General features: G+C 42.3%; 75 protein-coding genes and 1 pseudogene (2 of these 76 cut by a window edge). 50 read left to right on the top strand and 26 right to left on the bottom strand.

What is annotated here, in order from left to right; translation table 11 throughout:
* From fmt to BUC01_RS07905, 30 genes are all read left to right on the top strand, one after another.
* Positions 1 to 250 carry the 3' end of a methionyl-tRNA formyltransferase gene (gene fmt, locus BUC01_RS08065; RefSeq protein WP_073313280.1) on the top strand. Its footprint begins 722 nt before the window's first position, so 250 of the gene's 972 nt are visible here — the last part of the coding sequence; its start codon lies beyond the left edge, outside the window; it ends in the stop codon at positions 248 to 250.
* A gap of 226 nt (positions 251 to 476) precedes the next feature.
* The gene (locus tag BUC01_RS08060) at positions 477 to 1,070 is read left to right on the top strand and encodes an RNA polymerase sigma factor (protein ID WP_025834216.1); all 594 of its coding nucleotides are present in this window, start codon (positions 477 to 479) and stop codon (positions 1,068 to 1,070) included.
* Positions 1,071 to 1,209: 139 nt separating this feature from the next.
* The gene (locus BUC01_RS08055; RefSeq protein WP_025834214.1) at positions 1,210 to 1,845 is read left to right on the top strand and encodes a DUF4840 domain-containing protein; all 636 of its coding nucleotides are present in this window, start codon (positions 1,210 to 1,212) and stop codon (positions 1,843 to 1,845) included.
* Positions 1,846 to 2,047: 202 nt separating this feature from the next.
* Positions 2,048 to 2,233 (top strand): hypothetical protein, encoded by a 186-nt coding sequence (locus tag BUC01_RS08050; protein ID WP_025834212.1) that lies wholly within the window; start codon positions 2,048 to 2,050, stop codon positions 2,231 to 2,233.
* Between the two features lie 63 nt (positions 2,234 to 2,296).
* The gene (gene rpe, locus BUC01_RS08045) at positions 2,297 to 2,947 is read left to right on the top strand and encodes a ribulose-phosphate 3-epimerase (RefSeq protein ID WP_025834210.1); all 651 of its coding nucleotides are present in this window, start codon (positions 2,297 to 2,299) and stop codon (positions 2,945 to 2,947) included.
* A gap of 58 nt (positions 2,948 to 3,005) precedes the next feature.
* The gene (locus tag BUC01_RS08040) at positions 3,006 to 5,108 is read left to right on the top strand and encodes a ComEC/Rec2 family competence protein (protein ID WP_083595452.1); all 2,103 of its coding nucleotides are present in this window, start codon (positions 3,006 to 3,008) and stop codon (positions 5,106 to 5,108) included.
* A gap of 1,118 nt (positions 5,109 to 6,226) precedes the next feature.
* The gene (locus BUC01_RS08025) at positions 6,227 to 7,456 is read left to right on the top strand and encodes a DUF4934 domain-containing protein (RefSeq protein ID WP_025834205.1); all 1,230 of its coding nucleotides are present in this window, start codon (positions 6,227 to 6,229) and stop codon (positions 7,454 to 7,456) included.
* A 178-nt stretch (positions 7,457 to 7,634) separates the two neighbouring features.
* Entirely contained in the window at positions 7,635 to 8,708 is a 1,074-nt protein-coding gene (locus tag BUC01_RS08020; RefSeq protein ID WP_081795842.1) for an efflux RND transporter periplasmic adaptor subunit, read from the top strand.
* A gap of 7 nt (positions 8,709 to 8,715) precedes the next feature.
* Complete coding sequence (locus BUC01_RS08015; protein ID WP_073313277.1) at positions 8,716 to 11,784, top strand: efflux RND transporter permease subunit; 3,069 nt, start codon at positions 8,716 to 8,718, stop codon at positions 11,782 to 11,784.
* 4 nt (positions 11,785 to 11,788) lie between these two features.
* Complete coding sequence (locus BUC01_RS08010; protein ID WP_025834201.1) at positions 11,789 to 13,264, top strand: TolC family protein; 1,476 nt, start codon at positions 11,789 to 11,791, stop codon at positions 13,262 to 13,264.
* A 27-nt stretch (positions 13,265 to 13,291) separates the two neighbouring features.
* Entirely contained in the window at positions 13,292 to 16,450 is a 3,159-nt protein-coding gene (locus BUC01_RS08005) for an efflux RND transporter permease subunit (protein WP_073313275.1), read from the top strand.
* Positions 16,451 to 17,299: 849 nt separating this feature from the next.
* Positions 17,300 to 17,926 carry a hypothetical protein gene (locus BUC01_RS08000; protein WP_025834199.1) on the top strand — a complete coding sequence of 209 codons (627 nt, stop codon included), beginning with the start codon at positions 17,300 to 17,302 and terminating at the stop codon, positions 17,924 to 17,926.
* A 253-nt stretch (positions 17,927 to 18,179) separates the two neighbouring features.
* Positions 18,180 to 19,412: a site-specific integrase gene (locus BUC01_RS07995; RefSeq protein ID WP_025834198.1), complete on the top strand. Its 1,233-nt coding sequence runs from the start codon at positions 18,180 to 18,182 to the stop codon at positions 19,410 to 19,412.
* 20 nt (positions 19,413 to 19,432) lie between these two features.
* Positions 19,433 to 19,819 (top strand): hypothetical protein, encoded by a 387-nt coding sequence (locus BUC01_RS07990; RefSeq protein ID WP_025834197.1) that lies wholly within the window; start codon positions 19,433 to 19,435, stop codon positions 19,817 to 19,819.
* Positions 19,820 to 20,124: 305 nt separating this feature from the next.
* Positions 20,125 to 21,330, top strand: coding sequence for a primase-helicase family protein (locus tag BUC01_RS07985; RefSeq protein ID WP_025834195.1), 1,206 nt, complete (start codon positions 20,125 to 20,127; stop codon positions 21,328 to 21,330).
* A 253-nt stretch (positions 21,331 to 21,583) separates the two neighbouring features.
* Positions 21,584 to 22,549: a toprim domain-containing protein gene (locus BUC01_RS07975; RefSeq protein WP_073313273.1), complete on the top strand. Its 966-nt coding sequence runs from the start codon at positions 21,584 to 21,586 to the stop codon at positions 22,547 to 22,549.
* A 214-nt stretch (positions 22,550 to 22,763) separates the two neighbouring features.
* The gene (mobV, locus tag BUC01_RS07970) at positions 22,764 to 24,068 is read left to right on the top strand and encodes a MobV family relaxase (protein WP_073313271.1); all 1,305 of its coding nucleotides are present in this window, start codon (positions 22,764 to 22,766) and stop codon (positions 24,066 to 24,068) included.
* A 321-nt stretch (positions 24,069 to 24,389) separates the two neighbouring features.
* The gene (locus BUC01_RS07965; protein ID WP_025832266.1) at positions 24,390 to 24,968 is read left to right on the top strand and encodes a hypothetical protein; all 579 of its coding nucleotides are present in this window, start codon (positions 24,390 to 24,392) and stop codon (positions 24,966 to 24,968) included.
* Between the two features lie 25 nt (positions 24,969 to 24,993).
* Positions 24,994 to 25,653, top strand: a complete 660-nt coding sequence (locus tag BUC01_RS07960; protein WP_025832265.1) for a hypothetical protein — start codon at positions 24,994 to 24,996, stop codon at positions 25,651 to 25,653.
* Between the two features lie 14 nt (positions 25,654 to 25,667).
* A complete protein-coding gene (locus tag BUC01_RS07955) occupies positions 25,668 to 28,283 on the top strand; it encodes a UvrD-helicase domain-containing protein (RefSeq protein ID WP_025832264.1) in 2,616 nt (871 codons plus the stop codon).
* Between the two features lie 254 nt (positions 28,284 to 28,537).
* Positions 28,538 to 29,302 carry a hypothetical protein gene (locus tag BUC01_RS24905; protein ID WP_025832262.1) on the top strand — a complete coding sequence of 255 codons (765 nt, stop codon included), beginning with the start codon at positions 28,538 to 28,540 and terminating at the stop codon, positions 29,300 to 29,302.
* Positions 29,303 to 29,583: 281 nt separating this feature from the next.
* A complete protein-coding gene (locus BUC01_RS07945; RefSeq protein WP_025832261.1) occupies positions 29,584 to 29,811 on the top strand; it encodes a hypothetical protein in 228 nt (75 codons plus the stop codon).
* 78 nt (positions 29,812 to 29,889) lie between these two features.
* A complete protein-coding gene (locus BUC01_RS07940) occupies positions 29,890 to 30,984 on the top strand; it encodes a 6-bladed beta-propeller (RefSeq protein ID WP_025832258.1) in 1,095 nt (364 codons plus the stop codon).
* 56 nt (positions 30,985 to 31,040) lie between these two features.
* The gene (locus BUC01_RS07935) at positions 31,041 to 31,943 is read left to right on the top strand and encodes a 6-bladed beta-propeller (RefSeq protein WP_025832257.1); all 903 of its coding nucleotides are present in this window, start codon (positions 31,041 to 31,043) and stop codon (positions 31,941 to 31,943) included.
* A gap of 68 nt (positions 31,944 to 32,011) precedes the next feature.
* Positions 32,012 to 33,163, top strand: a complete 1,152-nt coding sequence (locus BUC01_RS07930; RefSeq protein ID WP_025832256.1) for a 6-bladed beta-propeller — start codon at positions 32,012 to 32,014, stop codon at positions 33,161 to 33,163.
* 23 nt (positions 33,164 to 33,186) lie between these two features.
* Positions 33,187 to 34,737, top strand: a complete 1,551-nt coding sequence (locus tag BUC01_RS07925; protein WP_025832254.1) for a vitamin K epoxide reductase family protein — start codon at positions 33,187 to 33,189, stop codon at positions 34,735 to 34,737.
* Between the two features lie 97 nt (positions 34,738 to 34,834).
* The gene (locus BUC01_RS07920; protein ID WP_139261829.1) at positions 34,835 to 35,056 is read left to right on the top strand and encodes a hypothetical protein; all 222 of its coding nucleotides are present in this window, start codon (positions 34,835 to 34,837) and stop codon (positions 35,054 to 35,056) included.
* Positions 35,057 to 35,118: 62 nt separating this feature from the next.
* The gene (locus BUC01_RS07915) at positions 35,119 to 36,561 is read left to right on the top strand and encodes a TlpA family protein disulfide reductase (protein ID WP_081795801.1); all 1,443 of its coding nucleotides are present in this window, start codon (positions 35,119 to 35,121) and stop codon (positions 36,559 to 36,561) included.
* The gene (locus BUC01_RS07910; protein WP_139261828.1) at positions 36,558 to 38,768 is read left to right on the top strand and encodes a peptidase domain-containing ABC transporter; all 2,211 of its coding nucleotides are present in this window, start codon (positions 36,558 to 36,560) and stop codon (positions 38,766 to 38,768) included. Before BUC01_RS07915 ends, BUC01_RS07910 begins: the two co-directional genes overlap by 4 nt.
* Before the next feature lie 19 nt (positions 38,769 to 38,787).
* Positions 38,788 to 40,098, top strand: coding sequence for an HlyD family secretion protein (locus BUC01_RS07905; protein ID WP_025832247.1), 1,311 nt, complete (start codon positions 38,788 to 38,790; stop codon positions 40,096 to 40,098).
* A gap of 74 nt (positions 40,099 to 40,172) precedes the next feature.
* Here BUC01_RS07905 and BUC01_RS07900 read toward each other — a convergent pair whose 3' ends face one another.
* From BUC01_RS07900 to BUC01_RS07840, 13 genes are all read right to left on the bottom strand, one after another.
* A complete protein-coding gene (locus BUC01_RS07900) occupies positions 40,173 to 41,576 on the bottom strand; it encodes a sulfatase family protein (protein WP_175560871.1) in 1,404 nt (467 codons plus the stop codon).
* 40 nt (positions 41,577 to 41,616) lie between these two features.
* The gene (locus tag BUC01_RS07895; protein ID WP_073313268.1) at positions 41,617 to 44,223 is read right to left on the bottom strand and encodes a DUF4962 domain-containing protein; all 2,607 of its coding nucleotides are present in this window, start codon (positions 44,221 to 44,223) and stop codon (positions 41,617 to 41,619) included.
* A 9-nt stretch (positions 44,224 to 44,232) separates the two neighbouring features.
* Positions 44,233 to 45,516, bottom strand: a complete 1,284-nt coding sequence (locus BUC01_RS07890) for a sugar MFS transporter (RefSeq protein WP_073313265.1) — start codon at positions 45,514 to 45,516, stop codon at positions 44,233 to 44,235.
* A 14-nt stretch (positions 45,517 to 45,530) separates the two neighbouring features.
* Complete coding sequence (locus BUC01_RS07885) at positions 45,531 to 46,460, bottom strand: ROK family protein (protein ID WP_025832244.1); 930 nt, start codon at positions 46,458 to 46,460, stop codon at positions 45,531 to 45,533.
* Between the two features lie 26 nt (positions 46,461 to 46,486).
* On the bottom strand, positions 46,487 to 48,115 hold the full coding sequence (locus tag BUC01_RS07880; RefSeq protein ID WP_073313262.1) for a Tat pathway signal sequence: 1,629 nt from the start codon (positions 48,113 to 48,115) through the stop codon (positions 46,487 to 46,489).
* Between the two features lie 14 nt (positions 48,116 to 48,129).
* Positions 48,130 to 49,734, bottom strand: coding sequence for a sulfatase family protein (locus BUC01_RS07875; protein WP_073313303.1), 1,605 nt, complete (start codon positions 49,732 to 49,734; stop codon positions 48,130 to 48,132).
* Between the two features lie 13 nt (positions 49,735 to 49,747).
* Positions 49,748 to 51,745, bottom strand: a complete 1,998-nt coding sequence (hepC, locus tag BUC01_RS07870; RefSeq protein ID WP_025832243.1) for a heparin-sulfate lyase HepC — start codon at positions 51,743 to 51,745, stop codon at positions 49,748 to 49,750.
* Positions 51,746 to 51,761: 16 nt separating this feature from the next.
* Complete coding sequence (locus BUC01_RS07865) at positions 51,762 to 53,051, bottom strand: DUF4995 domain-containing protein (RefSeq protein WP_025832241.1); 1,290 nt, start codon at positions 53,049 to 53,051, stop codon at positions 51,762 to 51,764.
* 124 nt (positions 53,052 to 53,175) lie between these two features.
* Entirely contained in the window at positions 53,176 to 54,942 is a 1,767-nt protein-coding gene (locus tag BUC01_RS07860) for a RagB/SusD family nutrient uptake outer membrane protein (RefSeq protein ID WP_025832239.1), read from the bottom strand.
* A gap of 26 nt (positions 54,943 to 54,968) precedes the next feature.
* Positions 54,969 to 58,175, bottom strand: coding sequence for a SusC/RagA family TonB-linked outer membrane protein (locus tag BUC01_RS07855; protein WP_025832237.1), 3,207 nt, complete (start codon positions 58,173 to 58,175; stop codon positions 54,969 to 54,971).
* A 215-nt stretch (positions 58,176 to 58,390) separates the two neighbouring features.
* The gene (locus BUC01_RS07850) at positions 58,391 to 59,512 is read right to left on the bottom strand and encodes an aldose epimerase family protein (protein ID WP_025832235.1); all 1,122 of its coding nucleotides are present in this window, start codon (positions 59,510 to 59,512) and stop codon (positions 58,391 to 58,393) included.
* A gap of 11 nt (positions 59,513 to 59,523) precedes the next feature.
* Positions 59,524 to 63,561: a two-component regulator propeller domain-containing protein gene (locus BUC01_RS07845; RefSeq protein ID WP_073313300.1), complete on the bottom strand. Its 4,038-nt coding sequence runs from the start codon at positions 63,559 to 63,561 to the stop codon at positions 59,524 to 59,526.
* A gap of 43 nt (positions 63,562 to 63,604) precedes the next feature.
* On the bottom strand, positions 63,605 to 65,503 hold the full coding sequence (locus BUC01_RS07840) for an ulvan lysase-like protein (RefSeq protein WP_025832233.1): 1,899 nt from the start codon (positions 65,501 to 65,503) through the stop codon (positions 63,605 to 63,607).
* Between the two features lie 248 nt (positions 65,504 to 65,751).
* Between BUC01_RS07840 and BUC01_RS07835 the strand changes: the two genes are divergently transcribed.
* The 5 genes from BUC01_RS07835 to glmM all read left to right on the top strand — a co-directional run bounded on the left by BUC01_RS07835 (position 65,752) and on the right by glmM (position 72,275).
* Positions 65,752 to 67,713, top strand: coding sequence for a sulfatase family protein (locus BUC01_RS07835; RefSeq protein WP_025832230.1), 1,962 nt, complete (start codon positions 65,752 to 65,754; stop codon positions 67,711 to 67,713).
* Between the two features lie 53 nt (positions 67,714 to 67,766).
* The gene (locus BUC01_RS07830; protein WP_025832229.1) at positions 67,767 to 68,936 is read left to right on the top strand and encodes a heparin lyase I family protein; all 1,170 of its coding nucleotides are present in this window, start codon (positions 67,767 to 67,769) and stop codon (positions 68,934 to 68,936) included.
* A gap of 170 nt (positions 68,937 to 69,106) precedes the next feature.
* The gene (locus BUC01_RS07825; protein WP_025832227.1) at positions 69,107 to 70,144 is read left to right on the top strand and encodes a DHH family phosphoesterase; all 1,038 of its coding nucleotides are present in this window, start codon (positions 69,107 to 69,109) and stop codon (positions 70,142 to 70,144) included.
* Between the two features lie 103 nt (positions 70,145 to 70,247).
* Positions 70,248 to 70,850: a BamK family beta-barrel-assembly machinery protein gene (locus BUC01_RS07820; protein WP_025832225.1), complete on the top strand. Its 603-nt coding sequence runs from the start codon at positions 70,248 to 70,250 to the stop codon at positions 70,848 to 70,850.
* Positions 70,851 to 70,886: 36 nt separating this feature from the next.
* Positions 70,887 to 72,275 (top strand): phosphoglucosamine mutase, encoded by a 1,389-nt coding sequence (glmM, locus tag BUC01_RS07815; RefSeq protein ID WP_073313259.1) that lies wholly within the window; start codon positions 70,887 to 70,889, stop codon positions 72,273 to 72,275.
* Positions 72,276 to 72,358: 83 nt separating this feature from the next.
* Here the strand turns inward: glmM and BUC01_RS07810 are convergent, their stop codons facing one another.
* Positions 72,359 to 72,868, bottom strand: coding sequence for an NUDIX hydrolase (locus BUC01_RS07810; protein WP_025832223.1), 510 nt, complete (start codon positions 72,866 to 72,868; stop codon positions 72,359 to 72,361).
* Positions 72,869 to 72,872: 4 nt separating this feature from the next.
* Positions 72,873 to 74,102 (bottom strand): S-adenosylmethionine:tRNA ribosyltransferase-isomerase, encoded by a 1,230-nt coding sequence (locus tag BUC01_RS07805; protein WP_025832221.1) that lies wholly within the window; start codon positions 74,100 to 74,102, stop codon positions 72,873 to 72,875.
* A 150-nt stretch (positions 74,103 to 74,252) separates the two neighbouring features.
* Between BUC01_RS07805 and BUC01_RS07800 the strand changes: the two genes are divergently transcribed.
* Positions 74,253 to 75,302, top strand: a complete 1,050-nt coding sequence (locus BUC01_RS07800) for a DUF2027 domain-containing protein (RefSeq protein WP_025832219.1) — start codon at positions 74,253 to 74,255, stop codon at positions 75,300 to 75,302.
* Between the two features lie 63 nt (positions 75,303 to 75,365).
* On the opposite strand, the gene BUC01_RS07795 is transcribed toward BUC01_RS07800, so the two are convergent.
* Positions 75,366 to 76,679, bottom strand: a complete 1,314-nt coding sequence (locus BUC01_RS07795; protein ID WP_025832217.1) for a DUF5723 family protein — start codon at positions 76,677 to 76,679, stop codon at positions 75,366 to 75,368.
* 222 nt (positions 76,680 to 76,901) lie between these two features.
* Between BUC01_RS07795 and BUC01_RS07790 the strand changes: the two genes are divergently transcribed.
* Together BUC01_RS07790 and BUC01_RS07785 are read left to right on the top strand one after the other, a co-directional pair.
* On the top strand, positions 76,902 to 78,932 hold the full coding sequence (locus BUC01_RS07790; RefSeq protein WP_081795800.1) for a tetratricopeptide repeat-containing sensor histidine kinase: 2,031 nt from the start codon (positions 76,902 to 76,904) through the stop codon (positions 78,930 to 78,932).
* A 122-nt stretch (positions 78,933 to 79,054) separates the two neighbouring features.
* On the top strand, positions 79,055 to 79,807 hold the full coding sequence (locus tag BUC01_RS07785; RefSeq protein ID WP_073313256.1) for a LytR/AlgR family response regulator transcription factor: 753 nt from the start codon (positions 79,055 to 79,057) through the stop codon (positions 79,805 to 79,807).
* A gap of 130 nt (positions 79,808 to 79,937) precedes the next feature.
* Here the strand turns inward: BUC01_RS07785 and BUC01_RS07780 are convergent, their stop codons facing one another.
* From BUC01_RS07780 to BUC01_RS07750, 7 genes and pseudogenes are all read right to left on the bottom strand, one after another.
* The gene (locus BUC01_RS07780) at positions 79,938 to 80,291 is read right to left on the bottom strand and encodes a hypothetical protein (protein WP_025832213.1); all 354 of its coding nucleotides are present in this window, start codon (positions 80,289 to 80,291) and stop codon (positions 79,938 to 79,940) included.
* A gap of 291 nt (positions 80,292 to 80,582) precedes the next feature.
* Positions 80,583 to 81,719 carry a DUF4249 domain-containing protein gene (locus BUC01_RS07775; protein WP_025832211.1) on the bottom strand — a complete coding sequence of 379 codons (1,137 nt, stop codon included), beginning with the start codon at positions 81,717 to 81,719 and terminating at the stop codon, positions 80,583 to 80,585.
* Positions 81,720 to 81,733: 14 nt separating this feature from the next.
* Positions 81,734 to 84,517, bottom strand: a complete 2,784-nt coding sequence (locus BUC01_RS07770; RefSeq protein ID WP_025832209.1) for a TonB-dependent receptor — start codon at positions 84,515 to 84,517, stop codon at positions 81,734 to 81,736.
* 1 nt (position 84,518) lies between these two features.
* Positions 84,519 to 85,400 carry a FecR family protein gene (locus BUC01_RS07765; protein ID WP_025832207.1) on the bottom strand — a complete coding sequence of 294 codons (882 nt, stop codon included), beginning with the start codon at positions 85,398 to 85,400 and terminating at the stop codon, positions 84,519 to 84,521.
* A gap of 282 nt (positions 85,401 to 85,682) precedes the next feature.
* On the bottom strand, positions 85,683 to 86,102 hold the full coding sequence (locus BUC01_RS07760) for a hypothetical protein (RefSeq protein ID WP_025832205.1): 420 nt from the start codon (positions 86,100 to 86,102) through the stop codon (positions 85,683 to 85,685).
* A gap of 118 nt (positions 86,103 to 86,220) precedes the next feature.
* Complete coding sequence (locus BUC01_RS07755; RefSeq protein ID WP_025832203.1) at positions 86,221 to 86,763, bottom strand: RNA polymerase sigma-70 factor; 543 nt, start codon at positions 86,761 to 86,763, stop codon at positions 86,221 to 86,223.
* 101 nt (positions 86,764 to 86,864) lie between these two features.
* Positions 86,865 to 87,080: pseudogene (locus tag BUC01_RS07750) on the bottom strand (carboxypeptidase-like regulatory domain-containing protein); the annotation flags it as partial.
* Positions 87,081 to 87,491: 411 nt separating this feature from the next.
* Between BUC01_RS07750 and BUC01_RS07745 the strand changes: the two are divergent.
* From BUC01_RS07745 to BUC01_RS07725, 5 genes are read left to right on the top strand one after another with little or no spacing between them, the layout of a single operon-like run.
* Complete coding sequence (locus tag BUC01_RS07745) at positions 87,492 to 90,632, top strand: SusC/RagA family TonB-linked outer membrane protein (RefSeq protein WP_073313252.1); 3,141 nt, start codon at positions 87,492 to 87,494, stop codon at positions 90,630 to 90,632.
* A gap of 12 nt (positions 90,633 to 90,644) precedes the next feature.
* Complete coding sequence (locus BUC01_RS07740) at positions 90,645 to 92,144, top strand: RagB/SusD family nutrient uptake outer membrane protein (protein WP_025831433.1); 1,500 nt, start codon at positions 90,645 to 90,647, stop codon at positions 92,142 to 92,144.
* A gap of 25 nt (positions 92,145 to 92,169) precedes the next feature.
* A complete protein-coding gene (locus tag BUC01_RS07735; protein ID WP_025831434.1) occupies positions 92,170 to 93,039 on the top strand; it encodes a zinc-binding metallopeptidase in 870 nt (289 codons plus the stop codon).
* A gap of 10 nt (positions 93,040 to 93,049) precedes the next feature.
* Positions 93,050 to 94,333, top strand: a complete 1,284-nt coding sequence (locus BUC01_RS07730; protein ID WP_025831435.1) for a DUF4302 domain-containing protein — start codon at positions 93,050 to 93,052, stop codon at positions 94,331 to 94,333.
* Positions 94,334 to 94,346: 13 nt separating this feature from the next.
* Positions 94,347 to 95,375, top strand: a complete 1,029-nt coding sequence (locus BUC01_RS07725; protein ID WP_025831436.1) for a BACON domain-containing protein — start codon at positions 94,347 to 94,349, stop codon at positions 95,373 to 95,375.
* A 78-nt stretch (positions 95,376 to 95,453) separates the two neighbouring features.
* Here BUC01_RS07725 and hemW read toward each other — a convergent pair whose 3' ends face one another.
* Together hemW and BUC01_RS07715 are read right to left on the bottom strand one after the other, a co-directional pair.
* On the bottom strand, positions 95,454 to 96,587 hold the full coding sequence (gene hemW, locus BUC01_RS07720) for a radical SAM family heme chaperone HemW (protein ID WP_025831437.1): 1,134 nt from the start codon (positions 96,585 to 96,587) through the stop codon (positions 95,454 to 95,456).
* A gap of 133 nt (positions 96,588 to 96,720) precedes the next feature.
* Complete coding sequence (locus tag BUC01_RS07715) at positions 96,721 to 98,739, bottom strand: DUF2264 domain-containing protein (protein ID WP_139261827.1); 2,019 nt, start codon at positions 98,737 to 98,739, stop codon at positions 96,721 to 96,723.
* A gap of 242 nt (positions 98,740 to 98,981) precedes the next feature.
* Here BUC01_RS07715 and BUC01_RS07710 point away from each other — a divergent pair, with 242 nt between their 5' ends.
* Complete coding sequence (locus tag BUC01_RS07710) at positions 98,982 to 103,193, top strand: hybrid sensor histidine kinase/response regulator transcription factor (RefSeq protein ID WP_073313250.1); 4,212 nt, start codon at positions 98,982 to 98,984, stop codon at positions 103,191 to 103,193.
* A 176-nt stretch (positions 103,194 to 103,369) separates the two neighbouring features.
* Here the strand turns inward: BUC01_RS07710 and BUC01_RS25435 are convergent, their stop codons facing one another.
* Positions 103,370 to 103,522 (bottom strand): hypothetical protein, encoded by a 153-nt coding sequence (locus BUC01_RS25435; RefSeq protein ID WP_175560870.1) that lies wholly within the window; start codon positions 103,520 to 103,522, stop codon positions 103,370 to 103,372.
* 407 nt (positions 103,523 to 103,929) lie between these two features.
* On the opposite strand from BUC01_RS25435, the gene BUC01_RS07705 reads away from it, so the two are divergent.
* The 6 genes in view from BUC01_RS07705 to BUC01_RS07680 are tightly spaced (at most 53 nt apart) and all read left to right on the top strand, a layout consistent with a single transcriptional unit that may run on beyond the window.
* Complete coding sequence (locus BUC01_RS07705) at positions 103,930 to 104,487, top strand: hypothetical protein (protein WP_081795780.1); 558 nt, start codon at positions 103,930 to 103,932, stop codon at positions 104,485 to 104,487.
* 53 nt (positions 104,488 to 104,540) lie between these two features.
* Complete coding sequence (locus BUC01_RS07700) at positions 104,541 to 107,678, top strand: SusC/RagA family TonB-linked outer membrane protein (RefSeq protein WP_025831440.1); 3,138 nt, start codon at positions 104,541 to 104,543, stop codon at positions 107,676 to 107,678.
* A 53-nt stretch (positions 107,679 to 107,731) separates the two neighbouring features.
* Positions 107,732 to 109,657 carry a RagB/SusD family nutrient uptake outer membrane protein gene (locus tag BUC01_RS07695; RefSeq protein ID WP_025831441.1) on the top strand — a complete coding sequence of 642 codons (1,926 nt, stop codon included), beginning with the start codon at positions 107,732 to 107,734 and terminating at the stop codon, positions 109,655 to 109,657.
* Positions 109,658 to 109,694: 37 nt separating this feature from the next.
* Positions 109,695 to 112,721, top strand: a complete 3,027-nt coding sequence (locus BUC01_RS07690; protein ID WP_073313248.1) for a SusC/RagA family TonB-linked outer membrane protein — start codon at positions 109,695 to 109,697, stop codon at positions 112,719 to 112,721.
* Between the two features lie 34 nt (positions 112,722 to 112,755).
* Complete coding sequence (locus BUC01_RS07685) at positions 112,756 to 114,423, top strand: RagB/SusD family nutrient uptake outer membrane protein (protein ID WP_073313245.1); 1,668 nt, start codon at positions 112,756 to 112,758, stop codon at positions 114,421 to 114,423.
* Between the two features lie 32 nt (positions 114,424 to 114,455).
* Positions 114,456 to 115,343 carry the 5' portion of a discoidin domain-containing protein gene (locus BUC01_RS07680; RefSeq protein WP_025831442.1) on the top strand. It continues 12 nt past the right edge of the window, so the window shows 888 of its 900 coding nt (coding positions 1-888); the start codon lies at positions 114,456 to 114,458; the stop codon falls past the right edge of the window.

Here is a 115,343-nt window from a genome sequence, read left to right as displayed (position 1 = left end):
TGCATGGTCGGAGTTGGTTCAGCCTGACGGCGAGGCGGTGGTTATGAAGATATTTGAGACGGAAAAGATAATCAAAGCTCACCAATTTACTCCCGGCACTTTGCTGACGGATGGTAAAAGTTATATCCACATAGCTGCAACAGACGGTTTTATTGGTATCCATGCTTTACAGCTGCCGGGTAAGAAACGGCTGAGAACAGATGAACTTTTGCGTGGTTTCCGATTGACGGAAGAGTTTCGGATGGCGTGAGATTGGCAGGTTGATAAGGGAATAAGGGGACGAGAAAACAAGGTCATGATGAATGATTACAGTGAATACAGCGCAGCCCTTTGCCAACTTCTTCCCTTGTCAACTAAATTATCCTTTATAGCTCTTGCTCTTTTCCCAAATATTTCTTTTCTTTGCATATTATTAACTCCTAAAACATCGAATGCCTATCGGAATACATTACGCTGAAAACTAAAAAACACACGTAATGAAAATACAAGCAAATGCTGCTGACGAAACGTTAGTAGTGCTTTATGCACAAGGCAACAACGAAGCATTCGATATCCTGTTGAACCGTTATAAAGACCGTCTTTATGCGTACATCTATTATACTGTACGCAATGAAGAACTGGCAGAGGACATCTTTCAGGAGACTTTCACGAAAGCTATCATCACTATTCAGCAGGGACGTTACAATGAAAACGGTAAATTCCCTGCCTGGCTGACACGCATTGCCCATAATCTCATTATTGACTGTTTCCGTCAGGAAAAACAGGAAAATCTGGTATCCTGTGATGAAGAAGAACGGAATTTACTGAATAATATCCGTCTTTCCGAAGGAACGGTCGAATCTGAAATTGTGAATCATCAGATTCTTGCAGATGTACGCCGCCTGATGAGACATCTGCCGGACGAGCAGCGCGAAGTGGTACATATGCGCTTTTATCAAGACCTCAGTTTCAAAGAGATAGCAGAGATGACGGGAGTCAGCATCAATACTTCTTTGGGGCGGATGCGCTATGCTATATTGAACCTGCGCCGGATGGCGGAGAAGCATGGAATAGCCCTGACCGTGGACTGAAAAATACATCCTTTAACAAGCTTTTTCCTTTTCGTGATGCAGTATTTATGCAATATACTGCATTTAACCTAATGTACGTACAACCTTAATTATGTGAATTATTAATTTATTTATCAAACTAGACTAAAATTTTTATGTCATGGAAAAAGTACACTATCTAAAGCGTTTCATGTTTCTTGTAATGGCCTTTGGCCTGGTAACCACATTTACTTCTTGTGATGACGATGACGAACCTAACCCAAACTCTCCCGCATTGACTGACGTAGTAGGTAAGTATACCGGAACAATGGAAACCATTGTTGTAGCTCCGGCAACGGAAGAAGGTGAAGAAACGCCCGGAGGTACGACTGTTACCGCAGAAGTAACAAAAGACGAAGTCGTATTTGAGAAGTTTCCGGTAGCGGAATTGATAACATCCATTGTGGGTGAGGAAGCAGCTTCCGGAATCATTGAAGCAGTAGGCGATGTTAGCTATAAAATGAAGTACACGCCGACCTTTAATGATGATAAAACTGCCATTAATATGGCGCTTACTACCGAACCTTTAGTTCTTGAAATCAACTTTCCGACGGAAGAAACCGCTGAAGGTGAAGGAGAGGAAGAAGCTCCTGATTTGAAAGTGGAAGTGACAGTTGCGGCTTCTGAGGCAGCTACTTTTGCTTATACCGGCGACAAATTGGCTTTCAAACTTCAGGTGACAGCGGTAAAAGTGAATGGTGAACCTTTTGAACTTCCCGTCACTACTTTCTCATTTGATTTAGCCAAAACGAAATAAATTATTTCATCTCGATCAGTAAAAGAACCCGGGTATGGTGTCACTACATCATCCTGGGTTGCTTTGTTTACATATCTCATGTTTTTTTATAATTTCCTGTATACTATTTCCCTTTCTCTCCCGTTCTTATTATATAAAGAGACTCCCATTTCATAACGGGCAGCCGGTGACCTCAACATTTAATTTTTAATTTGATAGGCCTATGAATAAAAAAACTACTCCTTCTTTTGCTTCTTCATCCGTCAAAGTACGCAGTTCTGCTGCTCCTGTGTCAGGAGAACGTCCGCAACCTTCTGAAAAGACCCTTGCCTTTCTCCGTAGCTTTGCCCGTAACTATCGGGTGGAACCTCAGCTTCCGCAGGGCTTACAGGGAATTATATTAGGATGAATGAAATCTTTTGTCTACATTTGTACGTTATAACTATGTATGACCTGTAAAATGTAGTGTATTATGAAACCAATCATAGCTCCTTCTATCTTGTCCGCAGATTTCGCTTATCTGGCAAAGGACTTGGAAATGGTGAACCGCAGTGAAGCCGACTGGTTCCACATTGATATTATGGACGGTGTGTTTGTTCCTAATATCTCTTTCGGTTTTCCTGTATTGAAATATGTGGCAAAGATGGCTACCAAACCTCTGGATGTGCATCTGATGATTGTACAGCCCGAAAAATTCATTAGTGAAGTGAAAGCGCTGGGGGCGCATACCATGAATGTGCATTATGAGGCTTGTCCGCATCTGCATCGGGTGGTGCAGCAGATACGCGAGGCAGGTATGCAGCCTGCCGTAACGCTTAATCCGGCTACGCCCGTGTCAATGTTGAAAGATATTATCCAGGACGTATATATGGTGCTGCTCATGAGTGTGAATCCCGGTTTCGGCGGTCAGAAGTTTATAGAACATACGGTTGGGAAAGTGCGTGAGTTGCGTGCTTTGATAGACAGTACCGGCTCGAAAGCTCTGATTGAAGTGGACGGTGGGGTTAATCTGGAGACAGGGGCACGTCTGATTGCTGCTGGTGCAGATGCCCTGGTTGCCGGAAGTGCCGTTTTCGCCGCTCCTGATCCTGAAAGGATGATACATTCATTGAAGGAACTCTAATTCTTCTATTCAGTTGATAATTAACAGCCTGCAACGACATCCTTTCTTACGACTTTTGATGCCGTTTGCAGGCGGTATTATATGCGGGGATGCGTACTTTTTTCATCATCGGACGGAATGTCTTTTGCACGCTTCGTCAGAACAGCTTGATTTACCCTTCACCCTTTTCCCTGTTTGGACTTGTCTGGCAGGTTTCTTGTTACTTTTTATTACGTACTTCTTTTCTAATAAATATCGTCTTCATTGGTTATACGGCATTTCTGTTTTTCTTTGTTGCTTAGGTTTAGGCGCAGGAATGGCGGAGGAACGGCTGCACCGTACGGATTTTCTTTTTTCTGATAAGGCGGAGGTTTATCAGGCAGTCATCCGGGAGAAGCCGGAGATGAAAGAACGGAGTGTCTTGTGTCGTGTTCATTTGGAGGGAAAGGTAGGAGATAATGCTACACGCACGAAAGAATATGCTCATACTGCTTTATTGTATTTTCCGAAAGATTCCGCTTCGGTACTGTTAAACCGGGGGGATAAACTTTGGGTGCATGCCCGGCTTATGCCTCCTGCTAATAATGGTAATCCTGATGAGTTTGACTATGTACGCTACTTTATCCGTAAAGGAGGCAGTGCTACTGCTTATGTACCTGGCGGGCATTGGCGGGTGGTGGAACATGAGACTTCCCGTACCCTCCGGCAGATGGCTTTGGATTATCGTGAGGAAGTGGTGGGGCTATATCGTCGTTTGGGTTTTCGGGGAGATAATCTTGCCGTACTTTCAGCTCTCACGGTGGGCGACAAGGAGAATTTGAGTGAGGACATTTTGGAAACATATTCTGTGACGGGAGCCAGCCATGTTCTGGCACTTTCGGGGCTTCATATCGGTTTTCTCTATGCCTTGCTGTTCATTTTTCTTTCTTTTATCTGGAAGAGGTGGGCTTTTTTCAAACCTTTCGGACTTTTGCTTATCATCCTGTTTTTGTGGGCGTTTGCTTTTCTTACAGGCTTGTCAGCTTCTGTGGTACGTTCTGTTATTATGTGTTCCTTATTAGCCATCTCCTGTTTACAACCGGAGAAGCCGTTAACTTTGAATACGCTTGCTGCTACAGCTTTTCTGATGTTACTTTATAATCCCCTTTGGCTGTTCGATGTTGGTTTCCAACTGTCCTTTGCCGCAGTGGCTGCTATCTTGCTGATACAACCCAAACTTTATAATTTACTTTCCGTACGGCATCGTATTCTCCGCTATATCTGGGGATTACTGACCGTTTCGGTTGCCGCGCAGATGGGTACAGCGCCTTTGGTGATTTTTTATTTCTCTCGTTTTTCCACTCATTTTCTGCTGACAAACCTATGGGTGATTCCTATGGTGAGTCTGATTTTGTATTCTGCCGTCTTTATGCTTATTCTTACTCCTTTTCCTTTCCTGCAACTTTGTTTAACTTCGGTAGTCAATACCTTATTGAAAACTCAGAATACAGTGCTTCGTTGGATAGAACAGTTACCCGCATCTTCTGTGGATGGTCTTTGGATTGATGTATGGGAAATCTTTCTTTCTTACCTTTTCCTTTTGTTGTTGTTCCGATATTTCGCGGTTCGTACTGTCCGTAGCATATACCTTGCACTATGTTCTCTGCTCCTTTTGGTTACCTACCATACAGTTTCAGCCAGTTTGTCCATTCCTCAGAGAAGCATTGTTTTCTATAATGTTCGTAATTGTCCTGCTGTCCATTGTCTTACGGATGAGGGGCATTCATGGTTGGCTTGTTCGGATAGTCTGCCGGATATAGCTCGTCTGCATCGCGCTCTTGCACCTCACTGGAACCATAAGCATCTGCCAGTTCCGCAAACACTGATTGCGGATTATTTCACTTCCGGTTTCACTTTCTGCAATCATATCATTTTTTATGCCGGAAAACGGATCTGCCTGCTTCATGATACCCGCTGGCGGAATAAGGTTTCCAATCACCCTCTGCCGATTGATTATTTATATATTTCTAAAGGTTATAACGGGCGCATAATGGATTTGATTCCTTTATTCAATATTTGTACCGTCATTTTGGACACTTCCCTTTCTGATTATCGTAGTAACATTCTCAAGGAAGACTGTTCCCGTCTGACCATTCCCTGTATTTCCTTGAAAGAGAGGGGAGCACTGTGTATTCATTTATAAAAAATACTTGTCCCCTCGTCAATTGACTCATATCCCTACAAAAAGAAACAAAAGTGATTAGTAATAAGTATGTCATTCAATCGAGTTTTTTCAATATTTGTCAGCACTTCAGCACTAATAGCCTTCAAACCCTTTGCCAGTCGGGGTTTTAAGGCAGTGACGACAATGTGCTTATCAGTGCTGACAAATGATTTGTTAGCACTGATTTTTAGGCCATTTTTGAATATACATTGCTGTAAATCAGAAAAATAATCCGTGTTTTGCAACTATGCGACAATCCCCCTGTATTGTGCATAAAAGGACTTTTCTAATGATATTTATCGCAGTGGGAACCCATATTACAATATATTTCAATTACCAAGATGAGTGTTGATAGTCAGCTATCGTCACTTCTGTCACTGCAAAGCCTATACAGTATCACTGCAAAGCCTATGCAGCGTCACTGCAAAGCATATGCAGTGTTACTGCAAAGCATATGCAGTATTGCTGCAAAGTATATGCAGCGTCACTGCAAGCTATATGCAACGTCACTGCAAACTATAAGCAGCAACGTTGTAACACAGCTGCAACACTATATTACTTATTATAAAGCATGCAAAGTAAAGAAGCAAGGTCTTCATAACTGATAAAAAAGGAATCAAATGATAATTTAGCGCAGCCTAAGCCTGAAAGGCTTTCATCTTACAGCCCGGGGCAACGCCCTGGGAATGAATCGTCCCCCACAATCTTACGCCCTGTAAGGGCAAAAGCTGGTGCGTGCCGTTATGCCCTTACAGGGCGCAGGGATAAACATTACTCAATTCCCAGAGCGTTGCCCTGGGCTGTAAGACGAAAGGCTTTCAGCCTTGAACTGCGTAATAATTACCTGCTCTATTCATAACCAACATCAGTTGAGTAAGTGACTCACCCGATCAACTGTTGAGCTAAATAAATTATCTCATTAGAAATAGGAGTAGAATGTTTCGAAGAATTGAATGGTGGATAGTTTTTCTATATCAAGTACGTCTTTAAATCCCCCTTTTTACTTCTTTAACGATGAAATATAGTTTGAAAACTAAAAATATTAGTTTATTTGTGGAGATGTTATGAATGTTAAATCTAAAAACACACAAGAAGTCATGAAAAAAGAATGGTTGTATGCCGTAGGTTTGGTTTGCCTGACGGCAGCTTGTACCGGTACTCCGCAATCGTCGACTACCGAATTATGTTCTATTGATGTGGCAGGAGCTATGGAAAAGCCTGCCGAATTGAAACTTTCGGAATTAGGAAGCGATGTACGCTATGTTTCATTGGAAACTACCGATTCGTGCCTGGTAGGTGGAAATCCGGATATATTGTTGCTGGATGAGGAGATTGTCGTCTTTTCACGTCAGACCTGTTTGGTCTTTGATAAAGAGAGCGGTAAATTTCTGAGTAAAGTGGGACATTTGGGTGATGATCCGGAAGCCTATTCAACTGCGGCGCCTACTTATAATGATGCGAATGGTTTGCTTTATTTTATGCGCAGACCCGGCAAATTGCAAAAATATGACCTGCAAGGTAATTATCGTGGCAGCGTTACAATACCTACTCCGCCCGATTCACCAAGTGATTTCTGCTTTACGGATTCCTCGATAATAGGTCATTACGCCAATATCGTGGGTGACAACGGGCGTGCTTTGTTATTATTCAACGAAGCGGGGGAACAGATCGATACGGTGCCCAGCCTGCTTCCGGTTCTGCCTGATAGGGGAATTGATGATATAAACAGCATCAATGTCAAAAGGCAGGGAAATGCGGGAATTATTCTGACTACATTTCAAAGCGGAGATGCCTCGGCAAGCATTGCAGGCATTCCCTTCTTATGGAAAAGTGACAATGAGATACGTTATAAAGAGAGTTTCAATGACACCATTTATACTGTGGAAGGGAATACTCTGACACCTTATATCGCCTTCTCCACCGGTAAATGGCATTGGGGAGCTGAAGCGCGTACAGAATCCAAAGATAATGAAAAACGCTTATTAGTGGGATGTGTTTTTGAGACGGATAATACTATTTTCTTCCAGTGCATCCGCGGATTGTATACCGATGAACCGGAAACGTTTAACGGAATTTATGACCGGAAAACAAATATCACCCGGATGTATGCTGAAAAGGAGGGCATCAAAGATGACCTGAACGGGTTCATGGCCTTCCGCCCCAAAGCATACAGCGCACAGGGAGAATATGGGATGATTGTGGATGCAGGAAAAGTGATGACCTGGATGGAGGAAAACCCTGAAGCGGCGGAAAACGAAAAACTTTCGGTACTGAAAGAACTAACGGATGATTCTAATCCGGTGGTGATTATTACGGTTCCGAAATAAAGAAGAAAGTATGTTCTTGTCCACCTGTTTCTAGACGGTCAAAAATATACTTGATTGATAATTAGAAAATTAATGGTCCGTAACCAGTCTTGTTTTGTCCATATATATATGGCGGCTTGTATGGGGAAAACGACTAATTTTGCATACACTAAGTGTAAAACAGAAAAACTGATATAGAATGATGAAGACACAGAACTACCGGCTTTTGCTCTGTCTGGCGCTATTTATGCTGACGGCTTGCTCCGGTGCGAAAAAAGAAGAGGCTGCCGATGAAGGAGTAACTACCGTATTACCGGACGAAAAGAATGAAGTGACAGTAGTGACTTTAAAACGGCAGACGTTTAACCACGAGCTGGTGAGCAATGGCAAGGTAGTGGCTGGAGGAATGGCTGACTTACGCTTTGAAAGTTCCGGCATCGTGGCACAGATTTATGTGAAGAACGGTGACCGGGTGCGCAAAGGGCAGAAGCTGGCGGAACTGGATAAATTCCGTCTAAAGAATAAGACTGCACAATCCAAGGATGCTTTGGAAAAATCCAAGTTGGAGTTACAGGATGTACTGATCGGGCAGGGGTACGTAGCGGATGATACCGCTAAAGTCCCTGATGACATTATGCAACTGGCGCGGGTGAAGAGCGGTTACGACCAAAGTCTTTCCCAGTATGAACTGGCTAAATACGAAGAAGAACACGCCACATTGGTTGCTCCTTTTGAAGGGGTGGTAGCCAACCTGTTTTCCAAACCTTATAATGCTGCCGGTACTTCCGATGCTTTCTGTACAATAATCGGAATACAAGGTATGGAGGCCGATTTTACCGTATTGGAGAGTGAACTTCCCCTGATAAAGAGTGGTGATAAAGTGGTGGTTACTCCTTATGCTGATCCTTCCGCCAAGTATGAAGGACGCATTTCTGAGATAAATCCTTTGGTAGACGATAAGGGCATGGTCAAGGTGAAAGCCGTTGTAAACGGGCAAGGCAAGCTTTTCAGCGGTATGAATATCCGTGTCAATGTGCATCGTTCGCTTGGAGAGCAGCTGGTTATTCCGAAAAGTTCCGTGGTGTTGCGCTCCGGCAAACAAGTGGTTTTCACTTTAGAGGACGGAAAGGCGAAATGGAATTATGTGCACACCGGACTGGAAAATGCCGAGAGCTATACAGTGGCGGATGATGGCGTGAAGGAAGGGGACATGGTTATTGTGACAGGGAATGTGAACTTGGCCCATGAAGCGCCGGTGATAATTAAAAATTAAAAGGGGGATGGTCAAGTTTCTGGTACAGCGGCCCATTGCCGTACTGATGGCGTTTACCGCATGTTTCATTGTTGGTCTGGTGACGTACTTCACGCTGCCCGTATCCTTGTTGCCGGACATTGCCATTCCGGAGATTACGGTGCAGATATCGGCTCAGAACACTTCCGCGCGTGAGTTGGAGAATACCGTGGTGAAGCCTTTGAGACAGCAGCTTATCCAAGTGGCACGCCTGAAAGATATGGATAGTGAAACGCGGGACGGGGCGGGGCTTATCCGCTTGAGTTTTGATTATGGCACTAACACGGACCTGGCCTTTATCGAGGTGAACGAAAAGATTGACGCCGCCATGAACTATCTGCCCAAGGATACGGAACGTCCTAAAGTGGTGAAGGCAAGTGCTACTGATATTCCGGTGTTTTACCTCAATTTGACTCTGAAAAATGACAGTGCCTACGGGCAGACTGATAAACGCGCCTTTCTTGACCTGTGTGAGTTTGCCGAAAGCGTTATCAAACGCCGTATCGAGCAACTGACGGAAGTGGCGATGGTGGATATCACCGGACTGGTAGAGCGCCAGTTGCAGATAGTGCCTGACGAAAACAAACTTGCCGTGCTTGGACTTTCCATACAAGACGTGGAGAATGCGCTTGCGCAAAACAATGTGGAACCGGGCAGTATGACTGTACGTGACGGTTATTACGAATATAACATCAAGTTTTCCACTTTGCTGCGTACGGAAGATGATGTGAAAAACATCCTTATAAACAAGGAGGGACGCATCATCCGCCTGGAAGAATTCTGCCGGATAGGAGTTGTTTCTGTCAAGGAGAAGGGAGTGTCCATAAGTAATGGCAAGCGGGCGGTGACATTAGCCGTCATCAAACAGGCGGATGAGAACATGGACGACATGAAGCAGGCGATTAGCGGCACCATGAGTTATTTTCAGAGCGTATATCCGGACATTGAGTTCAGCATCAGCCGCAACCAGACTGAATTATTGGACTATACCATCTCCAATCTGCAGCAGAACCTTTCATTGGGTTTCCTTTTTATCTGTATCGTAGCCGTGCTCTTCTTGGGAGATGTCAAATCTCCTTTCATTATCGGACTGAGTATGGTGGTTTCCATCGTTATCTGCTTCCTCTTTTTCTATCTGTTCAAGATGTCCCTGAATATCATATCTCTGTCCGGACTGATTCTGGCATTGGGTATGATGATTGACAGCTCCATCATTGTGACGGAGAATATCTCGCAATACCGTGAACAGGGGTATTCGTTGAGGCGTGCGTGTATTGCGGGTACCAGTGAGGTGATTACTCCGATGCTCAGTTCGTCCTTGACCACGATAGCGGTGTTCGTACCGCTGATTTTCATGAGTGGCATTGCCGGAGCCATCTTCTACGACCAGGCCTTTTCGGTAACGGTCGGGCTGCTTGTCTCTTACTTCACAGGCATCATGCTGCTTCCGGTACTGTATATGCTGGTTTACCGGACCGGGATGCGCAAGTCGTGGTTCTCACGCATACGCATCAATAATCCTATCAAGGAGCATACACTCGACCGTTTCTATGATGCCGGAGTCGATTTCATATTCGCCCACAAAACTGCGAGTGTGGTATTCTGCGTCATTTCCGTGCCGTTATGTGTGTTCATGTTCTACTTCATAGGTAAAGAGCGCATGCCTGAAATTGACCAGAACGAACTGATAGCCCGTGTGGAATGGAATGAGAATATCCATGTGGACGAGAATCATCGCAGAGTGGATGCCCTGTTCGAAAAATTCAGGGAAGAAACCGTAGAACAAACTGCCGCCGTCGGACAACAGGATTATCTTCTGAATCGTGAACAGGCCTTGTCTTCTTCAGAAGCCGAGCTTTATTTTAAGACCGGAGATCCTGCGGAAATATCGCCATTGCAGGATAAAGTGTATCGTTCTCTGAGAGCGGAATATCCTTTGGCGGTTGTTTCTTTCTCACCGCCTGAAACGGTGTTTGAGAAACTGTTTGTGACAGGGGAGGCAGATGTTGTAGCCGAACTTTACTCCCGTAGTAAGGAGAAAGTGCCGACGGCTGATGAATTGCGTAGCCTTGAAGAGAGTTTTAGCACCCGGACGGGATATGCTCCTACGGGTATTGCCTTTGAAAACCAGTTGAATATCCGTATCAATAAAGAGAAACTCTTACTCTACGATGTGTCGTATGACGAACTGTACCGTATCTTGAAAACCGCTTTCAAGGAAAACAGTGTAGCTACTCTTCACTCTTACCAGCAATATCTACCTATCAGCATTGTAGGAGAGGAGCAAACGGTGAATTACATTCTGCAGGAAACGTTGGTACCGACGCGGGCGGACAACAAAGGCATTGAATATTTGCCCTTGCGCGAACTGGTGTCGGTGATGCCGGCGGAAGATTTGAAGTCCATCACGGCCGGACGTAATGGAGAATATATACCTTTCCGCTTCTATGATGTGCAGAAGGCGGAACCGCTGATGCAGCAGGTGAAGGAACTTGCAGATGCTACCAATGATTGGGATACAGCCTTTTCCGGAAGTTTCTTTTCCAACCGGAAGATGTTGGACGAATTGGTGGTTATTTTGTTTATTTCCATTTTGTTGATGTATTTCATCCTGGCGGCACAGTTCGAGAGCTTTGTGCAGCCGCTCATCGTGTTGCTGGAAATACCGATAGATGTGGCGTTCGCACTGTTGTTGCTGTGGATATGCGGGCATACGCTTAACCTGATGTCCGCCATCGGACTGATAGTGACGTGTGGTATCATCATCAATGACTCCATTCTGAAACTCGATGCGATTAATGAATTGCGCAAGACAGGGATGCCGTTGCTGGAAGCTATTCATGAGGCGGGAAGACGCAGGCTGCGCCCCATCATCATGACTTCGCTGACCACCATCTTTGCGATGGTGCCGTTGCTGTTTTCGTTCGATATGGGTTCGGAGTTGCAGAAACCGCTTTCCATTGCCATGATTGGGGCGATGTTTATCGGTACGCTGGTCAGTTTGTTCATCATACCGTTGATATATTGGTTTATTTATAAGGGGACAACAAAAGCTTGAAATAATGAAGAAACTTGGTTTAATAATTCTTTTGGGACTTTCGCAAGCGCTTCCTTCCGTTGCGCAACAACAGATAACGTTGGATTTGAAACGGACTATTGCCATGGCAAACGATAGTTCGCTGGAAGCGTTCCGCACAAAAAACATGTATCTGGCCGGTTATTGGGAATATCGCACCTACAAGGCAAACCGCTTGCCGAGCCTGACGCTGAACATGACCCCTGCGCAATATAATCGCGACATCACCAAACGCTACGACTCCGAACAGGACTTGGATATCTATCGTAGCCAGCAATCTTTTTACGCCTACGGCAATCTCGCCATCAAGCAAAACTTCGACCTGACTGGCGGCACGTTCTATTTAGATACGGAGTTGGGCTATATGCGCAGTTTCGGTTCCAATTCTTATACCCAGTACACCAGTGTCCCCATACGTGTGGGGTACTCGCAAAGTCTGGTCGGCTATAATCCTTTCCGTTGGGAACGGAAAATAGAGCCGTTGAAATACGAGAAAGTGAAGAAAGAATATATCTACAATGCCGAACAGGTATCCGAACAAGCCACTACCTATTTCTTTACACTTGCAATGGCACAGGCTGAATATGATCTGGCAAAAGAGAATGTCGCCTCTTCCGATACTCTTTACCGCATCGGTATGCAACGCCTGAAAATAGCCTCTATCAGCCGTGCAGACCTTCTGACGCTGAAACTGGACGTCGTGAATGCCCGTAACACCCTGCAAAACGCCGAGAGTTCACTGAAGCGTGCCATGTTCTCGCTGGCTTCTTTCCTCAACCTTGAGAAGAATACGGAAATAAGACTTGACCTCCCCAGCCGTCCCGGTGAACTGGTTATTCCGGTGGATGCCGCTCTGGATGCCGCCCGTTCCAATAATCCGAACTTCCTGGAATTGCGTCAGGATGTGTTGGAAGCCGAAAGGAATGTGGACAAGACACGGAAAGAATCCCGCTTCAATGCCAGCATCAACGCCAGTATCGGTTTCAATCAAGTGGCGGAGAAGTTTGGTGAAGCTTATAATCATCCTATGCAACAGGAAATGGTGTCCGTCAGCATCTCTATTCCACTGGTGGATTGGGGAGTGCGTAAAGGAAAGTATAATATGGCCCGCAACAATCTGAATGTAGTGAGAACTTCTTCCCGCCAGAATGAAATCAGCATTGAAGAGGAAGTCATCATGACCGTGAGCGATTTCAACGTTCAGCAGGCTCTTGTGACGAGTGCCGAAGAGGCTCTCGACCTCTCCATTCTGGCATACAACGAAACCCGTCAACGCTTCATCATCGGCAAAGCGGACATCAGCAGCCTCACCCTGTCTCTGAACCGCCAGCAGGAAGCCCAGCGTAACTATATATCAGCCTTGAAAAACTATTGGCTGAACTATTACAAAATCCGCAAATTAACCTTGCACGATTTTGCCAGCGGCTTCTCCCTCTCCGATAAGTTCGACTATGCCCGATAATCAATTAATAATTGATAATTAATAATTATGAAGCGTCTCTCTCCTTTCACCCTCATCGTCACCTTTGTCTGCCTGGCACTGGTTGGTTTGGCTCTGGTACCGCTGCTTCCGGTCAAACTGAACCCGTCACGCACGTTGCCGGGTTTCACGGTGCGTTTCAATATGCCGGGTACCTCGTCGCGGGTAGTAGAGATGGAGGCGACGAGTAAGCTGGAGTCCATGCTGGCCCGCATCAAAGGGGTGAAAGGGATGTCTTCCACTTCCGGCAATGGTTACGGCAGCATTACGGTGGATTTGGATAAGCACGCGGATGTGGATGCGGTACGTTTTGAGGCTTCCACCATCATTCGCCAGACATGGGCAAAACTGCCTTCCGGAGTCAGTTATCCGTATATCGACATGAAAGTGCCCGATGCGAATACTTCCCGTCCGTTCCTCTCGTTTACACTGAATGCCCCTTCTACGCCTATACTGATACAGCAATATGCGGAAGAGCATATCAAACCGCGACTGGCCAAACTGCAAGGTATTTATAAGATAGATTTAAGCGGCGCTACCCCGATGGAATGGCGGCTGGAGTATGACAGTGAGCAATTGCGGACGTTGGGTATCAGCATTTCGGATATTCAACGGGCTATCCGGCTACACTATAATAAAGAATTTCTGGGCACGCATAATATGGACACGCCTGCCGGTAAACAGTGGATACGCCTGGTGCTGGTGCCGGATGGAGTCAGTGGAGAGTTCGATCCTTCGGATATTACGGTGACGGCTTCGGATGGCAGAATTATCCGTCTGAATGAATTGGTAACGGTGACCCATGTAGAAGAAGAACCGCAAAGCTATTATCGCATCAATGGGCTGAATTCTATTTATATGTCCGTCACGGCTGTAGAAACTGCCAATCAGCTGCAACTGAGCAATGAGGTGATGGAAGAAATGGAGGCGATACGCCTGACATTGCCACCCGGTTATGAAGTGCATACCAGCTATGACGCTACAGAGTATATCCGCGAAGAATTGGACAAAATTTATTTCCGTACAGGGCTGACGGTGCTTATTCTGTTGGTATTTGTCTGGATTATTACGCTGAACTTGAAATATCTGTTGCTGATAGTCACCAGTCTGGCTGTTAACATTGCTGTGGCAGTTATTTTCTACTATCTTTTCGGGCTGGAAATGCAATTGTATTCGTTGGCGGGGATAACAGTGTCTCTGAATCTTGTGATAGACAGCACTATTGTGATGACCGACCATATCCTGCACCGGCGTAATCTGAAAGCATTCATGTCCGTGCTGGCGGCTACTTTGACGACAATGGGCGCATTGGTCATCATCTTCTTCCTGGATGAGAAGATACGGTTGAACTTGCAGGATTTCGCTGCTGTGGTGATTATTAATCTGGCAGTCTCTCTCTTTGTCGCACTCTTCTTTGTTCCGGCAATGATTGATAAGATCAGGCTTGTAGGGACGAATAAACGGTGGGTACGTGCTCATATCCGTATCCGCCGGCTGACGGTGTATTTCACTCATTTTTACCAATTACTCATTCGCTTCCTGTTGCGTTGGCGGGTGGCGGTGTGCGTTGTGCTGATATTGGGCTTTGGCCTGCCCGTCTTCCTGCTTCCCGAAAAAATGGAAGGAGAAGGCAAGTGGACAGAACGGTATAACAAGACATTGGGATCTTCCACCTATAAGGAGAAAGTGAAACCCATAGTAGATAAAGCTTTGGGTGGCAGCCTTCGTTTGTTTGTGCAGAAAGTGTATGAGGGTAGTTATTTTAGTCGTAATGAAGAAGTGGTGCTTTCTGCCAATGCCAACCTGCCGAACGGGAGCACACTGGAACAGATGAATACCTTGGTGAAGCGGGTGGAGACTTATCTCAGCGGTTTTAAGGAAATCAAGCAGTTTCATGCTTCTGTCTACAATGCACGCCGGGCTAATATTCAAATCTATTTCAAGAAGGAGTATCAGCACAGCGGTTTCCCATATACGCTGAAAGCCAGTCTGATAGGTAAGGTTTCCGAGTTGGGCGGCGGTAGCTGGGATGTGTACGGTTTGCAGGACCAGGGTTTCAGTAATGACGTCCGTGAGAACGCGGGTTCCTATCGCATCAAAATGTATGGTTACAATTACGATGAACTCTATGCATGGGCTGAGAAGTTGAAGGAAGTATTGCTTTCGCACCGTCGCATAAAGGAGGTATTTATCAAGTCGGAGTTTTCCTGGTGGAAAGATGATTATCAGGAGTTCTATTTCAATCTGGACAAAGAGCGTATGGCACAGGAGGGGATTAATGCCCAACGCCTGTTTTCAACCATTCAGCCTATATTTGGCAAGAATATGCAAGTAGGCTCAGTGGTTACGGAAAGGGGAGCGGAAAGTATCCGGCTTTCTTCCCGCCAGTCTCACGAGTATGATGTATGGGCTATGCAGTTTTTTCCTTATGGTGCGGACAATGGAAAGCACTATAAACTCTCTGAACTGGCTACAGTGGAAAAAGGGCAGATGCCACAGCAGATAGCTAAAGAAAACCAGCAATACCGTCTTTGTCTGCAATACGAATACATCGGCTCATACGAGCAAGGCAACAAGATACAGAAGCGGGATCTGGAAGCGTTCAATAAGACTTTGCCGATGGGATATACGGCCGAGTCGGATAGCCAGTCATGGTCATGGGGGAAGAAAGATAACAAACAGTATCTGTTGTTGCTGGTTGTTATTGCCATTATCTTCTTCACGACGAGTGTCCTGTTCAATTCGCTGAAACAGCCCCTGGCTATTATATTTGTCATTCCGGTATCTTATATCGGGGTGTTCCTCACATTCTATTGGTTCCGCCTGAACTTTGACCAGGGTGGATTCGCTTCCTTCGTGCTTTTGTGTGGTATCACGGTGAATGCCAGCATTTATATTCTGAATGAGTATAACAGCATCCGCCGTCGTTTTCCGCGACTTTCCATGCTTCGGGCATATACAAAGGCTTGGAACGCAAAAATATTACCTATTTTCCTCACGGTGGTTTCTACTATCCTGGGCTTTATCCCGTTTATGGTCGGAACAGAAAAAGAGGCTTTTTGGTTCCCGTTGGCATCGGGCACCATTGGAGGACTGCTTATGTCTATTATCGGTATTTTCTTCTTCCTGCCGGTGTTCTGCCTGAAGAGGAAGGAGATATTTATCTGAAAGCAGTATTCTTGTCTCTAAGAAATTGAATATACTGCCTAAATGCACCAGTCATTACGGATAAGTTTATTGTGATGCCTGCATTCAGCCGGGAAATATCAAAATGACAAATTGCTAATTCTGTTCCGTCACACTCCTGTCTTTCCTTTATCAGCGTAGCGTCCTACAGAAAAACGCAAGGATTTCCTGTTTGAGAAATGCACGGTGATATGAGAAAAGGGGGAGAAGTAGTTATTTGACGAATAGAAACTTATTGTTGAATCATTATGAAATATTATTCCGCTATATTTTGGAAAAATGATTTTCTTGATCTGTTCCCTATTCCTATCAAAATAGAAAATATATTGCCTTCAAATGGAGGGGCTACACCCTCTGGACCGGATAGTGTCACCCTTTATTCGATAAGGTGTCGCCCTTTTGGGGATATGGTGTAGCCCTTTGGGAAAAAGAGTGCATCATTTGGGCGAACAGATAGTATGTTTTACCCCAACAGATGGTATGTTTTGGGCAAACAGATGGTGTGTTTCACCTAAATAGACCATCTGTTTAGAGAAAAAAGACGGTTAAAATCCTCCAGAAGCCCCTGTTTTGCGGAAAGGCTCGTTATCAAAAATAAGAGAATCCAAACTTTATGTCACAGAAATCGCCTCATTGCGGACATTTGTACCAGCCTCATTTAGTAGACACTGAAAATATTTATTTGATAATTGCTTTTTTGAAAAGGGGGTGTACTTCAGGATAGGGACGGATTGGTTTTCTTTTCAAAGGCACAGGCAGAAATATGTGCATAAAGTCGAAGATGTTTATTAAAATCAGTATATTTGTTGCATCACACATGAATAATAACCTATGCATATTATACTGAGGCTGCTATTACTACGGGAAATACTGTTCTGTTTATTGCTTTTTTGGGGGGTGATTGTGCTTGCGTCGTCTTGTCAGCGTCCTAAAGAGGAAGCTCCCATTTGCAGTGCCATTACTTTACGGGCTGCCGACACGGTGCAAAGCCCGTCTCTGAAAGCTTTCATCTATTGTTATTATGGTCGTCGCTACCTAAACGGGCATAACTATGAGGACGCACTGCAATGCTTTTCGCAAGCTGCCGACATATTCGAAAAGAAATCGCTGACCGCTTCTTATGCCAATGCCTTGCGAAATATGGGGCGGGCTCATCTTTTATCTTCGCGTCTCGATAGTTCCCTGTATTATTACTTACAGGCACAAGAAGAAGTGGCAGATTTTGATCCTAATCTTTTTATGGATATCTCTACTGAGTTGTTCATTGTATGTCGGGATGTGAATGATTGGAAAAAGGCTAAAGAACAAATGCTTCAATATCGGAGAATGTCGGCAATGGACGAACTTCCGATGCGACGGTTTTCCAATGGTATATATTTGATGAAGGAAGATTTTGTAAAAGGGAGAAGACAGAACTTAAATGCGTTGCAGGGCGAGGAATTTAAAATAAACAGCTAACGGAATAGCAAATTTGAGAAAAGCGTAGCGAATAGACTGGAATAGCGTTCGTTACGCTTTTCTTTTGGGTTGGTATAAAGCCATCTCAAGCCGTGTTAAAGCCACTAAGCGCAAGAGTTCAGTTACCACCTCATTACCGTGCGGATAGAGCAGATTTCTTGCTAAGTGTTTGTTTTTCTGCGTTCTGCGGAGGTTTGCTTAGCAGTCGATAACTCACTGTAATCTAATTTTGTAACCCAAAAAAGAGTGAGTTATGCGAAGTACATTCAAAGTATTATTCTATGTAAAGAAAGGCAGTGAGAAGCCCAACGGCAACCTGCCATTGATGTGCCGCCTTACGGTGGACGGAGAGATTAAACAGTTCAGTTGCAAGATGGATGTTCCCCTGCGGCTGTGGGACGTGAAGAACAACCGTGCTTCGGGCAAAAGTATCGAAGCGCAGCGAATCAACCGTGCCGTTGATAAAATCCGTGTGGAGGTGAACCGCCGCTATCATGAGCTGATGCAGACGGACGGTTATGTCACTGCCGCCAAACTTAAAGATGCCTATCTCGGCATCGGTGTCAAACAGGAAACTCTGCTTAAACTCTTTGAACAGCACAATGTCGAGTTTGCCAAGAAAGTGGGACACAGCAGGGCAAAAGGTACATTCCAGCGGTATATAACCGTATGCAAGCATCTACATGAATTTATCCCGCATACTTACAAGCGTGAGGATATTCCCCTGAAAGAGTTGAATCTCACGTTCATCAACGACTTCGAGTATTTCCTACGGACAGAAAAGAGATGCCGCACCAACACTGTATGGGGCTATATGATTGTGTTGAAACATATCATTTCCATAGCGAGAAATGACGGTCGTCTGCCGTTCAATCCCTTTGCGGGATATATCAATTCACCAGAAAGCGTGGACAGGGGCTATCTGACCAAGGCTGAGATACAGACACTCATGGACGCTCCGATGAAGAATACCTATCATGAATTGGTAAGGGACTTATTCATCTTTTCGGTTTTCACGGGTTTGGCGTATTCCGATGTGAAGAACCTTACAACAGACAACCTTCAAACATTCTTTGACGGCAACCTGTGGATTATCTCCCGAAGAAAGAAAACCAATACGGAATCCAATATCCGACTGTTGGATGTTCCACTAAAGATAATAGAGAAGTACAAAGGAATGACAAGGGACAACAAGGTATTTCCCATGCCGAGCAATACCACCTGCAACAAGATACTGAAAGAAATCGGCAGTCAGTGTGGTTTCAAGACACGGCTCAGCACACATGTGGCAAGACACACGAACGCCACGACCGTACTGTTATCCAACGGAGTACCGATTGAAACCGTAAGCCGACTGTTAGGACATACCAACATAAAAACCACGCAGATTTACGCCAAAATTACAAATCAGAAGATAAGTCAGGATATGGAAGTTCTGTCGCACAAGTTGACGGATATGGAGAAAAATATTTGCAGTAACATTTGATAACCTTAAAACGAATAGCAATGGACAGGAAAATAAATATCATCAAGATGGACGAGCATGGCAATATCACCATGCCTACCGATATAAGAACAATCGCCATGAGCGAGTGGGAAATCTGCGAATTGTTTGGGATAACCTCTCCTACTTTCCGTGCTGCGATAAAGGCAATCTATAAGAGCGGCGTTTTGCGTGAATGCGAAGTAAGACGCTCCATCTGCTTGTCGGACAAATGCAGCATGGATGTTTACTGCTTTGAAATGGTTGTCGCTCTTGCTTTCCGCATTAACTCATACGGAGCAGAACGAGTACGGAATGCCGTAATTGAAAAGTTGTACTTGCGAAAAGAGAAAACAAGCATCTTCTTTTCGCTGGATTGTAGAAAGGAAGCACCTAAGTATCAGGCATAAAATATATAGCTATAACGACATGAAGTAATGAAACCGATGCGTATTCCCATTGCCAACAATATATTTATGCGAGTGTTTGAATAGGCGCATTGCCATTCATACGTATTAAGACGACAGGTCCCGAAGAAACTGCCATTAAAGTGGTATTTCTTCGGTTTTTTTATTGTTATACTCCCTAACAGGCTGCAAGTTTTTCACTCCGTGTGTTTTTTGCGCCATTCTGCCGTGATTTGCGTATCAGGGGGTTAAGCGGCTCACTCTAACTTTGCATACGATTATTTATCAACCATTTAAGCGTATGAACAATGAGTGAATCAGACATCAGCAAGGAGGAGTTTATCCGGGTGGGTACGACCCTCTACAAGTTAGTGAACCAGCCCCGACTGAACGGCGGCTATGTGAAGAAACGCATCGTGTGGAATAACGAGACCCTGCGACAGGACTACGGCAAGCACTTTCTCGCCACCGTTCCCAAGTATGATGGCTTCTGCACAGTTCCCGACCATGTGAATTACCGTCCTGTGGTGGACAAGTTCCTGAACCTCTATGAACCGATAAACTATAAGCCGATGGAGGGTGATTTTCCCTCTATCCGTTCGTTAGTGGAGCACATTTTCGGGGAACAATACGAGTTGGGCATGGACTACCTGCAACTGCTTTACCTGCAACCCATTCAAAAGTTGCCAATCCTGCTGTTGGTATCAGAGGAACGCAATACAGGTAAAAGCACATTCCTGAACTTTCTGAAAGCCTTGTTTCAGAACAACGTGACATTCAACACCAACGAGGACTTCCGCAGCCAGTTCAATTCCGATTGGGCAGGCAAACTCCTTATTGTGGTGGATGAAGTGTTGCTTAGCCGCAGGGAGGACAGCGAACGGTTGAAGAACCTAAGTACCACACTCTCCTACAAGGTGGAAGCCAAAGGTAAAGACCGTGACGAGATAGCGTTCTTCGCCAAGTTCGTTCTGTGTTCCAACAACGAGTATCTGCCCGTCATCATAGACGCAGGGGAAACACGCTATTGGGTGCGGAAGATAGACCGCTTACAAACAGACGATACCGACTTCTTGCAAAAGCTGAAAGCGGAAATACCTGCTTTCCTCTACCATTTGCAGCACAGGCAACTATCCACCGAGAAAGAGAGCCGTATGTGGTTTGCCACGTCACTGCTGCACACCGAAGCCTTGCAGAAGATTATCCGAAGCAACCGCAACAGATTGGAGATTGAGATGTGCGAACTTATACTTGATATCATGGCAAGTATGGGTATCGACACTTTCTCTTTTTGCTGCAATGACATTCTCACGTTGCTGGCAAACACGTATGTCAAAGCGGAGAAGCATCAAGTAAGAAAGGTATTGCAGGAATGTTGGAAGCTCATACCTGCACCGAACGGGCTGACATATACCACTTATCAGCTTAACTACAATCGGGAGTGTCGGTATGAGCCGATAAGGAGAGTGGGACGCTTCTATACCGTCACAAGGCAGCAACTTGAAACGCTGTAATTCCATTATCTTTTTGTTGAATTGTTGAATAAGGATATAATCATACTGATAATAAGCAATATATACTCTCAACAAAATCTCAACTGACCAAAAGAGAAGTTGAGCATAAAGCCACGACCTATTGTCGGTTTCTCTTTTGGTGAGTGGTTTGTTGAGCGGATGTTGAGCATCTATTTGTATGTATATAAACATATTACATATACCATTCAACGAATCAACGATTTTCATTCACCATTAAAACCATAGGAAGATTATGACTACACAGGAAGCAAAGAAGATACATATCGCAGACTATCTGCAAAGTTTGGGCTACAGCCCCGTCAAGCAGCAGGGGAAAAGCCTTTGGTACAAATCACCGTTCAGGGAGGAAGCGGAAGCATCGTTCAAGGTGAACACCGAACTCAACCAATGGTACGACTTCGGAACAGGTAAGGGAGGAAACATCATCGCTTTGGCGCAGGAGCTTTACGGTTCGGACTATGTGCCTTACCTGCTTGGTAAGATAGCGGAACAAGCACCGCACGTCCGTCCCGTGTCTTTCTCTTTTCGCCAGCAAGCATCCGAACCGAGTTTCCAACATTTGAAAGTGGGCGAACTCACGCACCCTGCATTGCTCCGCTACTTGCAGGAACGTGGGATAAACACCGCACTGGCGCAGACGGAATGTAAGGAACTGCACTTCATCCATAACGGCAAGCCCTATTTCGCCATCGGATTCCCGAATGTGGCAGGAGGCTATGAGGTGCGCAACCGTTTCTTCAAGGGCTGCATCGCCCCGAAGGACATCAGCCATATAAGACAACAGGGCGAACCAAGAAACGTGTGTTATCTGTTCGAGGGCTTCATGGATTACCTCTCGTTCCTTACCATCAGAGTGAAGAACAATCCGCAATATTCACGATTGACAACGCAGGACTATATCATATTGAACTCCGTTTCCAATCTCGCAAAGGTGGAAAACCTATTGGCGACCTATGTACAGATTGGCAGTTTCCTTGACAACGACACGGCAGGACGGAACGCCTGTGAATCCTTAAGGGCGAAGTTCGGGGAACGCTTGCTTGACAAGTCGCTGTACTATCGTGAATACAAGGACTTGAACGACTACCTGTGCGGTAAGCCCTTGTCCCAATCGGTAGAGCCGATAGAGCAGGAGAAGCAAGTCCAATCCGCAAGGCGGATGATGCATCCACCGAAAAAACGAGGGCTGAAGATGTAGAAAGCGAATGCTTGCAGCGACACGGATATTTGCCAACGGAAAATGCCGTAGCTTATTAGGGAATTTGTCCGAGCCGCATTGCAAGCAACGCTGAAAATTCCCCAATAAGCCAAAGAGGTTGCACCTCTCTGGACACACCTCAGCCAACGGCAAAAGCCGTACAGGAGTAAAATCATCAACCATTGTTTCACAAGCTAAAAAAAAAGATTATTATATGGGTTATGCAGTATTACACATGGAGAAGACAAGCGGAACGGATGCCGCCATGTCAGCGCACATTGAGCGCACCATCAAACCGAAGAATGCCGATGAGAGCAGGACGCACCTCAATCGGGAACTGATAAGGTTTCCTGATGGTGTGGAAAGCAGGACACAAGCCATACAGTACCGATTGGACACCGCAGGACTGACACGCAAAATCGGTAACAACCAAGTGAGGGCTATCCGTGTCCTGCTAACGGGAACTCATGATGATATGGAACGCATCACCAACGAGGGCAGACTTGACGAGTGGTGCAGCGACAACCTGAAATACCTTGCCGACACATTCGGTAGAGAGAATATCGTGTCGGCAGTCCTGCACATGGACGAGCAGACACCGCACATACATGCCACCCTTGTACCGATAATCAGAGGAGAGCGCAAGCGCAAAAAGAAAGAGGAACAGGTTAGAAGGCGATACCGCAAGAAACCGACCGGCACAGCCCGATTGTGTGCCGATGAGATTATGACACGAGCCAAACTCAAATCCTATCAGGACACCTATGCACAAACCATGAGCAGATACGGGCTGCAACGTGGCATTGACGGGTCGGAAGCTAAGCATATATCCACACAGCAGTATTACCGTGACCTGATGCAGCAGACGGAACAGTTACGAACAGACATAGGGCTGCTCCAAGACAGCAAAGAAATAGTACAGGAAGAACTCAGGCGAGCCAAGAAAGAGGTGCAGACCGAGAAGCTGAAAGGGGTAGCCACGACCGCAGCCACCCACATAGCGGAAAGTGTAGGTTCTCTTTTCGGCGGTAATAAGGTTAAGACTTTGGAAAGGCAAAATGCAGCATTGCAAAACCGCATTTATGAACTTGAAAATGAAGTTCAACAACATGAGGAACGGCAAGCCAAACAGATACAGGAAATGAAAAGCGCATACGAACAGCAGAACCGCAAGTTGTCCGAGTTCGTGGATTTCGTCAAACGTTATTTCCCATACGTGGATAAACTGATACCGACAATAAAGTTCCTGCGTGATTCTCTGCACTTTGGCGATGCCGTCATTAGAAAACTATGCATATTCAAAGACGCCACCATTAAAGGTGAGCTATATTCCCGTGAGTTTAACCAGCATTTTAAAGTTGACGGTGCGGTTTGTTCACTCAAACAGAGCACAGAAGGAAATTTTGAACTCAACATAGACGGCGTTTCGCATGTCAATTGGTTCAGACGAAAGAAAGGCGAGTTCATGGAAGCGTTGGGAATGCCGACAAGGAAACAAAATAGGGGTATTAAGCTGTAAATCATAATAAAGTCCGTGATAGTAGAATACTATATCACGGATTTTTTATACTTTTGTATCCGGATTGGGGCAACCCTTTCCAAGACATAAGAAAAAGAAGAAGCGTTATGCTTATCTTGTAGAACGGAAACCTGAGAAATTTCTGAATTGTGTACAAGGGTAGCATAGTGGTTCTCACGCTATAGCGTGGGCTGCTATTACTACATCTGTACACAGGGTTTTCTCAGGACCTCCGAACTAAGACGTAGCATCGCAGTGCCACGCTTTCTTCGTTGGTTGGATTATGTTAGTAATAAACGATTTTAAATAATACAACAGATTATGAGAAAACTTATTGTAGCGTTCGCATTTATGGTAATTACTTTGACATCGTATGCTCAAAGCGGTTCGGAACATCTTACTTTTAAAGGAATTCCCATTGAGGGAAGTATGACAGAATTCTGTCAAAAGTTAAAAAGCAAAGGATTTACATCTATTGGCAGAGAAAACAATCTTGCATTGTTTATGGGAGATTTTACTGGTCGTAATGCAACTATAGGCGTAACAGCTACTGATGATGGTAAAAGTGTATTTGCTGTAGCCGTGTTATTTGACCCAAGTGGTGAATGGAATACACTTGTTAATACTTACGGTTATTATAAGGATTTATATACTCGCAAATATGGAAACCCAACTATCTCAAAAGAAAAGAATCCGGCTCACTCAGATTCTAATACCGCTTTAATGGCAGAAGTTCATCAAGGGACAGTTGTGTGGGGCAGTGCATGGGAGGTAACAGGTGGAGATATAGAATTATCAATAGAAAAGACTTCTGGCGTCTATGAGGGTATGGTCGTAATTCGTTATCGTGATACTCAAAATGTAGAAACAAAAATCCAAAAAGATTTAGAGGATATTTAATTTTCAATAAACAGAACAATTGATTATGAGAAAACTTTTTGTATTACTTGCTTTTATAGTTGTCGCTGCTACATCGTATGCTCAGGTATATAAGATGTATAAGACTCAGAACTACCATAATCGACTTCGTTTAAATACGATGACAGGCGAAGTTCAACAAATTCAAGATGATGGTCAGTCTTGGGAAGTTTGTAGTGCAAGAGAAGTTTTAGGAGATAAAGAAGGACGATTTCGCCTTTATGAAACACAGAATATGTGGACTTTCATAATGCTTGATACATATACAGGTAAGAATTGGCAAGTCCAATTTAGCGTCAAGGGTGAAGACTATATGTTTGCTGCACCTATCAATATGTTTTCTCTTGCATATCCGGAAAAATCTTCAAATTGGACTAATAGATTTAAGATGTTTGCTACTCAAAATATGTGGACATTTATATTGTTGGACTCATATAATGGGCGACTATGGCAAGTCCAATATAGCACACAAGATTTAGACAACCTATTTTGTATTCCTATCAATAAAAACGAATTAGTAGAAAATAACGAAAGGTGTATATTCTCTATTCAGCCACTAACAAGTATGTATCAATACTATCTTATAAACGATAATACAGGTGATATGTGGAAATTTCAGTGGAGTACCAAAGGGGATGATTATAGATGGATTGAAAGATTCAGATAAATATTATTTCTAATATGCAGCTATTGTTTATTATGATGATTTGTATAATTGCTATTTCGGTTATTGTGATAGCAATGGTGCGAATACGCCTTAAAAACAAGTCCAATGAACTTTCAGACAAGTTAAGCCAGATATCTTCATATAGTGAGAAATCAAACTATGAGCAAGCAAAAGAGAGATTATCTGCTCTCAATGAGAAAGTGTTTATAGATATTCCTACCAACTTGAACAATGGCTTTTATGGTAATATAATCTCAGCAACGCAGGAAAAAGATTTTATCAATCATTACAAACCACATTTTCAAGAAGCGTATTCGCTTCAGAAGAAACTCAAAGCCTTTAATATCACTCCATCTGAAACTATATTAAAATTCATCAATGATTTTGGAGCTATCAATAGACTTGTAAAACAGCATAATGAGGGTGTTATTGCATTTCTGCTTGACACACATAAAGATTTCTTCGACAAATGCTTAAAATATCCATTGGATAAGCAACAAAGACGCTCAATTGTTTCAGAAGAGGATAATTGTTTGGTTGTTAGTAGCGCAGGTAGTGGAAAGACCTCTTCTATTATCGGAAAAGTCAAGTATCTAACAGAAATAAAAGGCATTGCACCTCATAGAATTTTACTTATTAGTTACACTAACAAAGCAGCAGCCGAACTTACGGAAAGAATGGCTACTGATGGCTTGAAAGGTTATACATTTCACAAATTAGCCATTGATATTATCGGAAAAGCAACGGGAACAAAGCCGTTTATTTGCGATAATACAGATTCTTTATTTATTGCTCTTTATCACACTCTATTAGAGAATAAGGCTTTTAAGAATAGCGTAGTAGAATACTTCATTGATTATCAAACCAATGAAGCGGATTGGGAACAACGCAAGAATGAAAGGCGAGAAAAATTGTCGGAACAAAAGAATGTTCAACTAAAAGCAATGTTCCCCGATATGGATGGTCGGGCTATATATGTGAGAAGCGAACAGGAGCAAAAGATTTGCTTTGTCTTGTCATCACTTGGAGTAAAATTCAGATATGAAGAGCCATACGAACATCAATTAGCGGATGAAATGCACTCTCAATATCGCCCCGATTTCTCAATATATTTTGAGCAAACAGGAGAAATCAAACGCATCTATTTGGAACATTTCGGAGTAGATGAACATGGTCTTGTTCCTGCTTGGTTTGCAAAAGACAAGAATATAACATACGAAGAAGCCAATCAAAAATATAATGATGGTATAACTTGGAAGAAAGCTGCTCACGAGAAATTTGGTACTCAACTTTTAGTAACATCAAGTGCTGATTTCCATTATTCCGATATAAGAGATAAACTTCGACAATTATTAAATGACGCAGGTGTGCCAATTCAAGAAAAAACAGAAGAAGAATTATATGATTTAGTCTTACCCAAAGGCAGTAAACAAGAAAAGGCTTTTATTCGGCTGGTAGTTACTTTCGTAACATTGGTAAAATCAAGTTGTAAATCAGTTAGAGAGGTTCTTGAACAAGCAAAAAATGCAAATGATGAGCGGAGCGTTTTTATTATCAAGAACATATTTCAGCCTGTATATGACCGCTATATAAGTGCATTGAGCGATAGCAACCAAATTGATTTTACCGATGCGATTCTTCAAGCCACAGAAATATGTCGTACTTCACACCCTGTTGAGTATGATTATATCATTGTGGACGAGTTTCAAGACATATCGGTTGACCGTTACAATTTCTTGAAAGTATTACGAGAGGGGAATCCGCCTGCGAAGTTGTATTGTGTAGGCGATGATTGGCAGTCTATATATCGTTTTTCGGGAAGTGATATGGCTCTTTTTAATCAATTTCCTGAATACTTTGGCGCAACAGAGATAAACAAGATTGAAACCACATACAGATTTGGAGAGCCTTTAGTTTCGTTGTCCTCCCACTTCATACAGCGTAATAAAGCCCAAATACAAAAGAATATACACTCGTTCAGCTCTGAAATGAAAACAGAATTGGAGTTTTATTCTTACGACAGACGTGATTATTGCAAAACAATAGGAGAACTAATATCTTCTATTCCATCGGATAAATCTATATTTCTATTAGGACGTTATTCTTTTGATGACTATTACCTGTCATTTATGTATAAAGGAGTGAAAGAAGGTAATAGATTTTATTATGTGATAGGAGGAAGAAAGATAGAGTTCTCGACAGTACATAAATCAAAAGGTCTTGAAGCGGATTATGTGATACTTTTACAATGTAATAAGGATACTTATGGCTTTCCATCCCTTGTAAGTGATGACCCTGTGCTTAATTATGTCCTGACTAAAAGTGACCAATTTCCATATGGGGAAGAACGGAGATTGTTTTATGTAGCAGTAACAAGAGCAAAGATAAAAACACTTGTACTATATGACAAGCGTTTCCCCTCTGTATTTGTGGATGAGTTTTTACACCCTGAAAAGGTTTCAGAAGAAAGTTATGTAAAGCACCCCAATGCCAATAAAAGATGGACAAGAAGTGCAGACCAATTTTTATTGAAACTGTATAATGAGGGTAAGAGTGTCAAATATATCGCAAACAAAATGGGCAGAAGTCAAACTTCGATTGTAATGCGATTGAACAAACTCACCCAATAGTAGATTATATTTATTCTTCTATACTGCATGTATTAGATATTTTTTTACCTTTGCAAAAGAAATGAGTTATTTGACAGCATAGCACCGCAAATCGCTGAAAATCGCACGGTTTCCAACTCGTTACCGTTGTTTCTCAAATACTCCGTTAAAAGTTTATTCCTCAAATGGTTGTATCAAACCGTTGAAAATCTAAAATAAAAGATTATAGGCAGTTTGCTTCCGAATACCAAGAACTTTATGCAAACTGGTGTAAGATGCATGAAGACCAACTGGTTTTTGACCGTGAAATAAGGGAGAAATATAATAATGAAGTCTTGATAAATGAAAATCAGCGGATAAGAAATGAACTGTTAAGTCGTAAGGTATGGTTGCTTTCTATTGGTTTTGGGGCAATGTTTTTAGTTGTAGTCGGCTTTGCGTCTTTCCATTTATATAAACGGAATGTTCAGGGGCGGATTGAACGTTTGCTTGCTCGCTTAAAAGAGAATGAGAAGCAATTGGATGAAGGAAGAGTGGAATCGGAAGAAAAACGGCGGCAATTGTTACAAGAAAATCATGAGTTGTCTCGGAGGATAGAGAAGTTGTTCGTCCGGCAGAAAGATAAGGATGAGTTGAACTCTTGTTTGCAGAAACTGAATGTATCTTATACGAAACAACTGAAAGAGTATCAGGAAATTCATTCCTTATTGCCTGTTGAGCGTACGCTTGCGTTGAGCCAATTATGTCAGTTGCGTTGCCAGCCGGTGTATGGACTGGTGAAGTCGGACGAGGAATGGATGGAGATATTTGCAGTAATCGATACTCTTTATAGTGATATGTCGGAGAAACTGAACGGTTATAAACTGGGTATGCAGGAGCGGAGGATATGTTATCTTATCCGAGCCGGGTTCACGAATGGTATGATTGCCACTGTTTCTAATGTAACTGCCGATGCTATTGCGAAGTCAAAGCAGCGTATGAAGAGTAAATTTCTGTTGTCAGGCGGTGATGCTTTTGATGATTTTATACGGAAATTGTAGAGAATAAAGAGAATGTCTTGTCCGGTTGGGGTTCTTCTTTTTATCTTTATTGCGAAGGTAATGTGTTGATTTGTAGTGCTGTATCTGATTTGCCTTTTGTCCGGTATCTTTTCTTGTTTAAGTGTTACATCCTGCCTAACTTTGTTACATTCCAAGTTGGATGTTAGCTGTATTCCAACTTTGATGCTGATACCGTATAGCATTAATTGTAACAGAGTAGCTGGCTGTTATAATGGATAAGGCGGAAGTTTTCTTTATTGTTTTATTAAAATCTATGCTTAATGAAAAAGATTTTGAATATTTCGGAAATGAAGCAAGTACGTGGAGGAGCACAAATCTCTAGTATGTGCGGTGAAGGTGAAAAATTGTATTTTTGTAGAACCTCTTTTGAAGGAGGGGCTGTTAGTACAGGTTCAGTTTGTGCTAAAAGTGCTGCATCAGCTAATGTAGCAATTATAAAGAAATATATGGATGAAGCGCAAATTGCTGCTACTCCTCAATGTTTCTGATCCTTTTAAAATAATGAATATGGGTTCTATGCTTAAGGGAAAGTAGAAATGGGACCCATATTTTTAATATGATATATTATGAAGCTATACTTCTTGTTAATAGCAACTCTTTTATTTTTTAGCTGTAATCAGCGGCAAAGTACAGGGCTTTTGGAAATAAAGCCGATAGATGAATTGTTAGCTGAGATACCTATATCTGAGTTTGCAGATAGTATTTCTTTGATACAACTTGATAATAGCCTTTTATTATCAAGTTATGGTAGTCCCTGTTTCACTGATAGCTTTTTCGTGGTAAGTGTAGCGGAAGGTGTATTGAAGTATTCATATATGGGAGAGTTTCTTATGAAAATAGGCGGAATAGGACAGGCTCCAATGGAATATAATAGAAATAAGTTAATGGCCGTTGATACTTCTAATAAACGGATTCGTGTATATAGTATACCGGAAAAAGTGATGATTAGTTATTCTTACGATGGAGCGTTTCTGAGTCGTGTTCGTTATGATTTGCCAGATGATACTTATGGCTATCCGACGATGATGCGCATTCTTGGCAATAAGTGTTATTTCTTTTATCCGTCAATGTCAGGTTTGTCTGATCCCTATTATTGGGTGATAACAGATACTTGTGGGCAAAGTTTGGAAATTAAACAGAAGCATGGAGAGCCTGTTTTAAAGAGGGGATATGCATGCGGCACTTATTGTACATCTTCTTCTGATAACTCTTTGTTATATTATAATTTATTTAATGATACTATTTTTCGCTTTACAGAACAGGGTGTTACACCTGCTTTTTTATGGGGGAGAGGAAAGCATCGTATATCTGCATCGACTGAAGATGTAAGTGAAAATATGATGGTTTTTACGATGTTTGCTGAAACGAAAAGATTCCTGTTTTTTGAGTGGCTTGATGCGACTTTTAAATCTTTTTCTTCTTTTGGTTTCTACGATAAGAAAAAACAAATATTCATGGGAACAAAGAGGCTTCGGGATGATTTGAATACCCAAATAGATATTTCTTTAAGATGGATGTTTTCATACTTTCAAAGGGGTAATAAAGATTATATGATAGGAAAGATTGAACCATATGAATTGCCGGAAGATGTTTTACAAAGAGAAAATATTGATCCTGAGGGTAATTTAGTGATGATAGTGATTCGTTTGAAAGATGAGTAGAAGTCCGTATAGCATTGAATACACTAACAGAAGAATGATTAGATAATTATTTTAGTATGAGAAACTTATTGCTCATTTTCCTGCTGCTTTTCTTGTATTCCTGCTATAATAAGCCGGAAAGTACTATTATGGTTTGGAATTATGATGATTTTATTGAAAAAAGTCTGAAAGTGTCGGATATAGCCGATGAAATGACAATTATTCAGCCTGACTCTATTGATTATCAAAGGGGAGAAATCACGCATGCTACATCCTTTTTCTTGGTTGGAACGGAACAGGGAATATTAAAGTATAATAATGAAGGACATCTTATAGGCAGAATAGGATCTATAGGACAAGGGCCAGGAGAATATGTTGGTTCTTATACAACGGCTATAAATGAAGTAGACTCCATTATATATGTTTATTGTCAAGATAACTCCAAACTTCTATCTTTTTCTTATGATGGATTCTTTTTGAGTAAACATTCTGTCCAACTTCCTAAAGAATGGGCTTGGAAATTCTATCATCTAAAGGATAGGCTTTACTTTTATTATACAGTAATTGCCGGTGAATCATCACCCTATATTTATGCAATAACAGATACGATAGGAAATTTATTATCCCTCAAGAGGGATGAAAGTTTACATTTTGCTCAGGGTAATTATTATAGCTTTTCATCTACGAACTTAGGTTGTTTAGGCGATACAATGTTGGTCTGGAACCAATATAGTGATACTATATACCGGGTTTCGGAGAAGGGGGAGGAACCCGTTGCTATGTGGGGAAAATGGAATCCTTTATTTTTCCCTTATAATTATTTTGTAATAGATGGGCGAGAATATTTAGAGGCTATTTATCAGCCTTATGAATTGGTGGATGCTTGGTTAGCTTCTGATGATCCCAAGATACGAGAACAAGCTAAAAGTATAGATGAGGAAGGTAATAATGTATTGATACGGATTCGGCTGAAGAAATAATAGTATTGAAATGTTCTTGTTTGGAAGTTTAGAGCAATCTAAGTATATGAGCTAACAATATATTGCTTATGAAAACTTTTATAAAATATGGTGGAATAAGAGTGCAGTTCCTTATTCTTGTATTGTTTCTTTTATCTTGTTCTTCTGTGGGCAGGAAAGAAGGCTTGCAGGTTTTGTCTCCTCATAGCGCATCTTCCACCATAAATTTGATGGATATAGTAGATACAGTGATGTACGTACAGTTTGACGATAGCATCCTGCTCTCCGGGATTGGTAATTTGGTTTTAACAGATAGCTTTATTATAGGTGCTACAAATAAATATGGTATTTTAAGATTTGATTCAGAGGGACATTTCTTGAATACTATAGGGAGTATAGGACAAGGTCCTGGAGAGTATCAAAGTGGCAATTATGATATGGCTGTAGATGCTATGAATGGAATTGTTTATGCTTTTATGTACCCTGATATTTTGTTAAGTTATTCTTTGACAGGAGAATTCTTGCAACGTGTACATTTGCAAATGCCTGAAAAAGCAAGTGGAATGTATTGTCCGGATATTTTTCAGGTTCAGAATGGTTTACTATATTTCTATTATATGAATGCGGGAACCGTCGGTGAAAAACCGTTGTATTGGATGGTAATGAATAAAGATGGTGCTCTTGTGGAGTGCCGTCGTGGGCAAGAATCCAGAACATCTTTTTACCCGGGAGTTGTTCTGATTAATAATTATACTTCTGTAGATGATAGCACAATGATCTATTGGGATAATTTTAATGACACTATTTTTTATGTAAGCCCTTCTTGCGAAAGAGCTGCTTATTTATTTGATAAAGGGAATTTTCGCCTGCAGGAAACAGATGATCTTTCTTTACTTCCAGAAGAACGTATTCGATGCTTGAGAATAATTGATACCAAAAACTTTCTGTTGTTAGCTTGGGGTTCTGAAAATAGAAGCCAGGGAGTATATTACAATTTGTATGATAAAAATGCGGACATTACGTATAAACTTAGGGATGACATGGTGTATGATAAACGTGGAGATTTGTCTATGCGCTATCTGCGGATGTCATATGTCAAACTAAAAGGACGCGAATATATTGTGACACAGACAAAAGCATATAAGGTAGAGAATATTCCTGGTGCTCTTCATCGGAAATTGGATGCGGATGATTTGGAAGGTAATCCGGTGCTGGTCTTGATACGTTTAAAAGATGAATGAGAATTTATAAATCATTTGAATACATGAAAACACTTTTATCAACCTATTTGCATGAACTGCAGGTTACTTTTACAAGAAGTTTTGCTGATAAACTTTTTGCAGAGCATCCGCATCGCTATAACTTGTATGGCTTGTCGGATATGTTGTCTGTGTATAAGATAGAGAATGCTGGAGTACAAGTGGAAGATAAAGACTTGGGGGAATTAACTTTTCCGTTCGTGGCCCACGTTGGTAATGATTTTGTAGTTGTGAGACATTTATCCGGACAAATGGTGGAATATATCTGGCGGGGAAAACGAATATCTGTACCTGTAGAAGAATTTAAAAGATTATGGTCGGGTATTGCGCTTGTTGCTGAACCGGGAAAATCATCAGTAGAACCGGAATATAGAAAACATTGGAAAGCGGAATTTTTGAGTTCGGTTCAGAAAATAGGTATGATTATGATTTTAGCTATTTTATTGTTATTGGGATGTTTGCAACATCAGTTGTTTTCTTCAGTGGCAGGTAGTTTAGTGTTACTCATTAATCTGGCAGGTGTAGGGGTGACTTATTTATTATTGTTGAAACAGGGGAAAATACAAAGTGAGTATACTGATAAAATCTGTTCTTTATTCAAACAAGGTGATTGTAATAGTGTGCTGGAGTCTGAAGCAGCTAAGTTATGGGGAGTGTTTAGTTGGAGTGAAATAGGACTTGGCTATTTTGTATCAAGTCTTATCATGACAGTATTTTATCCCCAATGGGGACCCTACTTGGTTCTTGTTAATTTATTGTCTTTACCTTACACGGTTTGGAGCGTTTGGTATCAGTATAAGGTGGCCAAACAATGGTGTCCGTTGTGCTTGTCTGTTTTGTTACTGCTTTGGTTGATGGCTATTGTCAATGCTTGTGTGGGATGGCAGTGGCCGACTTTTGAAATACAGGAAGTGCTGTCTGTAGCCATACTTTATTTACTCCCTTTTTTAGCTTTACATCTTCTGACTGAACGTTGGTTTCGTTCGGAACAATTAAAGAGTGTAACGTATGAATTGAATAATCTGAAAGCATCAGAGAATGTTTTTCTTTCTCAATTAGAGCAACAGCCTCGTTATGAGGTTGGTGCTGCCACTTCTCAAATCCTTTGGGGATGTCCGCAAGCAAAGTTACGTATTACGATCTTGACTAACCCGCATTGTAATCCATGTGCACAGATGCATAAACGTATTGGTACATTGCTGAAAGAAATGGGGGACAAAGTTTGTGTGCAATATATTTTCTCATCTTTCAATAAAGAGCTTGAAAACAGTGCCCGGTTTCTTCTTGCCGTTTATCAGCAGGAAAAACGTGATAAGGCTGAAATGATTTATAATGAGTGGTTTGCAGGAAAGAAGTATTTGGGCGAAGCCTATATCATGACGTTTGGTTATGATTTGAGAACTGCGGAAGTCTCTCAAGAATTGGGTAATCATAATGAATGGCGATATAAAAACAAGTTAACGGCAACTCCTACGATTTTAATAAACGGTTACCAGTTGCCGGATAATTATAAGATTGAAGATATGAGGTATTTTGGGGATTTAAATATCAATTGATATATAAATGTTACTGTGAAATATCGTGGGGCAGTAACGGTAATGGAATAGCTAACCATTATTATGAATCATACGATAATGTCTAAAAAAAATGCTTATGAAACGAATTCTGAATGCTTCGGAAATGAAGCAAATCCGTGGCGGTGCAGCATGGTATCGTTGCGTATGTTCTGAGCCTGGTTCTGTTGTTATAGTAAACAAGACTCCTATTACAAGAATTATAAAAGCTGAGACTATTACTAATGCTACTCTTCATGCGGAGAGAGATGAGTGTTTAACTTATCAAGTTATATCTTGTACTTATGACAAACCTGCGTAAGTACTTATTGTAAAAATAGAGAGGGGAACTCCCTCTCTATATCCTATAATAAAATTATTAAGATGAAGAGGAAAACTGTTTTTTTGTTATTGCTCATTTGGCATTGGAGTGTACAAGCTCAGAAAGCGATAGTTGTTTTTCAATCAGATGAACCGGTGGTTCTCCGCCTTCATGCTCCAGTTGATGGCTTTTTTAATCAGAGATACCCCACCGATACTATATGCTTAATGCCAAAGGAGAAATATATTTGTAAGTTGGATGTGGATGATTTGGCTTTTGTAAGTTGCCGACTTCCTAAAGGAAAGATTGAACTACTTCTCTTTCCAAACGATAGTTTAATGGTGACTTACGAAAAAGGCAATGCTGTGTTTTCAGGCACAAATGCTGAAGGTCTGTTTTATTGGAATTTTGATTATCCTTTTTCATATACGGATCAGGTAAAAAATAAATTGAATGAGATATTTCAGGATAGCGTAAATATACAGTGGATACAAAATGAAATAAAGAAAATAGGTGTATATGATAAACTTGATGCATTAGAATATGAAGGAAAAGTGACTTCTGCTTTTGCCGATGTGATGAGAAAGAATGTGGGGATGCATTACAATTATAATTTGATTGCGCATTATTATAATCTTAAAGAAAATGCTTTAGCGACTGCGGATACCAGAGAAAAGGCGACTATGATGATTGATTCTCTTTTTTCTTCTATACCTCCGACTGACGAAGAATTGGTTAAGTATCCTCTTACCGGGTTATATGAAGATCTGTATTTGAGCTTATTGTATGATGGATTGGATGATAAACAGAAACTGGCTTTGTTAAATGGTCATGATGAAGATGCTTTTGGAGCATATCGGAAATATTTACTGCTCCCTGATAAACTACGGTTGCCTGTTTGGTTTGAAGCATTTATAATGCAATTTCTTTATAAAGTGGACGAGTTTGATAAGACAAAAATGTATAAGTATTTGGTGGATAATTATCCTGATACGGAATCAGTATGTATAATTAAACATATACTAGAACTGAATAAAGTAAATAATAAGCCTTTTCAGCATAGTTATTTAGCTTCATCAGCTGATTCGTTGCAGGATTTGTTGAAAGCGAAAGAGCTACAAAATAAATGGATTTTGGTTGATGTGTGGGCAACGTGGTGCTTGCCTTGCCGTCAGGAGTTTCAGCATGCTGCAGCCTTGCATGAGTGGTTGAAACAATATCCTCAGATTGCCATGGTTTATCTGTCAATAGACAGACAAGAGGAAGAAAAGCAATGGAAAAAGGATATTGAACTTTTTCGCTTGGAAGGCTATCATCTGAGAGCATCACAGAAAATGAGACAGGATATTACGGAGAAGTTTTTTCAAGGTGGGAGTATATTTGTACCTCGCTATATACTGCTGAATAAGGATGGTGAGATTGTAATACCGGACTTACCCCGCCCCAGTGATATAAATGCTATGAAGAATGAAATTGAGAAAGAACTTAATATGCGGGTGAATTGATGAAACATTCATTTCCATACTATCACCAGGCAGATGCGATGGATTGTGGTCCTACTTGTTTGCGTATGATTGCTAAATACTATGGTAAAAGCTATTCATTGCAGACATTGCGGGCGCGTTCGTTCATATCTCGCGAAGGAGTATCGCTTTTGGGCATCAGTGATGCAGGAGAGGCTATTGGCTTTCGTACAGCGGGCGTCCATGTTTCATTTGACCAACTGATTACTGATGTGCCTTTACCTTGTATCCTGCATTGGAATCAGAATCATTTTGTAGTTTGCTATGGCATTAAAAAGAAACGTGGAGAATATTGGTTTCGGATTGCTGATCCCGGAAAACAATTGGTGACTTATAATGAGCAAGAATTCAAGAAATGCTGGTTGTCGACAAGGACGGAAGGAGAGGATGTAGGGACTGCATTGATTTTAGAACCCGGCCCTGATTTCTACCATCGTGAAGATGAACCGGAAATTAGAGAAAGAGGATTGCTTTTCTTTCTGAGATATCTCACTCCCTATAAGAAACAACTAATACAATTGATATTAGGGATGTTGACTGTCAGTCTGTTGCAACTTATCCTTCCTTTTCTTACACAATCATTGGTAGATGTCGGTATACGAGATAGCAATCTGAATTTTATAATACTGGTATTGGTAGCCCAAGTCATAATTTCTGTTTCACAACTGTCGGTAGAGTTTATCCGCAGTTGGATATTATTGCATGTCAACACGAGGATTACCATATCATTGATATCTGATTTTCTGGCAAAATTGATGAAACTGCCATTGCATTTCTTTGATTCGAAAATGGTGGGCGATATTATGCAGCGTATTGGTGACCATGAACGTATCAAGACTTTTCTTACGGGATCATCCATTACTACGCTCTTTTCGTTCGTCAACTTTTTCATTTTTGCTTTTGTACTTGCTTATTATAATCTCACGGTGTTAGGCATTTTCTTATTAGGCAATACCTTGTACGTTTGTTGGATACTTGTTTTCATGAAGTATCGGCGCGAACTGGACATACGACGCTTTGCACAAGCTGCCGGAGAACAAAGCAGTCTGATACAGATGGTGACTGCCATGCAGGAGATCAAGCTGAACAACTGTGAAACGCAAAAACGCTGGCAATGGGAGCGCATACAGGTGAAATTGTTTAAAATCAGTATAAAGGGGTTGGCATTGGGACAGGTTCAGCAAGTGGGCTCTATTTTCTTTAATCAGACTACGAACATTGTAATCTCATTCATTGCGGCAAAGGCGGTGATAGATGGGCAGATGACTTTGGGTATGATGATGTCTCTTACTTATATTATCGGTCAGTTGAGTTCTCCGGTTTCTTCTTTTATCGGTTTTGCTCAGCAGTTTCAGGATGCGAAGATTAGCTTGGAACGTCTGAATGAGATACATAGCAAAAAGGATGAAGAACAGGATATCTCATCGAAACTGACGGTGTTGCCGGAAAAGGGAGATATCCGGATCGAGAATCTGTCGTTCAGTTATGATGGTGCGGATAGGGATTATGTGCTGGATGATATTTCTCTTCATATTCCCCGACATAGGGTGACAGCTATTGTTGGAGCGAGTGGAAGCGGTAAAACCACTTTGATAAAGTTGATGCTTGGCTTCTATACTCCCAATAAAGGAACTGTCAAAATACAGGATACTCCGTTAGAAAATATCAATCCGCACTTATGGCGTGCCCGAACCGGTTCGGTGATGCAGGATGGTTTCATCTTTTCTGAAACAATAGCCCAGAATATTGCAGTGGGCGAAGAGCAGATTGATATTGAACGCTTGCGGCATGCGGTGACTATTGCAAATATTCGTGATTTTATAGATTCTCTACCGTTAGGATATAATACTAAAATTGGTATGGAAGGGAATGGTATCAGCCAGGGACAACGGCAACGCATCTTGATAGCCCGTGCCGTTTATAAGAATCCGGATTATCTGTTTTTTGATGAGGCTACTAATGCTTTGGATGCCAATAATGAACGTGAGATTATGGAACATTTGTACGAATTCTATAAAGGTAAGACGGTCGTAGTGGTGGCTCACCGGCTGAGTACGGTGAGAGATGCGGATAACATAATAGTGCTGGATAGAGGGAAGATAGCGGAAGAGGGAACTCACCGGGAACTGACTGAGCGGAAGGGTTTGTATTATCAGTTGGTGAAAAATCAATTGGAACTGGGTAATTAGAAATTTGTAACTCAATACTGTGGAAGAAGAGAAAAAATACAAGGAGATAGAACTGCGTAGTGAAGAAGTGCAGGAAGTTATGAATCACATTTCACCTTGGGTGGTGAGGTGGGGGATAACGGTTCTGTTCATTATTCTGCTTGTTATATTGGTTGGGTGCTGGGTATTTCGATACCCGGATGTGCTGCAAGCGGAAGTGACTCTGACAACTGAAGAACCTCCGGCCTTTATCCTGGCACGTTCAACAGGAAAGCTTGATACGTTGTATGTAAATAATGGTCGCATGGTGCAGGCTGGCGAGCGTTTGGGGGTAATTCAGAATACTTCTGTAACTGAAGATGTACTGTGGCTGACAGATAGTATGAAAGAATGGAAAGAGGCCGGTTATGAACCGGATAAAGGAGCGGACTATTTTATAGGTAAACGCTTGCAGTTAGGAGAACTGCAAACGGTGTATGCCTCTTTCATGATTGCTCTTTCGGATTATATCCGTTTTGTTGAACAAGATTATTATACGAAGAAATTGAATGCTGGAAGGAAACAGTTGGGTGGGCAACGTTCTTACCTCAATCTGGCGCATCGCGAACATACATTGACTGAAAAAGAAATGAAATTGGCGCAAAGTATGTATGACCGGGATTCCATTCTTTTTGCAGGGGATGCTATGATTGCGGCGGAATTTGAAGAGTCGGGTAGCCGTTATTTACAGAGTCTGCGCACCAGGGAAACTTCCGGTATGAGCTTATTGCAAGCTGAAATGCAATTGGAGCAGCAGGAAGAAAACTTGTTGGATTTGGGCAAGCAGGCTTATGATGAAGAACAAAACTACAGACTTGAATTGAAGAATGCAGTGGAACAGCTTGAAGCTCAATTGAGTTCGTGGGAACAAAGCTATTTGTTCTGTAGTCCGATTTGTGGCAAAGTAACTTTTATGACGGTTTGGAGCCGTAATCAGAATGTAGAATCGGGGGAGACGGTTTTTGTGGTACAACCTTCGAAAGATTCGAAAGTGATTGGAAAGGCAAAGCTTCCTTTGCAAGGTTCGGGAAAGGTACAGATAGGACAAAAAGTACATGTGCGTATGGATAATTATCCTGATCAGGAATTTGGTTATGTAAAGGGAAGGGTGGAAAGTATTTCTCCGGTTCCGACAGAAGACGGAGTATACATTGTGGAAATCGCTTTGCCCGACGGTTTGCATACAAACTATGGCAGAACGCTCCCCACAGTACGTGAATTGAAAGGGACAGCAGATATCATATTGGCGGACAGGAACGTATTGGAGCGTTTGTTAGCTCCGTTAAGGAAGATAGTGGAATACGAAGACTAATTCTTCTATAGTATAAATTCCGGCAATAATAGGAGGAAAAAACTTCCCCCATATTATATGCCGGGATTTGTCATCTATTTATAGGCTGTCTGATACCGGGTTGTGCTTACGAGCTTTTTACCGGGAACATCATGCAGTTTGGGGCGGCTTGGACGTATGTTATAGGTACTCATCCATTTCTCAAGGACGTCGCGCAGTTTTTGCAGTTCTTGGTTATATGCATTTTCCATTATCAGGTTTCTCATTTCTCCTCTGTCATTTTGCATATCAAACAGTTGTTCGCGATATCTTCCTTTATCGTAGAGCACATATTTATAGCGTTCGTTACGTACTACCCAGCCTCTTGTTTTGCTACCGTCAAACCGTGTTTCGGTGATGATATATTCTTGATGCAAAGCTTGCGGATTTCCTTCCTCTGCAATTTTCCGGAAAGACTTTCCAGCTGCTCCCTTCGGTAACTTGGCACCTGCCCAATCACACACAGAAGCAAAGAAGTCTACACCGTTACTGATAAGCTGAGGCAATACTTTGCCCGCATTCTTCTTGCCGGGCAGTGTCACGATAAGAGGAATATTGATAATCTCTTCATATAAAGCAGATTTCTGATTCCAATGATGGGCTCCTATACCATCTCCGTGGTCGCTGGAGAAGATTACCACTGTATTTTCCCAAAGGTTATTTTGGTCGATGGCATCAATAATCTTTCCGATTTCCCTATCTACTTTTTCTACCAGGCGATAATAAGTATAACGGTACATACGCCAGTCTTCGGGGGTAAAACCGGCGGTTGGATATACATTGTAGTTATTGGCTCTTTCACTTTCAATGACATCGGCATCGTACGGGTTTTTGGCAAAATTGGCAGGTAATCCCGGACAATCCCGTATATCGGGTATGTCGATGTTTCCATAAGGGAAGTTCTGGCTGCGTGCATATTCGCAGATGTTATGCGGGTTGTCATAGGAAGCTACCAGGAAAAACGGCTTTTTATGTTTACGTGAGAGATATTCGACACAAGCTTCTGCCAGTCCGTCGTCACTATGTTTATATATGTTGTCGAAGCCATATTCTTTGTCGGGGACATCGAGTAGGGGAAGATGCCATTTACCGCCGTAGGCACAATCATAGCCGGCATTCTTTATTAAAGTGCCCAATGTTTGTGTCTTAAGAGAGTCGGGCATCGGCGAACCATTGACGGACAGCCCTACTGCGTCCGGATAGTGCCCAGTGAACATGGCTCCACGTGAAGGACCACTGAGTGGAGCCGTGCAATAAGCGTTATTGAACAGTATACCGGCCGCTGCCAGACGGTCGAGATTGGGAGTGTGCAGGTCCGGATTCCCGGCACAACTCATGGCGCTGGCCGTTTGTTGGTCGGTGAAGATATAGATGATATTAGGGCGTTCGGCGGCAGAGGCCATAGAAGAGCATAGCAAGGAAAAACATGCCAGATGCTTCATTGAAATTTCTTTTACCATATTATTAGTTTTAATAATTCTACCTTGTTTTAAAGTGATATTATATTTCAAGTTCCGGTAAGGAATCAACCAGTCTTTTCTCTATTTTCTTTCCGTCTACCCGATCAATAATAGTTGTAGCGCCTTTGTTCGAGTCATAGTTGAAGTCCAGCGAAACACCGTTCTGTTTATTCTCTATATGCAGGAACGCGTTACCTTCGCCTTCCAGATTACATTCGATAATCCATCCTTCTACTGTTATGCGGTTCCCTTCATGATTAACCACAGCATCGGTACGGTTGTTTCCATGTACATCAATCACATTGAGAAAACATACTTTGCTGCAAGGAGCTGTCGTTGCTGTGAAATGATAATGATTGGGGAGAGTTTTGCCAAGTCGCTTTTTCCAATCGACAGCAGCCACGAAAAAGGTATCTGTTTGTGCATAAGTCATTTTCTGTGAAGAGAACAAATGGGCTATAGATACTCCATCTGCCTTGTTCTTCCCTAAAATGCACAATCCGCCTTTATTCTCAACGACTTCCATAGGCAGTTCTACTGTGTGTAGCAGATAATTCCATTCTACCGGTTCTTTGCCGGCCAATTCATCGTAAACGACAAATAAGCCCGAACGTCCCAGCTGAACGATATGTCTTCGGAAGAAATCCACTTTATTCTCGTCCCAGCCATTTTTCGGTGTATACTGAGTACCGGACAAACGTCCACGTTCCAGCCACAACGGAGAAACTACTTTTCCATAAGCATTGGAAGCATCGCCCACAACGTAGGAGATTTCTTCACCTTCATAATAACGCGGAATCCATCCATAACCTTCCGTCCCTATCTTTTGTCCCATATCGTTTACCAATATGGAGTTATGGGCGCGGGTATTCCGATAGGCATACATACAATGGTCATCTGTAAATCCGGTGCGATGTCCGCTGCTATAGAAGATTGCTTTCCCGCCAAAGAAAGTATTGAAGGCATTCTGATTGGCTAAAGCATGGGAAGTGGCGCCATAGGGGCTGCTACGGAAAGAGAGCATGGCATTGTTGGTGTGATGTCCTATGTCAGTGTTCATCAAGGCAGTGCCCGTCTGGCTGAAAACTTTGGATTGAGGCAGTTCCGACAGATGGCTGCTATAAGCAGGTCTTTCCTTTTTTGTTGTACAACGATACCAGGTCAAATCCGCTGGTTTGGCTTCGAATGCTTTCGACAGAATGTCAGGGTCTTCCTGCATAATTTCGTGTACATAAGCTGCCGCCCACGGATTGTTACATTCGCGTGCCAGTGCATCGGCATATCCTACACGGCCTCCGTTCGGAGTACGCTGCCCCTCATGAGAGTTGCCGTGTCCTCCGGATTTGGAGAAGGGAGGCTGCTGGTAAATAACATACAAAGCATTGTTGTCATACCACGGATCGGCAAAGAAGTTGAAGCCGGATATACGTGAGAAAAAGGCCGGTACCTCTATCAGTGTGCGTATATTTACATGGAAATAAGAGTCTCCATTATGCCAGGCGCCATCTTTATTCAGTCCCGGAAGACGGGAAATCCATTCATTATAGCAATAATCCGCCCATATGGATGCTTCCGGAATTTCACCGACTGTGGCGAAGGCTGCCATTGTCAGAATGCGGAAAGTCATTTGCCATACATGATTGTCTGCAATACGGTTCTCCAGATGATTAACGTATTCATTATAGAATTTATTCCCGATATTCCGGATGTTATCCAGTAGTAACTGTTTTTCTGACGGAGACAATAGGTTGTAGAATCCGTCATACGCCGATGTACTCATAGACAATAAGGTGGACAAATTGAAGTCACCTGCAAAGTATTTGCTTGTTTGCCAGGAAAGGATTTCACTCAACCGGTTGATACCTTCCCGATAATACTTCTCGTCTTTCGTCAGCAGATAGGCGCGTACCAATGCTTCCACATTGGCTTCTTCTCTGTCCACAATCTTACGGCTCTCGCGGATAAGGGCTGATTCACGCTGTACGACATTGGTTAATGTAACTACATTTGTTGTATCTATCTCTTCCTGAAGATGCTTCAACGGATGAGAAATGCACCGGGATGCTTTGTTCATATAGGCCTGAACTTCCGGATTATTTTTATTCTTCGTTATAATCTCCTCCCAGTCATCCGCATCCAATAATACGCGCGGGTGGTGGGGAGGGTATTTTGCCAGGACTTTTTCTAATGCGGGTGGATTAAATTCCGGTGTGTCTTTACCTATATGGAATTGATAAACCGGTGACCATTCTTCAGTACCTTCGGGAGTGACGTAAGCATGTTGCCAATACCATTTTCCCTCAGCCAGGCACTGGAAAGGATTAAAAAAGGCCCAGGCGCGTTCTCCGGTCAGAACTTCCTTTTGAAAGTTCTTGTCCTGGGAGATACGAATCCGATAGACTACCTTTGGCTTTTCATCCACTTGTCCCGGAACCCCATCCAATACCGGACCTAAATGCGGAAACTTGTCCGGCCACATAAAGCGCGGCGGATTCACCTTAACGCAGGCGCCATTCGCAGGAGAGGGAGTTGCACGAACTTCATGCATCAATGTTTCTTCGGAAACTTTAATTACGGCGGATTGCTCGGAACTGCCGCATGCCATCAACAGGCAAAAGGCAGGTAAACCTAATAATATCTTTCTCATTTCAGGATTTTATTTTTGTTTTTTGAAACTCACCAGTTCTTTCAGACTGACTGTCTTATTGTTGATTAGTGGATGTGCCCAAAAGCCGATAAACGTAATGTATCCCATGAAAACCAGAATAAGGAGCATTCCCGTGCGTAATGAAGTGGCATCGGATACCAGGCTGACAAGCAACGGACCGCCTGCACCTCCCACTATTCCGGAACAAAGAATGCCGGCAAAAGAACCGTGATTCTGGGTTACCGTGTTCAGGGCCAATGAGAATACGATGGAGTACATCATGGAAATGCAGAAACCGATTGCCGGAAATGCCCATACCGCAACTTTGGCAGAACCGAACAATGCAATCAACAGTAAACTCATGGAAAGTAATCCCGATATTTGCAGCAGGCGTTTACTGTCTATCAACTTCAACAAGAACATACCAAACAGGCAGCCGACAGTCATCGAACCCCAGAAATAACTGATACTTTGTGCACCGACAGTCTTTGGGTCAATACCATGATACTGTTCCAGGAAAGTGCTCATAAAAATAGAAACACCCTGTTCCGTACTGACATAACAGAAGATGCCCAAAAAGAAAAGCCATACGTATTTTTGACGGAACAATTTCTTATAGGAAGAAGAGGAACCGCTGCGTTCATCATCTTTCAGTTCAATGCGCGGAAAATGAACGAATGACACAACGAGCAACATGACCAGCAGCAGTACTGTAAATACCCAATACAAGGAAACCCAGGGGAGAGTGACCGGAGTAACTTTTGCCAGGATATCCAGTAAGAAGTTCTGCCCCGGCTGATAAACTCCCGGTGCCAATGCATGTATCAGCCAAGTGTAAACTAGAGGACTGATAAAAGAGGCTACTCCAAATACAAATTGTGCCAATTCTGCTATAAATGCGTAATTTTCCTCTCCGCCGACAACACGTTGCAGGGGATTGATAACAGTCTGCAACATGGCCATGCCTAAACCAATGATAAAGGAAGACAGAAGCAGCATCAGATAAAAAGGAAAACATGCAAACAGGATGGTACCGATGAATGGCATTAGGAAACCGGTAAACAACACCGGCTTTTCTCCATATTTATCTATTAATATGCCTGCCGGTATCGACATGATGGCATAAGCCAGGAAAAAAGAGGTCGGAATAAACCCTGCCATTGCCAGATCCTTCAGTTCAAAGTTATGGATAATGTCAGGAATTAGCGGCCCGAGAATATTCGTAATGAATGAAATGGTAAACCAGAACATCATGATTAATGCCAGCATACCCCATTTCTTGTTATTTTTCATGATATATCGTTCGTTTATAGAATTAATGATGCCGCTCCGATAAGTCCGGCCTTATTGCCCAGTGATGCGGCTACTATTTCTGTATTTAAAGCGCAATCAGCTATTACATGTTCTCGGACCACCTTTCTTATTTCCTCTAAATAGAAAGTACCGGATTCTGCAACACCTCCTCCTATTACGATCCGTTGGGGGCTGAATGTATTGACAAATCCGGCGATTCCTCTCCCCAGATAGTAGAAGTGTTCGTTCATGCATTCAACAGCCGTCGGGAAATCTTCATGATACAGGCGGACAATTAACTCTCCGTTTATTTCTGTATCAAAACTCAGGTTCCGCTCTTTTGCCAACGCGTTGAAACGTCTTACCAAAGCGGAAGTCGAGGCATAATGTTCCAGGCAGCCAACTGCTCCGCAAGCACAACGTTCTCCGTTGGCTATCAACGGCACATGTCCCAGCTCCGTACCCCGGTTGGCATAACCGTTGAATAATTTGCCATCAATGATGACAGCTCCACCGATACCGGTTCCTACAGTCAGAAACACCACGTGGGTACAACCTCTTCCAGCGCCATATTTCGTTTCTCCCAACCCCATCAGGTTAGCGTCATTCCCAACGACTACCGGTAGTTTCATTTGTTCCTCTAAAAGAGAAGCCACATCTATGTTTTCCCAACCGATAATATTTTCCGCACCTCCCAATACGATACGGTTCGTTTCATCTACAATCCCGGGTGTACCAAGTCCGATGCCCAGTATGATCCGGTCTTGTTTGGCAGCTTCATCTTTTAACAACGTGGCGGCTTTTATCAACTGTCCGGTTACTTTTGCAGCTGAAACAGAAGCAAAAGAGGGTAATTTTCCCTCGAAGAAAGAATTACCCGCTTTATCTACCAAAGCATATTTTATAGATGTGCCACCTAAGTCAATGCCAATCGCATATTCCATAATTTACTGTATCAAATAAGGAAATATTATGTTCTTTCTACCCATATAGGAGAGCTCCATGCCCATTGCTGGTCACGCTGGCGGACTCTGACATAGTAATAGTCCGTATCTCTTTCGGGTTGGGCATCTTCCATATAATGTTCAACCGTAAAGCAACTTTCCGGCATTGCACGGTTGAAGAGAATAGCCTCACTGAGCCATCCTATCATGAAATGTGAACGGGAACCTTCCAGAAGTTCGCCTAACGAATGTTCAAATTTCTTGCCATTGAATTCGGCTGTAATCATGCCGTCTTTAGGCATAGTCACATCCAGAATGACAGCTTGCATGGCAGGAGTGGTTGTGTTGGGGTTCTTGGAACTGTACATATCCAACTCTGTATCCTTGTCCGTAACCGACACAATACGGTTGACTTTTGTCTCAAACTCAGGTTCCCCCGGTTGCGGAGAGGTGAAGGCAGCGCCACGGAAGCAAGGTTCCACAGCGTTGATAGTCCCTCTATTGATGGACAGCTTACCTTGCCAATGTACATACTGCTCTTCACGATTCCACCCAAAATCAATCTTTACCTTACAACGTACCATATCTCCTTCCGGCATCTCGGGCAACAACGGGCCGCTTAAACGGGCAATGCACTTTCTGTTCTTGACGATGTCAATATAATCAATGCAACTGCCTCCCTCCACATTCAGATAAATACGGCGGCTGTTTCCCCGTACCACGTCGCCCGGGAAAGCGTCATTCAAACGAAAATCTATATTGATTTTATCACCGGTAGCACAGCAGACGTGACGGTTCTTCATGGCATCCCAGATTTTATCACGAGTCAATGACTCTGCAAGGATACCTATGCGACCGTCACCGTAGCTGCCCGGATAGCCTGCATGTTGGTCGGTAGAACCCATAATGCCGAATTTCTTACCTTGTTCCAATCCGCATTGGATGGTACCTTCCCATTGGCGAGGGCCCATGTCATGCAGATAATTATAATCTCCCTGATCGCTTTCTGCCAATCCATGACGGGAATACATCTCTACAAATGGAGTCTGGTCTCCTTCCGTAAAGAAGTCCCAGTTATATCCGCGGTAGCCTTTCTGATATCCCATATGATGCGGAGTAATAAATACCTTATGTCCGCGGGCTTTCTGTTTCCAGTCTTCAATAGAGGTACATTCCACCAGTGGTGCGTCCAGGTCATAATTCAAAGCTACATGATCGCCATGTTCCATACTGTGCGCCTCATAACCTACAAAAGTCAGAAATTCTCCTTCCTTGTTATATTCATTGGTCATGGCGACATATTTCTCATAACCTCCCTCGCGCAAGCGCTTGAAAGCACCGGTATGATAGTCAATCACCCACTTCAGACGGGGATCATCCGCTCCGGGAATATCAGGCCACATGGCATGAGGAGTGACGGATACAAAATCCAGTTGTCCTTTGGCTGCCTCAAATGCAGAACGCATGTCGCCATGACCGTAGGTTATGTTACAATGATTATGCAAGTCTCCCCAGAAATACTTCAGATTACTGGCAGAGGGCATGACTTTCTTTCCTGCGGCGGTTCCCTGCTGACATGCAGATAATAAACTGCCGGAAGCTGCCAATCCGATAAGGGACCAGCCTGTATGCTTTAAAAAATTTCTTCTATCCATGGTATTAATTTAGATTATCTATTTTTCATCAACCGTCTGTCGCCTTTGAACAGTTCGTTCACTTTTTCATCAGGGTCATTATCCTTATACTGTTGCTGAGTTTCTTTCAGCAGTGACATCAGTTCCGCCCGTTTGCCGGCATACTCCGGTTTGTCAAACACATTGGTCAGTTCATTCGGGTCGTTCTTTAAGTCGTACATCTCCCATTCGTCCACATCGTTATAGAAGTGGATCAGTTTAAAATCAGCGGTACGAATACCATAATGCCTTTTAACCGAATGTTCTGCCGGATACTCATAATAGTGGTAATAGGCAGCCTTTCTCCAGTCAGCCGGAGTTTTCCCCTCATTGTCCAAAATTGGTTTGAGAGACTGTCCCTGAATATCTGCCGGTATATCTACTCCGGCAAAATCTAACAGGGTAGGGGCGAAATCCACATTCATGGCAATGGCACTCGATACACTGCCCGCCTTGATTGCCTTCGGATAACGGATAACCAGTGGCATACGCTGACATTCTTCATACATGAAGCGTTTGTCAAACCAGCCATGTTCGCCCAGGAAAAAGCCTTGATCCGAAGTATAGATAATGATTGTATTGTCCAACTCACCATTTTTCTCCAGATAGCTGAGCAATCTTCCAATATTCTCGTCCACGGCTACAATGGTTGCCAGATAATCGCGCATATATTGCTGGTACTTCCAACTGATCAGTTCTTTTCCTTTTAAGTTACCGCTACGGTATTCTGAAATACGTTGAGTATATGCTGAATCCCACTTATCCTGTACATCAGCCGGCATACGTTTGTAGACCTGATAGAGACGGTTCGTAGTATCTTTCAGCATTTCTTCACGGGTCAGCAGTTTCAGATCCCAGTCATTGGTCAATGTATGCTCAATGGACATATCCTGCTCCCTGGCAGCAGAGCCTCTGCCTTCGTATGTATCGAAAAGTGTGGCAGGTTCGGGGAACACGGTATTATTGAACATCCCCAGATGGCGGGGGGCAGGCATCCAGTTACGATGTGGGGCCTTCTGGTGATACATCATGCAGAAAGGTTTGCTTTTATCTCTATGTTCCAGATATTCGATAGCCTTGTCTGTGATAATGTCAGTTGCATAGCCCTGCTCTATAATCTGCTTTCCGTTCTCGTTGAAATCGGGATTATAATAGTCCCCTTGTTCATGTTGTCCGGTCAGGATGCACCAATAGTCAAATCCCTGAGGTTCGGTAATCAGATGCCATTTACCGACAATTGAAGTCTGGTAACCGGCAGCCTGCAGCAATTTGGGAAAGGTCTGTTGATTGCCGTCGAAAGTGCTGGCATTGTCTGTGAATCCATTGATGTGGCTGAATTTGCCCGTCAAGATACAAGCTCTTGACGGACCGGATAAAGCATTGACCGCATAACAATTGTCCATACGAACACCTTCACTGGCAATCCGATCCATGTTGGGAGTCTGAAGGAGCCGTCCACCGTAACATGACATGGCTTGCGTAGTATGGTCATCCGTCATCATAAAGATAATATTCGGACGTTTCACTTCCTCTTTGCCGGAACTGCAAGCGGACATTCCGATGGCAGTCAGAGGCAGAAATAAGTATGATAAGCGATTCATTATAAAAGTCTTCTTATAGTTTATATTCCAATTGACGTTTCTTTCCGTCAACAGATATCTCTATTCTCACCCCATTCTCATCAAATGATTTGTTCAGGAACTTAGCCTTGAATACAGGGAAGGAAGCTGCGTTTTTCGACGGATAAATAATGGTTATGTAGCGTATGGCTTCCGAATCCTTTTTGTCTATATCAAAAGAAACGGCAGTACGGGGTACACGTACACGATAGGCAGTCGAACGCCAACCTTCTTTTTCTTTCATTGAAACTTTCTTCTCGGCAAAGCATTGCAGTTTCATGTTGCTTGGTCCGTCATAGGCTGTGGTCAGACTATTATTCTTTCCGTCTACATTTACAGTACCTTCGCACAGGTGATAGTTCAGATTCACTGTTCCTTTTGCACTTCCTATAGCTTCATCTACAATTACAAAATAAGACTGGTCTACAAAGAAGACAGAACGCCTGTGTTTCAAACCATCATAGTGCGGATTCTCAGTCACCAGGATTTGCTCATTACCTTCGGGTTTCCAGAGTTTAGTAACGGACTGGGTGGTTTGCAGGTTTTTCTCATCCAATGTCAATGTATTATGAGAACTTGTCCGGCGGAACCAATTGCGAAGTTTCATTACCTCATCATCACCGGCATAGACGTAGGAGCCGCTATCCGGGAAGAGATTCCGGCCATTAAACCAAAGTTCAAAAGTACCGTTGTCCGGCTGGCAGTGCCATTCTCCTTTAGGACCAGCCTTTACAACCATTACGGTAGCATCCTGCTTCCAGCCGTTTCTGAAAGTAAAGAAACCGGAAGTCAGAGCACCGTGAGAAAGGTTGGGCAAGGGAGTGCCTTCACGACCTTCTGTGGCATAATAACGAATCCATTCACAATCCGGAAATAGCTTGAGCCAATCCTGGTAATTACGGATTTCTGCCGGACGGTCTCCCAACTTGGCATCACTGAAGCAGGGATTGCTGTAATCAGGGAAACAGATATTGGCATAAAATTCAATCATACTCTTGACTGTATTCACGTATTCGGCGGGAAACTCCTGACGGAAACCATTGACATCAGCCATGCGCAGGGCTTTGCAAAAGATATTGATTGCTGCCAGATGATAGTGTGGATCCAGCTCATATTGACCACCATCCGGATAAACCTGTTTTTTTATTTCACGGTTCAAAATGCTTATCCCGCTCTTTCTCCATCCGGCTGCTTCCTTAAACTCGGGGAAAAATGTACCTGCATATACCATACGTTGAGCTTCAAACAACAAGTGGTTACCCTGATCCGAGTAATTACCAAGAATGTGCAGTGCATGCCGATGATAGTTAATCAGGAATTCAGTCAGGAATTCCGGGGTGAAAGCCTTTGAGGGAACGAATAATAGAAATTGCAGAGTCTGATCCTGTAAACGGTTACTCACCTCCAGAGGACGCCATGCAAAGCGTACATTTTCAGCATTCCCTTTTACTTCACCTGCGCTGACAAGTTCGTATTCTTCCTTTTCGACTGTTGTCAGAGGATTCTTTTTAATCCAATCCATATACTGATATGCCCATTCTTTGGCATATTTTTCATCTCCTGAGATTCTGTATGCCTTGCCCATTGGAGTGAACCATTTGTGACGGTGCAACTGCCAGCGCAACTCATTGTCCTGTACCGGCCAATATTGCCAGTTGATATCTTTGCCGTAATTATAGGAAGGCTGATATCCCTTGTGTACAAAAAATGTATGATCCAAGGCATCATCCGCCCATTTTTGTTCTTCCTTGGAGATTTTTATATTTTTCATATCGATATCGGGATGTCCTATACCAGTACGTTGGCGATAATAGTCCAATAAAGCTTTGGCAGCTTCGTCCCATTGTTGTTGGTCACATGCAGCTTTCACTTTTTCCAAACCCGGATAATCCAGATTCAGTAAGTCAAAAGCTTCCTTCCGCAACTGCTGTGCTTCCGCACATAGGGCAACCAGCAGAAAAGTAAAACTAAGGATATACTTTGTTATTTTCATGGTGTTTTAATTTTGTTTAAAGCGATTTATAATCAAGTCCTTTTACCTGCATATATCGGGCTAAAGCTTCCAGATAATAATAATCGGCATAATTGATAGGTGTGTCAATTTCAGACCCATTAGGCAGTGAACCTGTAGAGTGCATCAGGATAAATCCCTGGTTAGTGCCGACCTTTGCCAGGTAAGCATCGGAAGAGAGAGACTTGAGTAGTTTCTCTGCATAATCAAAATAGACTTGTCCATTCTCTACAAGAGTACTGAGTTCTATCAAGGCAGAAGCTGTGACAGAAGCGGCGGATGCATCACGAGGTGTCTCCGGTGTATCCGGGGCATCATAGTCCCACAAAGGAATCGCATCGTCAGTCTTTACACGTGCCATGATTAATGCTGCAATATCTTTGGCTTGCTGCAAGAAAGCCGCATCTTTTGACTCGCGATAGCAGGATGTATATCCATATATTCCCCAGGCTTGTCCGCGTGCCCATGAAGAATCATCATTTTTCCCTTGATGTGTACATTTCATTTCTACGCTGCCGTCATTATTGTAACTGACTACATGATAGGATGAATGGTCTGCTCTGAAATGATTTTTTAAGGTTGTCTCGGCATGTTTCAATGCGATTTCCTTATACTTGGAATCATTGGTAAGATGGTTTACGTAAAACAGCAGATCCAGATTCATCATATTATCAATAATTACAGGGAAATTCCATTTCCCGAAATCCCAGGAACGAATACAACCTATGTTCGAATTAAAACGATCGCACAAATTATCAGCAGTCTGCACCAATATCTGACGAATACTGTCGGCAGGAGCCAGGCGATATGCATTGCCATAACTGCAATTGATCATGAATCCAATGTCGTGTGTACCTTTATAATCTTTCACCGGGTACAGGTAATTCGTAAATTTTGCGGCATCTTTTTTCAAGTCTTCAATGCCGGTCAGCTGATACGCATACCACAAGTTCCCTGGGAAAAAACCACTTGTCCAATCATAGATGGAACTGCAATATCTGCGGCTTCCCAGAGCCGCCTTCACGGGTTTGACCCGTAAAGAGTCTTTGAAAGTTGCGGGATCTCTTTGCAATTGCCGACAGAGAAAATCCATATCATATCCCGTCCAGATGGAACGGGGTAATAAGACTGAATCACCTACATCGGTTACTGTTACTTCCAGTTGTTGCACGGAAGTATCTATTGCTTTTTTCAACCAGCCATAATCTTCCTTAGGTTGACTGGATGAACAACTGGAGAAACCCTGTAGTGTAGCAACTGCGTAACAAAATAATAAAAATTTCTTCATAAATATATGTATATTCTATAGGTTATATTTGCTCAAATTATCATCCTTGGTATATAGGGATGGAGAAAGTATAAACATCTTATAATTTCTCCATCCCTTGTCAGATCATACTTAGGAAATGAAATTACTCAAATCCCGGATTGTTTTCACCATTCAAAGCTGCATTCGACTGAATTTCGGTCAATGGAATCGGATAAAGTTCGTGTTTGCCTGCAGTAAACTTGTGTCCTGCCACATAATTGGATTTAGCCCATTTCACCGCATCCCAATCTTTACGTGCAGCATCCGTAATATATTCATCGGGTCCCGGAATCCATGACTCCATATAGCTCTGAGCTGCTTTCAAGGATGCTTGCAAGATACCCCAGCGTAGCAGGTCATATTTGCGTTGACCTTCGTAGCAAAGTTCAAAAGCACGTTCCCAATACAAGGCGGTGCGGAATTTGCCGGCATCGTCACCATCCGGAATGAATGGTAAATCGTACAATTTGGGAGCTTTCAACAAGCTTGAATAATTTGCTGTGCTTATAGGAGTAGCACCGGCACGAACACGAACATCATTCAATAATTTCCAAGCCTCAGTCGTGTTACCGGTTTCATTATAAGCCTCGGCCGCCATTAGGACAGCATCGGCATAACGTAACGGAGCATAATTTACTCCTGTATTATTAGGATCTACCCAACCCGGAGCCATCCACTCTCTGCGCCATTTACCTGGATATCTGTTCAGGTTTTTATTGATGTCAGCAGAAGTATGCGATTTTTCTTGAACTGCTTTGTTTGCGTTCCATTTGATGGCATAGTCCACGAAATTCACATCACGACGTATATCTTTTACGCTTCCATCCGCATTCGACTCATAGAAAGACTTCCAATATGGCAGTACCACAAAGAAAGCATTGGCACGTCCCATATAGCTGCTTGTACCAGCATTATTTCCCGGAGCATCTACCAATGGTCCATTGTAAGTCGCCCATACACCGGCGTTGTCCTTCAAGCCCTGGTTGGGTTCAAAAGCAATCTCCCAAAGAGATTCCTGATTATTCAATGTCAGTTGAGAATAGTTTTTGAACAGTTGTTCATAACCACTTGCATAAAAATTGTGATAGCCTTCGGCTTTCAGAGCTTCCCATTCTTTAATCACTGCTTCAAAATAGTTCTTTCGGGTAGTATCGTCCGGACGAGTCAATTGGCGTGACGAACGGTCCAGGCTATAGCCGGCACGTTGCAAATAGACACGCATCAATAAGGTACGGGCAGCACCGCTACAAGGTATTTCAGAAGAAGCCACTTCACGACCGGATTTCAGATGTGTCTTTGCATAGTCCAAATCTTCGATGATTTGGCTATAAATCTGTTCACGGTCGGTACGAGGCTTGGAGGTGTTACCGAAACCATTGGTATATTCCGTGCTGAACGGTACGTCACCAAAGAATTTCACCAGGTCGAAAGCTATATAAGCACGGAGGAATCGAGCTTGCCCATCAATTTCCTGTAGGTTTTCGTTTTCGGCGAAATCTGGCATGGCCTCAATGCTGGCAATAGCTACATTGGCACGGTCAACAGCTTGATAAGCACATTTCCATATACTGGCAATCCAAGTATTGGAAGCGTTGTACAGATAGTGGGATATGTCACGACGAGTCCCGTCCGAGCCGGTTCCACGTACCATAAACATATCATCCGATCCAAAGAACGGCATAATGTTTTGTCCATAATAATCTGTAGTTTCAAGGCAGTCGTAGATTCCGACTACAGCCATCCGAGCTTTTCCTTCTGTCACGAAGTAAGTATCTTTCTCGTAGAATGAACTGGGTTTTTCAGTCAGGTCACAGGAAGTAACTCCTATAAGCATCATTGCGCCAAGCGCATATATAATTTTGTTTTTCATCTTATTATTCCCTTTTTTAATTCTAATTAAAATGCTACGTTCACACCAAATACGAAAGAGCGGCTTCTGGGATAAGCACCGAAATCGACACCGGGAGTCAATGCGCTGCTCATGGTAGATACTTCCGGATCGAAACCGGTATAAGGAGTCCATGTAAACAGGTTGTTGCCCGTTGCATACAAACGTAGTTTGGTCAGACCGATCTTGTTAATCACTTTCTTGGGGAAGGTATAACCTATAGTGATATTGCTCAATTTCAAATAAGAAGCATCTTCGATAGCCCAGGAATGAATGTAGGTGTTATTTGAACCGTTATCACCAAAATGAGCCACTGTCTTGCCTCGGTTTACTGCTGCCAATTCTTCAGGGTTTGTAATCAGTTCGCCACTGGCATTGATGGTCACCCAACGATGAGCCTCATCGGCTACCGACAAAACGTTTTTATTGGTAAGGGCAGTCTTGGTATTAGTCAACTTGGTAGCATTCAGTACTTCGGCACCATAGCTATAAGTAAAGAAGATGCTCAAGTCGAAATCCTTCCAATTGAAAGTATTGTTGATACCACCATAGAAATCAGGAAGGGCATTACCGATAATGGTCTTATCGCTTTCAGTAATTTGGTTGTCTTCGCTTCCGTCCACGTTCTTGAATTTCCAATATCCCGGCTGGATATTCTTCTTGTCGCCATGATAAGGCACACCGTCCTTCAATGTATAAGTTTTGGTCGTTGCATCGTAATTGAAGTCTTCCACCTGATACAGACCGTCAGTTACGTAACCGTAGAATTGTCCCAACGGTTGGTTTACCCCAATTTGATGGGATGCTCCCGCACCACTATAACCGAAGTTAGCCAGGTACAACTGTACATCTTCACCTGTCAGCTTCTTTACCTTGTTTTTGTTGTGGGAGAAAGTAACCGAAGTATTCCAGGTAAAGTCTTTGGATACGATGTTTGCTGTATTGATAGTCAGGTCCACACCTATATTCTGAGTTTCGCCTGCGTTGATAACCATACTGGTGTAACCGGAAGAGTTCGGTAATTTGGCATTCAGCAACAAGTTGCTGCTGCGGTTAATATAGAATTCCGGAGAGAACGTGATGCGCTGGTTCAAGAAACCAAAGTCCAGACCTACGTTGAATGTCTTGTTTGCTTCCCATTTCAAATCAGGGTTGGGTACCTGGCGGGAAGCGTAACCAGCCTGTGCACCGTTGCCATTGGCAGCAGTAACGGAACTCATGAGAGCAAGACTTTGATAACTGCCAATACGGTTGTTACCTGCAAGACCGTAACCGATGCGGAATTTTAAATCGGAGAAGATTTCCAGGTCTTTGATAAATTCTTCTTCGCCTAAACGCCATGCAGCCGAGAAAGCCGGGAAATACCCCCACTTGTTGTTTTTACCGAACTTGGAAGAGCCGTCAGTACGGAGCGAAGCGGTAAAAAGATATTTATCCATCAGGTTGTAGTTGATACGTCCAAAGAAAGAAAGCAGTTTGTCATCGTAGTTTTCATTGGAAGTAGGAACGCCTGGAACACCCAGTGAGAGGTCACTCAAGCCAATTTCATCGTTCGGGAACTGACTGGCACTTGCAGAAAAGTTGCGTGACCATTTGTCTACATACTCATGACCGGCAATGACCGTAAAGTCATGAATTTTATTTTTCCAAGCATAGGTCAATACATTAGATATCTGGAAACTACTGTTCTCCAAGTTAGTAATTGAACCTTGAATACTGGAACGCTTACCTGTAATAGACTCATCACCATAAAATACATCATTGCGTCGAGTCTGATAACGCATACCTACCGTACTACGGAAAGAAAGTCCCTTCAGTAATTTGATGGTAGCACCAGCATTGGCCTGGAAAGTGCGCCATTCCCTGTTGTTCAGTTCTTCTGCTGCCGAAATCAGCGGATTCTGCATAACATTACCACTATCATCGGCCAACAGAGGGTCTTCGCCGTGTAACAAATCTTCATCTGTACCCATAATACCTACTGTAGGACGATATTGCAAGATATGTTGCATCTTGTTGAAGCGGTCGCCACCTTCCGATGTACCCATACCTTCCACGCGCATCTGGTCATAGCTGATACGTGAATTTACTGTCAACCATTTGTTTATCTCATGGTTCATGTTGAATGAGATGTTATGTTTTTTGCTACCGCTGTACACCATAGCACCCTCTTCGTTGTAGTATGAATAAGCCAGGCTGTAATTCATCTTGTCCGTCTTGCCAGATACACCTACACGATAGTTCTGGGTAACGGCATTACGGCCCAAAGTTTCATCTTGCCAGTCGATGCCTTTACGACCATTATATATGGAAGCAAGATCGCTGAACTTACCATATCTTTCTTCCCATTTGGCTATACCTTCCGAACCGGAGTCTCCAGTACCTACTCTCCACAATGTACGTTCGTAATCCAATTTGGCAAATTCACCGGCATTAAGTACATCCAGTTTGTTCGCAATCTTTTTGACACCTACATAGCTGTCGAAGGTCACCGTGGCCTTGCCGCCTGATTTACTACCATTCTTTGTTGTAATTACAACTACACCATTGGCACCACGAGCACCATAGATGGCAGTGGCCGAGGCATCTTTCAACACGTCGATAGTCTCAATTTCAGCGGGATCGAGGGTAGCCATACCGTCTTCACTCGGAAAACCGTCGATAATGTAAAGGGGTTCGTTACTTTGTGTAATGGAAATACCTCCACGCACCCGTACGGAAATGGAAGCACCCGGAGTACCTTCACTCTGTTGCACCATCACACCTGCCATACGTCCAGCCAAAGCCTGTGTAACATCACTTACAGGTACTTTAGAAAGTTCTTTGCTGCTAACCGAAGTTACCGACCCGGTCAAGTCTCTACGGGGAACTGCAGCATAACCGATCACTACAACGTCTTCCAATAATACGGCATCAGCTTGCAAAGTCACGTTTATTACACTCTGGTTGTTGACTTTCACTTCTTGCGGAGTCATACCTACATAAGAAAAAACTAATACATCTTTAGATGCATCATTTACTTTTAGAGTGTACTTACCGTTCAGGTCGGTAACAGTTCCAACACCGGCAGCACCTTTAATGGTGACACTGCCTCCAATCACTTCATATCCTTCGCTATCAATTACCTTACCGGTTACTGTCAGACTTTGCGCGTATGCAGCCATACTAACGAAAGCGAGGATGAGCATTAAAAATAATTCTTTTAATTTATACATAATAAATAAATCTAAGGTTTAACTTTAGAATTTTCCGAGGGCAAACATACGACATATGCTAAAGAAAGAGTAATAGTATTGTTTTTGTTCCTTTCACTTTTACCCAATTCTATATCAATATTGTTCACTACACAATGTTTTTGTGTAAAAACGGTCTTACGAGTGCTCTGGGACGGGGTGTTGTTTAAAAACTAGATTCCTGTATTTTGGATATATTATTCTGATATTGTTTCAAATCTATAGATAGTGATTTGCCGGTAAGTTTCTCCCGGAAACAAACTTGTTGTAGGGAATTGGGGATTATTGGGAGAATCCGGAAAATGCTGCATCTCAAGACAAAATCCATAATATCGTCCATACTTCTTGCCATCATGTCCGGCAAGATAGTCCATATTTGAATTTGGAATATAAAATTGCATACCCGGTTCGGTGGTGTATGCTTTTAAAACTCTGCCGGATACAGGTTCCACTACGACTGCCGCCAGCTCCGGAGAATCGGAGGACTTATTCAATTTATAATTGATATCATATCCTTTACCCATTCTCCTTATCCGCATTTCTGCCGGCAGGGGAGAAGTGTAATCATATTCGGTACCGGCTACGGATATCAATTCGCCGGTAGGGATACCTATGGAATCTACCGGAGTTATGGAATCTGCCCGAATCATATATAGATGGCTCAATACGGGATCTTTGCATCCGGTCAGATTGAAGTAGCTGTGATTCGTAAAGTTTACCACTGTTGGTTTGTCTGTCACCGCTGTATATTCTAAAATAATCTCATTATTGTTAGTCAGTTTATAAGCTACTGAAATATCCAGATTTCCAGGAAAACCTCCTTCCTGATGAATGCTTCTATATTTAAATATTACAATTGCCGTATCTTTTACTGTATAGAATGTATCTGTATCGAATATCTGACGATTGAATCCTTGTGTTCCCCCATGAATGGAATGACCTTTATTGTTTTTCTCCAAATGATATGTCTGGCCATTCAGATTGAATTCGGCATTTCTGATCCTGTTGGCGAATCTTCCGACTGTGGCACCTAATTTAGGATGCTTTCCTAAATAACTTTCCAGACTGTCAAAGCCTAATACAACATGTTCAAAGTTTCCCTGCTTGTCAGGAACGGAAACATCGGTCAAAGAAGCGGCGTAATTCGTTACTTTGACAGACATTCCGTTTTCGTTTACCAATTTGAAAAGTTCTATGGTCTTGCCTCCATTCGGAATGCTATCCTCCTTGGATACTGACAATTGACATAAATCTGTCTGTCCGCATGACGCAGACAAGAATAGGACTGCTATCCAAAATGCAGTGATACGTATTTTCATAAATATAAATATCATTTTTTTCCATATTCGGTCGGCAGGCAACCGACATATTTCTTAAAACGCGCCGCAAAATAAGAAGGCGTATTATAGCCCACCATAAAGCTGATTTCAGCGACAGTATATTTTTCCTCCTTCAACAATTGGCATGCCCGGTTGAAGCGTATCTTGTGGATAAAATCAATAGCCGATTTTCCTGTTATCGCTTTCAGTTTCAGATGGAGGTTGGAACGGCTCATGTTCATTTCACGTGCAAACTGTTCGGTTGAGAATTCCACATTATCCATATTCTTTTCAACAACGGCGATGGCTTTCCGCAGCAGTTCCTCGTCCATCGTGTTGTTTGTTAGCTTTTCGGGTTCCACTTCCGTCATATTGGAATAGTGTTCAAAAATGCGGTAGCGTGTACGCAGCATATTCAGTATTTTGGCCTTCAACACTTCTATGGAAAATGGTTTGGCAATATAATCATCGGCACCTACATGCAAACCTTCCAACTGATATTTCACGTCCACTTTAGCGGATAGCATATAGACCGGTATATGGCAAGTACGTAAATTCTGTTTTACCAGTTTGCACAATTTAACGCCATCCATAACAGGCATCATTACATCCGTGATAATCAGGTCAACATCCTGTTCCTTTAATATATTTAATGCCTTTTGTCCATTCTCAGCTTCCAGCAGACAAAATAAGGGAGACAAACCATTGACCATGTATTGTCTTAATTCTCGGTTATCTTCTACTATCAGAATCGTTCCACGCTTACTTTTTTCTGCGTCTATGATCTCTTCCCCGTCTTCTTTTTCTTCATCGCCAATGTAAATGTCGTGTGCATTGGTAGAATATACACGTTGTTCTTCTGTATTCCCTTTACCACCTTGTAGCTCTTCCGGTTTATAAACCGATTCATCCTGAGGGAGATAAATAAAGAATGTGGAGCCTTTACCTACTTCACTCTGCAAGACAATCCGTCCGTGATGCAGCTCAACCAATCTTTGGACTAAAGAAAGACCGATGCCACTGCCTTCGCATCCGTTTTCCACCTGGTAGAAACGCTCAAAAATCTTTTCCTGCTTTTCTTCGGGAATGCCAATGCCGGTATCCGCTACTTGTAATACAAGGTTGTTGTCCTCTTTATATAGTTTCACCATTATACTTTCGCCCACTTCGGTATATTTGAAGGCATTTGAAAGCAGATTATTGACTATCAGATCCAGATAATTCTCATCAAACAGCATCTTTTCATCTTGCAGTTCCGTATAGAAGTTATAGTCTATATCCTTCCTTTTCGCCAGGCTTTCATAATCTATAAAACAGTTCAATACTCTTTTATAAGCATTGGAGTATGTCGGTCTAAGTTCAAAAATCCCCAATTCTGCCCGCCTGTAGTCCATCAGCTGATTAACCAGGTGGAGCAGGCGATTGGTGTTTCGCTGGATATATTGCAATTGCCCCTGTTCCCAATGCCCGCTGACACGGTTGATAAGTTCCTGCAAAGGTGCAACGATAAGTGTGAGCGGAGTGCGCAATTCATGTGAGATGTTGACATAAAAGCGGATTTTCATCTGACTGATTTCTTCCTGTTTTTCTTTATCCAATCTTTCCATAAGGATTTCAGCCTGCATACTCTTGCGCAGCCAGAAGAAACGGACGACCCCCACCACTAACAGAATGAAAGACAATGCAAATAGAGTAAGTGCCCACCAGGTACAATACCAGACTGGTAATATACGGATATGGAGTGTAGCAGGTTCTTCATTCCACTTACCGTCATTATTCGCTGCTTTTATGTAGAAAGTATAATCACCCGCCGGCAGGTTGGAGTATGAAACCGGACTGATGTCATTCTGTTTATACCACTCGTCATTATATCCCTCTAATTTATAGGCGAAAGTATTATGCTTTCCGGCAATATAATTGGATACGACAAAGGAGATGGCAAAAGAATTCTGGGAAGATGACAAAGTAATACGGTCTACATATTCAATGCTTTCTTTCAGGATACCGGTCTCGTCATCCGGCAATACCTCTTTATTAAAAACAAACAATTTATTTATGACCGGTTTAGGAGCATAAGGGTTATCGATTAATGTCTCCGGACGGAATGCCGTGATGCCGCTGACACCACCAAACAACATATAACCATTCTCTTTCCGGCAATAAGAACCAGCATTAAACTGATTGCCCTGTAAACCGTCCATAATTGTAAAATTACGGAATTTCCCGTTTTCCGGGTTCATGCAACTCAGACCTTGATTGGTACTTATCCATAGACGTCCATAGGCATCTTCCAGGATTCCATAGATAACATTACTTGGCAGTCCATTCGCCGTCGTATATTGCAATAGCTTTTCATCACCTTCTTTTAAGGCGAAGAGTCCGTTGCGTGTACCGACCCACACATAACCGGAAGTCGATTCATAAAAGCAATTGGCAAACGCTTGTTTCAAAATGGGTGATATCTGAAAATCCGTATTGTTCCTCAAGGAGTTACCCACCTGGTTAAATACCGAAATGCCCATTTCTCCCCCTATCCATAAACGCTTTTTTGAATCACGAAACAGCAGACGGTTGTATTGCTGAACTTCATCTCTGTCTTTATTCTTGTCAACTATTCTAAAACGGCGCTTGTCTATATCAAAATGCAGCAAATATTCCAGTGAAACGACCCAAAGACCTCCGTTCTCGTCAGAGATAATGGAGTAAATATTATTACTTGGTATATTGCTGTTCTGGCGATTATAGTACTCTACATTTCCGGACTTTCTATCCAGCACCATCATTCCTCCTGCATGGGCTCCTACATATACTTTATCGTGCAGTTCGTCTACATATACAGTTTTGATATCCTTAAAAGGGACATCCAGCGTGCCTGAGTTAAACAAATAGCTTTTATACATCTGTGATTGGTTATCATAGAAGTTCAGGCCTCCGTCACTCGTTCCAATCCATAAATTATGTTCATTGTCTTCTACGATACAACTTACAACATTATCACTGAGCGAATTTAAGAAGGGAATATGCTTGATACATTGAAAGCGGTTGCATAAGGGATGATAATAATTCAATCCGCCCCAATAGGTACCCAGCCACATTCCACCCTGCGAATCTTTGAAAATACTCCGGACTGAGTTTTGGGATAAACTGCCTTCCTGTATTTCCGAACTTTTAAGCGAAGCGAAACTGTCCGTTCCTTCTTTATAGATATTCAGTCCGCTATAAGTGCCTACCCATAAACGATTTTCAGTATCCAATGCCAGAGAGCGTACATAGTTTGAATTCAGCCCGGACTTTCCATCTTCATAGCGATAGTTCTTCAGAACTTTCGATTTAGTATCATACATATACAAACCATCCCCCTCAGTTGCCATCCATATCTGATTGAACATTTGGCACAGGATGGCATGTATTCGTACATAGGCAGGCATATCCACCAATTTATCCAGAATACCGTTTGACAAGGCATAAGTATAAACTCCGTTCTCGGCACCAATATAGATAAAGTCTCCTTGGCGTACCAGAGCCGTAGGCCTCAGCATATGTAAGGCAGTGGGTAGAGTATCGTTCAGGAAACGCTCTTTTTTTACATCAAAAAGCAGAACGCCTTCCGAAGTACCCAGCATCAACCAGTCTTCCTTTATGGGAGCTATGCTGGTAACGGCTACATTCATTCCTTTTTTCTTATAATAGTAATTGGAGAAAGCATCTTTATAGCGATTATAAAGAGATAAACCCTCACGGGTTCCCACCCATATCCTGTCGGAATCATCAACGGCAATGCAACGGGATATGTCACTGGCAATGCTGTTGGGATTCGTATATTGATGGCGATATACTGTAAAGTTGTAACCATCATACTTATTTACCCCATCATACGTCGCAAACCATAAATTCCCACCTTTATCCTGATTAATTGCAAAAATCGTGCTATGTGATAATCCTTCCACTAATCCGATATGGGTGAAATAAATGTTCTCGGTTATGTTAGCATTCACTACATAGGGGAATAAGCTTCCTATAAGCACTAACAAGAATTGTTGTATTTTCATAGTCATAATCATAGTCTATTACAGAGCAAATAAACAAAATATATTAGCGAAAACAGATATTAATATGAATTTTCTTATCCACATTATCAGGCAGCACCTGTAGAGGTATAAAAGAGAAGCCCGGAACCGGATTGAAAATTCTTTTATCATCGTCCGCAGGAGCAATTTCCATATCTCCTGCTTCACAAGTGATACATACTACTCCTTTATTTTTTCTTATACGTACTTCATGGGAAAAAAATTCAACCTTTTCCTCCGGTGATGCAATGACGGGCAATATAAATCTGACCGGTTCGTCGCAATGCTCCACATGTATGCTGATTCCTTGTTCTGAATATGTATAATTCATTGTCATAGCTACTTCTCCCTGTGGCGGAGCTTGCTGGTTGATATCAACCAGATGAGTATGCACGGTAAACGTGCAAGAACCTTTTTCCGCATGGCAGTCAATGTCTGTATTCAGATCATCCAGATTGCTATATGCCACTCCATCCTGCATTAATTCGATTCGGGGAGTACCGCCTGTCAGATATTTACGGGTATTACTCTGCATATTGGGAGCTTCAATCAGCTTATATTGATTCATGGTTGCTGCAAAAACAGGTCCTGCCTGTGTATGCCATAACATGGAGAGGGCACCTCCCATAGGATGTGTCCCTTTTACCTTATACTCTGCATCATATCCGGTGAGCGTGGAACGCCAGGAACCATAGGAAAGAAGCCATGTATGGATATCTTTAAAGTATTTCGTGCCGTAAGTGACATCTCGCGGCAGTTTTCCGGAAGCGGCTATTTTCACGGGAGGTAATTCGAGAAAGGATGCTAATGCTTTGGCGTGCCCGAAGGTATGATGGATGCAAGGAGGAATGCCGGAAGCACGGTAATGCATGCCACCGTAAAGAAGCCCGTCGTGAGTAGCTTTTTCCAATAGTCGGATATTACGCTGAATGGCTTCCAGATATTCCGGATGACGGGCAGCCAATGTGTAGTAGCCTCCCATAAAACCGTCGCTGGTACGCCCTCCCCAATAAGTCCATTTAAAGCTCCGTGTCCCCCAGCTATTGTCCCAGGCACCATCGGGCAGCATAAATTCCAAATGGGTGTTCATGGAACGCTCTGCAAGTGACAGCAATTCCTTATCGTCGGCCATCATTGCGTAATATGTTATGTTAGGCAAAGATTCTTCCACATTATAGAGCAAATCTATCGGGAAGCAGCCATTCCTGGTTGCGGAGTTGATATTCGGCCCTTCTCCATATAGAAAGTACTCATTTTCCGTAAAGTAACTTTTCAGTCCGGTCGCTATCTCTCCGGCTTCTTTCTTAAAGTCAGGACGGTTGCACAATTCGCCGATGGCATACAAGGCGTAGGTTGCCGAAGCCGAATAATTTACGTTCATATTTCGCATACCTTCGCGTTTACGGCTATAAATAAACGGATTGTCCATTATGAACTCACCGGCTTGCAGTAATTGTTGTTTCCAGTGATTGCGGGTCGAGTCGTCCAGTAAATGACCATGATAGTGCAGAGCTTCGTAGAGGGCAATGGAAGCGAAGACCGTCGTTCCGTTCCAGTCAGAGACGTGCACATCGTTCATCCAGGAACCGTCCGGACGGTGTACATTCTCCATCCAGGCCATCAGGCGCTTGGCGCCATGCAAGTATTTATTATTTCCGGTTTTTTCTGCCAGATACATTAAAGGAAGTACGGCATCACCTATACGTCCATGCATACGGGCACATGCAGGGCACAGAACACCACCATTGAGTGCAGGATTCGGGTTGTTACATTGATAGGTTAAAAAGGTGTCCATCCATTCCGTCAATAGATTGTTTGCTTCATTACGCAACGAATCGTCAAATGGATTTTCATTCATATTCCGTACTTGTCCCGATAAAAGCGATGTATAAAACAACATCACCATAAAAAACATGCTTCTCATTTTTTTCGTAATTAGATTTAAAGTTCAAAAATACGGCTTTATGACTAATTACTCTCGCTTTTATCTTTAATATTTCGTATACAGACGTTTATAGGTAGTCGCAATATTGTTGAATCGATACTAATATTGTTGAAAAGTCATCTGTTGAGACAATATTAGCGCACTTTTAAACATAAAAGCGCCTTTGTCAATTGCGAACGCCCTACTTTAGCGGCAGAAAATAAATCCTCCTTAAATTTTAGTAGTATATGAAACACCTACCCTTATTAATGTGTACCACTTTCTGCGGATTGTATTCCATGCAGACAGAGGCGGCAGATAAAAAAGGCGAAAGGCCTAATATTCTCTGGCTCACTTTTGAAGATACCAGTGCCTATGAATTCGGTTGTTACGGCAATAAGGGAGTACATACTCCCAATGCGGACAGTCTTGCTTCCCGCGGTGTACAGTTCATGAATGCCTGGTCTGTTGCTCCTCAAAGTTCGGCAGCCCGTTCATCGCTCATCACCGGATGCTATTCAAGTACTTACGGAATGGATATTCATCCTGTGCCTTACGATACACCTGCTGATATATTTTTTCCACAACGGTTGCGCGAAGCCGGCTATTATTGCACAAACAATAGCAAAACGCACTATAATTCTACCACTGACAACAAAAGTTGCTGGGACGAGTGTAATAACCAAGCTTCTTACAACAGCCCCAAACGCCAGAAAGACCAGCCCTTTTTTGCTGTATTCAATACTGTAACCTCGCATATGGGACGTATCCGTACTTTCCATACTGACGGGCGGAGAGATTATACTCAAGAAGGCATTTATCCGGCATTGCTTTCATTACCCTCTTATGTTCCCGATCTTCCGGAAGTGCGTTCCGACTATGCCGGTCATCTTGAAGCGGTGCAGGATGTGGATACCTGGCTGGGATTTTTCCTGAAAGATCTGAAGGAAAAAGGATTGGATGAGAATACGATTATATTCTTTTTCAGTGACCACGGCGGTTGCATTCCACGCGGAAAGGGATATTTGTATGAAAGCGGGTTGAGAGTACCTCTGATTGCATACTTCCCACCCAAATGGCAGCATCTGGCAAACAATGCAGCAGGTAAGGAATACAGTTTAGTCAACTTTACAGACTTAGGGCCTACCGTACTTAGTCTTTCGGGCATAAAACCTCCCAAGCATATGCAAGGCAAAGCCCTGTATGGCAAATTTGCAAGCAAGGAAAAACGGGAAATGCAGTTTGCATTGGCAGCCAACCAGCTACACCACTTCATGCCGGTGCGTGCCGTTACCGACAGACATTTCAAGTATATTCGCAGTTATATTCCTTACCGTCAGTTTGCTCTGCGCAATTATTACCAATGGGGAATGCCTTCCAATAAAGCATGGGACAAACTGGTGTTGGGAGGACATAATACCAACCCGGACTGGAAACTGACTTTTGAAGCTCATCCGGCGGAAATGCTGTTCGATCTTGAAAAAGATCCGGATGAATTGCATGATCTGTCCGCTACCCCCGAATATGCAGAAACCTTGTGCAAAATGCGCCAAGCATTATCCGACCATATCCGTGCCACCGGTGACTTGGGATTTTTTCTTCCAAATTCACGTACCGGTCATATACTTTATGAAAAAGTACGCAAAGAGAAATATCCTTTGAACGAACTTTATGCACTTGTGGAAACTGCGGGAATGGCAGCTGCAACTTCCCTCCCTATGTTGGAGAAAGCAATAACCAGTCCTTTGCCGGAAATGAGGTTCTGGGGAGTGGTGGGGTATGCAAAACTCGCCAAAGAGAATCAAATCAAGACTTGTCCGCAAGCTTTGCTGGCACTTCTGCAAGACGATAATCCTTATATAGCTTCCGAAGCAGCCTATACTGTTGCTTATCTGGACAAAGCGCAAGAAGGGATTGCCCGCCTCGTTACTCCGGTTCAAGAAAAAGATAGAAAAATAGGTTACTCTTCTCTGGAATGTTTATCTTTAGACCCCGAAATGCGTGACTATATCCGGCCGTTTCTGCCCGAACTGAGAAAAGCCGCTGAAACCTTGCCGCGTCTTGAAAACGAAGATGCGGGGCTTATGGCGCGTGGTATCCTTGTAAATCTGGGTGAAATGGATATTAAAGATTTGCATGGCTCTGAAGCGTACAAGAAGGGCTTGAAGCTGAATTATGGTCGCAGGCCAATGGTGCCTCTGCCGAACTAAAAGTGAACTTATGTACAATGTTATCAAGCCAATTAACTAAATATCAATAGAGAATGAGAACAATCGCATTAATCACCCTCTGCCTGCTCCCTTTGACAGCGGTAAGTCCGGTCCGTGCACAGTCAGATAACTTAACACCCCTGAAAGAACGTGTAAATGTGCAGGCCGATTCGGCCCGTGCAAACCAGATTATTGATGACCGTTGGGTAGCCGTCGGTACCAATAAACCCCATACCATTCAATTGGATTACTCCCGGCCTTTCGGGAACAAGCCTTCTTACCGTTTCGAATTGAAACAGGAAGACAATACTTTGGAAGGCTACGCCAAAGGAGAAACCAAAGGTCGTGCTGAACTTTGCTATTGCTATGCTGTGGCCAATGACTTTCGTAATTATCCGGCCAATGAATACTCCAATGCACAAAAGATGAAGACTGTATATCATTACGGTAAAGGAAGTTGCCCGCAAGGTTCATCCATGAGCTATACATTTTCCGTTTATATTCCGCGGGCTTTGGACAAAGATGTATCCACTATTTTTGCACAATGGCATGGTATGCCGAGCCGTACACTCGTTTCCGATCCTAACGGTAAAGTGATGAAACTTAGTGTTGAAGAGTTTCTTGAACTGGAAAAAAAGATGATTTTCAAGAAGAATATAGCTCATGATAAAATAGCCAGAATCAATGCTAAAGGAGATACTGTCTACAAAGCCGGAAATCCTAATGGCTGGCTGATTGAACAAGGCGGATATCCTCCTCTTGCTTTCGGCTTTTCACAAGGTTATTTCTACATCAAGGCTAATTCGGACCGTAAATGGTTGACGGACAAAACCGACCGTTGCAATGCGAATCCGGACAAGGCAGAAATTATGCGTCCCGTGACTTCCACTTATAAGGCTTCCACAATAGCTTATAAGATGCCGTTCGGCTCTTTCCCGAAAGAGTGCTGGGTAACCTTCCGGGTGGATATAGACTGGACTCTATACGGAAAGGAGCGAGAGACTATTCTTAGGCCTGGGCTTCTGGATGTGACTATGTCTTACCAGCAAGACGGGAAAGAACTAAAGAAGCATATTGTGAACAAAGAAGAAATATTAATCGGACGTAATGACGAAGAAGGATATTACTTCAAATTTGGTATATACCGTGTCGGAAATAGTACCATTCCGGTTTCTTATAACCTGGCCGGCTACGAGGAACATGAAAAAAACTCCGGAAAATAGGCAATTCCGTTTGCGCGTTCATTGAGTAGAACGGCAACGGAATACGAAGACTAAATAAAACCTGCATTACTTTCCGTCAACTCCCGAACTTTTTCGTACTTTTGCCCCTTCAATTTGTTATAGATGAAGAGAGTTACTTTAATCGTCTGTTTCTAAAATCATAAAAGTATATGTTGACCAAAGTAATAGAACAAGCCAAGATAGACCGCTTTGCCAGATGGATGGGACATGCGGAGAGAATCGTAATTGTAGCACATGTGGCACCGGATGGTGACGCTATCGGCTCTTCGTTAGGCCTGTGGCACTTCCTTAATTCGCAGGAAAAGACGGCAAATGTCATTGTACCGAATGCCTTTCCTGACTTCCTGAGATGGATGCCGGGTAGTAAAGATGTGTTGCTCTACGACCGTTACAAGGAATTTGCAGATAAACTGATAGCGGAAGCGGAAATAATTTGCTGTCTGGACTTTAATGCACTGAGTCGCATAGATGCGATGGCGGATGCCATAAAGGCTGCCAAGGGAAAGAAAATATTGATAGACCATCATTTGTATCCCGAAGAATTCTGTGATATCACCATCTCGCATCCGACCATATCTTCCACATCCGAGCTTGTATTCCGCTTGATATGCCGTATGGGCTACTTCAACGAAATAACCAAACAAGGAGCGGAATGTATTTATACCGGTATGATGACCGATACAGGTGGTTTTACCTACAACTCCAATAACCGGGAGATCTACTTTATCATCAGCGAATTGCTTTCCAAAGGTATCGATAAAGATGATATTTACCGGAAAGTTTATAATACTTACTCCGAAAGCCGTCTGCGGCTGATGGGATATGTGCTTTCGCAGATGCGGGTTTATCCCGATTACCATGCCGCCCTAATCTCATTGACCAAGAATGAACAGGGACGCTTCAACTATATTCGGGGGGATAGTGAAGGATTTGTAAATATTCCTTTGAGTATAAAAGATGTTGTCTTTTCGTGTTTCCTGCGTGAAGATACTGAGAAGCCAATGATTAAAGTTTCATTGCGTTCGGTAGGTACGTTCCCCTGCAACCAACTGGCTGCCGAGTTCTTCAATGGAGGCGGACATTTGAATGCTTCCGGCGGTGAATTCTATGGTACGATGGATGAAGCAAAGAGGGTTTTGGAGCGTGCTTTGGAGAAATTCAAACCTTTGCTGAATGCGAAAGGATAAAAAAAGTGAGGTACAAAGGTTAAAAGATACGAAGTTTCTTCGTAGGGCTTTCAACTTTCAACGAAATCGAATACTTTTGTACGGAATTACTAAATAACAGATAATGAAGAAACTTACATTGTTTTTTTTAGCTTTATTGGCATGTGGTCTGGCTTTTCAGGCGTGCGATAACACCAAGACCTATGCAGAGATGTTGGAGGAAGAAAAAGATGCCATCAAAGCGTTTATCAGAGACAGTAGTATTACAGTTATATCCCAAACGGAATTTTATAGAAACGACTCGACTACGGATAGGTCCAAGAATGAATATGTGCAACTCGCCAGTGGCGTGTATATGCAGATCGTGGACAAAGGCTCTGAAAATCCGGCTGATACGGTGAAAGCTAATGATCAGGTACTGGTTCGTTTCATGGAATATAGTCTGATCGATAAAGCGGTAACACTGTCTAATCTCGCTTATGCGGAAGTGGTGGATGAATTCAACTATCGGGTAACGAGTTCTTCAATTGCCGGACAATTTACGCAGGGATTCATGTATACTTATTATGGTACTTCTGTTCCTGCCGGTTGGTTGGTTCCGTTGGCTTATGTACGTGATGGAGCGCATGTGAAGTTGATTGTTCCTTCCAAGATGGGACATAATTCCGCAATGCAACAAGTATATCCTTATTATTATGATATCCGTAAATACCAAATTTATAGGTGATTTTTAACCAACAATCTTTAAATCATTAATAACCTAATGACTCTAATCAAATCTATCTCTGGAATCCGCGGAACTATTGGCGGAGGGGCGGGTGAAGGCTTGAATCCGCTTGACATTGTGAAATTCACATCAGCGTATGCAACACTTATCCGCAAAACGTGCACAGTAAAAAGCAACAAAATTGTAGTAGGACGCGACGCCCGCATTTCGGGTGAAATGGTAAAGAATGTAGTGGTAGGTACCCTGATGGGTATGGGCTGGGATGTGGTTGACATCGACCTGGCTTCTACACCGACTACTGAACTGGCTGTAACGATGGAAGGTGCTGCCGGTGGTATTATTTTAACTGCTTCGCACAACCCCAAACAATGGAACGCTCTGAAATTGCTGAATGAACGTGGTGAATTTCTGAATGCTGCCGAAGGTAACGAAGTACTTCGTATTGCTGAGGCTGAAGAATTTGACTATGCTGAAGTAGATAAGTTGGGCTCTTATCGTAAGGACTTGATTTATAATCAGAAACACATAGACAGTGTACTGGCACTCGACCTGGTGGACGTAGAAGCCATCAAAAAGGCGAACTTCCGTGTAGCTATCGACTGTGTGAACTCTGTAGGCGGCATTATTTTGCCGGAATTGTTGGAACAGCTTGGTGTGCAACACATAGAAAAGCTCTACTGCGAACCGACTGGGAACTTCCAGCATAATCCCGAACCGCTGGAAAAGAATCTGGGTGATATCATGAACCTGATGAAGGGTGGCAAGGCTGATGTGGCTTTTGTGGTTGACCCGGATGTAGACCGCTTGGCAATGATTTGCGAAGATGGAAAAATGTATGGTGAGGAATATACATTGGTAAGTGTTGCCGACTATGTATTGAAGCATACTCCGGGTAATACGGTATCCAATCTGAGTTCCACCCGTGCATTGCGTGACGTAACCCGTAAATATGGCAAAGAATATTTTGCTTCTGCCGTAGGCGAGGTGAATGTAACTACCAAGATGAAAGAAGTAGGCGCCGTTATCGGTGGTGAAGGCAATGGCGGAGTTATTTATCCGGCAAGCCATTACGGACGCGACGCATTGGTAGGTATCGCTTTGTTCCTGAGCCATCTGGCGCATGAAGGCAAGAAAGTTAGTGAACTTCGTGCAACTTATCCGGCTTATTTCATGGCGAAGAACCGTGTGGACCTGACTCCCGAAACGGATGTTGATGCCATTCTTGCTGAAGTGAAAGAACTTTATAAGAATGAAGAAATCAATGATATCGACGGTGTGAAAATAGACTTTGCAGACAAGTGGGTACATTTGCGCAAGAGTAATACCGAACCGATCATACGTGTATATAGTGAGGCTTCCACACCGGAAGCGGCTGAGGAAATCGGTCAGAAAATAATGAAAGTGATTGAAGATCTGGCGAAATAAGCCAATATTCAATAAGAATAAGAGAGGCGGCATTCTTTCAAAAAGGGATGCCGCCTCTTCTTTGTTATGACATTTCGTATCGTTTATGCGTCCGGTGATATAATCTTTCCGATTTCTCCCTCAAAGTTCGGAGTGAATACCCCCTTGCCTATATTTTCTTTGATCTCTTCTATTGTCCAGAAACGTCCGCCATCCAGTTCGTCACTTGGATGTATTTCACCATCGTATACAGTCTTGTGTACAAAGACAAGTTCTTTTTCACGGCTGGACTCAAAGACATAATGAGTGACTGTTTCAGGGGTAAACTCGGTGATGCCCAGTTCTTCGCGTACTTCGCGTTTCAATGCCATTTCCACACTTTCCCCTAAATCTATATGTCCGCCTACGGAAGTGTCCCATTTCCCGGGTTGGATGTCTTTCCATTCGGGGCGTTTCTGAAGGTACAGTTCACCTTGGGAGTTGAAGACGTGCAGGTGTATCACGGGATGCAGCAGTTTGCTGCCACTGTGGCATTCACCGCGGGTGGCGGCACCTGTAATATTTCCTTGTTCGTCGACAAGGGGGAACATTTCTTGGTTATTATCGCTGTTCATAATTTTACGGTATTAATAATGATGAGTCTCCATAACTTAAGAAACGGAAGTCATGGCTTAAAGCGAAATCATATATCTTTCTCCAGTTCCCCTTTACAAAGGCCGATACAAGTAACAGCAATGTACTTTGTGGCTGGTGAAAGTTGGTGACCATGGCCGATACAATCTTATAATCATATCCCGGAGCAATGATAATTTGGGTGCTGGTATGCAGAGCTTCCATCTCGTGACGGCTCAGATAATCGAGAATGGCCTGCAACGATTTCGTGGAAGTGATACTGGCTGTTTCTTCTGCCGTTTCGTAGGGTTGCCACTGCCGGACGTGCAGTTCTTCCTCTGTCGCATCAGGATTCTTTAGGAGGGTGACACCGATGTGGTAAAGACTTTCCAGTGTTCTGACTGATGTAGTGCCTACGGCAATTGCCTTTCCGTTATGGGCAATCAATTTTTCAATGGTTCCCCGCGAAACTGATATGTATTCCGTATGCATTTCATGTCCTTCTATTTTCTCGCTCTTTACGGGCTTGAAAGTACCTGCGCCTACGTGCAGTGTCAGTTCTTCCAGTTCGACTCCTTTTTCTTTTAAGGCATCCAACACACGGGGAGTGAAATGCAGTCCGGCGGTAGGTGCGGCTACCGAACCTTTTATCTTAGAGTAGACGGTCTGATAAGTCTCTTTATCACTTTCCTGGGTCTCCCGGTTCAGATAGGGCGGAATAGGTAGTTCACCGAATACTTCAAGAATGTCGGCAAAGGTAATTTCCGAATTGTTCCAGCGGAAATCAACCCAGTGACTGGTACCGTGACATTCGCCACGAGTGGCTGTCAGCGTAATGGGCTGGCTTTTTACAACCATTTCCCGTTTCAGAGTTCCTTCTTTCCATTTTTTCAGATTGCCTATCATGCACAGCCAGGCGGCATGTTCTGTTTGCTGGAAGTTGAGTACGTAGTCGTTCGGTTCGATGGGTTCCAGGCAGAATACTTCGATCAGAGCGCCGGTTTCCTTGCGGAAGTGCAGTCGTGCCTGAATCACCTTCGTGTTATTGAATATCATCAGACTTCCTGCGGGCAAGTAGGAAGGCAGTGAAATAAAGCGGTCTTCGGATACTTCGCCGTGACGATATACCAGAAGTTTAGACTGGTCGCGTACAGACAAGGGGAATTTGGCGATGCGTTCATCGGGTAGCGGATAGTTAAATTCGCTGATACGGATATGTTTTGGATCTTCTTTCATGATAAACTTCATTTACGGGCTGCAAAGGTACGGATATTTATCGTCTTTTTTCTATCTTTTTTTATTGAGTTGCCGTATCTTTGTAGGGTGATTGGGTTTCAGAACTCCAACCGCAAGTTGTTATTTGTCAAATACTAAAATGGAAAGAAGATGAAAATAGGTGATAAAGTACGTTTCCTTAACGAAATCGGAGGCGGTATCGTGAAAGGATTCCGGGGCAGGGATATTGTGTTGGTGGAAGATTCCGACGGTTTTGATATTCCGATGCCCATGCGTGAGTGCGTGGTGATAGAAACGGATGATTATAATATGACGAGGCCGGCATCGAAAGCTGCTCCGAAGAAGGTGGAGGAAAAGCCGGTGAAGGTGCCTGAGGTGTCTGTCTTCCGTCAGCAGGAAACGCGTGGCGGAGATATATTGAACGTTTTTCTGGCTTTCGTTCCGGAGGATATCAAAGCAGTCAGCACAACGCCTTTTGAGGCTTATCTGGTGAATGACAGTAATTACTATCTATACTATACTTATCTCTGCGCTGAAGGAAAAGCGTGGAATGTCCGTTCTAACGGGTTGGTAGAACCGAATACTAAATTCCTTTTGGAAGAGTTTGAAAAAGCGGAACTGAATGATCGGGAACATGTGGCTGTGCAGTTCATAGCTTTTAAAGACGGTCGTTCTTTCGCTTTGAAGCCGGCGGTCAGTGTGGAGCTGCGTATTGATACAGTAAAGTTTTATAAGTTGCACACATTCCAGGAATCGGAATTCTTTGAAACTCCCGCTCTGATTTATGATATTGTGAAAGACGATGTTCCTACCAAGCAAGTGTATGTTTCTGCCGAGGAGTTGCAGTCAGCTTTGCTTCAAAAGGTTGTTGTGGATAAACCGAAGTCTCAACCTATTGTGAAGCGTGGCGGGCAGAATGGCATTATTGAGATAGATCTTCATATCGGGGAGTTATTGGACGATACTCATGGGATGAGTAACAGTGAGATATTGAATTATCAGCTTGATAAGTTCCGCGAAGTGTTGGAACAGTATAAGAATAAGCGTGAACAACGCATTGTCTTTATTCATGGAAAAGGGGACGGAGTGCTTCGTAAAGCACTGCTGGATGAGTTGAAACGCAAATATCCTGCATTTCGGCATCAGGACGCTTCTTTTCAGGAATATGGCTTCGGAGCGACAATGGTGACGGTGAAATAGTTACAAGCTACAAGCTACGAGTACAGCGCAGCAACTCGTAGCTTGTAGCTCGTAACTATACCATCAGATATTAGTCTTAGTTTTCTTTCCCAAAGGAATGGAAAGGCCGATAAAGGCATTTACATGTTTGGAATTGTTTCCGAAATACATATAGTCGGTGCCCAGCATCAAAGGACCTACCTTGAAAGCAATACCGAAAGTTTCGCCACCTTGCAACATGGAGTAACTTAGCGTTGCATTTATCAAAGTGTTGGGGCGGTAATTGGCAGACAATGTCAATTCAGAATACGTCTTTAGCTGTCCGAAGCGGGTAGTTGATAATAATCCTAACCCCAGTTTATTATTCAGCAAACCATATTCTCCTCCTATAACCATAGTCGGTGATAAAGAAGTGGTACGGGATTTGTTTTCCTTCTTCTGCAAACCATAGAGTTCAAAGTCCAGTACATCGGATGATGTATCATAGTTGTCTTTGTCAATAGTCGTATTCTTGCTTGACTCGGCTACCTGAGAATTCGATTTACCCCAGGAAATAAATCCTAAATCAAGAATTGCGGCAGAAAGAGTAAGATTCTTCATAAGTTGATAACTTGCTCCCAAGTCAATGCCGGCTCCGTAACCACTGATGCCAAAGCTGTTGTAATCCAGGTCGGTGATATAACCATTCTCTTCCTTAAGCTCCAGTCCCTTGGCGGAAGCTTCCAGATACGCATCCGAAATTATCTGAAATTCAGAATCCATTTCGGCTTCTTTTCCACTCAGATGCAACTGGTTAATTTTCAGATTTATATTTCCGGCACCCAGCAATAATTTTGCTTTACCACCTATGGTCAATCGCTCATTGATAGCACGTGAATAACCGGCTCCGACTTCTATATAAGCATTTAAGCGTAATTTTTCGTTGCGAATATCAAAGCTTTCTCCATTCCATCTGAAGTCTTCCGCGTCCGTTGTCCGCAGGTATCTGAACATCTCTTTAGGAATAGTCGCATCTACATCTGCCCGCGCTCCTACATTGAATGACCAGAACCCTTTCCCTTTATAAAAACCGAAAGATATGACATCCGTATTAGCACTGATATTCATCTCATTCATTCCTTTCAGACGGTTGTAGAATTTATCATTGTTGTAAAATTCGCCGTCGGAATCAAAGACATCGATAACGTCATGAATGCCCAGGGAATTGGTGGATACTTCGGCGATTACCGAACCTATACCGGGTATATTGACATAACCACGTTTAGGTTGTAGTGCCGGATTCAGCTGCATACGGGTACTGCTGCCTTCCATGAAATAAGAAGAACGTAGATATTGTGCCTGCAAAGCTGTAGGCACAAGAAGGAAAATGAAAATTCCCAAAAATAAAACCTTTTTCATTGTGTCTCGTTATTTGTGGATTACTGTTAATGATTACTTAGAATTGTTTATGCAAAGTTAAAACAACTATTTTTTATACCCAAATAATAGAATGTATAAAAGTAGGGTAAACAAATATTTCAGTGGATATCCGGTCTTAAAATTGGACTAAATGGGAAAAACTATTATATTTGTGGTAATACATGAGGAATGCCGTAATTCTTTATTTAAACAGTAAAAGCGATGGACACAATATGTGACAAGATTATATGGAGAATCATTTTCTCTATCTTTTTTTTACTGATCTTGGCCGTTTCGTGTAAACAGCCGGAAAGAAAGAGCTCATGGGTGGAAGATTATGACTCTTTTTATAGTTCGGTCACAGACTCTCTGACTGCCTATCCGCAGAAAGTACGTGGTTTGACGCTACAAAAAATGCAAATGTCGACCGATAGCCTGGAATGGTACTACTATGCTGCCATAGTACTGAAAACATATATGTTTTCTTCGGATGTGGACTCTGCCCGTCATTTAAGGAAGAAGATTGAGGACTTTTGTGACCGTCAGCAGCCATCTCCTTATATTGCAGATTTGCGTTCGGAATACCTGAATGTTAAAGGTAATATTTATGTCCGTGTAGGAAATATGGACTCTGCCATTATTTGTTTTACAGATTCTTATGAACAACGCCTGCAAGGAGTAAAGAAAGAGCTGGTGTCGGATATTCTTATCAATCTGGCTGATGCGTGCAGCCGTCAGGGAAAGTATGACGTCAGTGCTTACTGGTATCGTAAAGCATTGCAGACAAGCGACTCACTGGGATTGTCTGAAGAAAAACGTCCTCCGGTTTATTATGGTCTTGCACAGGTTTATATGGCCTTGCATGATTTTGACCAATGTGATTACTATTATAATCTGGCGGAAACGTTCTATGATAAGATGTTGCCTTATGAACAGTATATCTACTTGAATAATCGTGGCAATTCATATTATTACCGGGAAGATTATACGGAGGCTTTGGAATATTTTAAGAAAGGTCTTTCGTTGGCTGTTTTTCATTCTGACATGGTTTTTGAGAGAAATCTTTGTATGGTCAATCTGGGAGATGTATATCTGCAAATGAATGAACCTGATTCAGCGGCGAAATATATAAGTAAGTGCCAGCCTTTCTTTCAGAAGATGGGAGCGGCGGGAGCACTTTATTATATTGATACGCAGCGTATAGGATTGGCTTTGGAAAGGAATGATATAGCTAAGGTCAGGCATCTGTTGAGTACGATTACCAATTCGGAAAATGTGGAACCGGATATGCTGCATATCCGCAATAAATATCTGCAGGAATTTTATGAACGGACGGCGGACTACAAGAATGCTTTCTTTTATCAGAAAGAAAACAGGCGGTTGGACGATTCCATCCGGAATGAGCGTGTGAAGATGCGTACTGCCGATATTTCATTAAGATATCAACAGGATTCCACATTGTTGGCAAAGAACATATTGATTGAACAACAGAAGATTGAGATGCTGAAGCTGAATGAAGGACTTTTCTTCTGGATTGGAGTTTGTGTGTTGGTGTTGATAATTACCTGCTTCATTTATCTGTATGGTAAGAAACGGCGTGCCCTTCTGCTTGCCCAGAGTCAGCGGACTATTTCTTCCCTGCGTCTGGAGAATATACGCAACCGGATATCCCCGCATTTCATTTTCAATGTGCTTAATCAGGAAATGGGTAGTCGGGAAGGGGAAAAGAAGAAGGAGCTATCTGCGTTGGTGAAGTTAATGAGGCGCAATCTGGAACTGGCGGAGCAGATGTGTATCACACTGGCAGAGGAATTGGAGTTTGTGCAGACATATATCGAATTGCAGCGTCGTTCTTTAGGTCCTCTGTTCAAATTGGTCGTTAAGGTTGGCGAAGATGTGGATACCAGCCAGTTGATATTACCTTCCATGCTGATACAGATTCCGGTGGAAAATGCTGTCAAGCATGCCCTTCTGAATAAAGAAGGCGAACGCTGCCTGTGGATTGATATTTATCGTTCCGGTACTTATGTTTGCGTCAAGATTACCGATAATGGCGGTGGTTTCAAACTGAATAGTGGGAACAGGGGGACAGGTACCGGCATGAAGGTGATTATGCAAACTATTCAGATATTGAATGCCAAAAACAAGGATATGATTGAAACTGCTGTACGCAACGTAACTTTGCCGAATGGCGAGACCGGATGTGAAGTAAGTTTCCATTTACCGTCGAATTATGATTATTCTGTTTTATGATTTTGGGATAATCCCTAATTTCCACCGAATATCCTCGATTTTGGCGGAATATCCTGAATAGAACGTTTTGTTATTTTTGAATTTATTCTCAGTTGATTAATTTCGCAGAAACAAGATAGTGTATGGACAGGTATAAGGTTGCAATAGTAGATGACGATGAGTTGTCCTTAGATAATCTGGCATTCGGATTACAGAAATTTGAGGATTTCCACGTAGAAGGTACTGCGCGCAATGGCGCATCCGGAAAGAAGCTGATTGCCAAGGTGCATCCCGATTTGTTGTTTTTGGATGTAGAATTGCCTGACATGAGGGGGATGGACTTATTGGATAGTATCCGTGAGTCTTTGACGTGGGATATGAAAGTCGTTTTTTATACGGCATATGATAAATACATGGTATCTGCTATTCGTCAATCTGCTTTTGATTATTTGTTGAAGCCTTTTGAGGAGGAGGAGCTGGAACTTATTATTTCTCGGTTTATGAAAAGAATCGAATTGGAACGGAAAGCGGTATCTTTCCCTTCGGCATTGGTAAATACCAGCCAGACGTTTATGGTGTTTACCCCGACAAATGATATGAGGGCGTTGCGCCCTGCTGAAATAGGATATTTCAGATATTGCTCTGAAAGGAAACAGTGGGAAGTGGTATTAAGCGGACAGGCACCGCTGCCTTTGAAGAAGAGTACCACTGCCGAGCAGATCGTAAAGTACGCGCCTTGCTTTGTGCAGATTCATCAGTCATTCATTATTAATATTGATTATCTGATGATTATCAAAGACAGTAAGTGCGTGTTGTATCCACCTTTTGAGAATGTGTCGGAGTTGCTGGTTTCCAAAAAGTTTAAGAAGGAACTGCAAGACAGATATTGTTTGTAAATAAATTGTATATTGGTTAGGGAGTCGACACTTGAATGGTGTTGATAAAAGAAAGAGGGTGCAAAACGTGATGTTCAGCACCCTCTCTTTTTTTATTTATCAAAAGATTTTCCTAATTATCGGAGTGGGATTATTTCACTTCGATACCTTTGTTTTGCAATGTGACGTTCAATACTTTTGCATAGTCAGCGTATTGTTTGTCAGTCAGTGCTTTTTTCATCAACTTCAAGTTTCCGTAGACTGCATTGCGAAGTTTCTTTGGCTGATCCTTCTTTGAAGTTGTGGCGCGTCCCATTTGTGCAGAGAAGTATTCGCAGATGTTCGCAACTTCTTCGTGCTGGTCAGCGGATAAATTCAAATATTTACTCAACTTGCTTACGTTGATGTTACCATCCCATTTTGCAGTTGTAGGCTGATTTCCTGCTGCAAATGTCGTAGCGGTCAGACATACGGCTGCCACTAATGTTAATCCTAAACGTTTCATAATACCTACTTTTAATTTGTTATACCTAAAAACAATTCTAATCCTAAAAATCTAATACCTATTGAAAATAGCTCTAAGCGCTTAGCTTTTTCTTTTTACCTGTGCAAATATAGAAATATGTTTTATAACATAAAAGTATAGGAAAAGAAAAGTGGAGTATAGAATGCTATTTCTTGATATAAATCAATTATTAGATGTTATTTTGCTCGTTTTAAGGCTTTATATGTAGTACAAATGTAATGTGATTACCGGATATGGGTAATCATAATGAAAGTAGATATTCGTGTTTCATCACCATCCCCATTTTTTATCCGGCATATCTATGGTGTATTGAATTTCCGATGAAACGCCCACAAACCCCAATCCGCCTTCTACATTGCTGGGCAGGCTGATGGGTTCCATTATGGCTTCGTCGTAATCATCATCATCCATGCAGTTCAAGGCTTTCAGGTAGCGATAGTATGTTTCCGGCAGGCTTAGCAGGCGCACAGTGATGGTCTGTTTCAGGCAGCAGCGGGTGTAATTTAGTGATTGGAGAATTTCATAGTTGTCGTCATAAAGCGGGGTATAAACCTTCAGTGTAGCGGATGAATTGGTGAAACGGTTGTCGGTGAAGATATTATATTTGTTTTCAATGTTAGGGAACATGGCATTTTCGTCATCATCTGAGTTGGTGATATGTCCGTCGGTCAGTATCACGTCTTCACGGTTGATAAGCTCGGTATATTTATAGTTGACGACTGTGTCTTTTGTTAGGGTGTAAACGTAATCTCCGTTTTCGTCCTTTATATAGTTTCCATTCTCATCTTTGTTATCAGTATAGATGACGCAGCGAAAATCCTTGTTATTCACTATTTCCAGCCGGTAGTAATTTTTTTCGTTCGGGATATCCTGCATGGTAATGTGGTATTGACGGTGAGCCCTCATGCTGCCCCATTGGCGTATGAGGGCGGTGCAGGTGTCTACTTGCAGGCTTTGTATAGGCTGGGGGGCGGTTACTTGGGAACTAACATGATATTTTCCGCCTTCTGCCGTGGCTTCAAGACGGATATTGTCTCCGGGTTTCAAAGCGGTAGTGAGGCGGAATATTTTGAAGCGCATGCTTTTCAGCAATGCCTCGTACTGTTCCTTATCAAGCTGATTCTGCATATACTTGTAATATTCTTCGGGAGATATGGCTTGGGGAGACTCTGTTTGTTTGCCGTTCACGTAAAGTGAGAGCGTTGCTTCGTTGATGTAGCCGATACTGTTCCCTTCGCTGAGGTGCAGATAGACGAGATTCTCTGTCTGTCCGGTATTGAGCAGGGTATTCATGATGAGCAGCGGCTCTTGCTGTCCGGGATTATAAGGTATCTCGTTCTCACAAGCAGCAAAGAGTCCGGCGACGGCTATATATATAATAAGGTGTAATTTGATTCTTGTTTTCATATCCGGCATGATTTTCAAAATTTATAGGTATAAGTAACAGATGGTATACAGGGTAATATGGTTAATTTCTTGATAACAGCTTTCGATTTTTTCTCGATAGGAGTATATTGGTTACCGTTCCCTTGATAGATGCTGTTATAGAAGTCATTATAACTATTGTATTCTTGTTCCCATTTGCTGTAAACCAGATTGGGATTCATCGCATTATAGGCATTGTAGACGCTGATATTCCAGGTGCGCATACCATGCTTGGTTTTCTTGTTGAAGTTGATGCCCAGATTCAGGCGATGGCTGGCGGGCAGGCGGTAGTTGTTGCGTTGAGAGATATAAGGGGCGGATTCTACATTGCCATCGGGGCGGATAACAATGGTTTCCCGTTCGGGCACTGTGATGCATCCGCCGGTATTGAATATCCATGAAGCTCCTACATCGATGCGTTCACTGAATTTATGGTTCAGACATAGACTGATGCTGTGGCGACGGTCGTACTTATACGGAAACCACTTGCCCTGACTGATGGCGCCGTCTTTGAAACGGTGATCGGTTTTTGCCAGGGTATATGCCAGCCATCCTGTGGTCTTTCCAAAAGTCTTTTGCACCATTGCTTCCAGTCCGAAAGAACGTCCTTCTCCCATTTCCACTTTCTCCTCCCAATTGGTGGAAGTGCCGAAGAAAGAGACACCATCTTGATATTCGAGTATGTGGCGCATCTGTTTGTAGTAGCCCTCTATGGAAAACTCCCAGCCGGGCAGTCCGGTATAATAGCCTCCGAGAGAGTATTGGTTGGCATACATGGGGCGTATGTTTTTGGTAATCGGCACCCAGAGGTCTGTAGGCATGGAGAACGGAGTGGATGAGAGCAGGTGTACATATTGCGCCATGCAGGTATAGGATGCCTTTGCAGAGAATCCTTGCCCGAAGTTATAGCGTGTGGAGAGGCGGGGCTGCACCGAGTAGTATTCCTTTCCTTGTGTAGCGAATAATGATGCCCGCACTCCTGCATTCAGACTGAGGCGGCTGTTCAGGTTAAAGTTGTCTTCGGCATAGAGCGATACTTCTTGTCCGTGCAGTGCGCGGTTGTTACTGGTTGCGTAAATAGTTTCTTCCTGTGGCTGTCCGTTTTCTATTTCTTGCATCTTGGAAGTGGAAATGCCCGGACGGAAAGTATGGTGGATGTATTCCGCTCCGAACTTGATGTGATGTGTCGGCGCAGGGGTATAGTCGAAGTCCATACGGGCAGTCCAGTCGCTGATGCCGGAGCGAAATTGGGAGAAATAGCTATAGCGGTTTGATATCTGGCCTTGGTAAATGCTCGTATTTTCCATGTCCTGATCTAATTTCATCAGATAGTTATTGTATGAAATGGTAGTGTTGCAGAACAGTTTACTGTTGAACACATAGTTCCAGCGGCCATAGGCAATAGTGTTTCCCCAGTTCAGATGACTGTCATCCTTATAATAGAAATATGACTGATCATTGTTCTGATAATTATTATGGTCAGTGGAGTCAAAGTGGTAGTGGTCCTTTCCCTTATAGAAACCGAGGAAGAGACGGCTGCGGTCACTGAACTTGTGGTTCACTTTGGCGTTGATATCATAGAAGTAATAGTTGTATTTATCAGCATAATTATCGTCTTCGTCCACTATGAGATTTTTGAAGAAGGTGGTATGGGTAGCCCGCGCGCTGAGGCTGAAAGAAGTGTGCCCCTTCCAGATGGGACCTTCAATATGCAGCTTGTCGGTGAGTGTGCCGATGCTGAGCGCACCGTGGTAATGGTTCATATCTCCGTCGTTGGTGCGCACGTCGATGATGGAGGAAAGGCGGCCTCCGTAGCGGGCGGGAAAGGAGCTCTTGTAGAGTGTGGTGTTTTTCACTGCTTCGGGGGTGAAAACAGAGAATACGCCCAGCAGATGGTCTGCATTATATACAGGAATACCGTCCAGCAATATAAGGTTCTGGTCTGGTCCGCCACCCCGGACGTATAGTCCGGAGAACCCTTCCATACCTGCCTGTACGCCTGGCATCAGCTGAATTGTTTTCAGAATGTCGGCTTCTCCGAGCACTGCCGGAGTATGTTGTATCTGCGTCATCGGAATTTCGTGCGCTCCCATGGCGGTAGCCTGGATGCCGGCTTCTTTTTTATCCGAAAGTACTATCACTTCCGCCAGTTCATTGTCTCCATTCAGGCGGATATTGAGCACGGTATCTTTGTTCAGCGGGAACGAACTGTGCCGGGTTTCGTACCCTAAATACGAAAAACTTAATTCAGTGTCTCCCTCCGGCAAGGTGAGGGTATAGAAACCGAAAGGATTGGTGGCAGTGCCCACCCGCTGACGACTTTCGAGGACATTGGCACCAATCAGCGTCTCGGAGGACGCCCCGTCCGTCACGTATCCGCTGATAGTGAATCGTCGGCTTACGGTTTTCTGCGGCATGGGCCGCTTGTTTAGCAAAATATGCTTTCCGGAGATTTCGAAACCTATCGGTTGGTTTTCGAAGGCCTTCCGGAGAATTTCGTTGAGGGTAAGGTCGCGGACGGTCAGTGTGATACGTCCGTTCAGGCGTACTTCTTCTCCGTATATGAAGCGATACCCGGTTTTTTGTTCCACTTGTTTCACAAATTCTTCCAGCGTGGCGTTTTGCAGTTTGATGCTGAAACGTGTTTGCGCGGGATTCGTTTTTTGTAGAACGCAGGTGGTAAATACGATGCTGCTTTGCAGCGTACATGTTGAGAGGAGAACCGCGCCCACCAGGAAGAATTTCCTGATGGTGCGGGATGAACAGATAGAGGATTTCATTCTAGTTTAATTTTTGTGTGATTGTTATACTGTCATTCGTTTTTGTGTATTCAAACTTCTGGTTGCGGCAAAGCAGAGAAAGAATTTCTTCCAGCGTTTCGCCGTCAGAGAATGTAGCCGTCATGCGGTAGTTCTGTAAATCAGCGTCTTCTATACGGATATCCGTTTGGAAAGCGTTGGAAAGTTCCCGGACGATTTCCTGTAAAGGCACGCTTTTGAAAAGTAGGGTTCCATTCTGCCAGATAATTTCTTCGGCTGCATTTTTTTCGGTGTGCAGTGTCAGGCTTTTCTTCTCCTTATTATAAATGGCACTTTCGTTGGGTGACAGGATCAGGCATTCTTCCGTTTTACCTATGAGGCTGACGGCGACTGAACCTTCAAGTAGCGTCGTCTTTACCTGGGTGTCTTCCGGATAGGCATCAATGTTGAAGTGTGTGCCTAAAACCTGTACCATGATTGCCCCGGCTTCTACTTTGAAAGGGTGTTCTGCATCTTTGCTGACTTCGAAGTAACCTTCTCCCTTCAATTGTACTTTCCGGTCTTTTCCTCTGAACCGTTCGGGATAGGTCAGTGAGGAATAGCGGTTCAGTACGATGGTGGTTTGGTCGGGTAATACTATGCTACGGGTTTCTGCCAGTGTGGATACGGTTTGCAATGGTACTGGGGCGAACATATAGTATGCCCACCAACCCAGTACGCAAAGCACGGCGATGGCGGCTGCACCAGCCATTGTGCGCAATGAAAGGATGCGACGTTGCAGACGCGGTAGCCGTTTTTCAAGGAGTTCCCAACTATTGTCCTTAGAGAAGCTTCCTCTCGGCGAACGGGTGGAGGCTACGAGTTTATCGAGTATTTTTTCAAATTCTTGTTCCATGCTTTTTATCTCTCTTTTCTATAAAGACAGGCAAAACGGAAAAACTCCCTACGCTGATTTCTTTTTTTATTTGGTGAACTGCATTTTGGCTTGTTCATGTTTGTTGTTTCTATATGGCATTCTTTGTTTTACTCACTGACGTCTATTTACCAAGTTGTATAACTTGGGAAGTCTGAGATGCACATGTCGGGTATTCTAAGTTGTACAACTCGGATGTACTGAGTTGTACAACTTGGTAAATGAGTGTCAGTGACATATGCAAGGAATAGTATAATGAAACATAGTTAAGGTTTATTGGGGACTTAGATAAACGGTAATCTGTGTCTTTTTTGCTTCTTTGTCCTGGGGAATACTGACAATGCGGAATTCGGCTTTGTTCTTTATTCTTTTAGGAAAGATTTTCACGCGTAGGTTGGCAGACTTCTTCTTTGCAGGGATAATCACCTTTTTATCCTCGATGCTGAACACAGCAGCTTGTCCCGGCAGGTTTATCCCATTGATGAGAACTTCTCTATCCTCATTCTTCTTTTCTGCCGCGATAATCTTTATTTCAAACTCGTCTGTGTCTTTGTTCTTGTCGAACGAATAGTTTTTAGTGGCCTTGTCAAAACCTACATACTCCTGAGGATAATTTGAATTGTCGTTTCCACATGCGGCCAGGATGAAGAGGATACCTACAGCTCCTGCCATTTGCTTACAAAGTTGTTTCATACTGTTCTAATTTTAGTTTAGTTTATATAGTTCATGCTTAAAGACAGGAAGTATATAGAGATTCCCTATAAAACTAAATTTAAAAAGTGTTAATGTAAGAAAGGGAAGGATTGGCGGCTTATTGAAGCAACATTTCTCTCAGTCGTATTGTCGCTTTTTGTAATTGCGCATCCACTGTTTTCGTACTGATGCCGAGTTCTTCAGCCACTTGTGCATACGTTTGTTTCTCTTCGCGAATGCGAATGAAGACTTCCCGACAGCGTTCCGGTAACCGGTCGAGGGCTTTTACATAGCGGGCAAAGAGTTCTTCGCTAATCAAGTTGTCCTCAGGGGATACAGCTTGGTCAGTTGGTTCTTGCAGTGTATCGGCAGATAAAGTGGGGCGTCGTTCTTCTTTATCTATATAGTTTAATGAGGTGTTTTTTACCAAAATAAAGCAATAATCTTCTATATTAGTGATATTCAGTAGTTGGTGGCGATGTTCCCAAAGTTTCATAAATACGTCAAGCACTATTTCTTGGGACCATTCTTCGTGATGGGTGTAATAATAAGCAATACGGAATAGGCGATCATACGTCATATTATAAAAATCTCGGAAAGCAGTTTGGGAATCCTGCTCGCTCATTTTTCGTAGATATCTTCTGACTTCCTGCTCGGTCATATTGTTCTTTCATGTAGCTGCGGGGCAAAGGTAATGGTTTCAATTCGAATTTCCTATTTGTATGTTAGCGTCTTTTATTTTATTGGCTGAAGAGTGTTATTAGTTCTCGCAGAACTTGGAACATTTAAAATGGTAAATTTACCATCCAAATCTGTCACAACACCTGTTTTGGTACCTTTAACCAATACGGTAGCTCCTACAACAGGTTCATTGTCTTCTTCAAAAATGACGACTCCTGTCACTTTCAATGTTTGTGCGGTGAGTAGACCTACCCCTGTGTACAGGTAGATCAATAGCAACATCAATTTTCTTTTCATAAGTACTTCTCTCAGAATTAAGTTTAAAATAAGGTATCAATTTGCGTTATTATTCTGCGTATTGACTCGCGCGTTTTTTATTGCGTTTTAAATAACGTATTATAATAGCGTGTTTATTTGTCTTTTCAATAATTTGCAAAGTTAAATATGTTTTTGTTTATATGAAATAATCATAGTTAATATATATTAATGTAATTGCAAATAAAGAATATGCATAGTAATGACTTTGTTGCGATACATGTCTTTCAAATACCTTAATATAGTTACATATTTACGTGTAACGCTATAATATATAAGCAAAATGATTTTCGCCTCTACCCATATAAGGATAATTTGTTACTTAAAAACATTAGTTGAAACAATATAATTTTAATAAAATAAAAGGAGATATTTGGACAGATTAAATAAAATATTCCAAGTTCTGCGAGAACTCTGCAGATCTCTTTCGTTGGCATGCAAACACAAGATGTTCCTATTAAAACTGGATTAATAAAGGTTCTGTTGAAGCCGGATGCAGAAGTACTTGATGAGGTCGTTATTACTGGTATGACTAAAGTCGATAAACGTTTGTTTACAGGAGCTGCTGACAGGTTAACAGCGGCAGATGTCAAACTGGATGGTTTAGCTGATATTAGCCGTGGCTTGGAAGGACGCTCTGCGGGAGTATCGGTACAAAATGTTTCGGGTACATTCGGTACCGCACCTAAAATTCGTGTACGTGGTGCTACGTCAATCTATGGTAATTCAAAACCCTTGTGGGTGGTCGATGGTGTTATTATGGATGATGTTGTGGAGGTGAGTGCCGACCAGCTTTCATCGGGTGATGCCGTGACTCTGATCAGTTCTGCTATAGCCGGGCTAAATGCCGATGATATTGAGAGTTTCCAGATACTAAAAGATGGTTCGGCTACGTCTATCTACGGAGCACGTGCTATGGCTGGTGTGATTGTTGTTACCACTAAAAGAGGTAAAGTCGGGACCAGCAAACTAAGCTATACGGGGGAATTTACAATGAGAATGAAGCCTTCTTACCGTGAATTTAATTTGATGAACTCTCAGGATCAGATGGGAATTTATCAGGAAATGAGAGATAAAGGATGGCTTAACTTCGCAAGTGTATATCGGGCTTCCAACAGTGGCGTGTATGGCAAAATGTTTCAATTGAACAACTGGTATGACAAAACGAACGGACAGTTTGGACTTGCTCACACGCCTGAAGCACAGAATGAATACCTGCGTGAAGCTGAAATGAGAAATACCGACTGGTTTGACATGCTTTTCAGTAATTCTATTATGATGAACCATTCAGTCAGTTATGCAATGGGAAATGAAAAGTCAACCTCTTATGTGTCGGTAAGTGCTATGAATGATCCGGGATGGATGATTAAAAACAAAGTGCAGCGCTATACGGCCAATCTGAATAATAGCTATAACATACTGAAGAATCTTTCTCTTAATGTGATTGCCAATGCATCTTATCGTAAGCAGGAAGCTCCCGGCACATTGGGACAAAGTATGGATGCTGTCCGGGGTGAGGTTACACGTGGATTTGATATTAACCCTTATAGTTATGCATTGAACACTTCCAGGACATTGGACGCCAATACCTATTATATGCGTAACTATTCGGACTTTAACATCTTCAATGAATTGAATACAAACAACATTTCATTGGATGTAGTAGACCTGAAATTTCAGGGCGAAATGAGATGGAAGATTTTACCTAAACTGGAAGTCAGTGCTTTAGGAGCGTTGAAATATTCCTCAACTTCACAAGAACATAAGATACGGGAAAATTCGAACCAGGCTTTGGCTTACCGTGCTATGGGTGATGCCACTATTATCAATAGTAATTCATGGCTTTATAAAAACCCTGATGATCCTTATGCATTGCCGGTAACCATTCTTCCTAAGGGTGGTTTCTATAATACCACTCAATATAAGATGTTGAGCTATGACTTCCGTGCTGCTGTATCATGGAATGATGTTTTCAAAGACACCCATATCGTAAATGTTTATGGCGGTATGGAGGCAAATGCTCAAGACCGTTCCAGTAACAACTTTGATGGTTGGGGGATGCAATATGACAATGGGGAAATTCCGTTTTTTGATTATCTTGCATTTAAGAAAATGCGTGAAGGTAACTCCGATTATTATAGTTTGAGTAATACTAAAAAGAGAAATGTGGCTTTCTTCGGAACGGCAACTTATTCTTATAAAGGACGCTATACTTTGACGGGAACAGGACGTTATGAAGGGTCCAATCGCTTGGGTAAGTCCCGCTCGGCACGCTGGTTGCCTACTTGGAACATTGCGGGTGCATGGAATATGCATGAGGAAGAATTCTTTAAAGATTTAGAACCTGCTTTATCACATTTCACCTTGAAGGCTTCTTATAGTTTGACGGCGGATGTCGGTCCGAGCAATGTATCCAATTCTTTGGTAATCATCCAGAGTTATACCCCTTGGCGTCCGTCGGCAGGTGTAGCGGAATCGGGTCTGAAAATAGAAGATTTGGAAAATTCTGATTTGACTTATGAGAAGAAACATGAGTTGAATATCGGTTTGGATATGGGATTTCTTGATAACCGGATTAATGTGGAAGCAGCTTGGTATAAGCGTGATAATTACGATTTGATTGGTATTACTACTACACAGGGAGTGGAAGGGCAGACTCAGCGTTATGCCAATGTCGCTTCTATGAAATCTCATGGTTTTGAGGCGTCTTTGTCCACCAGAAACATTGAAACAAAAGACTTTAAGTGGTCTACCGATTTTATTTTCGGGTATAGCAAGACGGAAGTTACTGATTTTAAATCCCGTTCGACCGTATTTTCTCTTATTGCCGGAGTAGGTTTTGCACGCGAAGGCTATCCCTCAAGAGGATTGTTCTCTATTCCTTTTGAAGGACTTGATGAAGATGGGTTCCCGACCTTTATGTTTGGTGACAAGAAGATAACCAAGAAGAATTATGGTTCCTTGAATTTCCAGGAGTCGGAGAATGTCGATTTCCTGAAATATGAAGGTCCGTCAGATCCCACCATAACCGGTAGTTTTGGTAATATTTTCACGTATAAGAACTTCCGTCTGAATGTATTCATCACTTATTCCGCAGGAAATAAAGTACGGCTTGATCCTGCATTCAAGAGTTCTTACAGTGATTTGGATGCAACCCAGAAGGATTTTAAGAATCGTTGGAGACTGCCGGGTGACGAGATGTATACCGATATTCCGGTCATAGCCAGCTCGTTTGAAAATAAGCAGTATGGCAATCTGAATTATGGTTACAATGCCTATAACTATTCAACTGCCCGCATTGCCAAAGGTGATTTTATCCGGTTGAAGGAAGTGTCCCTCTCTTATGATTTCCCACGCTCTCTTTTGAAAGGAACAGCTATCAGCAATGCTTCAGTGAAACTACAGGCCACCAACTTATTTTTGCTTTATGCAGACTCAAAATTGAACGGACAGGATCCTGAATTTTTCCGTTCGGGTGGTGTGTCGGCTCCTGTGCCCAAACAGTTTACATTAACTTTAAGATTAGGATTCTAAATATCAAAACTTATGAAAACAAAAATAATAATTATATCTCTGCTGGCTGTTCTTTTGGGAAGTATCACTTCTTGTGACGGCTTTCTGGATACAATGCCTGACAAGCGTGCCGAAGTAAATTCTTTGCAAAAGGTAAAAGACCTTTTGGTGTCTGCCTATCCAAAATCTTCTCCACTACTGATGGAAGAAATGATGTCGGATAACCGGCAGGATAATGGAGATAAATATAGCTTGCCGAATAACAAAATGATACAGTCGTTTCGTTGGGAAGATATAACTGACGTTGATCAGGATACTCCTGGCTATATGTGGGATGGATGTTATATGATAATTGCAGCTGCTAATCAGGCTTTGGTTGCCATTCGGGAATTGGGTGAGCCGGAAGAAGCGTTGCCATATAAGGGGGAAGCGTTGATTTGCCGTGCTTACGGGCATTTCTTGTTGACTAATGTTTTCTGTATGGCTTATGGCAATGATGCCGATAAGGATTTAGGTGTACCTTATATGACCGCTCCGGGAACTTCTATTGGCGTCAAGTATGAAAGAGGAACTTTAAAAGAGACTTATGAGAAGATAAATAAAGACATCGAAGAGGCTCTTCCTTTGATCAGTGATGAAGCGTATGCTGTTCCGCTCTATCATTTTAACAAAAGAGCGGCATACTCATTTGCAGCCCAGTTCAATCTGTTCTACAATCAATATGAGAAGGCGATAAAATATGCTACGGAGGCTATTGGCGAAGATCCCGGTAGTTTATTACGGAATATGGACGGATATAGTCAGTTTCCCAGTTCTAAAGAATATACGTTAGCTTTTATTGATAAAGATGAACCGGCCAACCTGATGCTGATAGGGGCACTTTCAAATTGGGGAACTCAATATACCAATCAGAGATATGGGCATAACCGGACATTGTGCCAAGAGGAAACTATCTGGTCGCCTGCTGCATGGGGACATCTTATGGCCTATGATAAAGTTTTGGGATATGGAGATCAGTCTATCTTTGTTCCGAAAATGGATGCTATATTCGAAACGACCAATGCCGTGTTGAATACCGGTTATTACCGACAAGTGATATTTGCTTTCACCAGTGACAAAACGCTTCTGAACCGTGCTGAGGCTTATATATTGGCTAAGCAATATGATAAAGGGGTGAGAGACCTGCAGTATTGGTGCAAAGCTAAAGTAGCACCGCAAATACCGGATATGGAAAGTCTGAACACTTTTTATGAATCAACTGTGGACCCGAACACAAACGGAAAGCCGTTGAATCCGAAATTTGATATAGAGTCGGGCTTGCAGACCAATCTGTTGAAAGCCGTGATACATGCCCGTCGTATAGAAACAGTTCATGAAGGTGAACGGTGGCTGGATATCAAGCGTTTTGGCCTTAAAATTACGCGTGAACTTTATGGAGAATCTCCTATTGTACTGGAATCTCACGATTTGAGAAAAGCTATACAGATACCGGCAGCAGTTGTATCAGCCGGTATGGAAAGAAATCCCAGATAATTAAACCGCTAAAAAACGAAGATTTATGAAAAATTGGTATATATATATATTGATGCTTATATTCGGAATGGGTTTCTCTGCCTGTGACGACAATGAGCCGGATAAGGATAATAGTATTTTTGATACTTCGGAGGCAGAACGTAATGCCTTTGACAAATGGCTGAAAGTAAACTATGTGGATACCTATAATATTGATTTCATCTATAGGATGGAGCATATCGAATCTGACTATTCGCATAATTTGGTTCCTACGGATTTTAAACTTAGTGTCAAACTGGCTAAGATTGTGAAACATGCCTGGCTGGAAGTTTATGATGAAGTGGGAGGTATTGACTTTACACGTGCCAATGCCCCTAAAGTGATTCATCTTATAGGTTCGGCATCATGGGATAAAACAACTTATACTTTAGGAACCGCGGAAGGAGGGTTGAAAGTAACTCTTTATATGGGAAATTGGCTTGACCCCACTAATGTGAATGAGTTGAATGAATATTATTTTAAGGTGATGCACCATGAGTTTGCACATATCTTGCATCAGAAGAAGGTCTATACGGTAGAGTTTGATAAAATCAGTGCCGGAAACTATGTGCCTACAGGATGGCAAAACCGTAGTCTTGAAACTGTTGCTCCACTGGGATTTGTCACGCCGTATGCCGGTAGCCAGCCCCGTGAAGATATTGCTGAAGTAACAGCCTGTTACCTGACTTATCCAGCTGAGCAATGGGACGAGGTAATAGCACTCGCCGGTGATAAAGGGAGTGCCATCATTTACCAGAAACTGGATATCGTAAGGAAGTATATGAAAGAATCTTGGAGTATTGATATTGAACAGCTGCGTAGTGTAATTAGCAGGCGTTGTGCTGAGATAAGTGAACTCGATTTGGATAATATTTAATAATTGAAATATGAAAAAAATAATATATACATTTTTTGTTTTCTCCATACTTCTGAGTTCGTGTGTTCAGGATGTGGACGACGTATTTGATGAACCATCATCGGTGCGTGTAGAGAAAGCATTGGCTGAGTATCAGGCTTTATTGAAAAGTGCAGAATATGGGTGGGCTATGGAATATTATCCTTCGTCTACCCAAGCCTATGGAGGGTATCTTTTTACTATGAAATTTAAAGATGGTGATCAGGTTACAGTATCTACTGATGCATTTGAGGAGGCTGAGAAAGAAGTAACCAGTCTTTATTCCTTGAAAAAAGATATAGGCCCGACATTAAACTTTGATACATATAATGAATTGTTCCATCATTTTTCTGATCCGGACATCATAGATGGAGGCGGAAAAGGTAAAGGGTATGAGGGCGATTATGAATTTATATTTCGGTCGCATACCGATAATGAAATTATTCTTAGAGGAAAAAAGACAAATAATGTCATAAAAATGACGCGTCTGACTGAACCTCCGATGACGCTTTTGGATAAAACGGTTAAGTTGTCGAAAGAAACGTTCACAACCACATATACGGCCAATATTGGTGGAAAGACGTTTATCGTTCCGATGGAAGACCATGTATTTCTTTTCAGTTATGAGACTGAAGGCGAGAAGACGGAGTCAGTATCGGGACCGTATATTTTCACTGCTACCGGTATTAAATTCTATGAACCGATAGAAGTGATGGGGAAGACATTGGAAAATTTCACGTGGGATAGTGCGACTAAAACGTTTACTTGTACTGATCAGGGAGCCACCGATGTTAAGCTCACGGCAAATGAATTGCCGGAGGGATATATGAAGTACAAGGACTTCCTGGGAGCATGGGACTTTGTGTATGCTGGAGGAAGAATACCGGTGACCCTTGAAGAGGATAGTCAGACATCTTTCCTGATGGCCGGATTTAATCCGAATTACAAACTGTTGGTAAACTACGATAAGAGTGCTGGAGGAATTCGAATTATGTCACAGAAAGTGGGTAATACCGGTAATAATGAGGTATGGCTGTGTGCTTGGGATGCCACTACCGGTAATTTATTTAAAAATACTGCACTCGGGGTTGCAAGTAAGCCAAGAGCGAATGCGGAGGATATTATAATAGATTTAGAAAGTTATGGTGTTTGGGCTGATCATGAAGTTAATTCACTCATAGTATGGGAAATGAAAGGTAATGAGTATGTCGGTGAATTTAAAAAATGGGGAACTTCCCGGTATACCGGACCTTTGAGCATGATTAAGAATAAGTAAATGGATAAACTGTATGAAAAAGATTATTAATATATTAATTCTGGCACTTTGCACAATGGTTGTGGGGTGCGGTGATGATGATGACGCGGTAAAAAGTCCTGAGTTGACTGTAATAAGCACAGATGCCCAGTTTACGTATAAAGGCGGTACCGGTTTAATAAAGGTACTTGCTACTTCAGCGGTGGAGGCGACTGCGGCTGATTCATGGTGCCATATATCTGTATCAGATCAGGATATCAGCTTATCGGTAGACTTGAACACTTCAATTTCAAGTCGTACAACGATGGTTACTATTCGCTCTGCCAATGCAAGGACGGAAGTTCCTGTTACACAGTTAGGTGATACCTTTATTTGTGACCTGAAAGATGTAACATTTGCACCGGCAGGAGGAGATGCTACTTTTTCCTTGGATACAAAACGGGATGTTAAAGTGACAGTACCCCAATGGATTACCTACCGGAAGGATGAAAATCAGATAATATTTACTGCACCGGCTATTCAGGATGGAGGATATAGGACAAGTACAGTGGTTATTGACGATGGTAGTGTGGCATATACCGCAGAATTCACACAAATGAATCTGAATGGTGTTTATGATATGCTGTTTACGAATGGTGGTAAGCGATATGCTGCACTTTGTAAAGTGGAGTCTACAGGAGAGGCCAATGTATACCAGCTGACAACAAAGGGGATGCCGGTGGATGCAGCTTTTCTGGCAACTTATAGTGAAGGTCATTTGGTCGTTTCATTTGGACAATATTTAGGAGATATAGACCCATACAAAGTCTATCTGTGTGCTTATGACAATGTCGGAACGCTTGGATGGGGAACAACGGTGCAATATGTTGCTCCTATAGCTACAGATGAAAATTATAATATGATTTTTGTTTTTGCTGATAATGGTACATGGCAAGGACAACATGTGGATGGATTTTATTATGGAGCATTTACCGGGACTCCTTCGAGTAGTACTTATAAGGGAGGCTATGGTACTGCAACTGACATTGTTATGCAAACTCATCTGACGGAAAGTACAGACTGAATTATTATTGGTTTGTGACTTTTACATTAATTGCTTTGAAAAAAGCCGTATCCGGGATGGATGCGGCTTTTTTATATTCTATTCTTCAACAAACATCAAGTCACTGATAATACCGTCTGATGTAAATATACCCTCTCGTGTCAGGCACAGGTAATCATCTTTTAGTTCCAGCTTGCCGCTTTTCAGATAGGGGGATGCCATATCCATACAGTATTGCCACAACTCTGTGCCGAATGTTTGCTCTACATATTGCATCGGTACTCCCCACATTGTGCGGATAGCCGTCATGATACATTCGTTATAGCGGGTAGCAATGTCACGGTATTCGGTTTCAAATTCCCGGTGCCCTTCTTCGATGGAGCGCATATACTTCTCTAAAGACGCGACGTTCCATTCCCTTGTAAGGGTGTTGAACGAATGTGCCGAAGGACCGCATCCCAGATAAGGAATTCCCCGCCAATAGGATGTATTATGCCGGGAATACATTCCGGGTTTGCAGAAGTTGGAAATCTCGTAATGTTTATATCCGGCGGCAGTCAGTGCGTCTATCAGTGCGGAAAAGAAATGTACGCTACTTTCTTCATCCACTTCGCGGATGCGGTGGGATTGTAGCATGGAATAGATGGGAGTTCCTTCCTCGTACGTAAGGTGGTAGGCGGAGATATGCTCGACTTCAAGGCTGACAGCCTGTTGCAAGTCTCGCTTCCAACGCTCATCGGTTTCTCCCGGCAGGCCGTAGATAAGGTCGATACTGATATTTCGGAAACCTGCGCGACGGCAACGTCCCACGGCTTCGATGGCTTGCGCAGCATTATGCCGCCTGTTGAGCAATTGCAGGGTGGTGTCGTCAAAGGTTTGTATTCCCATGCTGATGCGGTTGAAAGGCAGTGTAGAAAGCATCCCGGTATATTCTTCCGTAAGGTCATCCGGATTTGCTTCAAGGGTTATTTCCTTTGCCTCTTTCATTCCATAAACCTGCTCGATAGTTTTGAAAATCTCCTTAAAGTCCTCTTCTGACAATTGCGAAGGAGTTCCGCCGCCGAAATAAATCGTTTCGACGGCTTCTCCTTTCAGATATTCTTTACGCTCCGTAAGTTCGCGGCAAAGGGCACGGATATAACGCGGCTTCAGTTCCGAACGGGTGGTGGAGTAGAAATCGCAATAGATGCAACGAGTCTTGCAAAAAGGAATATGTATATAAATGCCTGCCATGATTGTACTGTTTTAGGTCGGCAAAGATAATGCAAACCGAAAGCAGAACTTTCATGCTTGCATGAAAAAGTTATGCTGAGATGCAGCTTATCTTCGCTTTTGGGCAAAGATAACCATTCCTTCCGAACCGGCATCAGGGGAAAGATACTGTCTTCACTGTGCCATCGGAAAAATGGATGATTACCGTATCCCCATTCTGTTCAAAAGACTTCACGGGCGTCAGTTCCTTTTTCGTGAACGATTTGCCACTCTTTTTCCACAATTGCAGCGTTATGAAAATCTGTTCACCGGAATGGGTGGTCGCTGCATTGATTACGGAACATTTATCGCTTACCGGATGCAGCCCTTCTGTTTGCACGAATTCAACTTCTGTCCAGCCTTGAAGATTGACGAGGGCTGTCTGATAGGCACCGTTATCAGTGCAGTAAACTGTATGTTCTCCTATCTTTCTCTCCTTGGTAACGACGGGCTTGTCCAATTCCGGCAGAGAATAATGCCCATAACGTAGTTGGGCACTGATAGGGAAGGACACTTTGTCTACGCGGAGAATGCCGTTGGGAAGCGGGATGTCTGCCAGGCGGAATTTGATTTCAGGATTGGTTTCAAGTTCTGCATCCCGGTAATAGATGCCGTCTTCGAACTTTCTGAAAGTATAGAGGCGAAGCACTTCCCATTGTTGTTTGGCATTCAAAATGGCATAGTTCATTGATACTTTTCCATCGGGGCTGTCTGCCATCCAGGGGAATGCCGTATTGTAGGACAACTTATTGTAATTCTCGGTCGAACGGAATTTCTGCCAGTCCTTGGCAACCGTTTCATGGCACCATGCACGTATTTCGGAACTACCGCTGTTGGGATAGTTGGTCACCAGTGTGTTCGACCCTTCCATGAATTTGTTGTATACCTTACCCGGTTTTAGCTCTTTCTCCCAAGCTCCATTGTTTTCTACAGCTGTCCAAAACGGATTGTCGGCAGGCAACAGTAATCCCAGAAATGCTTTTCCCATCCAGTATACACTGCCACGGCAACTGTATATCTGTACGGCAGGTTCGAAGGCGCCATAGAATCCCAAAGTAGGAACGCGGTCTTTCATCAATGCGGGATTTTCGAGAAACTGAAGTATGGTAGAAGAAGCGATTCGACGCATCCAGCCGTAATTGATGGATGGATCGTTGAGCCACCCCATCAATGGGAAAGGAATGACGGTTGCTATGCGGTAAGTGATGCTGCGTCCATACATATTCATCTTACCGTCTTCGGCAAACATATACGGGTAGTTGGGAACCAAATCGCGGAAGTTATCAACAAACTGACGCCCGGCTTCCGGATTAAATTTATCTCCGTAGTAATGTGCCCAAATCATGCCATACATCTGGAAAGCCCACATACTGTAATAATCGTAGGCCGGACTATCATTATACCAACCGCAACCACGGTACTGGTCCAATGACTTTTGAAGTAATTCATTCAGATAATCGTCTTTGATTGCATAGCCATGATCCTTGAAGAAGGACATCACAAATATGTTAAAGAAACGCCAGTTCGAACCGATTGTCGGGCCGTTACCATAACTGAGCATCAGGGCTGCAAGAGCGTCTTTTTCTTGCTGTGTCAGTGGTTCCCAGATAATTTCCGGCATCACGGTCAGCGATAGGGCAAGTGCCCCGAATTCGACGAGTGTCTGGCTCGGCCCTCCTTTAAGATGCTGGATATATCCGGGTTTCGATGGATCACTCATATTGCGTAACTGCTGCCGATAGTAATCTCCTACTTTAATCCCGTTCAGTTCTAAAGCGGGATTTTCTTTCAACAGGGGAATGGCTACGAACATGGTGCGGCAAAGACCTTCCAGGTTCTCAGTCTTGTTGGGCTTTCCGTCGGTCGGATAACTCTTGCCCGGCTGCTTGGGAAAGTGCATCGGATCGTCCAACGTGTGGATATAACTGAATGCTCCGTCCAACAGATAGGTGGCGGCATCCAGCCAATGCTGGCGTGTCATTCCGGTAAGAGGGCTCAGATGATAATCCGGGCGTACTAAGTGAAATACAGAATCGTTTGCGGTCTGTGATGAGGATGCGTTTACTTTTATAGAAAATAATAAAGCAAACAGTAATAATCCTCCGGTCATTTTAGAAAATACGGTTTTCATCATTACTTGTGTATTACATGGTGGGAATATTTTTGTTTTTTCTCTGTTGCAAAGAAAATGCTTTTCGGGGAATCAGAATGCCCATTTTGAGGTCAAAAGAGGGGAATTTTAGACCAATGTCATTTTTTTGACCCTACCCGGCCTTTTTCGGGTTGAAATATAATATTACCAAGGAATAAGATAGTTTTAGATATATTTATGTATATTTGCCGGGCGTTATTAATTACATTAATTCCGAATCACCTATGGAGGCAATGCTTACTATGAAAGAAAAAGTCCGGAGTATTATCTTTTGTTTTGGAATATTTTTCCCTTTGATGTGCCAGGCCATAGCAACGCCTAAATCGAACTCTTTAATGTTTAAGTCCTCGTCTATACTGAACAGTCTGCCCAGTAAAGATGTGCAATCTGTCTATCAGGATCGCGACGGATATATCTGGATATCTACCCGTAACGGACTTTTTCAGTATGATGGCTATTCACTTACCACTTATAAATCCAATCTTTTCCGGGTTGATTTGTTGACCAATAATAATGTGTTCTGTGTAGCGGAGGATACTAAACATCGCCTTTGGATTGGTACTTATAGCGGGCTAAATGTCCTGGATAAGAAAACAGGAGTGATACGGAAAATTGACAATCCGGAGATGAACGGCAATAGTATTCCTCAAATCTTAATAACCGGTGACGAACGAATTCTGTTTGCAACAGACTGGGGAGTATATGAATATCAGGAGGATACGGATGATTTTTTATGTTACGGTGGTGAGAATACGGGCAATGTGATGCCCAGAACCGCCATAAAGTCGTTGTTTGAAGATGACCGGGGAGATATCTGGATTGGAACATGGGACGCTGGGCTGTATCGCTATGAGAAGAAAACCGGTAAGTATTTCAGATATCCGCAGATGAATGCGCAAAATTCAGCTCATTATGTATTTCAAGACAGTAGAAAAAACATCTGGGTGGGAACCTGGCGTGGTGGTTTAGTTTTATTGAAAGATGCTTATCAGCCGGATAAAACGACTTGGATTACTTACCGTTATGATGAAAAGAATCCTGCCAGCATTTCAGATAATATAATCTATACTTTGTCTGAAGATCTTAATACTCATTCTTTGTGGGTAGGAACCCGCAGAGGGTTGAGTGTACTTCCATTGACAGACAATTATACAGGTGCTGAGGCTTTTAGCAATTATTATCCCAGCGAATCAGACAGTTCTATCGCAAGTGATGAAGTGGCTTCTCTTTTGCGTGACCGTCAGGGACTGATGTGGGTAGGTATGATTGGCGGAGGAGTCAATAAAGTCAGCACCCGAAAGGCTGATTTTTATTGGGACCAACTGCTGGAAGTGAAACGGATGCTGAAAACCACTTCTGTCCGCAGTATCCTCTTGGATGATGAAGGACTGCTTTGGTTGGGAATAGGAACTTATGGGCTGGGAGTGAAGGACCGGCAGACCGGGAAGTTTACTTATTACACCCAGATGCCTGAGTTTGCTCGATATCATGGAATCTCCACGGTAATGTCGATGATGCAACACTCCGTTACAGGGCATATCTGGATTGCAGCCTACGATGGCGGGGTTTATGAAGTGGATAAGCACGCACCGGTGGCACAGAGAGTGAAAAACTATTATGCCCAGGATGTGGATTGGCTGGCAGGTTCTTGTGTCTTTTATATTTATGAGGATTCCAAACATAACTTATGGTTTGCTACGCGTAACGGAGTTTCGATGCGTACGGCTGATGGGAAAGCAGTGCGGTTTGACAATTTGCAGGTTGGGAGCAGTCTGATGAAAAATGTACATACCATGTATCTTACTGAAGGAAGTGATGGGGATATGTGGGTGGCATCCAATACTCACGGCGTTCTTCGTCTTCATTGTGATGATAAGGGAAATTATACGGTCTCTGACTATGCTGCGACGAACGGGAAACTTAACAGTGTATATGCGGATTGCATTTATAAGGATACTAAAGGGCGTATTTGGGTAGGCACGGGAGGCAGTGGATTGAACTTGTATGATGAATCTACCGACACTTTTCTTCCGGTACATGCCAAATGGAATCTGCCGGGCGATGCGGTAGTCGGCATTCAGAGCGACAAAGAAGGTAATTTGTGGTTGGGGACAAATGCCGGATTGATTAAACTAACCATTGCGGACGATATGGAGAACGTAACTTTCCGTTTGTATACTACGGTGGATGGCTTGCAGGATAATATATTTATCCGTAGTGCCCAGGCGGTTGCCGCTGACGGTGAGATGTTTTTCGGCGGTCATCGGGGCTATAATAGTTTTTATCCGGAGAAACAACAGGAACAGAACTTTTCTTCCTCTGTAATAGTGACCGATATTAAAATCTTCAATCAGCCGTGGGGGAATCTGCCGGTTAAAGAACGGATGGCAATTTCGCAACTTTCACCAGGCTTTGCTGATGAGATACAACTGGATTATTGGCATAATAATTTCAGTATCGAATTCTCCGCATTGGAGTATGTTAATCCGGATAGGAATCAATATGCTTATCAACTGGCAGGTTTTGATACCGACTGGCAATATACGGGCGGTTCCAAGCGTTTTGCCTATTATAATAACCTGAAGCCCGGAACTTATACCTTCCGGTTGAAGGCTTCTAATGCTAATGGTATCTGGGATGAAGAGACTCTTCGGATGGAGGTTGTTATTCTGCCGCCTCCCTGGAAAACATGGTGGGCCTACACCTTATATATTATATGTATCTGTTGCATGATTTATTATACTTTCCGGGTGGTACGTAACCGTATCCGCTTGCGGAATGCTTTGCATCTACGTGAAATGGAGCAGGCAAAAGCGGAAGAAGTCAACCATGCCAAGCTACAGTTCTTCACTAATATTACTCATGAGCTACTGACTCCGTTAACGATTCTTTCTGCTTCAGTAGATGAACTGAAACGTACAGCGCCGGCCTATAAAGAGCAATACCGGGTGATGAACAATAACATCAATCGGCTGATCCGCCTGTTGCAGCAGATTCTTGAATTCCGTAAGGCTGAAACGGGAAATCTGAAACTGAGAGTTTCGCAGGGTGACCTTGCGCAGTTCGTGCATCGTAGCCTGGATAGTTTCCGTCCGTTGATGAAGAAAAAAGATATCCAGTTCCGCATTTCATGTTCGCCTGAACCGTTCAATGCCTATTTTGATCCGGACAAGTTGGACAAGATACTTTATAACTTGCTTTCCAATGCTTCCAAATATAATCGTTCCGGTGGTATGGTCAGTGTGGAACTGTCTGCAAATGACGATAGAACAGCACGTTTAGTGGTGAAAGATAACGGCCCCGGCATATCGGCGGAGGCTCAGAAGAATCTTTTCAAACGTTTTTATGAAGGAGATTACCGGAAATTCAAGACGATTGGTACCGGTATCGGTTTGTCGTTGGTTCGCGATTTGATTGTGCTGCATCATGGTACGATTTCAGTGGAAAGCGAAGAGGGGAAAGGTACTGTATTTACAGTTAATCTTCCTGTTCTCCGTATGTCTTATGCAGAAGACGAAATAGAAGAAAGCTTGCCGACGGATGCGGAGGAGACGAGGAATGAGTTGATGACTGAAGAGTTTAAGGACGACATCTCTGACGATATTGAAGAGGAGAACGAGGAATCGGTTACACCCAAAGCATTACGTTCCTTATTGATTGTGGAAGATAATGAGGAACTACTGCAGCTAATGACGAAATTGCTGGGGGCGGATTATATCATCCATACCGCTAATAATGGTAAGGAGGCCGTAGAGGTGGTGGAACAAGAAGAAATTGATCTGATTGTTTCAGATGTAATGATGCCTGAGATGGATGGCATTGAGTTCTGCCAATACATCAAGAATAAGTTTGAGACTTCTCATATTCCTGTAATTTTGCTGACTGCGAAAAATAAGGAGGAAGACAGGGTTGAAGCCTATGAGTCGGGTGCTGACGGTTTTATCAGTAAGCCTTTTAATCTGAGTGTCCTTCATGCGCGTATCTCCAATCTGCTCCGTAGTCGCGAGCGTATGGGGAAAGATTTCAAGAAGCAATTGGTTTTTGAGGCGAAAGAACTGAATTATACCAGTGTTGATGAAGATTTCCTTCAACGGGCTATTGATTGTGTGAACCGGCATTTGGACGAGCCGGAATTTGATCAGGCACGGTTATTGGAGGAGATGCATATGGCCAAATCCACTTTCTTCAGGAAACTGAAGTCTTTGACCGGCCTTTCTTATGTCTCTTTCATCCGAAATATTCGTATGAAAGCAGCCTGCCGGATTATGGAGGAACAGAAACATATCCGCATTTCGGAATTGGCGTATGCAGTGGGCTACAATGACCCGCGCTATTTTAGCAATAGCTTTAAAAAAGAATTCGGTATGCTTCCATCCGAATATTTGGAACGCTTTACTTCGAATTGTACGGTAGAAGATGATGTTCCGGAATCATAGGCTGTATCCTTAATCGGTATTTGATATTTCATGCTGCAAGAATGACTTTCGGTCAACGGATTGTTGTTATTGCAGTTTTATTGTGCGGTTTAGTTATCTACTTGTTTTGATCTATTTTAAGTTTCGTATGTGTCTTGAAAAGTTCTCTTGCTCTCTTTCAGTTCTTTCATCTCTCGTCAATCGGCCTGTTCATCGGCTTTCCGGCTGAAAGCATCTTCTGAAGGAATGATTTTACTGTTTTCAGCTTTCAGCCGATACTGTAAGTATGAGATTTTTTCATACTTCATAAATCCTATCTCATTCGGAAACTTTTGTATCGGAAAGTTCATGTGTTTCACAGTATTGGATATATAGATGGGAGGTGTTGGATATATAGATGGGAGACGTTGGGACTATAGATGGGGGACGTTGGATATATGGATGGGAGACGTTGGGACTATAGATGGGAGGCGTTGGATATATAGATGGAAGACATTGGATATATAGATGCGTTATCTTGCCTTAATAGTGTTTTTCAAAAGTCTCAAATGTTTAAGGAATGATGTGGAAGAATGGTTCATTTAACGTATATAAATGTCTCATGGAACAAATAACCATGTGCTTGGGCTGTTGCAGTAGGTTCTTTGTTCTTGGAGTCTCATACTTTTGTGTCACAATCAAGAATGAAAAAATAGAGAGTTTTTAGTTCTTGTTGTAAATAGCAAACGTATGTTTAATCTTAAAATTAATGAGAAACATGAAAAGCAAAAAAAGTAAACTGATTGCAGCGTTTTTTGTAGCTGCGATGTCTTTTAGTCTCTTTACAGGGTGTAGTGATGATGCTACAATGATTGGTTTGAATGAAGGTGTATTGCCGGAATTGATATCTGACACAAGAGCTGTTGCAGATGGCTTGATTGAATCTGATTCAATCAGCAATTTAAGTTTATCAGCTGCAACTGAATATAGTGATGCAGAGTTGAAAAAGCGCATAAGGAGTGGATGGTGGAAACAGTATGCTTATACAATGTCAGATGGTAGAGTAACTCCGGAAATATCAGAGTATACTGATTATACTCAGAATATATATCCGGATGCTACTACGTTATTTTATGTTGGAAGTGAGGTCTTGGAAAATGTTAATGTACAATTTTCCCAAATAGGTACAACTCCATATTATTATGAGGAAATAAATACTGGATTTTATCAGTTTAAGGTCGCTTATCCTGTTCCTGTCTTTTTTGAATTCGTAAGCAAGAGAACTGGAGAGATAATTGATACTATTATCTTTTTTCCTGATCTTAAACTTTTGTAGAAATTAAAATGGGAGTGTAATTTAATATATATTTAATCTTAAAATTATTGCTAATGGAAAAGCAAGAAAATTTCTGTAAACGACAAGCTCCAAAACTATGTCGATTATTTCCAGTTGCAATTTTATTGTTTTTGTTCTTATCTGTTCCCTTAAAGGGATATAGTGAAGATGTTCCCTCTTTAGAGAGTGTACAGCAAAACACAGTAAAAGTGACTGGTACAGTCAAGGATGCAAACGGTGAGCCAATTATTGGTGCTAACGTTATGGTGGTAGGTACGGCTACTGGTGTCATTACCGATATTGATGGCAATTTTAGTCTGAATGTCCCAGTCGGGAGTAAGTTACAATTTAGTTTTATTGGTTATAAGGAACAAGTAGTTCCTGTTAAAAAGGGTATTAGTCTTAATATAGTATTAGAAGAAGACTCGCAGATGTTGGGCGAGGTTGAGGTCGTGGCTTACGGTGTACAAAAGAAGGTTTCTATTACAGGTGCTATTTCTTCTATGAAAGGAGATGATTTGTTGAAAACTCCTGCCGGATCTATTTCCAATATACTTTCTGGCCAGGTCACAGGTATTTCTTCTGTACAATATTCCGGTGAACCAGGTGCTGATGCTGCTGACATCTATGTTCGTGGTGTTGCTACTTGGCAAGATGCTAAACCGTTAATTCAAGTAGACGGAGTAGAACGCGATATGTCTCAAATAGACCCGAATGAAATTGAAAGTGTAACTGTTTTGAAAGATGCTTCAGCCACGGCTGTATTTGGTGTACGTGGGGCCAATGGTGTTATTTTGATTACAACGAAGCGTGGTGCTGAAGGTAAGGCTAAAATCTCATTTTCTACTTCTGCAGGTGTGAATGTCCGTACTAAAGAATTGGAATTTGCTAATTCTTATCAGTATGCTTCATATTATAATATGATGATGGTAAATGATGGTGCAGCTCCTACTTTTTCTGATGATCAATTGATTGCTTTTCGTGATCATACCAATCCTTTGCTTTATCCGGATATTAACTGGATTGACTATTGCATGAATAAGGCTGCATTCCAATCACAACATAATGTAAATATTTCCGGTGGAACAGGTAATATGCGTTATTTTGTATCTGCAGGTCTGTTTACTCAAGATGGTATGTTCAAACAGTTTGATATGAACGATGATTTTAATTTCAATTATAAGCGTTATAATTATCGTGCTAATTTAGATTTTGATGTAACTAAAACCACTTTGTTATCTGTCAATATTGGAGGTCGTGTAGATACTAAACGTACACCAGAATCAGGAGAAAGTCAAGATCAGTTATTCCGCCATCTCTATTGGGCTGTGCCATTTGCAGGTGCTGGCATTGTAAATGGTAATCGGGTTGTTTCTAATCAAGAATACCTTAATCTTAATATGGTTGATGGATTGAACGCTTACTATGGGCAGGGATTCCGTACTATGACAACGAATACCTTGAATTTGGATATGGTGCTTGACCAAAAACTGGATTTTATAACTAAAGGGCTTTCAATAAAATTAAAAGGAGCTTATAATTCCAGTTATTCTACCACCAAGATTGCTAGTTCCTCAAAAGCAAGTTATACTCCTGTTATTGATGATAAAGGTGCAATTTCTTTCCGTAAAAGCGGCTCTGACAGTCAAACCAGTTATAGAGATGGTGACTATGGCAAGGCTCGTGATTGGTATATGGAATTGGCTTTGAATTATAATCGTAAATTTGGTGATCATAATGTCAGTGCATTATTACTTTATAACCAATCAAAGAAATACTATCCCGGAGGTACTTATGACTATATTCCTTCTGGGTATGTAGGTATTGTAGGTCGTGTCACATACGATTGGAAAACGCGTTATATGGCAGAGTTTAATGCAGGATACAATGGATCTGAAAACTTTGCTCCGGGCAATCGCTATGGTTTTTTCCCAGCAGGTTCAATAGGTTGGGTTGTGAGTGAAGAACCTTTCTTTACTACTTTAAAAAAGGCGATAAATTACTTTAAAGTTCGTGCTGCGGTCGGTATGGTAGGTAATGATAAGATGGGCAGCAACCGCTTTCTTTATATTCCAGGAAAGTATAGTTATGGAAGTGGAGATGGGTATTATTTTGGACAGAATGTAAATAACAAGAAACCTGGTGCATGGGAAGCCAGTCAATCTAATCCGGATGCGAAATGGGAGACTGCTGTAAAACAAAACTATGGTATTGATTTTAGCACTTTTAATGAGCGTTTGAATGTATCTGCTGATTACTTTATTGAAAAGCGTAGAGATATTTTAGTTACTCCGGATTATCTGCCAGGTATTTTGGGTATGACACTTCCGGTAGTAAATGTTGGTAAAACGGAAAATAAAGGTTTTGAGTTACAAGTGAAGTGGAATGAACAATTGAATGATGATTTCCGCTACTGGGCTAATTTTAACTTATCGTTTGCTCGTAATAAAATTATTTTTAAGAATGAAATAGAACAGAATGAATCTTGGATGTATGAAACAGGACGTCGTATTGGTTCCCGTTCTATGTATAAGTTCTGGGGATATTATGACGAAACAGCTGATGCTCGTTATCAAGAGGAATTTGGGATACCTATTGCTAGCCATGGTATTACTTTGCAACCAGGTGATGCGGTTTTTGTTGACTTGAATAAGGATGGAAAATTAGATGGTGACGATGCTACGCGTGATATCGGTTTTACTGATATTCCCGAATATACAGCAGGTTTGAACTTGGGATTTAGTTGGAAAAACTTTGATTTTTCCATGCAATGGACGGGAGCGTGGAACGTAGATCGTATGTTGGATGAATTCAGACGTCCATTGGGTGATACTAATAGTAAGGCTTTGCTACTTTATCAATATGAAAATACATGGCGCTCTTCCGAGGACTCATTTACTGCTAAATTTCCCCGCGCTTCTAATTCAAGTGCTTCTAATAACTATCGGGGAACTGATTTGTACTTGATAAATGCTAGTTACCTTCGTCTGAAGAATGTAGAGATTGGTTATAATTTTGATTTTCCATTTATGAAGAAATTGAAAATGAATAATTGCCGTTTGTATGTGAACGGTTATAATCTGTTAACCTTTACTGGCTTTAACTGGGGGGATCCTGAATCTCGCCAAAGCAGTCGTCCTAATTATCCGTTGACCCGTGTATTTAACATTGGATTGAAATTAGGATTCTGATAATCTTTAATTTAAAATTTTACTTAAGAACTAAGAACTTAAGAACTGAAATTATGAAACATTTAACTAAATGGTTTATAGCTGCATTTGCAGGGATATCTATTCTTTCTGCATCATGTGTTGATCAAATAAAGTTCGGAGACAGTTTCCTTGAGAAACCTCCTACGACGAATGATTTGAACCAAGATTCTATTTTTGGAAAAGCAGATTACGCTCGTGCGTTTCTGTGGCGTACTTATAGCCAACTTTATTTTGGTTTACCTTATAATTGGGGACAAGTAACGGCTAAGATGAATACGGGTGTATTTGAAGCCCTTTCAGATTGTTATCATAGTCATAATTCATGGGATGGACCTAACCGTCATTATTATCCGGGATCTTATACTGCAGCCAGTGAAGGAGGTGATGACACTCGTTTTGGCTATATTAAGGAAGATTGTTGGCCGGCCATTCGTGCTGCTTGGATGTTTATTGAAAATGTAGAACGCGTGCCTGATATGGATCAGGATGAAAAGAATCGTTTGTCTGCTGAAGCAAAAGTAATTATAGCTTCACGGTACTTTGACCTTTTCCGTCACTTTGGTGGTCTTCCGATTGTAAGAGGTACTTACGGGGTGGAGGCTGTTTATGAAATCCCGCGAGGTACAGTAGATGAGACCGTCAAATTTATGACTGGATTGTTGGATGAAGCGGCTTCAGTTCTTCCTTGGAGTTTAGGTACGGATGAGGCTAACTGGCAAGGCCGTTTCACAAAAGCGGCTGCTATGGGATTGAAATGTAAGATTTTAGTCTTTGCAGCTAGTCCATTATTTAATGACAGTGAACCTTACTGTACAGAATCACCTCAGGATGCAGTCAATAACTTACAAGTGTGGTATGGAGGTTATAAATCTGAATTATGGGATGAGTGCTGGCAAGCTTGTGTTAACTTCTTTAATGAATTGAAGAAAGAAGGGAATTATGCATTAATACAGGCAAACGGTACGACCTGTCAAGATTATCGTGAGGCATTTAATAAAGCTTATTTCCTTCGTGAAAATAATACAGAATTGTTGATCTCAACCCGTATCACGGGACAATACGGTGGAGAATGGTGGCATTATTGGGGTGATCTTAATGATTCGGAACAAAACTGGCCGAATAACCGTGGATATACGCCTACACTGGAATTTATGGAAATGTTTCCGATGAACGATGGCAAACCATTCACAGAAGCTTATTTAGCGGATGGAGCACAACCTTTCTTTGAGAATAATGATAGGAATAAACCGATACGTGATCCCCGATTGTATGAGACTATTTTGGTAAATGGTGCTTCTTTTGACGGACGTGGTGCTGAACTTTGGTTAGGTGGACGTGATAATATTAATGATACGGAAAAGGAAACTAATAAAACAGCAACTGGATTCCGTCTCTATAAATTTTGGAAAGAAGGGAAAAATAGTTTTAAAGGAACTTACCTGCAATGGCCTTATTTACGTTTGTCTGAGATTTATTTGATTTATGCTGAAGCATTATTGAAAGCTAAAAATGATTTGCCAGGAGCAATTGCGCAAGTTAATATTGTGCGTGAACGTGTGGGGCTTGGCGATTTAGCCAGATGTAATCCAGACAAGCATCTGACAACAGATGCCAATGCTTTGTTGGAAGAGATTCTTCGTGAACGTGCCTGTGAATTGGGGTTTGAAGATGTTCGTTTATTTGACATGATTCGTTATAAACGTGCAGATTTATTCCAGAAAAAGCTTCATGGTCTGAAGGTCTATCGTAATGATGGAAGTGGTAATAAGCCTTGGTCTGGTACTGATGGTAATTCTAGCGCATATCCTTATCCTACAGAGTTTAGGTATGAATCTTTTGTACTTAGTAATCCGACTCGTGCATGGTGGAGTAATTTCAGTCCTAAATGGTATCTTGCTGCATTCCCTGCTTCAGAGGTTAACAAAGGGTATGGCTTGACACAAAATCCGGGATGGTAATCTGAAATAGAATAACCATAAATAAAGAAAGAACAACATGAAAAAATATAAGATAACAGTTTTAGCAATGTTGCTTTGCGCCTCTCTGAAAGGTTGGGCACAAGAAGGAAGTAATGTTCTTGGCAAGGTGGTTGACAAATTGGGCAATCCGGTAGAAGGTGTATTAGTTTCTATTGAAAATAATCCACTGGTACAGGTTACAACCGACCGGAACGGGCAATTTGAGATTACAGCTGACAAGGATAATCTTTTGAGGGTACGTACAGGTAAGGATGATACAAAAGTAGTATCTATAAAAGATGGAAAGGAGCTAACAATTATTTTAGACTTTTCCAGTGAAAAAGTGAACTATGGCTTCGGCTTGAATCAGACAAATGCAGAAAGTACAGGTGCTGTGTCTACTGTATATGCAGATCAAATAGATAATCGTTCAACATTCAATGTTGGTAATGCACTATATGGTAATGTAGCTGGGCTTTATACTATGCAGAAGACCGGTGAAGTATGGGATCAAATATCTTCTATGGCTATCCGTGGACAGAAGACTTTAAGTAATTCCGGTATTTTATTGGTTGTGGATGGTCTTGAACGTGATAACGCTTATCAAGCGCTGAACTATATATCTCCGGAGGAGGTTGAATCAGTAAGTATTTTGCGTGATGCGGCAGCTGTCGCTCTTTATGGCTTTCGCGGTGCAAACGGTGTGGTAAACATTGTAACAAAGCGTGGTAAATATAAGAGTCGTGAAATAAACTTCTCTTATGATCACGGTTTCAATTACCAGACGCGTATTCCGGAGATGGCTGATGCGTTTACTTATGCTAATGCAATGAATGAGGCTTTGGCTAATGATGGTAAGTCTGCACGTTATTCTCAAGATGAATTGAATGCTTTTAAAAGTGGTAAATATCCTTATCTTTATCCTAATGTGAATTGGATGGATGAAGTATTTCGTGATTGTGGTACAACCGATATTGCTACTTTAACTTTTAGAGGTGGATCTACCAAAATGCGCTATTTCACAATGTTAAACCTACAAAACAATCGTGGTTTCATTAAGAATGCTGATGCAAATGATGGCTATTCTACGCAGTCTAAGTATTCAAGAGTAAACTTTCGCTCGAATTTGGATATAGATTTAACTCCCAAGACACGTTTACAAGCGAATATTTCGGGTGTATTGAATGAATTTAGCCGTCCTAGTGCAAATGGTGATAATCTGATAGGCAAACTGTATACAGTGCCTTCAGCAGCTTTTCCTATAAAGACGGAGAATGGTCTGTGGGGTGGTAATAATACTTGGAGCGGTGATTATAATCCAGTATATTTAGCGCAAGGACATGGATATACGAAGGGGCATACTCGTGCTTTATATGCTGATATGTTATTGCGGCAGGATTTATCTTCCGTAACTAAGGGACTGGGTGCGTCAATACGTGTCGGCTATGATAATTTAGCTTCTTATTGGGAAGATCATCGTAGAAGTGAGAAATGGGGAATGCAAACTGTTTCGCAATGGGAAAATGGTGAACCTATTAAATTCAATGATATAACAGGAGGTTCGGTGGGCACTAGTGAAAGTGCTAAGCTTGATTGGCAATATCGTTCATTTAATTTTCAGGCGAATGTAGACTGGGATCGGCATTTTGGTAAGCATGATATTTACTCTATGTTATTGTATACATATAAATATGATGATAGAAACGGTACAAATGTTACTCTATATACCCAAAATGCAGGTTGGTATACTCATTATGGATTTAATAACCGTTATTTTGCAGATTTTACTTTGATGTTTTCCGCTTCTAACAAATTGGATCCTAATAGTCGTTGGCTACCGGCTCCTACCATAGGGCTGTCATGGGTTATTTCCAATGAGGATTTCATGAAAAAGCAGTCTGTAATAGATTTCATGAAGCTTCGTGCTTCATTTGGTATTATTAATACGGATAATACTCCTTATGATGGCTATTGGTATAATAAAATGGCAGGCGGTGGCACTTATCCCGTTGTAGGAGGTAATAACGATAGTAATTTCTCAAATGGAGATGGAGGATGGGCAGAAGGACAGTTGCCCTCTCTGAACGGTACGGTAGAGAAAGCATATAAGTATAATTTGGGGTTAGATGTATCTTTGTTGAAAGGATTAACATTCACCATTGATGGCTTTTATGAAAGACGTTCGGATATTTGGGTGAGTGCATCCGGTCAGAACTCATCCATATTGGGCATTACAAGCCCCTATAAAAATGCAGGTATTGTAGATAGCTGGGGGACGGAGATTGGTGCGGATTATAGTAAGAGTATTGGAGACTTCAAATTACGTTTGGGAGGTACATTCTCATATAACCGCAGTAAGGTAATTGAAATGCTGGAAGAACCTAAAGCTTATGATTATCTGACTCAAACAGGAAAACCTCTGGGACAAATCTGGGGATTGCAGGCTATCGGACATTTTGTAGATCAGGCAGACATTGATAATAGTACGCCTCAGCAATTTGGACCAGTGAAACCTGGAGACATTAAATATAAAGATGTGAACGACGATGGTGTTATAAACTCCAATGATATGATCCCTATGGGATATAGTTCTGCTTGGCCGGAAATATATTATGGCTTTAATGTTGGATTGGAATGGAAGGGATTAGGCTTTGATGCTTCTTTTCAAGGTGTAGCGAATTATACAGCTTGGCTGACTTCTAGTGTTTATCGCCCATTGATAAATAACACTTCTATTTCACAATATGCGTATGATAATCGCTGGACACCAGAGAATCCGACAGCTCGTTTTCCACGTTTAACAACGGAGAATGTGGATAATAACACCCAGAATAGCTCTGTATGGTTGCAAGATCGGTCTTTCTTAAAATTAAGAAACTGCGAGATATACTATAAGTTACCTTCTTCTTGGTTGAATAAGATTAAGATGAAAACAGCTAAAGTTTATGTAAGAGGTACTGATTTATTTAGTATTGACAAAATTGATTTGTCTGATCCGGAAGCAATTGGAGATGTTTGGCCGGCTACTCGTTCTATACATATAGGCTTCTCGCTGGGTATCTAAATGAATAAAATTTTAATTTAATACAGACTAAGATATGAAATTAAAGAATATATGTTTGGGTATTGTTTGTGTAGCAGCATTGTCTGGATGTACAGATAAGATGGACTATCACGAATATACCAGTTACGATAAAGAATATGTTTTTTCAGATTTTGGCCGTACTGCCGGATTTGTGAATAACATCTATTCCTATTTAGATTATGATTTACTGGGAACAACTTCTTTGGCTTCTGCTTGTGATGAGGCTGAAATGGCATTGACTTACTCAAATGTACTTGATTACACAAATGGTAATTGGACTGCTTTGAATCCTAAATCGCAGTGGAATTATTATACTCCGATTCGTGCAGTCAATTATTATTTGAAAAATGCAAAAGATCTGGATTTTTATGATTTGCGTTTTAATCAAGATTATGAAGAACAGATGAACAGGTATAAACGATATCAGTATGAGGTACGCTTGCTTCGTGCTTACTATTACTTTTTACTCGTACGTGCATATGGTGATGTTCCTTTTACAACAGAAGTATTGACTGAAAAAGAAGCGAATAGTATGGTGCGTACGCCTGCTTCTGAAATCTTTGATTTTATAGTCAATGAGTGTGACGCTGTGGCTCTTGAACTTCCAATAAAATATTCGGATTTAGAAAATGATGCTGCGGGGGGGAGTACAAATCCTGAAAGTGGTCGTGTAACGCGAGGTATGGCACTAGCATTAAAAGCGCGTGTCTTACTTTATCGTGCCAGCAAATTGTTTAATGAAAGTGAGGATAAGGAGCTTTATAAAGATGCTGCAACAGCAAATCTGGAGGTCATCAATTATTGCAATGAGAATAACATAAAATTGGGTAACTATACAGATTTGTGGGGAGCAGACAATTGGAAAGCTTCAGAGATGATATTCGTACGTCGTGTAGGTGATACGGATGATCCGGAAAGAACTAATTTCCCTATAGGTATGGAGAATGCAAAGTCAGGTAATTGCCCGACACAGACCTTGGTAGATGCCTATGAGATGAAAGATGGAAGTGAGCCGAATCCTAAAGACCCATATACAGGGAGGGATCCGCGTTTTGCAATGTGTATTGCTGTAAATGGTGATAAATGGCCCAATACCAATCCTGACCCGCTTGAAATATATGTAGGTGGGAGAAATGCTTCCCCTATTGCGTATGCTACTCCGACAGGTTATTATCTGAAAAAATATGTGGATGGCTCTACGGATATCAGTGCCAGTACAAGTTCAGGTGGCAAGCGCCATAGTTGGGTGACATTCCGCTTAGGAGAATTCTTATTGAATTATGCAGAAGCAGCTTTTAAATATTTTGGATCGGCTGATGGTAAAGATGACAAATTTACAATGTCAGCTCGTGAAGCTGTGAATAAGGTACGTAAACGTACAGGTGTAAACATGCCGGATTTTCCGGAAGGAATGAATCATGATAGCTTTTGGAGTCGCTATAAAAATGAACGTATGGTAGAACTTGCATTTGAAGGCCATCGTTTCTGGGATGTGCGTCGTTGGAAAGAAGGTGGCGTTAAAAGTATTGATAGAGTGGTGATTACAAAAAATAGTGATGATTCTTTTACTTACACTCGTAACACGAAATCATTGGTCTGGGATGATAAAATGTATTTCTATCCGATACCTGATACCGAACGTCGTAAAAATACGAATTTAACTCAGAATCCGGGTTGGTGAACATACGTGTTTAACTATTAAAATGAAATGTTATGAAATTGAATTTTAAATATATGATTGCTGTCAGTTTGTTTGTTGGAGCAACTGGTTGTGATGATAAATTGGAGACTTTTGAAGTGGTAGGGAGTGTAACGACTCCCACTGCCATTGCGACATCGGCGGTAAGCACAGAAGCTTTACCGGGACAAATAAAGTTGAGTTGGGAAGTTCCGTCCGAAGGTGCTTTTGATTATCTTCAGATTAAGTATCATGATCCGTTGACCAAAGAGGAAGTATGTAAGATAGCCTCTGTTGGTACGACAGAAATGCTAATTGATGATACGCGTGCCCGCTTCGGTGATTATTCATTTTTCTTTCAGACTTTTAACGCTGCTCATCAGGGTAGCCAGGTGACAGAAGTAAAAGCTAAATCGGGGGCAGCTCCGTCCACTACGACAGAAAAGTCCCGTAAAGAGGTGAAACTGACGGAAGATCAGCTTAGCACTAATGCACAGGAACCCTCAGAAGGACCGATAAAAAATCTGATAGACGGGAAAGGTAATACCTTTTTTCATACTCGTTGGAGTAATCCTCAGCTTCCGTTGCCTCATTATATTCAAATAGATTTTAAAGAAGCTCATGAAGGATTTGCCATTTATTATCAAAACCGTACGGATAATACATGGACTTCAGATGGACGTCCTTCTGTGGTAGATCTACAGATTAGTAATGATGGCGAAAATTGGGAAGTTGTGAGTACGCTTTCCGGTTTGCCAACTAAACATAGCAGTGAATATACTTCTGATTTTGTTATACCGGAAAAGGCATTTACTCATTTTCGCTTTAATGTAATTGCTACTTCTGGTAATACTAAATACTTCAATTTGGCTGAATTTAAATTTTATGATGTAGAAGTAGAAGTATACGATCCTGAAACAGTG

Source organism: Bacteroides stercorirosoris (assembly GCF_900142015.1).
Taxonomy (GTDB): Bacteria; Bacteroidota; Bacteroidia; order Bacteroidales; family Bacteroidaceae; genus Bacteroides; species Bacteroides stercorirosoris.
The sequence above is the reverse complement of the archived record's forward strand: the minus strand, read 5'-3'. Positions and strand labels throughout refer to the sequence as shown.

Coding starts and splice junctions, on each gene's coding strand:
- BUC01_RS08060 (WP_025834216.1), top strand. CDS start 477: ATGAAAATACAAGCAAATGCTGCTGACGAAACGTTAGTAGTGCTTTAT.
- BUC01_RS08055 (WP_025834214.1), top strand. CDS start 1,210: ATGGAAAAAGTACACTATCTAAAGCGTTTCATGTTTCTTGTAATGGCC.
- BUC01_RS08050 (WP_025834212.1), top strand. CDS start 2,048: ATGAATAAAAAAACTACTCCTTCTTTTGCTTCTTCATCCGTCAAAGTA.
- rpe (WP_025834210.1), top strand. CDS start 2,297: ATGAAACCAATCATAGCTCCTTCTATCTTGTCCGCAGATTTCGCTTAT.
- BUC01_RS08040 (WP_083595452.1), top strand. CDS start 3,006: ATGCCGTTTGCAGGCGGTATTATATGCGGGGATGCGTACTTTTTTCAT.
- BUC01_RS08025 (WP_025834205.1), top strand. CDS start 6,227: ATGAAAAAAGAATGGTTGTATGCCGTAGGTTTGGTTTGCCTGACGGCA.
- BUC01_RS08020 (WP_081795842.1), top strand. CDS start 7,635: ATGATGAAGACACAGAACTACCGGCTTTTGCTCTGTCTGGCGCTATTT.
- BUC01_RS08015 (WP_073313277.1), top strand. CDS start 8,716: ATGGTCAAGTTTCTGGTACAGCGGCCCATTGCCGTACTGATGGCGTTT.
- BUC01_RS08010 (WP_025834201.1), top strand. CDS start 11,789: ATGAAGAAACTTGGTTTAATAATTCTTTTGGGACTTTCGCAAGCGCTT.
- BUC01_RS08005 (WP_073313275.1), top strand. CDS start 13,292: ATGAAGCGTCTCTCTCCTTTCACCCTCATCGTCACCTTTGTCTGCCTG.
- BUC01_RS08000 (WP_025834199.1), top strand. CDS start 17,300: ATGCATATTATACTGAGGCTGCTATTACTACGGGAAATACTGTTCTGT.
- BUC01_RS07995 (WP_025834198.1), top strand. CDS start 18,180: ATGCGAAGTACATTCAAAGTATTATTCTATGTAAAGAAAGGCAGTGAG.
- BUC01_RS07990 (WP_025834197.1), top strand. CDS start 19,433: ATGGACAGGAAAATAAATATCATCAAGATGGACGAGCATGGCAATATC.
- BUC01_RS07985 (WP_025834195.1), top strand. CDS start 20,125: ATGAGTGAATCAGACATCAGCAAGGAGGAGTTTATCCGGGTGGGTACG.
- BUC01_RS07975 (WP_073313273.1), top strand. CDS start 21,584: ATGACTACACAGGAAGCAAAGAAGATACATATCGCAGACTATCTGCAA.
- mobV (WP_073313271.1), top strand. CDS start 22,764: ATGGGTTATGCAGTATTACACATGGAGAAGACAAGCGGAACGGATGCC.
- BUC01_RS07965 (WP_025832266.1), top strand. CDS start 24,390: ATGAGAAAACTTATTGTAGCGTTCGCATTTATGGTAATTACTTTGACA.
- BUC01_RS07960 (WP_025832265.1), top strand. CDS start 24,994: ATGAGAAAACTTTTTGTATTACTTGCTTTTATAGTTGTCGCTGCTACA.
- BUC01_RS07955 (WP_025832264.1), top strand. CDS start 25,668: ATGCAGCTATTGTTTATTATGATGATTTGTATAATTGCTATTTCGGTT.
- BUC01_RS24905 (WP_025832262.1), top strand. CDS start 28,538: ATGCATGAAGACCAACTGGTTTTTGACCGTGAAATAAGGGAGAAATAT.
- BUC01_RS07945 (WP_025832261.1), top strand. CDS start 29,584: ATGAAAAAGATTTTGAATATTTCGGAAATGAAGCAAGTACGTGGAGGA.
- BUC01_RS07940 (WP_025832258.1), top strand. CDS start 29,890: ATGAAGCTATACTTCTTGTTAATAGCAACTCTTTTATTTTTTAGCTGT.
- BUC01_RS07935 (WP_025832257.1), top strand. CDS start 31,041: ATGAGAAACTTATTGCTCATTTTCCTGCTGCTTTTCTTGTATTCCTGC.
- BUC01_RS07930 (WP_025832256.1), top strand. CDS start 32,012: ATGAAAACTTTTATAAAATATGGTGGAATAAGAGTGCAGTTCCTTATT.
- BUC01_RS07925 (WP_025832254.1), top strand. CDS start 33,187: ATGAAAACACTTTTATCAACCTATTTGCATGAACTGCAGGTTACTTTT.
- BUC01_RS07920 (WP_139261829.1), top strand. CDS start 34,835: ATGAAACGAATTCTGAATGCTTCGGAAATGAAGCAAATCCGTGGCGGT.
- BUC01_RS07915 (WP_081795801.1), top strand. CDS start 35,119: ATGAAGAGGAAAACTGTTTTTTTGTTATTGCTCATTTGGCATTGGAGT.
- BUC01_RS07900 (WP_175560871.1), bottom strand. CDS start 41,576: ATGGTAAAAGAAATTTCAATGAAGCATCTGGCATGTTTTTCCTTGCTA.
- BUC01_RS07895 (WP_073313268.1), bottom strand. CDS start 44,223: ATGAGAAAGATATTATTAGGTTTACCTGCCTTTTGCCTGTTGATGGCA.
- BUC01_RS07890 (WP_073313265.1), bottom strand. CDS start 45,516: ATGAAAAATAACAAGAAATGGGGTATGCTGGCATTAATCATGATGTTC.
- BUC01_RS07885 (WP_025832244.1), bottom strand. CDS start 46,460: ATGGAATATGCGATTGGCATTGACTTAGGTGGCACATCTATAAAATAT.
- BUC01_RS07880 (WP_073313262.1), bottom strand. CDS start 48,115: ATGGATAGAAGAAATTTTTTAAAGCATACAGGCTGGTCCCTTATCGGA.
- BUC01_RS07875 (WP_073313303.1), bottom strand. CDS start 49,734: ATGAATCGCTTATCATACTTATTTCTGCCTCTGACTGCCATCGGAATG.
- hepC (WP_025832243.1), bottom strand. CDS start 51,745: ATGAAAATAACAAAGTATATCCTTAGTTTTACTTTTCTGCTGGTTGCC.
- BUC01_RS07865 (WP_025832241.1), bottom strand. CDS start 53,051: ATGAAGAAATTTTTATTATTTTGTTACGCAGTTGCTACACTACAGGGT.
- BUC01_RS07860 (WP_025832239.1), bottom strand. CDS start 54,942: ATGAAAAACAAAATTATATATGCGCTTGGCGCAATGATGCTTATAGGA.
- BUC01_RS07855 (WP_025832237.1), bottom strand. CDS start 58,175: ATGTATAAATTAAAAGAATTATTTTTAATGCTCATCCTCGCTTTCGTT.
- BUC01_RS07850 (WP_025832235.1), bottom strand. CDS start 59,512: ATGAAAATACGTATCACTGCATTTTGGATAGCAGTCCTATTCTTGTCT.
- BUC01_RS07845 (WP_073313300.1), bottom strand. CDS start 63,561: ATGAAAATACAACAATTCTTGTTAGTGCTTATAGGAAGCTTATTCCCC.
- BUC01_RS07840 (WP_025832233.1), bottom strand. CDS start 65,503: ATGAGAAGCATGTTTTTTATGGTGATGTTGTTTTATACATCGCTTTTA.
- BUC01_RS07835 (WP_025832230.1), top strand. CDS start 65,752: ATGAAACACCTACCCTTATTAATGTGTACCACTTTCTGCGGATTGTAT.
- BUC01_RS07830 (WP_025832229.1), top strand. CDS start 67,767: ATGAGAACAATCGCATTAATCACCCTCTGCCTGCTCCCTTTGACAGCG.
- BUC01_RS07825 (WP_025832227.1), top strand. CDS start 69,107: ATGTTGACCAAAGTAATAGAACAAGCCAAGATAGACCGCTTTGCCAGA.
- BUC01_RS07820 (WP_025832225.1), top strand. CDS start 70,248: ATGAAGAAACTTACATTGTTTTTTTTAGCTTTATTGGCATGTGGTCTG.
- glmM (WP_073313259.1), top strand. CDS start 70,887: ATGACTCTAATCAAATCTATCTCTGGAATCCGCGGAACTATTGGCGGA.
- BUC01_RS07810 (WP_025832223.1), bottom strand. CDS start 72,868: ATGAACAGCGATAATAACCAAGAAATGTTCCCCCTTGTCGACGAACAA.
- BUC01_RS07805 (WP_025832221.1), bottom strand. CDS start 74,102: ATGAAAGAAGATCCAAAACATATCCGTATCAGCGAATTTAACTATCCG.
- BUC01_RS07800 (WP_025832219.1), top strand. CDS start 74,253: ATGAAAATAGGTGATAAAGTACGTTTCCTTAACGAAATCGGAGGCGGT.
- BUC01_RS07795 (WP_025832217.1), bottom strand. CDS start 76,679: ATGAAAAAGGTTTTATTTTTGGGAATTTTCATTTTCCTTCTTGTGCCT.
- BUC01_RS07790 (WP_081795800.1), top strand. CDS start 76,902: ATGGACACAATATGTGACAAGATTATATGGAGAATCATTTTCTCTATC.
- BUC01_RS07785 (WP_073313256.1), top strand. CDS start 79,055: ATGGACAGGTATAAGGTTGCAATAGTAGATGACGATGAGTTGTCCTTA.
- BUC01_RS07780 (WP_025832213.1), bottom strand. CDS start 80,291: ATGAAACGTTTAGGATTAACATTAGTGGCAGCCGTATGTCTGACCGCT.
- BUC01_RS07775 (WP_025832211.1), bottom strand. CDS start 81,719: ATGAAAACAAGAATCAAATTACACCTTATTATATATATAGCCGTCGCC.
- BUC01_RS07770 (WP_025832209.1), bottom strand. CDS start 84,517: ATGAAATCCTCTATCTGTTCATCCCGCACCATCAGGAAATTCTTCCTG.
- BUC01_RS07760 (WP_025832205.1), bottom strand. CDS start 86,102: ATGAAACAACTTTGTAAGCAAATGGCAGGAGCTGTAGGTATCCTCTTC.
- BUC01_RS07755 (WP_025832203.1), bottom strand. CDS start 86,763: ATGACCGAGCAGGAAGTCAGAAGATATCTACGAAAAATGAGCGAGCAG.
- BUC01_RS07740 (WP_025831433.1), top strand. CDS start 90,645: ATGAAAACAAAAATAATAATTATATCTCTGCTGGCTGTTCTTTTGGGA.
- BUC01_RS07735 (WP_025831434.1), top strand. CDS start 92,170: ATGAAAAATTGGTATATATATATATTGATGCTTATATTCGGAATGGGT.
- BUC01_RS07730 (WP_025831435.1), top strand. CDS start 93,050: ATGAAAAAAATAATATATACATTTTTTGTTTTCTCCATACTTCTGAGT.
- BUC01_RS07725 (WP_025831436.1), top strand. CDS start 94,347: ATGAAAAAGATTATTAATATATTAATTCTGGCACTTTGCACAATGGTT.
- hemW (WP_025831437.1), bottom strand. CDS start 96,587: ATGGCAGGCATTTATATACATATTCCTTTTTGCAAGACTCGTTGCATC.
- BUC01_RS07715 (WP_139261827.1), bottom strand. CDS start 98,739: ATGATGAAAACCGTATTTTCTAAAATGACCGGAGGATTATTACTGTTT.
- BUC01_RS07710 (WP_073313250.1), top strand. CDS start 98,982: ATGGAGGCAATGCTTACTATGAAAGAAAAAGTCCGGAGTATTATCTTT.
- BUC01_RS25435 (WP_175560870.1), bottom strand. CDS start 103,522: ATGAACTTTCCGATACAAAAGTTTCCGAATGAGATAGGATTTATGAAG.
- BUC01_RS07705 (WP_081795780.1), top strand. CDS start 103,930: ATGAAAAGCAAAAAAAGTAAACTGATTGCAGCGTTTTTTGTAGCTGCG.
- BUC01_RS07700 (WP_025831440.1), top strand. CDS start 104,541: ATGGAAAAGCAAGAAAATTTCTGTAAACGACAAGCTCCAAAACTATGT.
- BUC01_RS07695 (WP_025831441.1), top strand. CDS start 107,732: ATGAAACATTTAACTAAATGGTTTATAGCTGCATTTGCAGGGATATCT.
- BUC01_RS07690 (WP_073313248.1), top strand. CDS start 109,695: ATGAAAAAATATAAGATAACAGTTTTAGCAATGTTGCTTTGCGCCTCT.
- BUC01_RS07685 (WP_073313245.1), top strand. CDS start 112,756: ATGAAATTAAAGAATATATGTTTGGGTATTGTTTGTGTAGCAGCATTG.